Source organism: Micromonospora sp. NPDC005172 (genome assembly GCF_040608555.1).
GTDB lineage: Bacteria > Actinomycetota > Actinomycetes > Mycobacteriales > Micromonosporaceae > Micromonospora.
Genome location: NZ_JBEXIL010000029.1, coordinates 1 through 85,462 on the forward strand (window position 1 = coordinate 1; position 85,462 = coordinate 85,462).

At 72.6% G+C, this 85,462-nt stretch carries 74 protein-coding genes and 1 riboswitch; of the genes, 23 read left to right on the forward strand and 51 right to left on the reverse strand.

The genetic code is table 11. The features are described 5' to 3' along the window. Positions 1–134: 134 nt before the first annotated feature. Complete coding sequence (locus ABZV06_RS20125; protein WP_355623277.1) at positions 135–743, reverse strand: hypothetical protein; 609 nt, start codon at positions 741–743, stop codon at positions 135–137. A gap of 289 nt (positions 744–1,032) precedes the next feature. Between ABZV06_RS20125 and ABZV06_RS20130 the strand changes: the two genes are divergently transcribed. Then, on the forward strand, positions 1,033–1,833 hold the full coding sequence (locus tag ABZV06_RS20130; RefSeq protein WP_355623280.1) for an SAM-dependent chlorinase/fluorinase: 801 nt from the start codon (positions 1,033–1,035) through the stop codon (positions 1,831–1,833). A 25-nt stretch (positions 1,834–1,858) separates the two neighbouring features. Continuing rightward, positions 1,859–2,101: a CPCC family cysteine-rich protein gene (locus ABZV06_RS20135; RefSeq protein ID WP_039905669.1), complete on the forward strand. Its 243-nt coding sequence runs from the start codon at positions 1,859–1,861 to the stop codon at positions 2,099–2,101. A 27-nt stretch (positions 2,102–2,128) separates the two neighbouring features. Here ABZV06_RS20135 and ABZV06_RS20140 read toward each other — a convergent pair whose 3' ends face one another. After that, the gene (locus ABZV06_RS20140; protein ID WP_355623282.1) at positions 2,129–3,397 is read right to left on the reverse strand and encodes a hypothetical protein; all 1,269 of its coding nucleotides are present in this window, start codon (positions 3,395–3,397) and stop codon (positions 2,129–2,131) included. Between the two features lie 109 nt (positions 3,398–3,506). Here ABZV06_RS20140 and ABZV06_RS20145 point away from each other — a divergent pair, with 109 nt between their 5' ends. Both ABZV06_RS20145 and ABZV06_RS20150 read left to right on the forward strand, forming a co-directional pair. Continuing rightward, a complete protein-coding gene (locus tag ABZV06_RS20145) occupies positions 3,507–4,316 on the forward strand; it encodes a DNA-formamidopyrimidine glycosylase family protein (protein WP_355245975.1) in 810 nt (269 codons plus the stop codon). A 165-nt stretch (positions 4,317–4,481) separates the two neighbouring features. After that, entirely contained in the window at positions 4,482–8,135 is a 3,654-nt protein-coding gene (locus tag ABZV06_RS20150; RefSeq protein WP_355623285.1) for a hypothetical protein, read from the forward strand. A gap of 18 nt (positions 8,136–8,153) precedes the next feature. On the opposite strand, the gene ABZV06_RS20155 is transcribed toward ABZV06_RS20150, so the two are convergent. The 7 genes from ABZV06_RS20155 to ABZV06_RS20185 all read right to left on the reverse strand — a co-directional run bounded on the left by ABZV06_RS20155 (position 8,154) and on the right by ABZV06_RS20185 (position 14,763). Beyond that, positions 8,154–8,939, reverse strand: coding sequence for a hypothetical protein (locus tag ABZV06_RS20155; protein ID WP_355245970.1), 786 nt, complete (start codon positions 8,937–8,939; stop codon positions 8,154–8,156). A 23-nt stretch (positions 8,940–8,962) separates the two neighbouring features. Next, complete coding sequence (locus tag ABZV06_RS20160; RefSeq protein ID WP_355245967.1) at positions 8,963–9,835, reverse strand: PspA/IM30 family protein; 873 nt, start codon at positions 9,833–9,835, stop codon at positions 8,963–8,965. A 202-nt stretch (positions 9,836–10,037) separates the two neighbouring features. Continuing rightward, the gene (locus ABZV06_RS20165) at positions 10,038–10,499 is read right to left on the reverse strand and encodes a helix-turn-helix transcriptional regulator (RefSeq protein WP_355245964.1); all 462 of its coding nucleotides are present in this window, start codon (positions 10,497–10,499) and stop codon (positions 10,038–10,040) included. 153 nt (positions 10,500–10,652) lie between these two features. Beyond that, positions 10,653–11,264, reverse strand: coding sequence for a CinA family protein (locus tag ABZV06_RS20170; RefSeq protein WP_355623363.1), 612 nt, complete (start codon positions 11,262–11,264; stop codon positions 10,653–10,655). Positions 11,265–11,571: 307 nt separating this feature from the next. Continuing rightward, positions 11,572–12,165, reverse strand: coding sequence for a CDP-diacylglycerol--glycerol-3-phosphate 3-phosphatidyltransferase (pgsA, locus tag ABZV06_RS20175; protein ID WP_355623287.1), 594 nt, complete (start codon positions 12,163–12,165; stop codon positions 11,572–11,574). 77 nt (positions 12,166–12,242) lie between these two features. Next, positions 12,243–13,751, reverse strand: coding sequence for a 30S ribosomal protein S12 methylthiotransferase RimO (rimO, locus tag ABZV06_RS20180; protein ID WP_355623290.1), 1,509 nt, complete (start codon positions 13,749–13,751; stop codon positions 12,243–12,245). 88 nt (positions 13,752–13,839) lie between these two features. Next, entirely contained in the window at positions 13,840–14,763 is a 924-nt protein-coding gene (locus tag ABZV06_RS20185; RefSeq protein ID WP_355245956.1) for an ornithine cyclodeaminase family protein, read from the reverse strand. 95 nt (positions 14,764–14,858) lie between these two features. Continuing rightward, positions 14,859–14,927, forward strand: a riboswitch (guanidine-III (ykkC-III) riboswitch). A gap of 35 nt (positions 14,928–14,962) precedes the next feature. Here ABZV06_RS20185 and ABZV06_RS20190 point away from each other — a divergent pair. Then, positions 14,963–15,277, forward strand: coding sequence for an SMR family transporter (locus tag ABZV06_RS20190; protein ID WP_355245999.1), 315 nt, complete (start codon positions 14,963–14,965; stop codon positions 15,275–15,277). Positions 15,278–15,306: 29 nt separating this feature from the next. Here the strand turns inward: ABZV06_RS20190 and ABZV06_RS20195 are convergent, their stop codons facing one another. After that, positions 15,307–17,760 (reverse strand): DNA translocase FtsK 4TM domain-containing protein, encoded by a 2,454-nt coding sequence (locus ABZV06_RS20195; RefSeq protein WP_355245953.1) that lies wholly within the window; start codon positions 17,758–17,760, stop codon positions 15,307–15,309. Positions 17,761–17,873: 113 nt separating this feature from the next. Between ABZV06_RS20195 and ABZV06_RS20200 the strand changes: the two genes are divergently transcribed. Together ABZV06_RS20200 and ABZV06_RS20205 are read left to right on the forward strand one after the other, a co-directional pair. Further along, positions 17,874–18,344 carry a YbjN domain-containing protein gene (locus ABZV06_RS20200; protein ID WP_355623293.1) on the forward strand — a complete coding sequence of 157 codons (471 nt, stop codon included), beginning with the start codon at positions 17,874–17,876 and terminating at the stop codon, positions 18,342–18,344. Next, a complete protein-coding gene (locus tag ABZV06_RS20205) occupies positions 18,341–19,912 on the forward strand; it encodes a YbjN domain-containing protein (protein ID WP_355623295.1) in 1,572 nt (523 codons plus the stop codon). Before ABZV06_RS20200 ends, ABZV06_RS20205 begins: the two co-directional genes overlap by 4 nt. A 46-nt stretch (positions 19,913–19,958) precedes the next feature. Here the strand turns inward: ABZV06_RS20205 and ABZV06_RS20210 are convergent, their stop codons facing one another. The 5 genes from ABZV06_RS20210 to ABZV06_RS20230 form a co-directional block, all read right to left on the reverse strand. Further along, positions 19,959–21,647: a ribonuclease J gene (locus ABZV06_RS20210; protein WP_355245945.1), complete on the reverse strand. Its 1,689-nt coding sequence runs from the start codon at positions 21,645–21,647 to the stop codon at positions 19,959–19,961. Between the two features lie 52 nt (positions 21,648–21,699). Further along, entirely contained in the window at positions 21,700–22,626 is a 927-nt protein-coding gene (dapA, locus tag ABZV06_RS20215; RefSeq protein WP_355245942.1) for a 4-hydroxy-tetrahydrodipicolinate synthase, read from the reverse strand. 47 nt (positions 22,627–22,673) lie between these two features. Further along, positions 22,674–23,414 carry an FAD-dependent thymidylate synthase gene (gene thyX / locus ABZV06_RS20220; protein WP_355245997.1) on the reverse strand — a complete coding sequence of 247 codons (741 nt, stop codon included), beginning with the start codon at positions 23,412–23,414 and terminating at the stop codon, positions 22,674–22,676. A 132-nt stretch (positions 23,415–23,546) separates the two neighbouring features. Then, positions 23,547–24,068 (reverse strand): DUF2752 domain-containing protein, encoded by a 522-nt coding sequence (locus tag ABZV06_RS20225; protein WP_355623366.1) that lies wholly within the window; start codon positions 24,066–24,068, stop codon positions 23,547–23,549. Between the two features lie 64 nt (positions 24,069–24,132). Then, entirely contained in the window at positions 24,133–25,362 is a 1,230-nt protein-coding gene (locus tag ABZV06_RS20230) for a crosslink repair DNA glycosylase YcaQ family protein (protein WP_355623298.1), read from the reverse strand. An 80-nt stretch (positions 25,363–25,442) separates the two neighbouring features. On the opposite strand from ABZV06_RS20230, the gene ABZV06_RS20235 reads away from it, so the two are divergent. Continuing rightward, positions 25,443–25,994 (forward strand): GNAT family N-acetyltransferase, encoded by a 552-nt coding sequence (locus ABZV06_RS20235; protein ID WP_355245936.1) that lies wholly within the window; start codon positions 25,443–25,445, stop codon positions 25,992–25,994. Here ABZV06_RS20235 and ABZV06_RS20240 read toward each other — a convergent pair. Further along, on the reverse strand, positions 25,893–27,167 hold the full coding sequence (locus ABZV06_RS20240; RefSeq protein ID WP_355623300.1) for a glycosyltransferase 87 family protein: 1,275 nt from the start codon (positions 27,165–27,167) through the stop codon (positions 25,893–25,895). The genes ABZV06_RS20235 and ABZV06_RS20240 overlap by 102 nt on opposite strands. A 36-nt stretch (positions 27,168–27,203) precedes the next feature. Between ABZV06_RS20240 and ABZV06_RS20245 the strand changes: the two genes are divergently transcribed. Beyond that, a complete protein-coding gene (locus ABZV06_RS20245; RefSeq protein WP_355623303.1) occupies positions 27,204–27,779 on the forward strand; it encodes a GNAT family N-acetyltransferase in 576 nt (191 codons plus the stop codon). A gap of 37 nt (positions 27,780–27,816) precedes the next feature. Here the strand turns inward: ABZV06_RS20245 and ABZV06_RS20250 are convergent, their stop codons facing one another. The 4 genes from ABZV06_RS20250 to ABZV06_RS20265 all read right to left on the reverse strand — a co-directional run bounded on the left by ABZV06_RS20250 (position 27,817) and on the right by ABZV06_RS20265 (position 32,160). Next, positions 27,817–28,701, reverse strand: a complete 885-nt coding sequence (locus ABZV06_RS20250) for a carbohydrate ABC transporter permease (RefSeq protein WP_355245929.1) — start codon at positions 28,699–28,701, stop codon at positions 27,817–27,819. A 1-nt stretch (position 28,702) separates the two neighbouring features. Further along, complete coding sequence (locus ABZV06_RS20255) at positions 28,703–29,824, reverse strand: sugar ABC transporter permease (protein WP_355245926.1); 1,122 nt, start codon at positions 29,822–29,824, stop codon at positions 28,703–28,705. A gap of 72 nt (positions 29,825–29,896) precedes the next feature. Then, positions 29,897–31,147: an extracellular solute-binding protein gene (locus ABZV06_RS20260; protein ID WP_355623306.1), complete on the reverse strand. Its 1,251-nt coding sequence runs from the start codon at positions 31,145–31,147 to the stop codon at positions 29,897–29,899. 26 nt (positions 31,148–31,173) lie between these two features. After that, the gene (locus tag ABZV06_RS20265; RefSeq protein WP_355623309.1) at positions 31,174–32,160 is read right to left on the reverse strand and encodes a substrate-binding domain-containing protein; all 987 of its coding nucleotides are present in this window, start codon (positions 32,158–32,160) and stop codon (positions 31,174–31,176) included. A gap of 145 nt (positions 32,161–32,305) precedes the next feature. On the opposite strand from ABZV06_RS20265, the gene ABZV06_RS20270 reads away from it, so the two are divergent. Beyond that, positions 32,306–34,408 carry a glycogen debranching N-terminal domain-containing protein gene (locus ABZV06_RS20270; protein ID WP_355623312.1) on the forward strand — a complete coding sequence of 701 codons (2,103 nt, stop codon included), beginning with the start codon at positions 32,306–32,308 and terminating at the stop codon, positions 34,406–34,408. A gap of 191 nt (positions 34,409–34,599) precedes the next feature. Here ABZV06_RS20270 and dapB read toward each other — a convergent pair whose 3' ends face one another. The 16 genes from dapB to rimP all read right to left on the reverse strand — a co-directional run bounded on the left by dapB (position 34,600) and on the right by rimP (position 51,783). Further along, the gene (gene dapB / locus ABZV06_RS20275) at positions 34,600–35,352 is read right to left on the reverse strand and encodes a 4-hydroxy-tetrahydrodipicolinate reductase (RefSeq protein WP_355623315.1); all 753 of its coding nucleotides are present in this window, start codon (positions 35,350–35,352) and stop codon (positions 34,600–34,602) included. Positions 35,353–35,412: 60 nt separating this feature from the next. After that, entirely contained in the window at positions 35,413–36,810 is a 1,398-nt protein-coding gene (locus tag ABZV06_RS20280) for a pitrilysin family protein (protein WP_355245911.1), read from the reverse strand. Positions 36,811–36,857: 47 nt separating this feature from the next. Next, positions 36,858–39,248: a polyribonucleotide nucleotidyltransferase gene (locus ABZV06_RS20285; RefSeq protein WP_355245909.1), complete on the reverse strand. Its 2,391-nt coding sequence runs from the start codon at positions 39,246–39,248 to the stop codon at positions 36,858–36,860. A 227-nt stretch (positions 39,249–39,475) separates the two neighbouring features. Continuing rightward, positions 39,476–39,745: a 30S ribosomal protein S15 gene (gene rpsO / locus ABZV06_RS20290; RefSeq protein WP_007456699.1), complete on the reverse strand. Its 270-nt coding sequence runs from the start codon at positions 39,743–39,745 to the stop codon at positions 39,476–39,478. A 191-nt stretch (positions 39,746–39,936) separates the two neighbouring features. After that, positions 39,937–40,866, reverse strand: a complete 930-nt coding sequence (locus ABZV06_RS20295) for a bifunctional riboflavin kinase/FAD synthetase (protein WP_355245905.1) — start codon at positions 40,864–40,866, stop codon at positions 39,937–39,939. A gap of 78 nt (positions 40,867–40,944) precedes the next feature. Further along, on the reverse strand, positions 40,945–41,829 hold the full coding sequence (gene truB / locus ABZV06_RS20300; RefSeq protein ID WP_355245903.1) for a tRNA pseudouridine(55) synthase TruB: 885 nt from the start codon (positions 41,827–41,829) through the stop codon (positions 40,945–40,947). Between the two features lie 31 nt (positions 41,830–41,860). Then, complete coding sequence (locus tag ABZV06_RS20305) at positions 41,861–43,183, reverse strand: MATE family efflux transporter (protein WP_355623317.1); 1,323 nt, start codon at positions 43,181–43,183, stop codon at positions 41,861–41,863. A 589-nt stretch (positions 43,184–43,772) separates the two neighbouring features. Beyond that, positions 43,773–43,982: a DUF6186 family protein gene (locus tag ABZV06_RS20310; protein ID WP_355245992.1), complete on the reverse strand. Its 210-nt coding sequence runs from the start codon at positions 43,980–43,982 to the stop codon at positions 43,773–43,775. Then, complete coding sequence (locus ABZV06_RS20315; protein ID WP_355245897.1) at positions 43,982–44,389, reverse strand: hypothetical protein; 408 nt, start codon at positions 44,387–44,389, stop codon at positions 43,982–43,984. Before ABZV06_RS20315 ends, ABZV06_RS20310 begins: the two co-directional genes overlap by 1 nt. 126 nt (positions 44,390–44,515) lie before the next feature. After that, positions 44,516–45,574, reverse strand: coding sequence for a bifunctional oligoribonuclease/PAP phosphatase NrnA (locus tag ABZV06_RS20320; RefSeq protein WP_355245895.1), 1,059 nt, complete (start codon positions 45,572–45,574; stop codon positions 44,516–44,518). Next, positions 45,571–46,071 carry a 30S ribosome-binding factor RbfA gene (gene rbfA, locus ABZV06_RS20325; protein WP_355245892.1) on the reverse strand — a complete coding sequence of 167 codons (501 nt, stop codon included), beginning with the start codon at positions 46,069–46,071 and terminating at the stop codon, positions 45,571–45,573. The genes ABZV06_RS20320 and rbfA overlap by 4 nt, the downstream gene beginning before the upstream one ends. A gap of 126 nt (positions 46,072–46,197) precedes the next feature. Beyond that, positions 46,198–46,494, reverse strand: coding sequence for a DUF503 domain-containing protein (locus tag ABZV06_RS20330; RefSeq protein ID WP_355623319.1), 297 nt, complete (start codon positions 46,492–46,494; stop codon positions 46,198–46,200). Positions 46,495–46,584: 90 nt separating this feature from the next. Next, entirely contained in the window at positions 46,585–49,602 is a 3,018-nt protein-coding gene (infB, locus tag ABZV06_RS20335; RefSeq protein ID WP_355623322.1) for a translation initiation factor IF-2, read from the reverse strand. A 93-nt stretch (positions 49,603–49,695) separates the two neighbouring features. Continuing rightward, positions 49,696–50,028: a YlxR family protein gene (locus tag ABZV06_RS20340; RefSeq protein ID WP_355245884.1), complete on the reverse strand. Its 333-nt coding sequence runs from the start codon at positions 50,026–50,028 to the stop codon at positions 49,696–49,698. Positions 50,029–50,044: 16 nt separating this feature from the next. Continuing rightward, positions 50,045–51,088, reverse strand: coding sequence for a transcription termination factor NusA (gene nusA, locus ABZV06_RS20345; protein ID WP_355245881.1), 1,044 nt, complete (start codon positions 51,086–51,088; stop codon positions 50,045–50,047). Then, positions 51,085–51,783 carry a ribosome maturation factor RimP gene (gene rimP, locus ABZV06_RS20350; RefSeq protein ID WP_355623325.1) on the reverse strand — a complete coding sequence of 233 codons (699 nt, stop codon included), beginning with the start codon at positions 51,781–51,783 and terminating at the stop codon, positions 51,085–51,087. The genes nusA and rimP overlap by 4 nt, the downstream gene beginning before the upstream one ends. A 230-nt stretch (positions 51,784–52,013) precedes the next feature. Here rimP and ABZV06_RS20355 point away from each other — a divergent pair, with 230 nt between their 5' ends. The 7 genes from ABZV06_RS20355 (at position 52,014) to ABZV06_RS20385 (ending at position 58,462) form a co-directional block, all read left to right on the forward strand. Next, entirely contained in the window at positions 52,014–52,466 is a 453-nt protein-coding gene (locus ABZV06_RS20355) for a hypothetical protein (protein ID WP_355245990.1), read from the forward strand. Next, complete coding sequence (locus ABZV06_RS20360) at positions 52,463–52,900, forward strand: ferritin-like domain-containing protein (RefSeq protein ID WP_355623328.1); 438 nt, start codon at positions 52,463–52,465, stop codon at positions 52,898–52,900. The genes ABZV06_RS20355 and ABZV06_RS20360 overlap by 4 nt, the downstream gene beginning before the upstream one ends. A 52-nt stretch (positions 52,901–52,952) precedes the next feature. Beyond that, complete coding sequence (locus tag ABZV06_RS20365; protein ID WP_355623331.1) at positions 52,953–53,555, forward strand: PadR family transcriptional regulator; 603 nt, start codon at positions 52,953–52,955, stop codon at positions 53,553–53,555. Between the two features lie 17 nt (positions 53,556–53,572). After that, on the forward strand, positions 53,573–54,286 hold the full coding sequence (locus ABZV06_RS20370; RefSeq protein ID WP_355245987.1) for an ABC transporter ATP-binding protein: 714 nt from the start codon (positions 53,573–53,575) through the stop codon (positions 54,284–54,286). Positions 54,287–54,303: 17 nt separating this feature from the next. Next, a complete protein-coding gene (locus ABZV06_RS20375; RefSeq protein ID WP_355245869.1) occupies positions 54,304–57,078 on the forward strand; it encodes an FtsX-like permease family protein in 2,775 nt (924 codons plus the stop codon). Positions 57,079–57,169: 91 nt separating this feature from the next. Beyond that, positions 57,170–57,670, forward strand: a complete 501-nt coding sequence (locus ABZV06_RS20380; protein WP_355245867.1) for a nitroreductase/quinone reductase family protein — start codon at positions 57,170–57,172, stop codon at positions 57,668–57,670. A gap of 54 nt (positions 57,671–57,724) precedes the next feature. Then, a complete protein-coding gene (locus ABZV06_RS20385) occupies positions 57,725–58,462 on the forward strand; it encodes a nucleotidyltransferase domain-containing protein (RefSeq protein ID WP_355245864.1) in 738 nt (245 codons plus the stop codon). Positions 58,463–58,469: 7 nt separating this feature from the next. Here the strand turns inward: ABZV06_RS20385 and ABZV06_RS20390 are convergent, their stop codons facing one another. Continuing rightward, a complete protein-coding gene (locus ABZV06_RS20390) occupies positions 58,470–59,183 on the reverse strand; it encodes a VIT1/CCC1 transporter family protein (RefSeq protein WP_355245861.1) in 714 nt (237 codons plus the stop codon). A 114-nt stretch (positions 59,184–59,297) separates the two neighbouring features. Next, positions 59,298–60,155 (reverse strand): type I methionyl aminopeptidase, encoded by an 858-nt coding sequence (map, locus tag ABZV06_RS20395; protein WP_355245859.1) that lies wholly within the window; start codon positions 60,153–60,155, stop codon positions 59,298–59,300. A 95-nt stretch (positions 60,156–60,250) separates the two neighbouring features. On the opposite strand from map, the gene ABZV06_RS20400 reads away from it, so the two are divergent. Then, positions 60,251–60,565 (forward strand): STAS domain-containing protein, encoded by a 315-nt coding sequence (locus ABZV06_RS20400; RefSeq protein WP_355245856.1) that lies wholly within the window; start codon positions 60,251–60,253, stop codon positions 60,563–60,565. A 17-nt stretch (positions 60,566–60,582) separates the two neighbouring features. Here ABZV06_RS20400 and ABZV06_RS20405 read toward each other — a convergent pair whose 3' ends face one another. From ABZV06_RS20405 to ABZV06_RS20435, 7 genes are all read right to left on the reverse strand, one after another. Beyond that, the gene (locus ABZV06_RS20405) at positions 60,583–64,242 is read right to left on the reverse strand and encodes a SpoIIE family protein phosphatase (protein WP_355623334.1); all 3,660 of its coding nucleotides are present in this window, start codon (positions 64,240–64,242) and stop codon (positions 60,583–60,585) included. Between the two features lie 196 nt (positions 64,243–64,438). Beyond that, the gene (locus tag ABZV06_RS20410) at positions 64,439–64,990 is read right to left on the reverse strand and encodes a pyridoxamine 5'-phosphate oxidase family protein (RefSeq protein ID WP_355245850.1); all 552 of its coding nucleotides are present in this window, start codon (positions 64,988–64,990) and stop codon (positions 64,439–64,441) included. A gap of 47 nt (positions 64,991–65,037) precedes the next feature. Next, positions 65,038–65,787: a gamma-glutamyl-gamma-aminobutyrate hydrolase family protein gene (locus tag ABZV06_RS20415; RefSeq protein ID WP_355623337.1), complete on the reverse strand. Its 750-nt coding sequence runs from the start codon at positions 65,785–65,787 to the stop codon at positions 65,038–65,040. Next, positions 65,784–66,551, reverse strand: coding sequence for a 3-oxoacyl-ACP reductase (locus ABZV06_RS20420; protein WP_355623340.1), 768 nt, complete (start codon positions 66,549–66,551; stop codon positions 65,784–65,786). Before ABZV06_RS20420 ends, ABZV06_RS20415 begins: the two co-directional genes overlap by 4 nt. Positions 66,552–66,556: 5 nt before the next feature. Further along, positions 66,557–67,912: an aldehyde dehydrogenase family protein gene (locus ABZV06_RS20425; protein ID WP_355623343.1), complete on the reverse strand. Its 1,356-nt coding sequence runs from the start codon at positions 67,910–67,912 to the stop codon at positions 66,557–66,559. A 116-nt stretch (positions 67,913–68,028) separates the two neighbouring features. Then, positions 68,029–69,393: a glutamine synthetase family protein gene (locus tag ABZV06_RS20430; protein WP_355623346.1), complete on the reverse strand. Its 1,365-nt coding sequence runs from the start codon at positions 69,391–69,393 to the stop codon at positions 68,029–68,031. Positions 69,394–69,508: 115 nt separating this feature from the next. Further along, a complete protein-coding gene (locus ABZV06_RS20435; protein ID WP_355245837.1) occupies positions 69,509–71,059 on the reverse strand; it encodes an amino acid permease in 1,551 nt (516 codons plus the stop codon). A 599-nt stretch (positions 71,060–71,658) separates the two neighbouring features. Between ABZV06_RS20435 and ABZV06_RS20440 the strand changes: the two genes are divergently transcribed. Beyond that, complete coding sequence (locus ABZV06_RS20440; protein WP_355245834.1) at positions 71,659–71,892, forward strand: hypothetical protein; 234 nt, start codon at positions 71,659–71,661, stop codon at positions 71,890–71,892. A 51-nt stretch (positions 71,893–71,943) separates the two neighbouring features. On the opposite strand, the gene ABZV06_RS20445 is transcribed toward ABZV06_RS20440, so the two are convergent. The 5 genes from ABZV06_RS20445 to pcaF all read right to left on the reverse strand — a co-directional run bounded on the left by ABZV06_RS20445 (position 71,944) and on the right by pcaF (position 77,694). Beyond that, on the reverse strand, positions 71,944–72,708 hold the full coding sequence (locus ABZV06_RS20445; protein ID WP_355623349.1) for an MBL fold metallo-hydrolase: 765 nt from the start codon (positions 72,706–72,708) through the stop codon (positions 71,944–71,946). 67 nt (positions 72,709–72,775) lie between these two features. After that, the gene (locus ABZV06_RS20450) at positions 72,776–73,276 is read right to left on the reverse strand and encodes a DUF456 domain-containing protein (protein WP_355245829.1); all 501 of its coding nucleotides are present in this window, start codon (positions 73,274–73,276) and stop codon (positions 72,776–72,778) included. Between the two features lie 85 nt (positions 73,277–73,361). After that, positions 73,362–75,524, reverse strand: coding sequence for an EAL domain-containing protein (locus ABZV06_RS20455; protein WP_355245826.1), 2,163 nt, complete (start codon positions 75,522–75,524; stop codon positions 73,362–73,364). A gap of 4 nt (positions 75,525–75,528) precedes the next feature. After that, positions 75,529–76,341: an SAM-dependent methyltransferase gene (locus tag ABZV06_RS20460; RefSeq protein WP_355245823.1), complete on the reverse strand. Its 813-nt coding sequence runs from the start codon at positions 76,339–76,341 to the stop codon at positions 75,529–75,531. A gap of 147 nt (positions 76,342–76,488) precedes the next feature. Continuing rightward, on the reverse strand, positions 76,489–77,694 hold the full coding sequence (gene pcaF / locus ABZV06_RS20465) for a 3-oxoadipyl-CoA thiolase (RefSeq protein ID WP_355623351.1): 1,206 nt from the start codon (positions 77,692–77,694) through the stop codon (positions 76,489–76,491). A 106-nt stretch (positions 77,695–77,800) separates the two neighbouring features. On the opposite strand from pcaF, the gene ABZV06_RS20470 reads away from it, so the two are divergent. The 4 genes from ABZV06_RS20470 (at position 77,801) to ABZV06_RS20485 (ending at position 80,923) form a co-directional block, all read left to right on the forward strand. Further along, positions 77,801–78,766, forward strand: coding sequence for a glutathione S-transferase C-terminal domain-containing protein (locus tag ABZV06_RS20470; protein ID WP_355623354.1), 966 nt, complete (start codon positions 77,801–77,803; stop codon positions 78,764–78,766). Further along, entirely contained in the window at positions 78,759–79,427 is a 669-nt protein-coding gene (locus tag ABZV06_RS20475) for a DUF998 domain-containing protein (RefSeq protein ID WP_355245814.1), read from the forward strand. The genes ABZV06_RS20470 and ABZV06_RS20475 overlap by 8 nt, the downstream gene beginning before the upstream one ends. Before the next feature lie 187 nt (positions 79,428–79,614). After that, positions 79,615–79,737 (forward strand): hypothetical protein, encoded by a 123-nt coding sequence (locus tag ABZV06_RS20480; RefSeq protein ID WP_355623357.1) that lies wholly within the window; start codon positions 79,615–79,617, stop codon positions 79,735–79,737. A gap of 118 nt (positions 79,738–79,855) precedes the next feature. Continuing rightward, a complete protein-coding gene (locus tag ABZV06_RS20485; RefSeq protein ID WP_355245811.1) occupies positions 79,856–80,923 on the forward strand; it encodes an NADH:flavin oxidoreductase/NADH oxidase in 1,068 nt (355 codons plus the stop codon). 53 nt (positions 80,924–80,976) lie between these two features. Here the strand turns inward: ABZV06_RS20485 and ABZV06_RS20490 are convergent, their stop codons facing one another. Then, the gene (locus ABZV06_RS20490) at positions 80,977–84,585 is read right to left on the reverse strand and encodes an ABC transporter ATP-binding protein/permease (protein ID WP_355623360.1); all 3,609 of its coding nucleotides are present in this window, start codon (positions 84,583–84,585) and stop codon (positions 80,977–80,979) included. Between the last annotated feature and the right edge of the window lie 877 nt (positions 84,586–85,462).

The following is an 85,462-nucleotide window of genomic DNA, read 5'->3' on the forward strand; positions in this document are numbered from 1 at the left end:
CTGTGAGTCATCAAGATGACTCACAGGCATCAACGCCACAACAGCCATGCCCGCCGCAACCGCCCGACGGACAACGGAACAGCCGGGACAGCCGGGACAGCGAGGCAGCGAGGCAGCGAGGCAGCGAGGCAAACTCAGCGGAAGCCGTTGAGCGCCTTCTCGTAGCGGAGGCGGTCGGCTGCGGGCGTCTTCGCTTCGAGGTAGTTGAGTACCACGGCCCCACGCCGGTACGACTGGCCGCCCCACGTCTCGGCGATGTCGCCGGCGCTGGTCTCGTCGGGGAACACGTAGACCGTGACGCCGTCGGTGGCGACGATCTCTGAGCAGCCCAGCCCGAGACCGTCCGGACCACAGTCGACCGAGCGGTCCTTCGGGTGCGTGACCCGCAGACCGGCGGCCTTGAACACGTCGACGACCTGCCGGGCGCTGGGAGCGCCCGCCGGGCGCTGGGGCAGCACCACCGGCGGTGGACTGGCCGGCCGGCGTTCGACCGGTCCCTGCGGCGGTGCCGGCGGCACGGGGGACGGCGCGACGGACCGTGGTGGCGGTGGTGCGGCCGAGTCGGTGCGGGAGGGAACCACAGCGGGATTCGGCACGCTCGGCAGATCGGTGGCCTGGACGGCCGAGGACGAGACGTTGGGGGCGGCACTCGATGGCGCGGAGTCGTCACCGCGGCCGCAGCCGGCGACAACGGCAGCGGCGACCAGCAGGACCCCGACGGCGGGCAGGCTCCGAAGTGTCACAGGCGAAGTCTGCCCAACCGCGCTGGGCGGCGCGAGGGGCCGGTCGGCCACCGCGCTGTCCGCTATCCGCCACCCGGGTCGACCGGATTCCGGGTAGCCCGCGCCGACACGGCCCGATCCGACCGTCGACCAGCAGGCGTCCGTGCCGAAAGATCCGCACAACATCAGGGTTGTTGCTGCCTCCCGAGCGCCGGAGGCAGCAACAACAAGGAAGTTGCGCGGATCATGGCGCGGAGAGCGCGGGCGCGGGCGCGGGACGCGCGGAGGGCGCGGGCGTTAGCCTGCGGGGATGTCCGGCACACCGTGGATCTCGTTGACCACCGACTACGGCCTGAGCGACGGCTTCGTGGCCGCCTGCCACGGGGTGATCGCCCGGATCGCACCCACCGCCCGGGTCATCGACGTGACGCATCTGGTGCCACCGGCGGACGTTCGGCGCGGGGCGGCAGTGCTGGCGCAGACCGTGCCGTACCTGCCGGTGGGCGTGCACGTGGCGGTGGTCGATCCGGGGGTCGGCACCGCCCGTCGGGGCATCGCCCTGGCCACCCCCGGTGGGCTGCTGGTCGGCCCGGACAACGGGTTGCTGCCCGACGCGGCCACCGCGCTCGGCGGGGTGAGCGCCGCCGTCGAACTCACCGAGCCACGGTGGCTGGCGGCCCGGGTGTCGGGCACCTTCCAAGGTCGGGACGTCTTCGCGCCGGTTGCCGCCCGTCTGGCGCTCGGCGCGCCACTGGCCGAGGCCGGTCCGGCGGTCGACCCAGACGGGTTGGTCCGGCTGCCACCGCCGCACGTGACCCGCGACGCCGACGGCTTCACCGCCGAGGTGCTGACCGTCGACCACTTCGGAAACGTGCAACTGGCCGCGTCGGGCGAGGTGCTCGATCCGCTCGCGGCCACCGTCCGGGTCGGCCCGCCCGGGCCGACGCCGCCCCATGCGGCGGTGCGCGGACGGACGTTCGGCGACGCGCCAGACCAGGCCCTCGTGGTGTACGTCGACTCGGCCGATCGGGTGGCGGTGGCGGTCAACGGCGGCCGGGCGGTGGACATCCTCGGGGTGCGCCCGGGTGACCTCCTGCGGGTGGCCGGGTGACATTCGACTATGGAATGCTGCCCCGGTGGGTGAACACGTAGTTCCCGTGGGCTGTCCCTGTTGTGCCTCTCGGACCGGCGGCGGGACCTGCCCGGTCTGTTTCTGGACCGACGACGGTCAGAGCGACGCCGACGCCGACGCCGTGCGGGGTGGCGCCAACGGTGACCTGAGCCTGTCGCACGCCCGCCTCAACTACGCCGTGTACGGGGCCAGCCACCCGCGTTACCAGGACATGGTGCGCCCCGCCCGCCCCGACGAGCGCCCCTGAGGCGACGCCCGCCGAGGCGAGGTCCGGTCAGCAGACCGGTACGGCGCCGCCGTACACGGTCGAGATGTACGCGTGGCTGACGTACTGCCCGGTGGCCAGGCGGTTCCACCTGGTGGTGGTGCGGTACGGGCCGGCGACCGACTGGCCGGTGACGTAGCACTGGACCGGCACGTTGGCGAACCGCGCGGCGAGGCCACGGGTCGCGTACGAGGTGCCCGGCCCGGTGCGGATGTTGAGCGGCCCGTCGCCCACCACGGCACGGGGCCCGCCGCCGGTCCACAGGTACGCGACGTCGACCCAGGCGTTGGTGGTGAGTTGCAGTCCGTCCCAGAAGGTGCCGTCGGCCAGGTCGATGCCGGCCGGGTTGAGCACGGTACGCCCGAACTGGTCCCGCCCACCGTTGTAGCCGGACTGGTAGGCGGCCTGTGCCTCGGGCCGGCCCTGGGGCAGGTTCTTCCAGTTCTCCCGGACGGCGGACGGGTTCCAGTAGTCGTCGCGGGTGTTCCACGGCCCGACGTCCCAGACCGGGGCGTACTCACAGCGGGTGCCCGCCGTGGTGCAGACCCGCACGGTGTAGTCGCCGGTGTTGAGCGGCGAGAGACCCCGGCGCGACGGTAGCGCCGCGAAGTGGTCGCGCGGCTGCACGGTACGGCCGTTGGCGGTCAGTTCGCCGACGAGCCCGATCCGGGTGGCGTACACCCGGTAGGTGAGTCCCGGCGTGGCGGCGGAGACGGCGGCCGTCGCGTCGGCGGTGAGCTGGACGGCGCGTACCGTCGCGGTGGCCCCGCCGGCCCGCGCGGTCAGCACCACCCGGGTCTGCACCCGGCCGACCGGCCGGTCGAAGACCGCGCCGGCGGTCGCGGCCCGCCACTCGGTCCAGCCGCTGAGCCGCCATCCGCGCACCTGCGCCTCGACGCTCGCGCCGGCGGGGACGTCGGCGCTGATCTCGGCGCGGACCCGGGTGGCCGGGCGGGCGAGGGTGCGCGGGGCGGTGAGCAGCATGCCCTCGGCGAGCGCGCTGTGCGGGCTGCGAGGGCTGCGTCCGGCCGGGCGGGCCGCACGGAGCCGCAGTCCGGAGGCGGTACGGCGGACGTTGACGTCGTCCCGGTCGACGACCGACAGGTCGGCACTCCACTGTTCCGAGGCGGGCGCGCCGGCGGTGAGGGTGAGTGATCCGGCGGTCGCGGGGGCGATGGTCGGGACGGCACTGGCGACGGGCACGAGCGCCGCGGTGAGCACGAGGGCGAGGATTGCGGCGAGGGTGGCGGGTCGGATACGACAATGGCGTCGTCTCATGGGCATTCTCCTCAGAACTCCCTGACCCTCCCATGTCGGGAGATCATGAGGAACCTGACTACAAATAGCGACACATGCGAATCTTGCTCGAAAGAGGGAGGATGGCAGCGTGCCCGAAGGTGACACCGTCTGGAACACGGCCCGCGTGCTGCACCGCGCGCTCGCCGGCGCGCGGTTGACCGGGTCCGACTTCCGGGTGCCACGGCTGGCCACCACCGACCTCACCGGCTGGACCGTCCGCGAGTCGGCCAGCCGGGGCAAGCACCTGCTGCTACGCCTCGCCGCTCCGGACGACGCGTCCTGGACGCTGCACTCCCACCTGCGGATGGACGGGGCCTGGCGGGCGTACGCGCCGGGGGAACGGTGGAGCGGCCGGCCCGCGCACCTGATCCGGGTGGTGCTGCGCAGCCCGGGCGCGGTGGCGGTGGGCTACCACCTGCACGAGCTGGCCCTGCTGCCGACCGCCGAGGAGGCCGACCTGGTGGGCCACCTCGGGCCCGACCTGCTCGGCCCCGACTGGGACCCGGCCGAGGCGGTCCAGCGTCTGTCCGCACACCCCGAGCAGACGATCGGCGAGGCACTGCTCGACCAGCGCAACCTGGCCGGCGTGGGCAACCTCTACAAGTGCGAGGTGCTGTTCCTGCGGGGTGTGTCGCCGTGGACGCCCGTCGGCGCGGTGCCCGATCTGCCGGGCATGGTGGCGCTCGCGCAGCGGTTGCTGGCCGCCAACCGTGGACGCTGGACGCAGAGCACCACCGGCTCGCTGCACCGGGGACAGACCAGCTACGTGTACGGTCGCCGCGCCCAGCCGTGCCGCCGCTGTGGCACCGCCATCGGCAAAGAGGAGCTGGGCGAACGGGTCACCTACTGGTGCCCGCTCTGCCAGCCGGAGCAGCCGGGGACCCCGCCGCCCGACTGACCGGGCGTTGTGGATCGAGGTCAGCGCAGATACGGACGATTGGGTAATTCCTAACCGGCCGTCGACGTCGCATGCTGCGGTTGGGTGCTCACCGCCTGTCAGCAAGAGTGCCGAGGGCCGCCACGTCGTGGTGGCGGTCCTCGTGCCCCGAGCCCGGGGAGAGTCATGGCGATCTTCCGCAGACTCCGCTCCACCTTCTTCTACCGGCCCGCCCCTGACGGCCTCGGTCGCACGGCATCCGTTCCGACCGCGCGTACCGCCGAGGAGGCCGCTCCCACGACGAGCCTGGACCCGTCCGCCGAGCCACGCTGCTTCGGGCCGGTGCCGAACGTCGCCCACAGTCCCCGCCCCAGACGTGACCCGAGCGGTCGGCTGGTGCCGGGCACCGGTCTGCGCAAGTTCGTCGACGCGCTGCCCGTGCCGGGCGAGGAGGCGCTGCCGGTGGCGGTGCCCGACACGATCAGCTACCCGGGCTGCGACTACTACGAGATCGGGCTCCAGGAGTACGCCCAACGCCTGCACCGCGACCTGCCGGCCACCCGGCTGCGCGGCTACCGGCAGCTCAACCTGGGCACCGACGAGGCGGGTCACAACACGGTGGCGCCACCGGAGCGCCCCTGGCACCTCGGCCCGATGATCCGCGCCCGGCGGGGCCGACCGGTCCGGGTGAAGTTCATCAACCAGCTTCCCACCGGGCGGGCCGGTGAGCTGTTCCTGCCGGTCGACGAGACGGTGCAGGGGGCCGGCATCGGGCCGCTGGACGGCCCCGCGCCGTACCCGCAGAACCGGGCGGTGCTCCACCTGGCCGGGGCGCAGACCGGCTGGACCAGCGCGGGCAACCCGGGGCACTGGATCACGCCGGCCGGGGAGATCACCCCGTACCCGACGGGTACCGGCCTGACGCCCGTGCCGGACATGCCCGCGCCCGGAGCCGGCGCCACCACGCTCTACTTCCCCAACGAGCAGAGCGGCCGGCTGCTGTGGTTCCACGACAACACCCTCGGGCTGGCCCGGCTCACCGTCTACGCGGGGCAGCTCGCGCCGTACCTGCTCACCGACCCGGTCGAGGACCAGCTCGTCGCCGACGGGGTGCTACCGGCCGACCAGGTGCCCCTGGTGATCGAGGACAAGACCTTCGTACCGGACGACACCCAACTGGCCGCCGAGGACCCGACCTGGGACCGGGAGCGCTGGGGTGCCCGGGGCAGTCTGTGGCACCCCCACGTCTACCAGCCCCGGCAGAACCCGTACCGGTCCGGCGGACGCAACCCCACCGGCCGGTGGGACTACGGCCCCTGGTCGCGCAGCCCCGCGCCGGACGGTGGCCGGACCGACAGTGGACCCACGGTGGACGGTTGGCCGATGGCCGAGCGGATCGCCGGCGAGCCACCGCTGACCGGCCCGGGTCCGGTGCCGAACCCGCACCACGACCCGGTCGGCGGCAGCGCCGAGCCGCCACTGCGCCCCGGGGTGCCGCACCCGTCCGCGGTGCCGGCGGCGTACGGCGACACCCCGCTGGTCAACGGCGTCGCGTACCCGTACCTGCGGGTGCGCCCCGGGGTGTACCGGCTGCGCATCCTCAACGCCTGCCTGGACCGCAGCCTCAACCTCCAGCTCTACCGGGCCTGCTCGGACGCGCCGATGTGGGCCGACGACGGCGGCCTGGCCGACGCGGACGCCGGGGAGGTGCCGATGGTGCCCGCCGTGCGGTCGGCGGAGCGACCGGCCGGCTGGCCCAGCGACGGGCGCGACGGCGGAGTGCCGGACCCACGGGCCGCCGGCCCGGAGTTCGTCCAGATCGGCAACGAGGCCGGGCTGCTGCCCGCGCCGGTGGTGCTGCCGAACCGTCCGATCGGCTACCGGTACGACCGGCTCGACCCGACAGTGCTGAACGTCGACGGGCACACGCTGCTGCTGGCCCCGGGTGAGGGCGCCGACGTGCTCGTCGACTTCTCCAGCGTGCCGCCGGGCAGCACGCTGATCCTCTACAACGACGCCCCGGCGCCGCTGCCCGGCTTCGATGAGCGCTACGACCAGCACACCGACGCGCCGGACCGCACGGCCGAGGGCGGCCCACCACCCACCGAGCCGGGGTACGGCCCGAACACCCGAACCCTGCTGCAGTTCCAGGTGACCGGCACACCCGAACCCCCGTACGACCTGGACCGGCTGCGGGTGCGGCTGCCCGCGGCGTACGCGGCCAGCCAGCGCCCACCGATCGTGCCGCAGCCGGCGTACGACCCGGCGTTCGGCAGCCGGACCCCGGCCCAGACGGTCATCTCGGCGCACGCCGACACGGTGACGTTCACGCCGCTGGCCGGTACCGGCCCGGTGACCCTGCCGATCGAGGTCAAGGCCGCGCAGCAGGTCTTCGAGCCCGGTCACGGCCGACTCGCCGGACGACTCGGGGTCGGTCACCCCCACACCGGGCCACTCGCGCCGGCGACGCTGCCACTCGGGCCGACCGACCCGGTGACCGAGGTGCTGTTCGCCGCCGATCCGGCCACGCCGGTGGGCGCGGCGACGGACGGCACGCAGCTCTGGCGGATCAGCGGGAACGTCCGCCAGACCGAGCCGCTGCGCTTCGGCGGTTGCGACGTGCAGATCGTCAACCGGGTCGGCTGGGACGGCACGCAGCGCCCCCCGCACCCGGGGGAGCTGGGCTGGAAGCAGATCGTCCGGGTCAACCCACGGGAGGACGTCGTGGTGGCGCTCCGCCCGATCGCCCCGGCCCTGCCGTTCAAGCTCGGTGACAGCGTCCGGCTGCTCGACCCCGGCCAGCCGGCCGGTTCGCGGACCGGGTCGACGCCGGTCAGCCCGACCGACGGGCGGCCGGCGGTGGTGGTCAACCAGATGGTCAACCTGGGCTGGGAGTACCGCTGGCACAGCCAGCTCGCCGGCCACCGCGACCTGGGGATGAGCCGACCGCTGGTGCTGCGGGTGACACCGCGCGCGCCCACCGGGCTGACGGCCACGCCGGTGCCCGGCTCGGCCACCGCGCTGCCGGCGATCGCCCTGGCCTGGACCGGCAACGGCGGACGTCCACCCGCGACCAGCCACCTGCTGCAACGGGCCACCGACGGGTCCTTCGGCGGCGACGTCACCACGATCACCGTCGCGGCCGCCGCGACCCGGTACACCGACGCGACGGTCACCCCCGGAGTCACCTACCACTATCGGATCCGGGCAGAGAACGAGGTGAGCTACTCGTCCTGGTCGAACAGCGTGCCCGCCTCGGTGCACCTCGCCGCGCCGGGTGGACTGATCGCGGCGATCCCGCCCGCCGCGCCGCTGCGGGTGGCGCTGCGCTGGACGAACCGGTCCTTCGCCACCGGCATCGACGTGCAGCGGGCCACCAACCCGACCTTCACCAGCGGACCCGGCACCACCGCGATCGGGGTCGGCGACAACCACCTCGACACCACGGCCGCGCCGGACACCACGTACTACTACCGGGTCCGCACCACGTACCTCGGCGCTGCCTCCGCGTGGTCGACGGTGGCCGCGGCGAGCACCCCGCCCGCGCCGGGCACCCCGAGCGAGGTGAGCGCCACCGCCAGCGCGCCGGGACCGGACACCGCCACGGTGGTGTTGGGTTGGGCGGCGGACACGCCTGCCGGCCCGGGGTCGGGGTTCATCGTGCAACGGGCGCTGGACCCGGCGTTCGCCCAGGAGGTGGCGACCTTCACGGTGACCGGCCGCGGCTTCACCAACACGGGTCTGGGCCGGGACGTGACCTACCACTACCGGATTCGGTCGTTCAACGTCGTGGGCAGTTCGCCGTACACCGATCCGATCCCGGTCACGACGCCACCGTGACGGGCGCGCGGCGCGCGCTCAGCGGGTGGGCGCGCGCAGGCCGGCACCGCCGGCACGCAGCTCGGCAAGGGCCGAGGCCACGCCGTGCAGCAGGTCGGTGGCCTCGGTGAGCCGATCGGCGGCCGGGTGGGTGGGCTCCGGGCGGGCGTCCTCGGCGAGGTAACCGGCGGCGGCGACCACCAGCCGCTCGTAGGCCGCCACCCCGCTCTCCAACTGCGCGGTCAGCGCGGCGTGCGCGTCGGCCAGCGGTGCCCGGGCGTCGGTCGGCGCGAGCCGCAGCGCCCGTTCGACGCTGGCCACCCGGTCGGCGAGATCCCGCAGCGACCGGTCGGCGGCAGCGGCCTCCAGCACGGCCGGCTCGGCCAGCCCGGTGAGCCGGGGCGCCATTCCGGCCAGGGTGAGCGAGGCGCGGTCCAGCCGCGCCCACTGCTGCCCGGCGGTGGTGCCACGCAGGGCGACCCGGCTGCGCACCCGACGTACCTCGGCCAGGACGCCCGAGCCGACCGGCAGTCGCTCGACGGCGGCCACCAGCCGGGCCCGGGACCGGGCGGCGGCCTCGGCCGGGTCCAGCGCCGGGGGCGCGGGCCGGGCGGCCAACGCCCGCAGGTCGATCCAGCGCCAGGCGGCCAACGCCACCGCGCTGCCCGCGGCGCCGGCCCAGGCCGCGTCCGGCAGACCGAGCCCGGCGTACGGAGTCAGCACCGCCGCGGCCCCGCCGAGCCCACCGGCCAGTACGCTCCACCGCCGGGCGGACCGGCGCAGCCGACCCAGCCGACGGAAGTACCGCGTCCGCTCGTCTGCCACGAAGACCTCCTCGGACCGCTGGTTCAGCCGGCGGCGGTCGGGTCGCCGGTGCCCCGCTCGCGGGCCATGCTGGCGCGCAACTCGTCCAGCCGGGCGGCGGCGGCCGGGTCGCTGCCCGGGCCCGCCTTCTCGGCCTGCGGGACCGCCGGGCGCTGCGCGGTGCCGCCGAGCTGCTCCCCCGCCATGCTGGAACGGATCTGCTCCAGCCGGGCCGAGCCGGCCGAGTCGATGGTCGCCTTCTGGATCTCCAGCATCCGGCCCTCGACGGAGTTGCCGGCCAGCTCGGCGCGGCCCATCGCGTTGGCGTACCGCCGCTCGATGCGGTCCCGTACCTCGTCCAGGGACGGCGTCGTGCCGGGGGCTGTCATGGTCGACATCGACTCCAACGAGCGGGCCACGGTCTCCTGCATCTTGGCCTGCTCGAGCTGGCTGAGCAGCTTGGTGCGCTCGGCGAGCTTCTGCTGGAGGATCATCGAGTTGTTCTCGACGGCGCGGCGGGCCTGCGCGGCCGCGCCGAGCGCCTGGTCGTGCAGGGTCTTCAGGTCCTCGGTGGCCTGCTCGGCGGAGACCAGCTGGGTGGCCAGGGCCTGGGCGGACTGTTCGAACCGCGTCGCCTCGGCCTCGTCGCCCTTGGCCCGGGCCTGGTCGGACAGCACCAGGGCCTGCCGGGCGTTGCCCTGGAGCCGCTCGACCTCGGACATCTGCCGGGACAGCTTCATCTCCAGCTGACGCTGGTTGCCGATGACGGCCGCAGCCTGCTGGACCAGCGCCTGGTGCTGCCGCTGGGCATCCTCGATGGCCTGCTGGATCTGCACCTTGGGATCGGCGTGCTCGTCGATCTTCGCACCGAAGAGCGCCATCAGGTAGTTCCAACCCTTGACGAACGGGTTCGCCATCTCCGCGGTATCCCCTCAGTAGCGTCACTCCACCACGGTCGGGCCGGATTGCGCCGACCGACCGCGACCCGGCCGGTCTCCATCGTCCCAGCCGAACGCCAGCGGGGCGTCCGTACCGGGCGCTCGACGGGCACCGTCGGCTCCTGCGGGCAACCCTACGCGGCGGGAGCCACCTCGCCCATGGTCATCCGCCGGACGGCGCTCAGGCCGCGCAGACCACGTCCCGGTCGCGCTCGGTGGGACGGACCCGCGTGCTGCGCAACGTCGCCCGCAGCGGGGACTCCTGTCGGACCGACACGGCGACCTTGCCGTCGGAGGTGACCTGACGGACACCCCGGTTGGCGGCCTTGCGGACGGCGGCCGGCGCGCCGACGGGCGCGGCCTCGGCCGGCTCGTCCTGCATGCCGACGAGCACTCCGGCGGGCATCTGTTCGACGAGCGCCACGGTGTCGCTCACTTCGCGTAGGAGTTCGGAGAGGCGGGCGCCGAGCGCGTCGCAGATCGCCGCGAGCAGCTCACTGGACGGCTCCTTGTGCCCCCGCTCGATCTCCGAGAGGTAACCGAGGCTGACATTGGCGGCGGTGGACACCTCACGCAGTGTGCGCTGCTGTCCCTGCCGGCGCGCCCGCAGTGCGTCACCGATCACCCGGCGTAGCAGGACCATCGCACCTCCCCCTGAGGGATACCTCACGCCCGCCGTCGGGAAGCCGGCCGCGGCGGACCGCGCCGACTCCGAGCGTCGGAGCCTTCCCGCAACCGTACCCGCTGCGCGCCCCGGCGACATCCCACCCCGCCCGTCGGATCGTGGAGGGCGGGCTCACCGACGCCCCGCGCCAGCCGTCCCCGCGCCGTCCCGGGCGGCGTGGCCCTTCGTCTCCGCGCCGTCCGGGGTGTTCCCGCCGGCCGTCTCCAGGCCCTCGACCGCAGCCTCGTCGGCGGCGTGGATGTGTTCGGCGAGCAGCCGCAGCGCCTCGATCACGGCGGCCGAGCGTACGCGGTCCCGCCCGCCGTCGAGGTCGAGCTGGCGGACCTCGGCGCCGGTCGGGCCGGCGACCGCCACGTAGACCAGGCCGACGGGCTTGCCGTCCTGCGGCTCGGGGCCGGCGACCCCGGTGGTGGCGAGCCCCCAGTCCGCTCCGCAGCGCTGCCGACCGCCCTCGGCGAGTGCCGCCGCCACATCGGGGTCGACCGGTCCGCGTGCGGCCAGCAGATCGCCCGGTACGCCGGCCAGCGTGGCCTTCAGCTCGGTGGCGTAGACGACCAGCCCACCCCGGTAGATCGCGCTGACCCCGGCGATCTCCACGATCGACGCGGCCAGCAGCCCGCCGGTGAGCGACTCGACGGTGGCCAGGGTCTCGTGCCGCTGGGACAGGCTGTGCACGACCCCCGCCGCGGCGCTACCCGTCGCGTTCTCTTCCCGCTGCACGATCCCGTCCTTCCCCACCAACCAACCCCCAACCCTCCCGGCCAAACCCCGTCCCAGCCAACCCTCCCGGGCCGAACCCCGTCCGGCCAACCCTCCCCGGCCGAACCCCGTCCCGGCCAACCCTCCCCGGCCGAACCCCGTCCCAGCCAACCCTCCCCGGCCGAACCCCGTCGATCATGAAGTTATTGCCCCGACACGCCGGCCCGAGCGGCAATAACTTCATGATCACCGCCCGGTGGCGGGCGGGGTGGGGCCGGGCGGGGTGGGGCCGGGGGTGGGGGTGGGGCCGGGGGTGGGGCCGGCGCGGGCGTCAGGGGCGGGGGCGGCGCAGGCGGAGGGCCTGGAGGATGTAGTCGAAGCCCGTTGCCACCGTGACCAGGACGGCGGCGCCCATGATCCAGGGACCGACGGCGACGAGAGAGTCCGGCATCGGCCAGAGGTACCAGGCGATGGCCAGGATCTGGAGCGCCGTCTTGACCTTGCCGCCACGGCTGGCGGCGATCACGCCGTGTCGGATCACCCAGAACCGCAGGCCGGTGATGCCCAGCTCGCGGACGAGAATCAGCGCCGTCACCCACCAGGGCAGCCGGTCGTACCAGGAGAGCAGCACCAGGGCCGCGCCCGTGAGCGCCTTGTCGGCGATCGGGTCGGCCACCTTGCCGACCGAGGTGACCAGCCCGAACCGCCGGGCGATCCAGCCGTCCACCAGGTCGGTCGCCGAGGCCACCGCGAAGATCAGGCAGGCCGCCATCCGCCAACCCGCGTGGGTCATCCCCGAAACGATCACGGACGCGGCGAAGACCGGAACCAGCACCAGCCGCAGGGCGGTCAGCGCGTTGGCGGCGTTGAGGACGGGCACCCGCGCGACCACCCGGGCCGGCGTCGACTCCGTCGCCCCGGTCATCGTCTCGCTCCGCTCGGGTCGGGTTGGCGTTCCCGGCACCGCACCACCTGGCTCCCCCGCTCCGTCCGGGCCCACCGTCACCGTGTCGCGCCGGGCGCCGCCGAGATCATCTCATCCGGCACCGCGAGCAGATCCACCCCTTCGGTGCCGGTCACCGTGGCCCGTACCAGGTCACCCGGGCGCAACGCGGCCAGGTCGACCCCGCCGTCGGCCGGCGCGACCAGGGTCGTCGATCCGTCCACCTCCGGTGCCTGGTGCGCGGCCCGGCCCTCGACAACGCCGTCGACGATCGCGTCGACGAGCACCTCGACGGTCGAACCGAGCCGGTCCTCGGCCCGCTGGGAGCAGAGCTCGTCGGCGAGCGCGCTCAGCCGGTCGTAGCGCCGCTTGATCGTCGCGGCGGAGACCTTGCCGGGCAGGCCGGCGGCTTCCGTCCCGTCCTCGTCGCTGTAGTCGAACATGCCGATCGCGTCGAGTCGGGCCTCGGTCAGGAACCTGGTCAGCTCGTCGATGTCGGCGCGGGTTTCGCCGGGGAAGCCGACGATGAAGTTGCTCCGCGCGCCCGCCTCCGGTGCCAGCGCCCGGGCACTCGCCAGCAGCTCCAGGAACCGGTCGGTGGAGCCGAAACGCCGCATCCGGCGCAACACCGGCTCGCTGGAGTGCTGGAACGACAGGTCGAAGTACGGTGCCACCCCGGGCGTGCCGGCGATCGCCTCGACCAGACCGGGCCGCGTCTCGGCCGGCTGGAGGTAGCTCACCCGCACCCGGACGATGCCGGACACCGCGGCGAGCTGCGGCAGCAGCTTCTCCAACGCGCGGGGGTCGCCGAGGTCCTTGCCGTACGAGGTGGAGTTCTCGCTGACCAGCACCAGCTCCCGTACGCCGGTCTTGGCCAGCCACTCGGCCTCGGCGAGCAGCTCGTCCGGCGTACGCGAGACGAAGGCTCCACGGAACGCGGGAATGGCACAGAACGCGCAGCGGCGGTCGCAGCCGCTGGCGAGCTTCAGCGAGGCGACCGGGCCGGTGTCCAGCCGGCGGCGCAGCACCTGGCGCAGGTGCGCCGGGGTGTGCTCGTCGGTGTCGACGGCGGTGCGCGCCACGGTGCCGTGCCCGGGCAGGGAGACGGTGGCGCTCTGGCGCTGCACCGGGGTGAGCGGCAGCAGCTCGCGGCGGTCCCGCGGGGTGTGCGCGGTGACCTGCTCCCCGGCGACGACGGCGTTCAGCCGGGCCGCGATGTCCGGGTAGTCGTCGAAGCTCAGCACCGCCTGCGCCTCGGGCAGGCTGTCGGCCAGCTCCCGGCCGTACCGCTCGGCCATGCAGCCGGCGGCCACGACCTTGGCTCCCGTGCCGGCGGCGGCGAGCAGGGTCTGGATCGAGTCCTGCTTGGCCTTCTCCACGAAGCCGCAGGTGTTGACGACCACCACGTCGGCGCCCTCGCCGTCGGTGCTCACCTGCCAGCCGTCGGCGTGCAGCCGGGCGGCCAGCTCCTCCGAGTCGACCTCGTTGCGGGCGCAGCCCAGGGTGAGCAGGGCGACGCGACGGCCCTCGGCGTTGTCAGAGGGAGAAGGAGAGGTGGCAGACACCATCCGAGGGTACCGGGCCGCCCTGGGTAGCCCACGCACGCGGGCACGCCGGTCGGCCGGATCACTACGCGCGAGCCCGGACATCAGACGGTCAGCGGGTCACGGCGGTCGCTCGGGTCAGCGCCTCGAGCAGGAAGACCTCCGTGCCGGCCAGGCCCGTGCAGCAGAAGACGGAGACCTGGTCCGCCGTGCTCCGGCCCGGGACCGCACCCGCCAGGATGCCGCCCAGGTCCCGCAACCGTCCGGTGTACGGGGGCAGGGCCGCGAGCATCGGCGGCTGGTAGTCCGCCGCCTGGGCCGGTGAGTCGGTGACCAACAGGTCGGCGGCGTCCAGCAGGTCGGTGCCGAACTCGCTGCGGTTGACCTGCTTGAAACCGACCGTGTTGACGTGCGTGCCGGGGCTCACGTCGGCGGCGCGCAGCACGGGCGTGGGGCTGGTGGTGGCGAGCACCACGACGTCCCGCCCGGTGACGGCCGCTCCGGGGTCGGCTACCGCGCGGGCCGGGACGCCCAGCTCGGCGCGTACCCGGGCGGCGAACGTGTCCCTGCGCGCCGCCGAACGGCTGTGCACCACCACCTCGCGCAGCGGGCGGACGGCCGCGGTGGCCCACACCTGGGTCCACGCCTGCCGCCCGGAGCCGAGCACGCCCAGGGTCGCCGCGTCCGGCCGGGCCAGCGCGTCGACCGCGACGCCGCCCAGTCCACCGGTACGACGGGAGCCCAGCTCCTCGCCGACGGCGACGGCCCGGACCGCGCCGGTGTCGGCATCGTGCAGCACGACGAGCTGCTCGCCCCGGGGGTGGCCGAACGTGTCGTACGAGCGGTAGCCGTACCAGCTTCCGACCAGGTGCCCGGCGGTGAGCACCATGCGCCCTCCGGCGAGCGGGGCGGCGGCCCGGGGTGGGGCGACCAACCGCCCCTCGTACGCGGCCACCAGGGCGGCCCGCATGGCGTCGACGGTGGTGGCGGCGTCCAGGGCGGCGGCGACCTCGGGGTCGGCATAGAGCAGGGCCATGCCCGCCATACTGCAAGTTGAAGCGAAGTAGAGGTCAATGCGTGGTAACGGGAGTCACCGCCCGGGGCCGCCGACCGGTGCTAGCGTCGGCCCCGGTGGCGCCCGACGCGGTGGCCACTCCGGACGAGCGGTGGGCGTACCCGGTCAGGCCAAGACGCCCCGGTCATGTGCAGACACGACTCGTCCCGTGAGGTGAATGATGGCCTGGCTCGTACTGGTGATCTCCGGACTGCTCGAGACGGCCTGGGCGATCGCCCTGGACCGCAGCGCCGGCTTCAGCAAGCTGCTGCCGTCGGTGGTGTTCGTGCTGGCCCTGGTGCTGAGCATGGGCGGCCTGGCGTACGCGCTGCGCGACATCCCGGTCGGCACCGGTTACGCGGTCTGGGTCGGCATCGGCGCGGTGGGCACCGCGCTGGTCTCGATGGTGGCGTTCGGCGAGTCGACGAGTCTGCCCCGGATCTTCTGCCTGCTGCTGGTGGTCGCGGGTGTCGTCGGTCTGAAGATCTTCCATTGACGGTCAGGCGTGCCGAGCGCCCACAGTGGTCAGTCCACGTCGCCGCGCAGACCACCCAGGACGTCCTCCAGCTCGTCCGGCTTGACCAGCACGTCGCGCGCCTTCGACCCCTCGGACGGCCCGACCACGCCACGGGTCTCCATGAGATCCATGAGCCGGCCCGCCTTCGCGAAACCGACCCGCAGTTTGCGTTGGAGCATCGAGGTCGAGCCGAACTGTGAGGTGACCACCAGCTCCACCGCCTGCACCAGCAGGTCGAGGTCGTCGCCGATGTCCTCGTCGATCTTCTTCTTGTTGTCCTGGGCGGGGGCCAGCACGTCCTTACGGAACTCCGGCTCACGCTGGTCCTTGCAGAACTTCACCACGTCGGCGATCTCGCGCTCGGTGACCCAGGCGCCCTGGATGCGGACCGGCTTCGAGGCGCCCATCGGCAGGAAGAGCCCGTCACCACGGCCGAGCAGCTTCTCCGCGCCCGGCTGGTCCAGGATGACCCGCGAGTCCGCGAGGGACGACGTGGCGAACGCCAGCCGGGACGGCACGTTCGCCTTGATCAGACCGGTCACCACGTCGACCGACGGACGTTGGGTGGCCAGCACCAGGTGGATACCGGCGGCCCGGGCCAGCTGGGTGATCCGGACGACCGAGTCCTCCACGTCACGCGGGGCGACCATCATCAGGTCGGCCAGCTCGTCCACGATCACCAGCAGGTACGGGTACGGGCGCATCTCCCGCTCGCTGCCCGGCGGGGCCTTGATCTCGCCGTTGCGGACCTTGCGGTTGAAGTCGTCGATGTGCCGGACCCCGTTGGCCGCGAGGTCGTCGTAGCGCATGTCCATCTCGCGGACGACCCAGTCCAGCGAGTCGGCCGCCTTCTTGGCGTTCGTGACGATCGGCGTGACCAGGTGCGGGATGCCCTCGTAGCCGGTCATCTCGACCCGCTTCGGGTCGATCAGCAGCAGCCGTACCTCGTCCGGGGTCGCGCGGGTCAGGACGGACACCAACAAGGTATTGAGGCAGCTCGATTTGCCGGCTCCAGTGGCGCCGGCAATCAGGATGTGCGGCATCTTGGCGAGGTTGGCCACCACGAAGCCGCCCTCGATGTCCTTGCCCAGCGCCACCACCATCGGGTGGTGGTCGCTCGTCGCCGCCCGCGAGCGCAGCACGTCGCCGAGGGCCACGTTCTCCGGGTCGGTGTTCGGGATCTCCACGCCGACCGCGCTCTTGCCCGGGATCGGGCTGAGAATCCGTACGTCCGGCGACTTCACCGCGTACGCGATGTTGCGGGAGAGCTGGGTGATCCGCTCGACCTTGACGCCGTGACCCAGCTCCACCTCGTAGCGGGTGACCGTCGGGCCACGGGTGAAGCCGGTGACGGCGGCGTCCACGTCGAACTGGTCGAACACGCCGGTCAGCGCGGCGATCACCTCGTCGTTGGCCTTGCTGCGGGTCTTCGCGGCGGCACCGGCGCTGAGCATGTTGGCGGGCGGGAGGGTGTAGTCGCCGGCCAGCCCGGTCAACGCGAGCTGCTCGGCGCGGGTGGGTGCCGGCGAGTGCTCGGGCGGCTCGGCCGGCTTGCGGCTGGCCGGGACCTTCGCCGGCGCCTTGCGCGGCAGGACCATGGTCTCCTGGAGGTCGGCGCCCTCCAGGTCGTCGAAGTCGTCCGGGTCGATCGGTGGCGGCATCCGCTTCGCCGGCCGCTTGCGCGCGGGCCGCGCCGCCGGCTCGTCGGCCTCCTCGGCCGCCTCCGGGGACGCGACGAGCCCGCCGGCGAGCAGGCCGAGCCGCTCGGGGATCTTGTTGATCGGCGTCGCGGTGACCACCAGCAGGCCGAAGAGCAGGAGCAGGACCAGCAGGGGTACGGCCACCCAGGCGGTGACCGCCCGTTCCAGCAACCCGCCCACACCGGCGCCGACCAGACCGCCGGCGAAGTCACGCTCCACGGTGTCGACCGGGTCCTGACCGATCTGGAGCAGCGCGGCGGTCGACACCAGCAGCGAACCCCACCCGATCAGCCCGCGGCCCCGGTGCTCCGGGTCGGCCGGCTGGCGCATGAGCCGCCACGCCCCGATCATCAGCAGCACCGGCACCACGACGGAGATCGCCCCGAGGAACAGCCGGACCGTGTCAGCCAGGCGTGCGCCCACCGGACCCGCGCCGGAGAACCACAGGGCGACGGCGCTGAGCAGGGCCATCCCGAACAGCAGCAGCCCGGCCCCGTCGCGGCGGTGCTCCGGGTCCAGGTCACGGGCGGAGGCGGCCTGCCGGCCGGCGGCCCGCACCGCCCAGCCCATACCGTGGGCCACCCCCATCCACAGTGCACCGACAGCGCGGCCAACGTAGACGGCGGGGCCCGGACGGGCGGGCGTGGTGCGACGCCGTACCGGTGCCCGGGTCTTCTTCGCCGGTTGACGGGCACGGCTGTTGGTGCCACCGCGCGGCGACGCGCCGCGTCGCCGGCTCGCCTGAGAGGTACGGCCCGCCATAGAGTCACGGTAACGGTGGGGCGGGGCAGATCGCCGCTTTTCCGGGTCGTGTCCGCGCGTCGCAGCACGGACCCCGCCGCCGGTCGTGATATCCGCCTCAGAAGGGATGCCCGATGGCGTCGCCGGGACTCGAGGACGATCCGCTGGCCGGGCCCCCGGGTGCGTTACGCCCGCTGACCGGCGAACTGGTCGCGGCGGTGCTCGCCGCGCGCGGCCGGCCGGTCGGCCGCGCACCCGATGGTGACCTCGTGGGCCGCTTCGACGACAACCTGATCTGGTTCCTGCGCCTCGGCGCGTCCGGCGAGATGCTCCAGGTCCGGACGATGGTCGCGCCCACCTTCGGGATCGAGCAGGTGCCCGCCCTGTACGCCTTCTGCAACGCGTGGAACCACGACCGGCTCTGGCCCAAGGCGTTCGTGCACGTCGACGACGCCGGTCGGGCCCGTGTGCACGGCGAGGTGATCACCGACCTGGAACGCGGCGTCACGCCGCACCAGCTCGACCACCTGCTCGACTGTGGCATCACGACCGGCTGCCAGCTCGCCGTCGCCGTCGGTCGGCTGCCCGGCGCGGTGCCGGCATGACCGTGCACCGCGATCCGGCGCTGTCGAACGCGCTCGCCGACGCACGGGACCTACCCGACGGTCCGGACCGGCTGCTCGTCCTCGAACGCCTCGCCGAGCGGGCCGACGCCGCCGGGGACCTCCGGTCCGCTCTGGACGCCCGGTTCGCGCTCATCGAGGCGTACCTGCTGCACGGCGAGCGGTGGCGTCTGGTCGAACCGGTACGCCGGTGCCGCGCCGCCGCCGACTACCGGCCCGAACTGCTCACCGACGAGGAGGGCCAGCTCCTGCTGCGCCTTCAGCGGTACGCCGTCGAGGCGCTGCTCGGCACTCCCCGGGTGGGCCTGGACCAGACCCGGTCCCTCCTGGACGACCTGGCCCACCGGGTCGGGGCGGACGGTCCCGACGCGCCGACCGTTGCCGAACTACGGTGCCGGGTGGCCGACCACCTGGGCGACGAACCCACCGCCCGGCACTGGTACCAGCGGTGGGCCGGCACGACCGGCGGGCCGTCCGGTGGGTGTCCGGGCTGCGCCCCGGCCCGTCGTGCGGAGCTGCTCGCCGGCTGGGGTGAGTGGCGGGCCGCGCTGGCCGAGCTGGCCGAGGCCGCCGACGACGCGGCGAACTGCACGGACCAGCCCGAGCGGGCGCTCGTGGCCGGGCTGCTGCCCGAGCTGCGCCTCGGCGAGCCGGAACGGGCTGCTGCGGCGCACGTCCGGGCGTACCGGCGGCACCGGCACGAACGGGGGGCGTTCCCGTACCTCGCCGCGCACCTGCGATTCTGCGCCCTGGGCGGCCACCTGGACCGCGGACTGGCCATCCTGGCCGAGCAGCTGCCCCGACTGGACCAGCCCACCGACGACCTCGCCGCGATGGAGTTCGCCGCCGCCGGCGCGCTGGTCTGTGCGCTGGCCGTCGAGGCCGGTCTCGGCGTACGCAGGGTGCCCCGACCGGCCTACGGCGGGCGACCGGCCACCGACCTGGACGTCGCCACCCTCGGTGCCCTCCTGCTCGCGATCGCCAACGAGTTGGCTGGCAGCTTCGACGCCCGGAACGGCTCCGGACACCACCTGGGCCGGGTGGCCGCCTGGCTGGCCGAACGCCCCACGGCGGCTCCGGTGCCCCTGCCCACGGACGACGAGCCCACCGACGACGAGCCCACCGACGACGACACCGACGGGCACGAACTGGCGACGCTGACCATCGACATGATCACCGCCGCGTTGGACCGACGCGGGGACGGGTACGTCGTCGACGAGGGCGCCACAGTGGTCGGCCGGTGGGGCGAGGTGGTGATCCAGTTCCGGCGGACCGGCGAACGCGGTGAGGTGCTGCACGCCCGCGCCATGGCCGCCCGCCGGCTCCCGGCCACCCGTCGCGCCGAGGTGTACGCCTTCTGCAACGCCTGGAACCACGACCGGCTGCTGCCCAAGGCGTACGCGCACGACCTCGGCGCGGAGCTGTTGCTGGCCGGTGACGTGGCCACCGACCTGGCGTACGGGGTCGCCCCTGAGCAGGTCACGGTGCTTGTCGACGCTGCCATCGCCACCGGCGTCGCCTACGCCGAGGCGGTCGCCGCGCTGCCCTGATCGCCGGCCCACCCCGCTGGGGTGGACCGGCGTCAGCGCGACGGGCTCAGACCTCGACGACGGTGGGCACGATCATGGGCCGCCGCCGGTACGCGTCGTTGACCCACCGCCCCACGGTCCGGCGGACGATCTGCTGGAGCTGGTGCGGGTCGGTGATGCCGTCCGAGGCGGCCCGGTTCAGCGCCTCGGTGACCAGGGGGATCACCGGGTTGAACGCCTCCGGGTCCTCGGAGAAGCCCTTCGCGGACAGCGTGGGACCGGCAACCACCTTGCCGGTGACCGAGTCGACGACAACGGTGGTGGCGATGAACCCGCCGTCACCGAGGATGCGCCGCTCGGTGAGCAGCGACTCGCTGACGTCGCCGACGGCGAGGCCGTCGACGTAGACGTACCGGCTCTTCACGTGCCCGACGAGGCTGGCGCGGCCCTCGACCAGGTCGACCACGTCGCCGTCCTCGCAGATCACCACCCGGTCGGCGGCGACCCCGGATTCGATGCCGAGCCGGGCGTGGGCGCGCAGGTGACGCCACTCGCCGTGTACGGGCATCAGGTTGCTGGGCCGGACCACGTTGAGCAGGTAGAGCAGTTCCCCGGCGGGGGCGTGCCCGGAGACGTGCACCTTGGCCACGTCCTTGTGCACGACCACCGCGCCGGCCCGGGCGAGCCGGTTGATCACCCGGTAGACCGAGGTCTCGTTGCCCGGCACCAGCGACGACGCCAGCACGACGGTGTCGCCGGGGGCGATGGTGATGTGCCGGTGGTCGCCGCTGGCCATCCGGCCCAGCGCGCTCATCGGCTCACCCTGGGAACCGGTGGACATCAGCACGATCTCATCCGGCGGCAGCGTGGTCGCCTCGTCGATGCTGATGACCAGCCCGGCCGGGATGTTGAGCAGGCCCAGGTCACGGGCGATGCCCATGTTGCGGACCATGGACCGGCCGATCAGCGCGACCTTGCGGCCGTGCTCCGCGGCGGAGTCGAAGACCTGCTGCACCCGGTGGACGTGCGAGGCGAACGAGGCCACGATGATCCGGCCCTTGGCCTTCGCGAAGATCGAGTCGAGTACCGGCCCGATTTCCCGCTCCGGGGTGACGAAGCCGGGGATCTCCGCGTTGGTCGAGTCGGACAGCAGCAGGTCGACACCCTCGGCGCCGAGCCGCGCGAAGCCGGCCAGGTCGGTGATCCGACCGTCCAGCGGAAGCTGGTCCATCTTGAAGTCGCCGGTGTGCAGCACCAGGCCGGCCGGGGTACGGATGGCCACCGCGAGGGCGTCCGGGATCGAGTGGTTGACCGCGAAGAACTCGCACTCGAACGGCCCGAGCCGCTCCCGGCCACCCTCGCGCACGGTCAGCGTGTACGGCTGGATGCGCCGCTCGGCCAGCTTCGCCTCGACGAGGGCGAGGGTGAACTGGGAGCCGACCAGCGGGATGTCGGGCTTGTGGGCCAGCAGGTACGGCACCGCGCCGATGTGGTCCTCGTGGCCGTGGGTGAGCACGATCGCCTGTACGTCGGCCAGCCGGTCCAGGATCGGCCCGAAGTCGGGCAGGATCAGGTCCACGCCCGGCTGCTCGACGTCGGGGAAGAGCACCCCGCAGTCGACGATCAGCAACTTGCCGTCGTACTCGAAGACGGTCATGTTCCGGCCGATGGCGCCGAGCCCGCCGAGCGGGATGATCCGCAGGCCACCTTCCGGCAGCGGCGGGGGTAGTTCCGCCTCGATGTGCGCCTCGGTCACGCGTCCACCTCAATCTGGGACGCCGTCACCCGGTGCCCGTCGTGTCGTTCGATCATTTGGGTAGCTCCAGGCCCGCTGCGGCGAAGTCCGCGCGCAGCTGGGCGATCTCGTCGTCGGTGGCATCCACGAGCGGGGGTCGCACCGGGCCGGCCGGCAGGCCCAGCGATGCCAGGCCGGCCTTCACCAGGATGGTGCCCTGGGTACGGAAGATACCGGTGAACAGCGGCAGCAGCCGCCGGTGCAGGGCCAGCGCGGTGGGCATGTCCCCCGTGTCGTACGCCTCGATCATCTGTGCGGTCAGCGCCCCGGTGAAGTGCGTGGAGGTGCCGACCACGCCCACACATCCGACGGCCAACGCCGGCAGGGTGAGCGCGTCCTCGCCGCTGTAGTAGGCGAGGCCGGTCCGGCTGGTCACCCAGCTGGTGGCGATCAGATCGCCCTTGGCGTCCTTGACCGCGACGATGCGGCCGTGGTCGGCGAGCCGGACCAGGGTCTCGGTGTCGATCGGCACGCCGGAGCGGTGCGGGATGTCGTACAGCATCACCGGCAGTCCGCTGGCGTCGGCCACGGCGGTGAAGTGCCGCAGCAGACCGCTCTGCGGCGGCTTGTTGTAGTACGGGGTGACCACCAACAGGCCGTGCGCACCGGCCTTCTCGGCGGCGGCGGCCAGCTCGATGGTGTGCCGGGTGTCGTTGGTGCCGACACCGGCCACGACCCGGGCCCGGTCACCGACAGCCTCGACCACCGTCCGGATCAGGCGTTCCTTCTCCGCGTCGGTGGTGGTCGGCGACTCACCTGTGGTGCCGTTGACCACCAGCGCGTCGTTGCCCTGTTCGTCGACCAGGTGGCTCGCCAGTCGGGCGGCGCCGTCGAGGTCGAGTGAGCCGTCGGGGGTGAACGGGCTCACCATGGCCGTGAGCACCCGCCCGAAGGGGCGGGACACCGGCCGGGCTGCGGCGTCGGGGTGGTCCTGCGTCATACCCTCCAACCTAGCGGACGACCAGCCGGAGCCCGCCGGGGAAGGGCTCAGGACGCCTCGTGCGGGCTGGCGGCCACCTCGGTGCCGTCCGCAAGCGTGGAGATCACGAAGTCGGCGAACACGTTCGGGGCGACTCCCTGGAGCTGACGCAGGCACTCCACGGCCAGCTCGCGGATCTCCACGTCGGCGTGCTCGGTGGCCCGCATCGCGACGAAGTGCCGCCAGGCCCGGTAGTTACCGGAGACCACGATCCGGGTCTCGGTGGCGTTCGGCAGCACCGCGCGCGCGGCCTGCCGGGCCTGCTTGCGGCGCAGCGTCGGGTTCGGCTCGTCGGAGAAACGCTGTTCCAGACCCTCCAACAACTCGGTGTACGCCCGCACGCTCGCCTCGGCGGCCTCGACGAACTTCTTGTGCAGCTCCGGGTCGTCGGCGATGACCGCCGGCTCGACCATTGCCGCGTCCCGCTCCGGGACGTACCGCTGGGAGAGCTGGGAGTACGAGAAGTGCCGGTGTCGGATCAGCTCATGGGTGAAGGAGCGGGACACCCCGGTGAAGTAGAAGGTGACCGAGCCGTGCTCCAGCACGCTCAGGTGACCCACCTCGAGGATGTGCGCGAGGTAGCCGGCGTTGGTGGCCGTCGCGGGGTTCGGCTTCTTCCACGACTGGTAGCAGGCCCGACCGGCGAACTCGGCGAGCGCCTGGCCGCCCTCGGCGTCGGTCGACCACGGCACGTCGTCCGGGGCCGCGAACTGGGTCCACGCGATCAACTTGACCTGGGGCTGCACCATCTCCGGCATTCCTGGGACTGTAGTGGCCGGCGGCCCCTTGCCGAATCACCGGGGGCCGTTGGTGTTCAAGATCTCGACAGCCGTGCCGGAGCTCCGCCGATCCGTGGGTCTCCCTCGGACGAAGCGGCGCGGTCAGACGTAGAGCGAGGTGAAGGGCGCCCAGGGCAGGTTACGTATCACCGTGAACGCCAGCCACGCGCCCATGAAGCCGCCGATCACCTTGGGGCTGATCCGCAGCTCGGGCAGCCGCCAGCCGAACGCCTGGTTGCCTGCCCACGCCACGAAGAGGTACGCCAGGAAGGGCAGCGAGAAGACGAACAGGAAGTGGTGTCGGGCGGCGGCCGGCAGATCGGCGTGCAGCACGTACCAGAGCGCTCGGGTGCCGCCGCAGCCCGGACAGTCGAACCCGGTGGTCAGCTTGAGGATGCAGGTGGGCGCGGCGTCCGGGTCGGCGTGGGTCGGGTTGCTCAGCAGGGCGTAGGCCATGCCGAGCCCGACGCAGCCGACCGCGGCCAGTGGGACGGCCCAGCGCGGCGAACGCTCGTGGATCCGCAGGACGAGACGGGTCAGACGGTCGGGCTCGGGCGCCGGATAGTGGTGACCACCGGGCGGGCCTGCCGGCCAGCCGTTCTGGTCGGCGCCGGCGGTGGGCACCGTCTGGACGGCACCGGCGGCGGGCGGTGACTGGTCGACCGGTCCGGGAGCGCTCGTCACGCGTTCACGGTACACCCGACACGCTCGCCAGGGTGGCCGTGAGCGGACCGGCCAGGTCACCGGCGGTGGGTGGCGCGACCGCGTCCAGCCCGAGCCAGCCGGCGAGCCGGTACAACTCGGCGGCCAGCGCCACGGCGGTCTCCCCCGCGTCGGCACCGGGCTCGAGCCAGGCGGCCGGCACCAGCAGCACCCCGGCCTTGCGGTCGGCCTTCAGGTCGACCCGGGCGGTGAACCGGTCGCCCTGGAGGAACGGCAGCACGTAGTAGCCGTACACCCGCTGCGGGGCCGGTACGTAGATCTCGATCCGGTAGCTGAAGTCGAACAGCCGCTCGGTGCGGGCACGTTCCCAGATCAGCGGGTCGAACGGGCTGACCAGTGTGCTGCCCCGAACCCATCGGGGCAGCCGGGCGGACGCGTGCAGCCACGCCGGCTGCCGCCAGCCCGCGACGGTGACCGGCACCAGCTCACCGGCCTCGGCCAGCTCGGCGACCGCCTGGCGAGCGCCCGCGACCGGCAGCCGGAAGTAGTCGCGAAGCTCCGGTTCGGCGGCCACCCCGAGCGACCGCGCCGCCAGGGCCACGAGACCGCGGTACGCCTCGGCGTCGGTCGGTGTGGGCGCGGCCAGCACGGACGCCGGGAGCACCCGCTCGGGCAGGTCGTACCGGCGGGCGAACGAGGTGCTCCGCTCGGCGGCGGTCACCTCGCCAGCCCAGAACAGGTACTCCAGCGCCTGCTTGACCGCCGACCAGTTCCACCCCCAGTTGCCGGTCTGCCGGGGCGCGTCGTGCTCGATCTCGGCGGCGGTCAACGGGCCCCGGGCGGCCACCTCGTCGCGTACCCAGGCCACCAGGTCCGGCTGCTCCTGGGCGATGCGCCGCATGCCGCCCCAGGCCTCGCTGTGTGCCCGGGCCATCCGCCAGCGCAGCAGCGGGTGCAACCCGACCGGCACGAGGGACGCCTCGTGGCCCCAGTACTCGAACAGGTCGCGCGGACGGCGGTAGGCGGCCTGGTCGAGCAGGGTCGTCGGGTACGGGCCGAGCCGGCTGTAGAGCGGCAGGTAGTGCGCCCGTTGCAGCACGTTGACCGAGTCCATCTGGATCAGGGCGACCCGGTCGAGGACACGGCGCAGGTGCCGGCGGGTGGGCACGCCGGTCGGCGGCGGGTCGGCGAAGCCCTGGGCGGCGAGCGCCACCCGCCGGGCCTGGGCGAGCGAGAGTGATTCCGGTGCGGCCATCGTCGGCGACGATAAATCATCGGTACGACGCCGGTGCGGGAAGCTGGACTCCGACCGTCATCGGGGCATAGAACGGTGCAATGCTGACCATCCGCCGGGAGGAGCCGGACGACGCCGAGGCGATCGCCCGGGTGCACGTGCACGGCTGGCAGTCGGGTTACGCCGGTGTCATGCCGGACGAGGTGCTCGGGCGGCTCAACGTGTCGGCCTGGGCGCAGCGCCGTCGGGACGTGGGCACCGCCGACCCGGAGCACCCGTTCACCACTCTCCTCGGCGAGGTCGACGGACTGGCCGTCGGCTTCACGACGTTCGGGCCGTACCGCCGCAACCAGGACCGTGACGACCTGGACCCGAGCGTGGGCGAGCTGCTGGCGCTCTACGTCGAGCCGGCGTTCTGGGGCGACGGGACGGCCACCGCGCTGCTCGCGGCCGCCCGTGCCGGCCTCAGTGAGCGGGGCTGGACCGGCTACCGGCTGTGGGTGCTGGCCGACAACGGGCGGGCCCGCCGGTTCTACGAACGGGCCGGCCTGTCACCGGACGGTGAGCGGTCGACCTACCAGGTGCCGCTCGCCGGCGGGCGCGGGCCGGTCGGGCTCGTCGAGGTGCGGTACGCCGGACGCCTCGACGAGTGACCCGCCCGGCGTCAGCCACCGGCGGACCGGCAGGAAGGCCAACAGGGCCAGACTGATCCAGACGTACGCGTTGCTGCCCAGGAAGCCGTCGACGCCGGTGAAGTCCTTCTCCCAGAACCAGACGGTCCGGCTGATCAGCAGGACGTACCCGATGATCGCGGCGGTCAGCAGGCCGCGCCGACGGCGGCCGGCCGGCGCGGCCATCGCGTTGTCGACCAGCAGGATCAGCGCGGGCAGCAGCCAGACCAGGTGGTGCACCCAGGTGACCGGGCTGACCAGGCACATCACCGCGCCGGTCAGGGCCAGGCCGGTCGCCTCGTCGCCGGCCGCCACGGCCGAGCGGGACCGCCAGACCCAGAGCGCCAGGGTGCCGAGCACCAGCAGCAGCCAGAGCAGGGTGCTCGGGTGCTGCGGGTCGAGGCGGGCGACCACCCCGCGCAGCGACTGGTTGGAGACGAACGCCAGCTCGCCGACCCGCCCGGTGTTCCACAGCGCCTCGGTCCAGAACTCCCGGGAGGCGTCCGGGAAGAGCGCACCGGCCAGCACGGACACTCCGGCGGCCGCGCCGCTTGCGGTGAGCGCCGCCCGCCACCGCCCGGTGACGAGCAGGTAGACGATGAAGATGCCCGGGGTCAGCTTGATCGCGGTGGCCAGGCCGATGCCCACGCCGGCCCAGCGGTTGCCGGCCGGCAGCAGCCACAGCAGGTCCACCGCGACCAGGAAGAGCAGCAGGGTGTTGACCTGACCGAAGTTGATCGTCTCGCGCATCGGCTCGAACGCGGCGGCGAGGCAGAGGGCGACGGCGAGAGCGAACCAGCGGGTCCACCCGGCCCGCCGGGCGATCGGGTCGACGAACCACCAGATCAGCACCGTGGTGGTGGCCACGCTGGCGAGCACGCTCACCACGATCGCGGCCGTCCACGGCAGGTACGCCATCGGGAGCATGACCAGCGCGGCGAACGGCGGGTAGGTGAAGCCGTACTGGGTGCCGGGCTTGAGGTAGTCGTAGATCTCGCCGCCGTCGTGCACCCACCACGTCAACGCGCCGTAGTAGACCTTCAGGTCGAAGAAGCCGTGCCGTACCGCGGCGACGGCGAGGAACGCGGCGACCGCCGCGGCGAGCACCACCACCCCGACGACCTGCGCGGTCGTCCTGCTGGCACCCTGCGCCACCGTCGCCTCCCTGGCCCTTGAGTAGGCTTCCGTCCCATGGCTCTCGGGTACGTCCGCCCGGCGCGTCCCGAGGACGCCGGCGAGATCGCACGCATCCAGCTCGCGACCTGGCGGGTCGCGTACCGCCGGATCCTGCCCCGGCACGTGCTCGACAACCTGGACGAGGCGTTCCTCGCCCGGCGGTGGAGCGCCGCGGTGCTGGAGCCGCCCTCGGGCGCGCACCGGGTGCTGGTCGCCGTCGAACAGGCCGAGCAATCGTATCTGGTGGGGTTCGCCGCCTCCGGTCCGGCCGACGGCGAGGCGCTCGCGCCGGGTGAGCCGGCCGACGCGCTCGGCCCGGACGTGGCGGCGGTGACCGACCTGCTGGTCGAGCCGCGCTGGGGTCGGCGCGGGCACGGCAGCCGGCTGCTCGCCGCGACCGTCGACCTGTGGCGCGAGGACGGGATGAGTCGGGCGGTGGCCTGGGCGTTCGACGGCGACGAGGCGACCCGCAAGTTCCTCACCAGCACCGGTTGGGAGCCCGACGGCGCGGCTCGGGCGCTGGACGTCGACGACATGCTGGTGCCTCAGGTGCGCCTGCACGTGGCCGTACCGGCCGAGAAGAGCGAGTGAACCGGTGCGGCGGCTCAGGGCCGCCGCACCGGCACGGTCAGCCCTTGTCCGAACCGTCGTTGGCGTCGCGGACGAAGTAGCGCTGGAACACCACGAAGATGATCGCCACCGGGATGGTGGCGAGCAGCGCCGCGCCCAGTTTGAGCGGGTACTGGGTGCCGCTGCCCAGTGAGCCGCTGACCAGGTCGGCGAGGCCGCGCGGCAGGGTGAACAGGTCCGGGTCCTGCACCGACACGAGGCTGTGCGGGAACTCGTTCCAGGAGCCCTGGAACGACAGGATGGTCAGGGTGATCAGCGCCGGTTTCGCCATCGGCAGCACCACCGACCAGAAGGTGCGGAAGATGCTCGCCCCGTCGATGCGGGCGGCCTCCTCGACGCTCACCGGGATCGACTCGAAGAACTGCTTCATGATGAACACACCCGCCGCGTCGGCCAGCAGCGGCACCACGAGGCCGGCGTAGCTGTTGTAGATGCCGAGCTGGTTGAGCACCAGGAACTTCGGGATGAGCAGGACCACTCCGGGGACGGCCATCACCGCGATGACCGCCGCGAACAGGCCGCCGCGCCCGCGGAACCGCAGCCGGGCCAGGGCGTACCCGGCGAGCGAGTCGAAGAACACCCGCCCCGCGGTGACCAGCACGGTCACCAGCAGCGAGTTGCCCAGCCAGAGGGGGAAGTTGGTGCCCGCGAAGATCCGCTCGAAGCCGGCCAGGGTGAGGGGGTCCGGGAACGGCGAGAGCGGGTTGGCCGCCGCGTCGGGCTCGGTCTTGAGCGAGCTGGCGATCTGGATGACGAACGGGTAGAGGAACACCAACCCGAAGAACACCAGCGTCGCGTACCCCAGAAGGCGGGTGGCCAGCGTGCGGGCGCCGCGTCGGTCGCCGCGCGCGGGCCTCGCCGGGCGGTCGGTGAGCACGGCCATCTCAGGACCTCTCCGGTACGCGCCGACGCCGCCAGCCGCGGCGCGGCCGGTCACTGTCCCGCTCGGCCAGCGCACGGCGCTGGACCAGCGTGAGCACGATGATGATCAGGAACAGCACGAAGGAGATCGCCGCCCCGGAGCCGTAGTCGAAGTCCCGGAAGGCGGTCCGGTACGACAGGTACGCCGGAGTGAGGGTTGTCTTGGCCGGGTCACCCTGACTCATGACGTACACCTGGTCGAAGACCTGCCAGGAGCCGATCAGGCCGAGGGTGAGCACCAGGAAGGTGGTGGGCCTGATCATCGGCAGGGTGACGTAGCGGAACCGCTGCCAGCGGGACGCGCCGTCGAGGGTGCTCGCCTCGTCCAGCGTCACCGGGACGTTCTGGAGCCCGGCCAGGAACATCAGCATGAACGTGCCGGAGGTCGTCCAGACGACCAGCGTGATGATCGAGGTCATCGCCACACTCGGGCCGGCCAGCCAGTCCCACCAGCTCAGCCCGAACGGGCCGCCGTCGGTGAGCGCCGTCGGGGGCGTGTCGACGCCGACCGCGCCGAACAGCAGGTGCAGTACGCCCCGCGAGTCGGCGAACCACTCGGGTCCGTCGATCCCGACGAAGCCGAGCAGCGCGTTCACCGCGCCCGAGTTGGCGAACAGGAACAGGAACACCACGCTGATCGCGACCGAGCTGGTGACCGAGGGGAAGTAGAAGGCGCTGCGGAAGAAGCTCTTGCCCCTGAGCATCCGGTTGTTGACGACAAGCGCCAGCCCCAGCGCGAGCACGGTCTGCGCCGGCACGACGATCGCCACGTAGTAGATGGTGTTGCGGATGCTCGTCATGAAGTCACGGCGAGCCAGCCCGTCCTCGGTGAACAACTGGGTGTAGTTGCGGCCGCCGACGAACGGGACGTCGCCGGTGAACGGGCTGCCCTGACCGTTCCAGTCGGTGAGGCTGACCCAGAGCGCCATCAGGATCGGCAGCAGCAGGAACAGCCCCAGGATGACGATCACCGGTGCGACGAACAGCCAGCCGGCGACGTTCTCGTTGCCGCGGATGCCACCACGGCGGCGGCGGGGAGCCGCACCGGGCGCGGTGGCCGCGGCGGTCAGTGTCTCGGTTGCCATCTTCCCTCCCTTCCTTTCCTCGGGCCGACGGTGCGAGGGGCCCCGCTCGTCGTCGGGGCCCCCACCGTCACCTCAGCTGCCGCCGAGCGCCGCCTTGGCGTTCTTGTCGAAGTTCTGCAGAACGGCCTTCGGGTCACCGTTGGCGAGGCCCTGCAGACCGGTGTCCAGGTCCTTGAGGACGCTGTCCATCTTCGGAGCGTTGACCGGACCCTGGGCGTACGCGGCACCGTCGATGAAGACCTTGTCGCCCGGGGAGGCGGCGATGTACTGGTCGCGCACCGACTGCCGCGACGGCATGACACCGACCGCCTTGGCGAACGTCAACTGCTGCTCACCGGCGGTCATCGCCTCGACGAACTTGATCGCCTGGTCCTTGTACTTGCTCTTCGCCGCGATGCCCCAGCACTGGGTGAACGAGAGGGTGCCCTGACCACTCGGGCCGGCCGGCAGCGGCACCACCTTGTACTTCACGTTCGGGAAGTCGTTCTGCATGGCGCCCTTGATCCAGTTGCCCTCGATCGTCATCACGGCCTTGCCCTTGCCGAACGCCTCACCCGACCAGCCCGAGTCGAGCTGCTTCGGGTACTTCGCCAGACCGGAGGTGAGCAGGGTCTTGACGTACTCCAGGGCCGCCAGGTTCTTCGCGCTGTCGGCGGTCGGCTGCTTGCCGTCCTCGCTCATCAGCCAGCCACCGTTCTGCACCAGGAAGGCGCCGATCCGGTCCCGGGTGTCGCCGAGCGCCAGGGCGACCTGCCCCTTCGCCTTGATCTTCTGGGCGGTCGCCGTGAGCTGTTCCCAGGTGGTCGGCACGTCGGCGTCGGTCAGCCCGGCCTTCGCCCAGAGGTCGGTGTTGATCTGCAGGGCCAGGGTGGAGAAGTCCTTGGGCGCGCAGTAGAGCTTGCCGTCGTAGCTGAACGTCATCCGCAGGCTCTCGTAGAAGTCGCCCTTGTCCGAGATCTTGTCGCCGTACGGCTCCAGCGCGCCAACGCTGGCGTAGTCGGCGAAGCGGGCCGCGTCGACGTAGAAGACGTCCGGCGGGGTGCCGCCGGCGAGGGCCTGGCCGAGCTGCTGGGTGAGGTCCTGCGCCGGGGTGACCGTCGCGGTGTTGCCGGAGCTGCTGGCCCATGTGGCGGCGGCGTCCTGCACGGCCTTGGTCTCGGCGTCGCCCGAGGAGCCGATGAGGATCTGCAGGCTCGCCGGGCCGCTGGACTGGGCGGCGTCGCCAGAGGAGTCGTCGAAGCCGCTGCCGCAGGCCGCGGAGCCGAGCAGTGCGACGGCGGCGAGGCCGGCGACCGCTGCCCGGCTGAGGGTTCTGGGTGCCATGGGTTTCTCCTGGTGAGGGGGTGGGGTTACGCGGTGTGCCGCAGTGCCAGTGAGGGCGCGAGCAGCACGGGGGTGGGCGTCTGGTTGCCGTCGAGGACACCGGTGAGCAGGTCCACGCAGCGGGCGGCGGCCTCGCCGAGTGGTTGGCTGACGCTGGCCAGGCCGATCGCGGCGGCCACCGGCGTGTCGTCGAAGCCGATCACCGAGACCGGCGGGTCGAGGTCGCGGATCGCCTGGAGCGCGCCGAGGGCGAGCGAGTCGCTGGCGCACACCACGGCGGTCGGCGCCTCGGCGGCGAGCAGGTCACGCATGAGACGTTCCCCCTCGCTGACGCTGTCCTCGGTCTCCCGGTGCAGCCCCGACGGGTCGACGCCGGCGGCGTGCAACGTGTCGTGCCAGCCGGCGCGCCGGTCGTCGCCGACACCGGAGCCGGCCGGCCAACCGATGAACGCGATCCGCCGGTGCCCGGCGTCCAGCAGGTGGCGGGTGGCCGCGGCGGTGCCGGCCGCACCGTCCACGTCGACCCAGGGGTGCGCGTCGAGCGCGTCCCACGGACGACCGAACGTCACGAAGGGCACCTCCCGCTCGGCCAGCCAGGCGGTACGTGGGTCGCCGTACTTGGTGCCGACCAGCACGAACGCGTCCAGCTCGTACGTGCCGAGCAGGTCGTCGTAGGTGGCGATCTCCCGCTCGTCGTCGGGGGCGGTGTAGAGCAGCACCCGGTAGCCGGCGGCGTCGGCGGTCTCGGTGAGGCCGTGCAGGAAGCGGTCGAGCACCGAGCCGTTGATGCCGTCGCGGGTCGGTTCGATCCGGGCGGCGATGAGTCGGGACCGGCCGGTGCGCATCTGCCGGGCGGCCTGATTGGCCCGGTAGCCGAGCGCGGTGATGGCGTCCTCGACCCGCTGGCGGGTCTCCTGCCGCACGATGTGGGGAGAGTTGAGCACGTTGGAGACCGTTTGGCGGCTCACTCGGGCGTGCCGGGCCACCGTCGCGATGGTTACCTTCTCGGGCACTTTATCCCTCTCGCCGTCTTGAACGATCCAATTCGGATAGTGCAGGATTAGATCGTTCAAGTTTCTGGAATGTTTCGCACTTTGCACCGCCGGGGGCGCGTTGTCAAGACGTCCGCCCCGCACCCTGAGGATCTGGAGCCGCACCGTGATCGAACGCCAGCTGCAACCCCTTCTGCACGAGTTGGTGGGGGTGGTGCTCGCCCCCACCAGCGCGCTGGGGGACGCGACCGGGCAGATCCGCCCGACCGGTGTCCAGGGGGTCTTCCACGCCGACGCGCGCGTGCTCTCCCGGGCCGAGCTGCGCGTGGACGACCAGGAGTTGGAGGGGCTGACCCACGGCGAGGACGGCCCGCACGGCGCCCGCTTCGTGGGCCTGGCCCGCTGGCTCGGCGACCCCACGCCCGACCCCACCGTGCGTGTCGACCGCTCCCGCCGGGCCACCCGCAACGGCCTCACCGAGGAGCTGCGGATCGTCTCCACCGCCACGATCGGCGTACGGGCCACCGTCAGCGTCGACCTCGCCTGCGACCTGGCACCCATCGAGGTGGTCAAGTCCGGCGGAGTCGCCGCGCCGCTGGAGGCGAAGACCGGCCAACCAGGCGTGCTCACCTGGACTGCCGAGGGGACCACCGTCACCGTCAGCGCCCCGGACGCCGACGTCCTCGCCACCGGCGAGCGGGCCGCCGCGCCCCGACTGACCTGGCCGATCGAGCTGCCTCCACGAGGCGAGACGGTGCTGCGCTGGCAGTTGACCGTCGCGGACCCGCGCGCCGTGGTGGTCGGCCCGGCCGGCGAACCGGAGTGGTCCCGGCCGGAGGTGACCGCCGACGACCGGCGGCTGGTCCGACTCCTCGACCGCAGCCTGGACGACCTGCGTGGCCTACGCCTGGCCGAGACCGGCGCACCCGGGGACGTCTTCCTCGGCGCCGGCGTGCCCTGGTTCCTCACCCTGTTCGGCCGGGACAGCCTCTGGGCCGCCCGGATGATGCTGCCGCTCGGCACCGACCTGGCCGCCGGCACCCTGCGCGTACTCGCTCGCCGCCAGGGCACCCACGTCGACCCGGCCACCGGGGAGGCCCCCGGCAAGATCCTGCACGAGCTGCGGCGGCATGAGTTCGCGCTGCCCGACGACGGGCTTCGGCTGCCGCCGGCCTACTACGGCACCGTCGACGCCACCATGCTCTGGGTCAACCTGCTGCACGACGCGTGGCGTTGGGGCCTGCCGGCCGAGCAGGTCGAGCCGCTGCTGCCGCACCTTCAGGCCGCGCTGCGCTGGCTCGGCGAGCACGCCGACCCGGACGGCGACGGCCTGGTCGAGTACGTCGACACCACCGGCCACGGACTGTCCAACCAGGGCTGGAAGGACTCCGGCGACGCCGTACGCTTCCACGACGGTTCATTGGCCACCGCCCCGATCGTGCTGGCCGAGGTCCAGGGGTACGCGCACGAGGCGGCGGTGAACGGCGCCGCACTCCTGGACGCCTTCGGTCGCCCGGACGGGGACCGCTGGCGCGAACACGCCGCCGGCCTCGCCCGCCGGTTCCGGGACAACTTCTGGGTCGACGGCCCGTACGGCCCGCAGCCCGCGCTGGCCCTCGACCGGGACAAGCGCCCCGTCGACTCGTTGACCAGCAACATCGGGCACCTGCTCGGCACCGGCCTGCTCGACGCCGACGAGGAGGGACAGATCGCCCGCCTGCTCACCACGGACACGCTGGCCGGCGGTTTCGGACTACGGACGATGTCCACCGACGACGCCGGCTTCAGCCCGCTGTCGTACCACTGCGGTTCGATCTGGACTCACGACACCGCGATCGTGCTCGCCGGCCTGGCCCGAGGCGGGCACTCCGAGGCCGCCCTCGGCCTGGCCGAGGGACTGCTCTCGGCGGCGGAGGCGTTCGACTACCGGATGCCGGAGCTGTACGGCGGCGACGACCGGACCCTGCTGAGCCGCCCGGTGCCGTATCCGGCGGCCTGCCGTCCGCAGGCATGGGCCGCGGCCGGTGCGGTCCTGCTCCTTCAGGCCGCGACGGGCCTCTACCCGGACGTGCCGGGCGGCACGGTCCGGCTGACGCCGCTGGCCGGCCCCGAACTCGGCGCGCTGCACGTGGAAAACCTCCGCGTAGCCGGCACACCGGTGAGTGTCACCGTCAACCAAACCGGAAACGCCCAGGTGAAAGGCCTCCCCACCCCCCTGACCCCAACCCTCCCCACCCAACGCAACCCCAAAACCCCCCTCCCGAGATAACCCCGCCCTCACCCTCGCCCTCGCCCCCGCCCCCGCCCCCGCCCCCGCCGATCTTGCACTTTCTGCTGTCGATATGTACGGGACGCATGCTTATGTCCCCACCGAAAGTGCAAGATCGGCGGGGTTGGGGTGGGGTGTGGGGTGTGGTGGCGGGGTGGGGTGGGGTGGGGGTGTGGCGGTTGTTGAGGCCGTTAGGCGAGGAGGGGGTCCAGGCCGATGGTCAGGCCGGGGCGGTTGCGCACCGCGCGGACGGCCAGCAGCACTCCGGGCATGAAGGACGCCCGGTCGTACGAGTCGTGCCGGATCGTCAACGTCTCACCGGTGGTGCCGAAGAGCACCTCCTGGTGGGCGACGAGGCCGGTGGCGCGTACGGCGTGGACGCGTACCCCGTCGATGTCGGCGCCCCGCGCGCCCGGTACCTCGTCCTTCGTCGCGTCCGGAACCGGGCCGAGGCCGGCCTCGGCGCGAGCCTGGGCGATCTGCCGGGCGGTGTGCGTGGCGGTGCCGCTCGGGGCGTCCAGCTTGCGCGGGTGGTGCTGCTCGATGATCTCGACGGACTCGAAGTGCCGGGCGGCCCGCGCGGCGAACTGCATCATCAGCACCGCGCCGATGCCGAAGTTCGGGGCGATGACCACGCCGACCTCCGGCTTGTCGGCCAGCCAGCCGCGCACCTGCTCCAACCGCTGCTCGGTGAAGCCGGTGGTGCCCACGACCGCGTTGATGCCCTGGCCGATGGCCCACTCGAGGTTGTCCATGACCACGTCCGGCGTGGTGAAGTCGACGACCACCTGAGCGGCGGACGCGGCGTCGAGGCCGTCGCCCTGGTCGACCGCGGCGGCCAGGTCGAGATCGTCAGCCGCGTCGACGGCCTTGCAGACCTCGACGCCCATCCGACCACGGGCACCGAAAACGCCGACCCGGGTCTTCCCCTGCTCGTCAGTCACGGGGCACAACCTATCCCAATCGGGACGTGCCCTTCCGGCCGGTACAGATCCCGACGGGTCTCAGCCGGCGAAGTCGCCCTCGCCGAACGGGCCGACCACGGCCAGCGACATCGGCCGGCTCAGCAGCTCGGCGGCGAGGCTGTTCACGTCCGCGACGCTGACCTCGTCGACCCGGCGGAGCAGCTCGTCCACCGGCATCAGGTCGCCGTAGAGCAGCTCCCCCTTGGCCAGTCGGCTCATCCGTGAACCGGTGTCCTCGAGGCCGAGCACGAACGAGCCCTTGCTCATGCCCTTGCCCCGGGCCACCTCGGCCTCGGTCAACCCGTCGGCGGCCACCCGGGCCAGCTCGGCGCGGGTCAGGGCCAGCACCTCGTCCACCTTGCCCGGGGCGCAGCCGGCGTAGACGGCGAACAGGCCGCTGTCGGCGTACTGGCTGGCGTAGGAGTAGACCGAGTACGCCAGGCCGCGCTGCTCGCGGATCTCCTGAAAGAGGCGGCTCGACATGCCGCCGCCGAGCACGTTGTTGAGCACACCGAGGGCGAAGCGCCGGTCGTCGGTGCGGTCGATGCCGGGGCAGCCCAGCAGGACGTGCGCCTGCTCGGTCTCCTTCGGCTCCACCAGGGTGGTGGCCGGCTTGGTGCGTACCGCCGGGGTGGACGCGCGGTGTGCGGCCGGCGCGGCCGGGTCGCTGTCCAACGGCGTGCCGCGCACGGCCTGGCGGACCAGCTTGATCACCGCGGCGTGGTCGAGGTTGCCGGCGGCGGCGATGACGATCTGCGGCGCCGTGTAGCGACCCCGGTAGAAGGCCTGGATCTGCCGGCGGGTCATCGGCGTGACGGTCTCCTCGGTGCCGGAGATCAGTCGACCCAGCGGGTGGTCGCCGTAGACCGCGCGGGCGAAGAGGTCGTGCACCTCGTCACCGGGCTCGTCGTCGTGCATGGCGATCTCCTCCAGGATCACGCCACGCTCGGTCTCCACGTCGGCCGGCTCCAACAGGGAGTCGGCGACCAGGTCGCACATCACGTCGATCGCCAGCGGCAGGTCCTCGTCCAGCACCCGGGCGTAGTAGCAGGTGTATTCCTTCGTGGTGAAGGCGTTCGTCTCGCCACCGACCGCCTCGATCTGCGACGAGATCTCCAGCGCGGTCCGCTTGTGGGTGCCCTTGAAGAGCAGGTGCTCCAGGAAGTGCGCGGCACCGGCCTGCGGACGGGTCTCGTCCCGCGAGCCCACCGCCACCCAGATGCCGAAGGAGACGCTGCGCATCGTCGGGATCGCCTCGGTGAGCACGCGCAGACCGCTGGGCAGCACGGTACGTCGTACCGTGCCGCCCAGCGGGTCGTCGCTCAGCGTCCGGGTAACCGCGCGGGCGGTGCCGCCGGAGCGGACCGCCGCGGTGTCCCGAGACGGTGCCACCCCCCGTCGATCCGGTGGAAACGGCGCACTGAAGGCCCGACTCACGTGGTGCTCCCGGTTCGACGAGGGGTGGGTGTTACAGGTGCTGGTGGTCAGCTGTGCCGGGTCCGGCGACGCGGACGCTCGCCGCCCTCGCCACCACCCTCGCCGCCGCCGTTGCCGCCCTCGCCGCCGCGCTCCGGGCCACGCCCGCCGCGGTCACCGCCACGCTCGCGGTCACCCCGGTCACGCGGACCCCGGTCGCCCCGGTCCCGGCCGGACGGACGGTCGCCACCGGCGGCCTCACCGGCTGCCGGCGCCTCGGCGCCCTCCGGACGGACCTTGTCCAGGTAGATCTTGCCGCGGGCGTCGATGTCCGCGATCTCGACCTCGACCCGGTCGCCCACGTTGAGGAAGTCCTCGACGCGCTCGACCCGCTTGCCGTCGCCCACCTTGGAGATGTGCAGCAGGCCGTCACGCCCCGGCAGCAGTGAGATGAACGCACCGAACGCGGCGGTCTTGACCACCGTGCCGAGGAACCGCTCGCCCTGCTTCGGCAGCGTCGGGTTGGCGATCCCGTTGATCCGGTCCACGGCCGCCTGGGCCGACGGCCCGTTGGTGGCGCCGACGTAGATCGTGCCGTCGTCCTCGATGGAGATCTCGGCGCCGGTCTCGTCCTGGATCGCGTTGATGGTCTGACCCTTCGGGCCGATCACCATGCCGATCTTGTCCACCGGGATCTTGACGGTGGTGACCCGCGGCGCGTAGTCGGACATCTCGGCCGGAGCCTCGATGGCCGCCTTCATGACGCCGAGGATGACCTGCCGGGCCTCGTTGGCCTGCTGCAACGCGGCGGCCAGCACGTCCGACGGGATGCCGTTGAGCTTGGTGTCGAGCTGCAGCGCGGTGACGAACTCCGGCGTACCAGCGACCTTGAAGTCCATGTCACCGAACGCGTCCTCGGCACCGAGGATGTCGGTCAGCGTCACGTACTGGGTCTTGCCGTCCACCTCGTCAGAGATGAGCCCCATGGCGATGCCGGCGACCGGCGCCTTCAGCGGCACACCGGCCGAGAGCAGGCCCAGCGTCGAGGCGCAGACCGAACCCATCGAGGTGGAGCCGTTCGAGCCCAGCGCCTCGGAGACCTGCCGGATGGCGTACGGGAACTCCTCGCGCGACGGCAGCACCGGGATCAGCGCACGCTCGGCGAGCGCCCCGTGGCCGATCTCGCGCCGCTTCGGCGAGCCGACCCGGCCGGTCTCACCGGTCGAGTACGGCGGGAAGTTGTAGTTGTGCATGTAGCGCTTGCGGTTCTCCGGGGACAGCGTGTCCACCATCTGCTCCATGCGGAGCATGTTCAGCGTGGTGACGCCCAGGATCTGGGTCTCACCGCGCTCGAACAACGCCGAACCGTGCACCCGGGGCAGCACGCCGACCTCGGCGGTCAGCGCGCGGATGTCGCGCGGGCCCCGGCCGTCCATGCGGACCTGCTCACGCAGCACGCGGTTGCGCACCTCGGACTTGGTCAGCGACCGGAAGGCAGCGGACAGCTCCTTCTCCCGACCCTCGAACCGAGCGCCCAACTCCTCGGCGACCCGGGCCTTGACGCGGTCCAGGGCCTCCTCGCGGTCGGCCTTGCCGGCGATGGTGATCGCCTCGGCGACCTCGCCACGGGCCAGGTCGGCGACGGCGTCGTACACGTCGTCCTGGTAGTCCAGGAAGACCGGGAACTCGGTGACCGGCTTGGCGGCGACCTCGGCCAGCTCGGCCTGCGCGCGGCACAGCTCGCGGATGGCGGGCTTGGCGGCCTCGAGGCCGCTGGCGACGACCTCCTCGGTCGGGGCGGTGGCACCGGCCGAGATCAGGGCGACGGCGTTCGGCGTGGCCTCGGCCTCGACCATCATGATCGCGACGTCGCCGTCCTCGAGCGTGCGGCCGGCCACGACCATGTCGAAGGTGGCGCGGGCCAGCTCCTCCAGGGTCGGGAAGGCGACCCACTGGCCGTCGATGTGGGCGACGCGGGTCGCACCGATCGGGCCGGAGAACGGCAGGCCGGACAGCTTGGTCGACATCGAGGCGGCGTTGATGGCCACGACGTCGTACGGGTGCTGCGGGTCGAGCGCGAGGATGGTCTCGACGACCTGGACCTCGTTGCGCAGGCCCTTGACGAACGACGGGCGCAGCGGCCGGTCGATGAGCCGGCAGGTGAGGATCGCGTCCTCGCTGGGCCGACCCTCACGGCGGAAGAACGAGCCGGGAATGCGGCCCGCGGCGTACATCCGCTCCTCGACGTCGACGGTCAGCGGGAAGAAGTCGAACTGCTCCTTCGGGTGCTTACCGGCGGTGGTGGCGGAGAGGACCACCGTCTCGCCCAGCTGGGCGATGACGGAACCGGCGGCCTGGCGGGCCAGCCGACCGGTGGAGAAGGTGATCTCACGGGTGCCGAAGGCCCCGTTGTCGATCACGGCGGTGCGGGATTCGGTGCCGAGTTTGGTCTCGGTCATGTGCTGTCGTGCTCCTTCGCGTCGTGGGCCCGCGACGTCGGGGAGCTGCTCAGCCGGCCGGTCTTCGATCGAAGCGCCCGGGTGGCCGGCTTACTGCCGGGTTCCCGGGGGCCACTACCGGAGACCGGTACGCTGACCGGCTCCCTCTCGGGTGGTCGCGCGGCCCGTGTTTCTTTCAGGTGGGACGCCGATCGGGGGAGCGGCCGGTCGGCCACTCCCCCGTCACGTCACCGGCGCAGGCCGAGCCGCTCGATGAGCGTCCGGTAGCGGGCAATGTCCTTCTTCTGGACGTAGTTGAGCAGCCGACGGCGACGGCCGACCAGCAGCAGCAGCCCACGGCGGCTGTGGTGGTCGTGCTTGTGCACCTTCAGGTGCTCGGTCAGCTCGGCGATCCGCTTGGTGAGGACCGCGACCTGGACCTCCGGCGAACCGGTGTCGCCCTCGGCGGTCGCGTACTCCGCGCGGATGCTGGCCTTGGCTTCCTGGTCGAGCGCCATGTTCTCCCTGTTTCGATGGGTTGATCAAGTAGGTGTCCGTCGTCCCGATGAGACCGGGAACGGACCGGTACCTCGCACCCGCGGCGTCGAGCAGGCACGCGAGGCCCCACGCCGGTCACCCGACGTCCCCGCAAGACTACCAGCACCCGCGGGTAACACCCGGCCAAGGGCCCGCGCGGCCTCGCCGATGATCAGCTCAGCGCGCGCCGGGTGCGCTCGACGTCCTCTTCGATCTGGGCGATCAGGGGCTCGATCGAGTCGTATCGGACCTGCCCACGCAGGTGCGTCACGAAGTCCAGCGCCAACCGCTCGCCGTAGAGATCACCGGAGAAGTCCAGCGCGTACGCCTCCACCCGCCGCTCCCGCCCGGAGAAGGTCGGGTTGGTGCCGACCGACACCGCGGCCATCAGCGGCTCGGGCTGGCCGCGGCGGATCATGCGGGCCGCGTACACCCCGTCGGCGGGCACCGCCGCGTACCGGTGGCAGAGCAGGTTCGCGGTGGGGAAGCCCAGCACCCGGCCGCGCTGGTCACCACGGACCACGACGCCCTCGACCCGGTGCGCCCGACCCAGCGCTCCCGCCGCCGTCCCCACGTCACCCGCGTCGACGCAGGAGCGGATGTACGTGGAGGAGAAGACCGTCCCGTCCTCGGCGATCAGCGGGCTGCCCTCCACCCCGAAGCCGAAGGTCTGGCCCAGCCGTTCCAGCAACGCCACGTCGCCGGCCGCGCGGTGCCCGAAGCGGAAGTTGTTGCCGACCACCACCAGCGCCGCGTGCAGATTCTCGACCAGGATGTCGTGCGCGAACTGCTCGGGGGGCAGCCGGGAGAACTCGGGAGTGAACGGCACCACGCAGAGCACGTCCACGCCGAGCGCCTCGATCAACTCGGCCTTGCGGGCCGGCTCGGTGAGGATCGCCGGGTGCGAGCCCGGGCGGACCACCTCGGCCGGGTGCGGGTCGAAGGTGACCACCACCGACTGCACGCCCAGCTCCCGGGCCCGGGACACGGCGTGCCCGATGGTCGCCTGGTGCCCCTTGTGCACGCCGTCGAAGACGCCGATGGTGACGACCGAGCGCCCCCATCCTCCGGGCGCCGCGTCGTACCCCCGCCACCGCTGCATGCCAATCCTCTCCTGCTGTCCCGCGCATCGGCGGGTCGACTGCGCCGACCGGGGGGCCGGCGGACCTGCGTCCCGCCGTCAGGCCGGGGCGAGCACGATCTCCGCGCGAGCCCGGCCGTCCCGCTCGCTGACGATAGCGATGAGGCCACCGGTCGGCCCGAAGACGGCGTACGGCCCGGCGATGCCGGCCGGGTCCAACGGACCCCCGTGGCCGAGCACCTTGGCCTCGTCGGGGGTCGCGTCGCGGCGGGGGAAGAACCGGTCGGCCGCCGCGTCCAGCGGCAGGTTGACCACCTCCGGGGCGCGCTGTTCCAGGTCGTCGAGGGTGGCCGCCTCGGCGAGGGCGAACCCACCGACCGCGGTCCGGCGTAGCGCGGTGAGATGGCCGCCGACACCGAGGGCCAGGCCCGCGTCCCGCGCGATGGCCCGGATGTACGTGCCCGAGGAGCAGGTCACGTCGACGTCCACGTCGACCACGTCGGACTCGCCGCGGCGGATCGCCAGCACCTCAAGCCGGGAGATGGTGACCCGCCGGGCCGGCAGCTCGACGCTCTCGCCGTCGCGTACCCGCTTGTACGCCCGCTGCCCGTCGATCTTGATGGCGCTGACCGCGCTCGGCACCTGGTCGACCTCGCCGCTCAGGGCGGTCAGCGCGGCGCGGATGGCCTCGTCGGTGACGTGACCGGCCGGGGTCGTGGCGATCACGTCGCCCTCGGCGTCGTCGGTGACGGTGGCCTGGCCGAGCCGGATGGTGCCGGTGTAGCTCTTGCCCGCGCCGATCACGTAGGTCAGCAGGCGGGTGGCACGGCCGACGCCGATCACCAGCACGCCGGTGGCCATCGGGTCGAGGGTGCCGCCGTGCCCGACGCGCCGGGTCCTGGCGAGTCGGCGGATTCGCGCCACCACGTCGTGCGACGTCATGCCGCCGGGCTTGTCGACGACGATCAGACCATCGGTGCTCACGTCGCCCAAGCCTGCCAGACGCGGGCGTCGGTCATCGGACGGCCCCGACCACCGCCCAACCGCCGGAGCGCACCCGCAGCAGCAGGGCGACAAGTCGAACCACCACGAACAGGGTGAGCCCCGCCCAGATACCCCCGAGCCCCAGGTCGAGCACGTACGCCAGCCAGATGGCGGGCAGGAAACCGCCGAGCGCCGCCACGATGGTGAGGTTGCGCAGGTAGCGGACGTCGCCGGCCCCGATCAACACGCCGTCGAGCGCGAACACCACCCCGGCCAGCGGCAGCATGGCGACGAACCACGGCCAGGCGATCATGGCCTGCTCGCGTACCTGCGTGTCGGAGCTGAACCAGGACGGCACGACCCCCGCCCCGGCGGCGATCACCAGGGCGAAGGCGATGCCGCAGACGCCGCCGAGCAGTCCGATCCGCCGGGCCAGCGCCCGCGCTCCCGCCGCGTCACCGGACCCGAGCGCGGCGCCGACCAGGGACTGCGCGGCGATGGCGAGGGCGTCGAGCACCAGCGCCGTGAAGAACCACAGTTGCAGGGCGATCTGGTGGGCGCCGACGGCGGCAGCGCCGAAACGGGCAGCGACCGCCGTCGCGGAGAGGAAGCTGGCCTGGAACGCCAGGCCCCGGATCAGCAGGTCCCGGCTGAGGACGAGCTGGTCGCGGATCAGGCGCGGCCGGGGTCGCAGCGACACCCGCTCGGCGACAAGCGCCCCGGCGAAGAGCACTCCGGAGAGGGTCTGCGCGACCGCGTTGGCGACCGCCGAGCCGGGCAGGCCGAGGCCGGCGGGGTAGACCAGCACCGGGCAGAGCAGCGCGGAGACCAGGTTGGGGCCGAGCACGAAGTACAACGGGCGGCGGGTGTTCTGCACGCCGCGCAGCCAGCCGTTGCCGGCCGCGGCGAGCAGCAGGCCGGGAGCGCCGAGCGCCGCGATGCGCAGCCACTGAGCGGCGGCGCCGGCCACGTCGCCACCACCTCCGGCGAGGGTACGCGCCAACGCGCCCCCGCCGATCTGCATGCCGATCGCGACCAGCAGCCCGACGCCGAGCGCCAGCCAGGACGACTGCACTCCCTCGGCCACCGCCGCCGCCCGGTCGCCAGCGCCGAAGCGGCGGGCCGAGCGCCCCGTGGTGCCGTACGCGACGACTGTCCCGAGCCAGGCGGTGAGCGTCATCACGGTGCCGCCGACGGCGAGCGCGGCGAGGGGCACCCGACCGAGGTGCCCGACGACGGCGGTGTCGACGAGCACGTAGAGCGGCTCGGCGGCGAGCACCACGAGCGCCGGGAGGGCGAGACTCGCGATCCGGCGTGGTGAGGCGGATCGGTCGACGGTGGGGGTCTGGCTCATCGCCGCCGATCGTGGCACGAGCGCAGTAAGGACCGCAACCCTGCGGGATGCTTACCCCAAGTGCCGAGCCAACAGCAGCGCCCAATCTCGTCGATTTTGCACTTTCTGCTGGCGAAATGCGGCTTTGAGCCGGCTTTGGCACCACAGCAAGTGCAAGATCGGCAGACCGGGTTGGGTGTGGGGTACGGGGGTTTTGGTCTGCTTGGGCCGGGGAGGGGGAGAGAGGGGGGTTACTGGCGGGTGTCCATTGACGTTTGCAGCGCGCGGCGGGCCTGCTCGCGGGCGTCGTCGGTGGTCTCGGGCTTGGGCTTGTTCGGCATGGTGGCGCTCCTTCCAGGGTGCGAGCCACCGGCGCGCGGCGGCCCTCACGGGCGGTCGTGCTGAGCGCCCCACGACGGTCCGGGGTTACCGGAGCAGCCGATCGGGCAGCTGGAGCCCGGGTCGGTCCGACCCTGGAGGGAGGCAGCGCGAGGTGTGGCACCACCGCCCACGACCTGCACCACAACGCGATGCGGGCCGTCTCCCAAGTTATCGTTCAGGTCCACATGCTGCCCACGGTTCCCGCCATGTGGACGCTTCGCAGCCCGCCTCAACGGGCCAGGAAGTGCCAGCCCAGCCACCACCAGAAACCGAACAGACCGATCCTGCCCACCGGGACCGGCCCGACCTCGTAGCGCATGACGTACGCGCACACGTCGCCCAGCGTGGGAACCCGGGAATCCTCCCGCCGGGCCAGCCACTCGACCACGACGAAGAGGGCCAGCGCGGTCAGGAAACCGCCGATCGCAAGGGCCCGCATCATCGCCGCACCAACCCCCAGAACGCGGCCAACCAGGCGAACCACGCCGCCGAGCGGGTCAGATGATCTTCCAACAGAGGATCGGCGAGCCGCGAGAAGGTAGGAAAGTCGTCGCCCACCGCCAGCACGAACGTCGCGCCCTCGAAGACCCCGAAGATCACCACCGGGAGAGCCCACCACGCCGCCTGAGCGCCCAGCCGGGGCGGCGCCGGACGCCGGGGCACCCGGTTGCTCAGACCGAGCCAGATCAACACCCCGCCGGTGCCGAGCGTGTAGAGATTCGCCTCGGTGGAGAACGACGCGAACCGACCGCCGACGAGGGACAGGCAGAGGAGAACCGGAACGGAGACGGCGGGCCGGTCCCAGGCTCGGGGGGCCTCCACGGTGAGGTCGTGCGGCTGCTCCATCCCGCAATTCTTCCCGGTCTCACGCAGCGCGGGAAGACCAACACTCCCCGGAGCTGACCCTGAACTTGCCGCCCCACGCGCAGCCCCGATCGACACCGCCGCCCGAGCGGGACGGGCCGCGCACGGTCAGGCGACGCCAGCGATCAGCGCCGCGACCAGCTCGCCGCGGATCGCGTCCACGACCTGCTCGGCGCTCCCCCGGCCGGTGAACCCGGCCGCGAACGTGTGGCCACCGCCACCCAACGCGACCGCCACACGGCTGACGTTCACCGCGCCCTTGCTGCGCATCGACACCGCCCACTCGTCGGGCGCGGTCTGCTTCAACACGCAGCTCACGTCCGCCTCGGCGGTGCACCGCACCGAGTCGATGAGCGCCTCCAACACGTACGGCCGCTGGTCGTGGCGGGCCAGGTCGTCGAGGGTGGCGAAGGTCCAGACCAGCCCTCGACCGGCCGCGGCGGCCGGCTCCAGACGGGCGCGGCCGAGCACCTCTCCGAAGAGGCGGACCGCGCCGAAGGGCCTGGTGTCGAAGACCCGCCGGGAGATGTCACCGGGCGAGATGCCGGTGGCGAGCAGCCGGGCGGCCAACTGGTGTACGGCCGGAGTGGTCGCCTCGAATCGGAACGAGCCGGTGTCCGTGGTCAGCGCCACGTACAGGCACTCGGCGATGGCCCGATCCACAGTCACGCCCAGCCGCGCCAACAGCCGATCGGCGACCACCGACGTGGCCGCGGCCCTCGGGTCGACCAGGTTGACCGTGCCGAAACCCGAATTCGAGGCGTGGTGGTCGAGCACCAACGCGGCACCTGCCGTCGACAGGCGGTCGGCCAGCTCGCCGAGGCGCGACTCGCTCGCCGCGTCGAAGCAGATCACCAGATCCGGTGCCGGATCGGCGGCGGCCGCCGGGACCAGCAGCTCCGCCCCGGGCAGACCTCGGAACGGTTCGGGCACCTCCGGCGGCCCGGGAAACGTCGCCTGCAACCGGTGTACGCCGAGCTGACGCAGACCCAGACCGAAGCCGAGCATGCTGCCCAGCGCGTCACCGTCCGGGTTGACGTGACAGATCAACAACACCCGGCCGGCCGACGGAAGGGCGCGGATCAGCGCCTCGGCAGCCGCCCAGTCCGCCTCGGCCGGGCCGACGTCGACCGTCGCGGCGAGTTGGGCACCGGCGGCGCCCGTCACCGCGCTGCCCCACCCCGGGGGGTCTCCGTGACATCGGCGGCCCCGTCGGCCTCATCCGTCTCGTCGGTCTCTTCGGTCTCGTCGTCGACCCGGTACGGCTGCGCCTCGCCCGCGTACTCCGCCCGGGCGGCGATCCGCTGCACCTCCGCGTCGGCGTTGCGGGCGGCGGCGAGCAGGTCGTCGATGTGCTTGACCTGGTCCTGCACGTCGTCGAGGACGAACGTCAGCGTCGGCGAGTGCCGCAGCCCGAGCGCCTTGCCGACCGTGCTGCGCAGCAGCCCCTTGGCGCTCTCCAGGGCGGCTGCGGTGTCCGCCTGGGCCACCGCGTCACCCAGCACCGTGTAGAAGACCGTCGCGTCGCGCAGGTCAGCGGTGATCCGGGCGTCGGTAATGGTGATCATGCCCAGGCGCGGGTCCTTGATCTGGCTCCGCACCACCGAAGCGACCAGCTCACGCACCCGTTCCGCGTGCCGGCGTACCTTGGCCGGATCAGACATCTCGCCACCTCCACGGCGTCCCGCTCCCGGCCGGCCCGGCGACCCGCGGGCCGCCGGCCGACCGACCAACATCTCGAACACTACCTTCGTGGCGGCACCGGTCGCCGGGCACCGCCGGCCCGTGGGTCAGTCGTCGTCCACGCCGTACAACCGGCGTCGAACCGACAGCAACTCGACCTCGGGGCGCGCGGCCACCAGGTGCTCACACGAGTCGAGCACCTCGCGGACGTGCGCCGCCTCTGCGGCGACCACGGCCACCGCTACCTCCGCTCGACCGTGCAGGTCGAGCGCACCCACCTCGGCGGCCGAGACCTCGAAGCGGCGCAGCGCCGCCACGATCGGCCGTACATATGATCTCTTGGCTTTGAGCGACCGGGAGTCGCCCGGCAGCAGCAGGTCGAAGACCGCGGTTCCGGTGAACATCGCCTGGGACGATACCGCCAACCCGCCCCGCATGATCAAGGGGTTTACGCCAGACGGCGTAAACCCCTTGATCAGCGTGTCACTGCCGGATCAGGCGCGAACCTTCTCCCGCATCTCGAAGGTCTCGATGACGTCGCCGACCTGGACGTTGTTGTAACCACCCAGGGTCAGACCACACTCGAAGCCCTCGCGGACCTCGGTGGCGTCGTCCTTGAACCGCTTGAGCGAGGTGATCGTGAGGTTGTCCGCCACGACCGTCCCGTCCCGAAGCAGTCGAGCCTTCGCGTTGCGTCGGATGATGCCCGACCGGACGATGCAACCGGAGATGTTGCCGATCTTGGACGAGCGGAACACGTCGCGGATCTCCGCGGAGCCCAGCTCGACCTCCTCGTACTCCGGCTTGAGCAGGCCCTTGAGCGCTGCCTCGATCTCCTCGATGGCCTGGTAGATGACCGTGTAGTACCGGATCTCCACGCCCTCGCGGTCGGCCATCTCGCGGACCTTGTTCGAGGCCCGAACGTTGAAGCCGATGATCGTGACCGGCTCGGACGACGCACTGGCGAGCATGACGTTGCTCTCCGTGATCGCACCGACGCCCCGGTCGAGGACCTTGAGCTGGACCTCCTCGGGGATGTCGAGGTTGAACAGCGCGTCCTCGAGGGCCTCCACCGAACCGGAGACATCGCCCTTGAGGATGAGGTTGAGCGAGGTCTTCTCACCCTCCTTGAGCTGCTCCATGAGCGTCTCAAGAGTGGCCCGGCCACGGGAGTTGGCGAAGGACGCCGCCCGCCGCCGTGCCTGCCGCTGCTCGGCGATCTGCCGCACCGTACGGTCGTCCGCCGCGGCGAGGAACGTGTCACCCGCACCGGGCGGCGCGGTCAGACCCAGAACCATGACCGGACGCGCCGGACCAGCCTCGGAGAGCTGGTTGCCGTTCTCGTCGAGCATGGCCCGGACCCGGCCGTGCGCCCCACCGGCGACGATCGAGTCGCCCGCCCGCAGGGTGCCCTTCTGCACCAGCACCGTCGCCACCGCACCGCGGCCCTTGTCCAGGTGCGCCTCGATGGCCACACCCTGCGCCGGCCCGTCGATCGGAGCGGTCAGCTCCAGCGACGCGTCGGCGGTCAGCAGGACGGCCTCGAGCAGTTCCTCGATGCCGATGCCCGGCTTGGCGGCCACGTTGACGAACATGGTGTCGCCGCCGTACTCCTCGGCGACGAGGCCGTACTCGGTCAGCTGCTGGCGGACCTTGTCCGGGTTGGCGTCCGGCTTGTCGACCTTGTTGACCGCGACCACGATCGGCACGTCGGCCGCCTTGGCGTGGTTCAACGCCTCGATGGTCTGCGGCATCACGCCGTCGTCGGCCGCGACGACCAGGATCACGATGTCCGTGACCTGGGCACCACGGGCACGCATGGCGGTGAACGCCTCGTGACCCGGGGTGTCGATGAACGTGACCGCCCGGTCCTCGCCCTCGTGCGGGACGTGGACCTGGTAGGCACCGATGTGCTGGGTGATGCCACCCGCCTCGCCGGCCACGACGTTCGCCTTGCGGATGGCGTCGAGCAGCTTGGTCTTACCGTGGTCGACGTGACCCATGACGGTCACCACCGGCGCACGGCTGACCAGACGCTCCTCGGCCACCTCCGCGTCGAGGTCGATGTTGAACTGCGCGAGCAGCTCGCGGTCCTCGTCCTCCGGGCTGACGATCTGGATGTCGAAGCCCAGGTGCTCACCCAGCAGGTGCAGGGTGTCGTCAGAACAGGACTGGGTCGCGGTGACCATCTCGCCCAGGTTGAACATCTCCTGGACCAGCGAACCCGGGTTGGCGTTGATCTTGTCGGCGAAGTCCGACAGCGAGGCGCCACGGGAGAGCCGGACGATCTGACCCTGACCCCGGGGAGCACCCGAGCTCATGGTCGGAGCCGACAGGTTGTCGAACTCCTGTCTGCGCTGCTTCTTGGACTTGCGACCGCGCGTCGGCCGACCACCCGGACGCCCGAAGGCACCCGCGGCGCCGCCGCCACGGCCACGACCGCCCGCACCCGGACGACCGCCGCCACCGGCCGGACCACCCGGACGGAAACCGCCACCGGGAGCACCGCCACCGCCGCCGGGACCGCCACGGTAGCCACCGCCACCGCCGGCACCCGCGCCGCCACCGGGGCCGCCGCGGTAACCGCCACCGCCACCGGCGCCACCGCCGGGACCGCCACGGAAACCACCGCCACCGCCACCGGGACGACCGGCGCCACCGCCACCTGGGCGACCAGCGCCACCGGGGCCGGGACGACCGGCGGCCGGACGCTGACTCGGCATGGACGCCGGGCTGGGCCGCGGCGGCATGGAGTTCGGGCTCGGCCGCGGCGGCATACCCGCCGGGCTGTTCGGCCGGGGGCCACCCGCACCGGCGGCCGGCGGCCGCTGCTGCTGGCCGCCCTGGATGCCGAACGGGTTGTTGCCGGCACCGCGCGCCGGCGGACGACCGCCGGGGCGGGCACCCGGACCGGGAGCCGGCGTGTTCGGACGAGCTGCCGGTGAACCGGGACGGGGCGGCATCGCCGCGGGACCCGGCCGAGGACCGGGCCGGTTGCCGTCAGCCGGAGGCTCCCGGCGGACGGGGTTGTCACGCTGCTGCTGGCGGGCGGCCTGCGCGGCCTTGACCGCGGCCTCCTGCTCAGCCTTCAGCGCGGCGGCACGCGCCTCCGCGGCCGCCACCTCGATGTCGTGAGCACTCGCCGGCTTGGCGACCGGGGCCGCCGACTGCGGCGCACCGGGCACCGGACCCTTGGGCTTCGGACCGGGTACCGGCGCGGCCGGCCGCCGAGGCGGCATCGGCCTGGCCGAGACCCGGGGCGCGCCCGGGGTCGGAGACGGCGTCGGGGTCGGCGTCGAAGCCGGCGTCGGCGCGGGCGCCGACGGGGCTGCCGGCGCCGAAGCACCGGCGGACGCGACGAATGCGTTCCTCAGCCGTCGGGCGACGGGCGCCTCGACCGTGCTGGACGCGGACTTGACGAACTCGCCCATCTCCTTGAGCTTGGCGAGAACGGTCTTACTCTCGACCCCGAGCTCTTTTGCAAGCTCGTGTACGCGGGCCTTGCCTGCCACTGCACTCCTCACTCCGAGGTCGTGCGGGCAGCACCCGCAGCGACCTCACTCGTGCACTTGAAGCCTGGTCATTTCAGGGACTTCATCGTGTGCTCATGTCGGTCGTCCTACCCTGCTAGCGACCCTCGCCCGGTCGGGCTGACCGGACGTAGTGGTTGGCGCATCGACGTGCTCTGCCAGCACACCGTGGTCGAGGACCTCGGTGATGCGCAGCGCTCGCCCGAAGGCGCGGCGCCGCACCGCCAGCGCGAAGCAGGCCGGATCCGGGTGCATGTTCGCTCCCCGACCCGGCAGCCTGCGGCGCGGATCAGGCCGGAGGCTGTGACCAGCCTCGTTTCCGATCGCGACGACCCGCAGCAATTCGCTGGCCGGCGCACGTTGCCGGCAACCCACACAGGTGCGCTCCGGCTGAGTGCGTCGTACCACTGGAAGAAGTCTACCCCTAGCTGCCCGAGATCGCGCCGCCCGGCTCCCGTACCTGATCCACGGCCCCGCGGGCGGCCGGAGCCGTCTGCTCCGCATCGGACCGAATATCGATCCGCCAACCGGTCAAGCGGGCAGCAAGGCGGGCATTCTGCCCCTCGCGGCCGATGGCGAGCGACAGCTGGAAGTCCGGAACGGTCACCCGGGCAGCCCGTCCGGCCAGGTCCACGACCTCGACCCGCAGCGCCTTGGCCGGGGACAACGCGTTCCCGACGAAGGTGGCGGGGTCGTCCGACCAGTCGATGATGTCGATCTTCTCACCGTGCAGCTCGCTCATCACGGCACGCACCCGCTGACCCATCGGGCCGATACAGGCGCCCTTGGCGTTCACACCGGGCGTGGTGGAACGGACGGCGATCTTCGTACGGTGACCTGCCTCACGGGCGATCGCGCCGATCTCGACGGTGCCGTCGGCGATCTCCGGGACCTCCAGCGCGAACAGCTTCTTGACCAGCGCCGGGTGCGACCGGGACAGGGTGATCTGCGGCCCGCGCATGCCCTTGGCCACGTGCACCACGACGCAGCGGACCCGCTCGCCGTGCGCGTACCGCTCGCCGGGCACCTGCTCGGACTGCGGCAGCACACCCTCGAGCTTGCCCAGGTCGACGCTGACGATGCCCTTCTCGATACGGGTCTCGTGCGCCTGCACCACGCCGGTGACCAGGTCACCCTCGCGGCCCACGTACTCGCCGAAGTGCACCTCGTCGGTGGCCTCCCGCAGGCGCTGGAGGATCACCTGCTTGGCGGTCATGGCGGCGATCCGACCGAAGTCGTGCGGGGTGTCGTCCCACTCCCGCACCAGCGAGCCGTCGTCGTCCATCTCCTGCGCGTACACCAGGGCCGCGCCGGACTTACGGTCGATCTCCACCCGGGCGTGCGGCTCGGCGCCGTCGGTGTGCCGGTAGGCGGTCAGCAACGCGGTCTCGATCGCCGCGAGGATCGTGTCGAACGGGATCTCCCGCTCGCGCTCGAGTGCGCGCAGCGCCGCGAGGTCGATGTTCACCTCTCCTCGTCCTCCACATCATCATCGTCGTCGATGTCGTCTGCATCGTCGTACTCGTCGGTCTCGTCCGCGTCGTCGAGCTCGTCCGGCTCACCCAGCTCGGCGAGGCGGGTGAACTCGACCTGTACCCGTCCCGGGCCCAGCTGGTCGTACGCCCACCGGGCCTCGCCGCCGTCGGTCTCCAGTCGCACGCCCTCGTCGTCGGCCCCGACCACCCGGCCGGTCAGCTGGCGGTCCCCGGAGGGCTGCTCGCCGCGCTGGCCGGGCAGCGCGGCCGCGCCCCGGACGGTGACCTTGACCAGTCGGCCCACGTTGCGCCGCCAGTGCCGGGGCAGGGTGAGCGGCCGGTCCACGCCGGGCGAGCTGACCTCGAGCTGGTATTCCCCGGCCACGATGTCGCCGTCGGCCTCCTCGGCCGCGTCCAGCGCCTTGGAGACCGCGCGGGAGACGTCCGCGACGGCGTCCAGGTCGATCCCACCGTCCGCGTCCACGAGCACCCGCACCACGTGTCGGCGACCCGCCCGGGAGACCGACAGGTCCTCCAGGTCGTAGCCCACGTCGTTGACCACCGGCTCGATCACGGCCCGCAACCGGGTACGCCGGGCCGCGAGATCACCGCCGCCACGTGGACCGCGGGGGCCAGCCTCGTCGCGGGGTCGACCCGTCGACCTGGTGGCACGGCCACGCTGCGTCATCTGCGCACCCTCTCCCTGGTCGATGAGGGACGGTTGTCCCGCCATGCCGGCACGCCACCGGAGCGGACGCGCCGGTGGCTGCGCAGAGCGTAACGCGCCTGCCGGGCGGTGGACCGGGCGGCGCACCGACGCCCGTGGCCCCCACACCGGCCCCGATGGTGTTGACTTGCCCGGTGGGGATCGGCAGAAGGACATCGGGCGACCAAGTATCCGGACATTCTCGGCGAAAGATCCTGCGCGCCGGAATGCTCCTGGCGCTCGGCGGCGCGGCAGCGCCGCTGACAGGCTGTGATCTTTTCGACCGTGCGGACGAGCCGGAGCCGCCGCCGGACCCGTTGCGGCCGATGGTGGACGAGTCGCTGGGCCTCGCCGCGGCGTACCGGGCGAGCGCCCTGGCCCACCCGGACCTGGCCGACCGACTCAATCCCATCGCCGACACGCACACCGCGCACGCCACCGAGCTCGCCCGGATCGTCGGCGTCACCCTCGGATCCGCACCCGCCGTCGACCCGAGCGCCACTGCGGCGAGCGCGCCCGCCGCCGCGCTCGCCGCGCTGCGGGCGCGGGAGAAGGCCGCCCAGCAGTCCGCCACCGCCGCCTGTGCGGCGGCGCCCGCCGAGCGGGCAGCGTTGCTCGGGTCGATCGTCGCGGCGCGGGCCACCCACCAGGAGGCACTGAAGTGAGGCAGTCCACCGCCGAGGAGGCCCTCGCCGCCGCCCTCGCCGCCGAGTACGCGGCCATCTACGCCTACGGGCGGATCGGCGTCCGACTCACCGGCGCCGCACGTGACGCCGCCCATCAGGCGGAGGCCGCGCACCGACGCCGGCGCGACGCGCTGGTGGTTCAGTTGAGCACGTCGGGGGGCACCGTGCCACCGGGTCGGGCCGGGTACGCGCTGCCGTTCCCCGTCACCGACCGGGCGAGCGCGTTACGGCTGGCGGTCGAGGTGGAGGAGCGCACCGCGGCGCACTGGCGGGCCGCGTTGGCGTCCACCACCGGTGCCGACCGTGACCGGGCGCTGGCGGCGCTCGTCGAGTACGCCGTGCGGGCCACCCGGTGGCGCAAGACCGCCGGGGTGACCCCACCGACTGTCGCTTTTCCCGGTCGCCCGACCTGAACCGATCCGCCCCGGTTGCGGAGCCCATACCAGGTATGCATACTCCGTTGCCATGTCCATCCGTCACGGGCTGCTCGCCCTCCTCGAACGCGGCCAGATGTACGGCTACCAGCTGCGCGCCGCATTCGAGGAGTCGACCGGCTCGACCTGGCCGCTGAACATCGGGCAGGTCTACACCACGCTGGCCCGGCTGGAACGGGACGGTCTGGTGCGCCCGTTGCCGGAGAGCGAGGCCGGGCAGCGCCCGTACGAGATCACCGACGCCGGCCGGGCGGACCTCGCGCTGTGGTTCGCCACGCCGATCAGCCGCACCGACCGCCCGCGTGACGAGCTGGCGATCAAACTGGCCCTGGCGCTCACCACCCCCGGCGTGGACGTCCGCTCGGTGGTGCAGGGCCAGCGCAGCGCGACGATGCGCGCGTTGCAGGAGTTGACCCGGTTGAAGTACGGCAGCAACCGACCGGAGGACCTGCCGTGGCGGCTGGTCCTGGACTCGATGGTGTTCCAGGCCGAGGCCGAGGTGCGTTGGCTGGACCATTGCGAGAGCAGTCTGGTGCGGCACCAGCCCGGCGCCCCACCGCCGCAACCACCCCGACCGGCCGCCGGTGCGGCGTCCGACGCCGCACGGTGGGCCGACGAGGAGGCGCTACGGTGAGCGGATCGGACGACGCGGTGCTCGAGCTACGCGCCGTCCACCGCACCCACGGGGTCGGCCCGGCGGCGGTACACGCGCTGCGCGGTGTCAGCCTGGTCGTCCGGCCCGGCGAGCTGGTCGCCGTGATGGGCCCGTCCGGCTCCGGAAAGTCGACGCTGCTGGCCCTCGCCGGCGGCCTCGACCGCCCGACCCGCGGGGACGTCCGGGTGGAGGGGCAGCCGCTCGGCGCGCTGGACCGCCGGGGGCTGGCCCAGCTACGCCGACGCCGCATCGGCTACATCTTCCAGCACCTCAACCTGCTGGGCAGCCTGAGCGCGCTGGAGAACGTGGCGCTTCCACTGGAGCTCGACGGCGTCGGCGGCCGGCGGGCCAGGACGGCCGCGCTGACCGCGCTGACCGAGGTGGGTCTACCGGCGTTGGGGGACCGCTTCCCCGACCAGCTCTCCGGTGGGCAGCAGCAGCGGGTGGCCATCGCCCGGGCGCTCGTCGGCGAGCGACGGCTGGTGCTCGCCGACGAACCCACCGGGGCGCTCGACTCGCAGACCGGCGAGGCGGTGCTGCACCTCCTGCGCCGCCGTGTCGACGCGGGCGCCGCCGGCATCCTGGTCACCCACGAGGCGCGACACGCCGGCTGGGCCGACCGGGTGGTGTTCCTGCGCGACGGCGTGCTGGTCGACACGACGGCGCCGCTGGGCAGCGTCGAGCAACTCCTCTCCGGCAGCGACCGTTGACCCTGCGCCGGACGCCGGTGACACGCGGCCGCGTCGACGCGCCGGCCGGCCCGCCGACACCGCTCGAACCCGGACGACGGCGACGGCTCGCCGAGCTGACCGGCTCGTGGCGGGCGGCGCTGCGGATCGCCCGCCGGGAGTCGCGGCGGGCGCGGCGGCGTACCGCCCTGGTGCTGGCGATGATCGCGCTTCCGGTGCTGGTGCTGGCCTTCCTGGCGGCGAGCTACGACATGGCCGAGCTGACACCGCAGGAACAGCTCGACCGCCGACTGGGCGTCGCCGACGCGGAGCTGCGCTGGTTCGCCGACACCCCGGTCGTGCAGGACGAGTGGGGTGACACCTGGCATCCCCGTGACGACGGCCGGTCGGTGCTGGCCCGACCGACCACCGCCGACGAGGTGACCGCGTTGCTCGGCCCCGGCAGCCGGGTCACCGAGATACGTGCCGGCAGCCCGGTGACGGTGCGGGGTCCGCGCGGCGACGAGACCCTCCAGGCATGGATCCTCGACCTCACCGACCCGCTGGCCCGCGGCCTGGTGCGGTTCCGCTCGGGGCGGGCGCCGCAGCAAGCCGGAGAGGTCGCGCTGAGTCCGACAGCGCTGCGCCGGCTCGACGGACGCCTCGGCGAGGCGGTGCCCACCGCCGACCGGAGCCGGACGTACACGGTGGTCGGTGTGGTCGAGTTCCCTGACGACCTCGGCCCGGTGATCGCGCTGCACCCGGCGGCCGTCGGCCGGGCCGATACCCAGCCGGACAGTCGCTGGCTGATCGACGTGCCCGGCACCGTCGACGCGGCGATGGTCGCCCGCCTCAACGAACGCGGAGTCGTGGTGGCGCCTCGCCACGTGCCGGCTTCGACGACGTCCTCCCGGACCTTCATCGGGTACGTCGGGCCCGCCGACACCAGCGACCTGAGCACGATGGTGCTGATCGCCGGGCTGGGGTTGCTGGAGGTGGTGCTCCTGGTCGGGCCGGCGTTCGCGGTGGGGGTGCGCCGTCGACGCCGGGATCTGGCGCTGGTCGCGGTGGCCGGCGGGGACGCGGCCCACCTGCGTCGGGTCGTACTCGCCGACGGGGTGGTGCTGGGCGTGCTGGGCGCCGTGGCCGGCCTGCTGCTCGGTGTCGGAGCGGCGTTCGCCGGACGTCCCGTCATGGAGCAGTACGTGTTCGGAGCACGCTTCGGCGCGTACCGCTGCTGGCCGCTGGCCTTGGTCGTGCTCGGCGGGGTCGCGGTGCTGGCCGGGGTGCTGGCGGCGTTGGCGCCGGCCTGGACGGCGGCCCGGCAGGACGTCATGGCCGGGCTCGCCGGTCGACGGACCCCTCCCCCGCCCCGGGCCCGCGCGCTCGTCAGCGGACTGGTGCTGGTTGTCGGCGGGGCGGCGCTCGCGGCATTCGGGGCCACCCGGACGTCCCCCGCGGTGATCCTGGCCGGTCTGATCCTCGGTGAGCTGGGCCTGGTCTGTTGCACACCCACCCTGATCGGCGGGCTCGCCCGGCTCGGCCGGGTGCTGCCGCCGGCGCCTCGGATCGCGCTGCGCGACGCGAGCCGTAACCGGGCCGCCGCGGCGCCGGCGATCTGCGCCGTGATGGCGGCGGTGGCCGGCAGCGTCGCGCTCGGCGGCTACGTGGCCAGCGACGCGGTCCGCGACGCCCGTACCTATCAGCCGCTGCTGCCCACCGGTCACGTCCTGGTCAACCGCAATGACCCGGCCCTGCGACCGGAACCGACGTTGGAGCAGGTCAGCACCGCCGCCCGGGAACACCTCGGTGCCAGTGCCGTCGCCCTGGTGCAGGCCACGGCCTGCCCGTCGGCCGACGGCCCGGCCAGCTACTGCTCCGTCGTACCGGAACTCCCGCCGGATCGCGCCTGCCCCTTCCAACCCGGGGACAACCTGTCCGCGACCCAACGCCGGCAGGCGCTGGCCGACCCGCGCTGCCGGGACCGCGCGGCGGACTACTTCGGGAGCTACGTGCAGACGCTCGTGGACGACGGCAGCGCGCTGCCGCTGCTCACCGGCGCCGACCCGGCGGCGACCACCGCCGCCACCGCCGTGCTGCACGCCGGGGGCGTGGTGGTGACCGATCCGCGCTACCTGCACGACGGCCTGGTGACCGTGCAGGTGAACGAGGTACGGGCCGGCCGGGACGAGGCAACCACCAGGCGACGGGACCTGCCCGGGTACGCCCTGACGCCGCCGAGCGGCCAGCCTCGCCTCCTGCTGTCCGCTTCGGCGGCCCGGCAGCTCGCCCTGAAGCCGGTCTCGAACGGTTGGGTGGTCGACACCTCGACGCCGCCCAGTCAACGTCGCCAGGACCGGTTCACCGCCGACCTGCGGGCCTTCGGAACGTTCTCTCTCCAGGTGGAGGAGGGTGCCGCCCCCCGCGACGACTCACCTCTGCTCCTGCTGCTCGCCGCCGCGGCAGGGGTGATCACGATGGGCGCGGCCGGGATCGCCACGGCGCTCGCCGCCGCCGAGGGCCGTGCCGAGCTGTCCACGCTCGCAGCGGTCGGCGCGGCCCCCGCCGTACGACGACTGCTGGCGATCTGCCAGGCCGGGGTGATCGCGGGTCTCGGTTCGGTGCTCGGCATCGTGGCCGGTCTCGGCACCGCGGCGATCGTGCTGTTCTCGGCGAACCGGGAGTACGCCACGGCCTGGCCGGCGCTGGAGCCGTACCCGTACCTGGTGCCGTGGCCGGCGCTGGGCGTCCTGGTGCTGGTGCCGGTGGTGGCGATGCTCGGCGCGGGCCTGTTCACGCGGGCGGGGCTGCCGATCGAACGCCGCCTGGACTGAACCGAGCCACCCCGGGGCCGTGGGGTCCTGGGGCCGGAACTGGACCGTCCGGGGGTGCCGTCGGGGCGGGTCAGCCGGCAGACTGATCCGCGTGTCAGCGCTCGCTACCCTCACCCGTCGGCTCGGCCACCACCGCTGGTTCGGCACCGCCGCCCGCCTGCTGGTTCCCGCCGACCGGATCGTCGGCCGGCTCACCCGAGGACGGGTGGTGGCCCTCGGCCTGCTCCCGTCGCTGGTGATCACCACGACCGGCCGGCGGTCCGGCAAGCCGCGCAGCAACCCCCTGCTCTACGTGCCCGACGGCGACGCGTACGTGGTGATCGGCTCCAACTGGGGGCAGACCCACCAGCCCGGTTGGGCCATGAACCTGCTCGCCGACCCGGCCGCCGAGGTGGACGTCAAGGGTCGCCGCCTGCCGGTGCGGGCCGAGCCGGCCACCGGAGCCGAACGGGATCGCCTGTGGGACCTGCTCGTCGCCCAGTGGCCGGCGTACCGCACGTACGTCGAGCGGGCCGGCGGCCGCGAGATCCGGATCTTCCGGCTGGTGCCGACCGGGCGCGGCGGCCCGGCCGGCCCGTCGTCGGCTGGCTAGGCTGACGCCAACCCCGACGGGGAGGTGTGACCTGAGCGCACAGAGGTGTGACCCGTGAGCGCGAGCAGCGAGCGGTCCGATGTCGACCGGGGCGGTGACGACCGGCGGTGGTCGGTGGCGGAGCGGGTCGCCGAGGCGATCCGGCGGCGGTTCCCGGCCGATGTGCTGGCGATCGCGGTCCACGGCCCTCTGGCGCACGGCGACGACGACGGTGGCGGGGACGGCGAGGTGGGGATGCTGGTGGTCACCTACCGGCCGGGTGGCGGTCCGCCGCCGGCGACCCGACGGGTGGACGGGGTGCTTGTCGACCTCACCGTGGCGGCCGCCGACGACTACCTCGGACAGGCCCGGACGCTCACCCCGTTGTGGCCGCTGACGGCTGACCGGTACGTCACCACCCGATCGCTGTACGACCCGACGGGCTGGCTGCGGACGTTGCGGGACGAGCACCTGAGCCGACTCGCCCGTGCCCGGCCGGCGGAGTTCAGCACGGCGGCGCGGCAGGCCTGGTACCGGGGCAGTGCGGCGCACTCCCGGGCCGCCCGCCTGGCCGAGTGGTACGAGACCGACCAGGCGCTGCTGATGCTCGGTGAGGCACGGTTGGCGGCCGCGACGGTGACCGGCCTGCTGGGCCGCACCTACTACCGGGATCCCGGTGACGCGGTCCGGCGCACGGGCCTGGCCGGCGCGGACATGACCGAGGTCGGTGTGGTGCTGGCGCGGCAGGCAGACGAGCTGGCGGCGCGTGGCCGCCCGGTCGACGGCACGATCGACGAACTGCTCGGCGGGTGAGCGGGCGTCACAGCCCGCCCTGCACCCCGATCAGAGAGCCGACGAGGTAGGTGGCCCCGGCCGCGGCGGCGCCCAGCACGAGTTGACGTAGGCCGCTGGTCCACCAGGGTCGGCTGGTGAACCGGGCCACCACCGCACCGGCGGCGAACAGCCCGAGCCCGCCGACGGCGAGTGCAAGCCAGAGTTCGGTGGCGCCGAGCAGGTACGGCAGCAGTGGGACCAGCGCCCCCACCGAGAAGAACACGAACGAGGAGACCGCCGCCGCCCACGGGCTGGGCTGGTCGTCGGGGTCGACGCCCAACTCCTCGCGGACGTGTACCCGCAGCGCCTCCTCCGGGTCGCGCCGTACCGCCTCGGCGACCTGCGTGGCGAGGTCGCGGGGCAGTCCTCGCGCCACCCAGGCGTCGGCCAGCTCGCGCGCCTCGGCCTCGGGGTGCCGTTCCAGCTCGCGCCGCTCCTTGGCGACCTCGGCGGCGACCTGCTCGTTGGCCGAGCGCACGCTGGTGTACTCGCCGAGTCCCATCGAGATCGCGCCGGCCACCAGGCCCGCGGTGCCGGTGAGCACGATGCTGTGCGGCGAGACGCCACCGCCACCGACGCCGGCGATCAGGGCGATGTTGGTGACCAGGCCGTCCATCGCGCCGAAGACGGCCGGGCGCAGCCAGCCGCCGGAGACGTCCGCGTGGTGGGCCTCGCGCAGCGCGGCGGGAGTGTCCGTCACGGCGTCTGCCCTTCGTTCGCGACTGCGGGACTCCGCTTCGCTGCGTTCCGCGCGCTCACGGCGCTTGCCCTTCGTTCGCGACTGCGGGACTCCGCTTCGCTGCGTTCCTCGCGCTCACGGAAGCGTCAGGATCTCGTGGCCGTCGTCGGTGACGACGATGGTGTGCTCGAACTGGGCGGTCCACCTGCGGTCCTTGGTGACCACCGTCCACCCGTCGTCCCACATGTCGTACTGGTAGGTGCCGAGGGTGATCATCGGCTCGATGGTGAAGGTCATCCCCGGTTCCATGATGTCGGTCGGGCGAGGGCTGTCGTAGTGCGGCACGTAGAGACCGCTGTGGAAGGTCTCGCCGATCCCGTGGCCGGTGAAGTCGCGGACCACGCCGTAGCCGAACCGCTTGGCGTACGACTCGATGACGCGACCGACCACGTTGATCTGGCGACCCGGGGCTACCGCGCGGATGCCACGCATCATCGCCTCGTGGGTGCGTTCGACGAGCAGCCGGGCTTCCTCGCTGACCTCGCCGACGCAGAAGGTGGCGTCCGTGTCACCGTGCACCCCGCCGATGTACGCGGTCACGTCGACGTTGATGATGTCGCCGTCGCTCAGGATGGTGGAGTCCGGGATGCCGTGGCAGATGACCTCGTTGAGGCTGGTGCAGCAGGACTTGGGGTAGCCCCGGTAGCCGAGCGTCGACGGGTACGCGTCGTGGTCGCAGAGGAACTCGTGCACCACGCGGTCGATCTCGTCGGTGGTGACGCCGGGCTTGCAGTGCTCGCCGGCGAGCTGCGTCGCCTGGGCGGCGAGCCGGCTGGCGATCCGCATCTTCTCGATGGTCTCCGGCGTCTGCACGTGCGAGCCGCGCCACGGCCGAGGGCCCTTCTTACCCACGTACTCCGGGCGGGGAATATGAGTGGGCACCGGTCGCGTCGGGGAGAGCGTTCCTGGGGTCAGCGGCGCACGGACGGTCATGCCGCAAGCCTATCGCCGCAGCGGTCGGTGACCTGTGCCACGGCCGGGCGGGAGCGGTTGTTGCCCTGCCAGGTCGGCTGTGCCATGGTGTCAGCGTGGATCAAGGGGGAGCACCACCCGTCTTCTCCGCCCGCGCGGAGATCGACGGGGAGCACCTCCACGTGGTGGTGACCGGCGAGGTCGACATGGCGACGGCCGACACGATGCTGCAGACCGCCCTGCGCGATCCGGCCAGCCGGATGACCCTCGACCTGCGCGCGGTGACGTTCTTCGACTCGGCAGCCATCCACGCCCTGGTCCGGCTCACCCAGCAGTTCTCCGGCGCGCTCGCCGTGCTGCCGTCCCGGCAGGTACGCCGCGTGCTGGAGATCTCCGGCCTGGGCGACCAGACCTGGCTCGACCCGGTCTGACCTGCGGGCGCGCGGGGTCAGCCCTGCAACTGCCGCCGCAGCGTCACCTCGGTGCCCTCGTCGGTACGCCGCACCATCAGGTCACCCAGTGCCTTGATCAGCGACAGTCCGCGCCCCCGGAACCCGGAGTCGGTGGACTCCCGCCACTGTCCGGTGTCGCGCACGGTGGCGATCACCGTCTGGTCCTCGATGGCGACCTCCACGGTGATCATCGCCTCGGCGGGGTGGACGGGGTGCTCGATGGCGTTCGCGGCGGCCTCGGAGACCGCCACGGTCAGGTCGAACAGGTCGGTCTCGCCGACGTCGTGCGCGACGAGGAAGTCCTCCAGACGCTTGCGGAGCACGCTCAGCCGCGTCGGGTCGGCCGGCAGCCGCAACACCAACCGGTTCAGCTCCGCCGCCTCCACGGCGAGCACCGCCACGTCGTCGCGGCGCGGTCGCCCGGCGACCCGCTCGACCACCGCGTCGATCAGATCCGCCACGTGCTCGCCGGGAACGGCCGCGTCGACGCGTAGCTGGGCCAGCGCGGCGTCGATGCCGAGCTGGCGGTCCTCGATCAACCCGTCGGTGTAGAGCAGCAGCCGGCTCCCCGGGGACAGCTCCCCCTCCACGGTCCGGTAGGTGGCACCGGGGATCGCGCCGACGGGCGGGCCGAGCGCGCGGTCGTGCAGGAACGCCACGTCGTCTCCTCGGATCAGCAGGGGGGACGGGTGGCCGGCGCTGGCGTAGCGCAGCCGACCGGTACGAGGGCTGAACAGCAGGCAGAGCACCGTCGCGAACGACGACTCCTCGGTGGACCCGACCAGCCGGTTGAGGCGGCTCAGCGACTCGCCCGGGTCGAAGCCCTCCAGCAGGTACGCCCGCAGCGCGTTACGCAACTGCCCCATCGCCGCTGCGGCCTGGACGCCCTTGCCGACCACGTCGCCGATGACCAGCACCAGGTTGTCGCCGTCGAGCACGAGCGCGTCGTACCAGTCCCCACCGACCTCGACGTCGGCGCTGCCCGGGAGGTAACGGCTCGCGACGACCGCGCCCGGCAGCTGCGGCAGCGACCTCGGCAGCAGACTGTGCTGCAACGTGGTGGCGATGCGGTGTTCGGCCTCGTAGAGCTGGGTGTTCTCCAGTCGGACACCGACCAGTCGGGCCAGCTGGGTGAGCGCCGCATCGTCGGCCTGCGCGTCGTCGGCCGCGGTTCGCCAGACCCGCAGCTCGCCGAGCTGCTCGCGGCCGGTCCCGGTCAACGGAGCCACGAACGTCGGCTCGGTGGGAGTGTCACCGCCGGCGTCGGCCTCGAACCGGGAGCCCGCCGCGCTCACCACGACCCGGGCCGCCTCGGCGAGGCTGAGCGCGTGCCGGGCGGCGACCTGGAGCACGTCGCCGGTCGAGCGTGCCGTGTTGACCGCCACCGCCGCGTCGGCCAGGGCCCGGAGGCGACGGATGATCTGCCCGCGCAGCTGGCCCAGCTCGACGTTGGACCGGACCCGGGCGATCAGCTCCTGTCCGGAGAACGGCTTGGTCAGATAGTCGTCGGCACCGGCGGCGAGGCCGGCGACCGCCTCCGCGGAGCCGGCGCGGGCGGAGAGCAGCACGATCGGCACATCGCGGGTACGAGGGTCCGCGCGCAGCGCGCCGACCAGACCGAACCCGTCCAACCGGGGCATCATCACATCGCTGAGCACCAGGTCGAACCCACCCGCACGGGCCAGCGTCAGCGCTTCCAGCCCGTCGCCCGCGGTGACCACCTCCCAGGTCGGCGAGAGCAACCGGGTGACGTGCTCGCGCAGGTCGACGTTGTCGTCGACGACCAGGATGCGGCCGGTGGAGGCGGCGGAAGCCGGCTGGCGCACGGCCTCGGTGAGAGTGCCCTCGTCGGCCCACCGGGCCGTCTCCGCCACGAAGAGCCGGGCCTGCTCGGGCTCACCCGTCGGCAGGGGGGCGAACGGGGCCACCCGGTCGGCCGGCAGGTGCGCCGACCCCAACGGAACGGTCACCGTGAAGGTGCTGCCCTCGTCGATTTGGCTGGTCAGCCCAACCTCACCGCCGTGCATCTCGACCAGCTCACGGACCAGCGCCAGCCCGATGCCGGTGCCCTCGTGGGTACGGGAGCGCGCGCCGGGCACCCGGTGGAAACGCTCGAAGACGTGCGGCACCTCGGCCGGAACGATCCCGACGCCGGTGTCGACGACATCCAGGCGGGCCAGGCCGTCGTCGGCCCGGACCCGCACCCGGATCTCGCCGTCGAAGGTGAACTTCACGGCGTTCGACACCAGGTTGAGGACGATCTTCTCCCACATGTCCCGGTCGACGAAGACCGGCGCGGGCAGCGGCGGGCAGTCCACGACCAGGCGCAGGCCGGCGCGCTCGATGGCCGAGCGGAAGGTGCTGGCCAGCCGGGCGGTGTAGCCGGCCAGATCGGTCGGCTGGTAGCGGGCGGCGAGCCGGCCGGATTCCAGCCGGGAGAAGTCGAGCACGGTGTTGACCAGCTTGAGCAGCCGCAACGCGTTGCGGTGCATCATCACGAGCCGCTCGGTGTGCGCGGCGGGCAGTTCCGGGTCGGCCAGCAGTTCCTCAAGCGGGCCGAGCACCAGGGTCAACGGCGTACGGAACTCGTGACTGACGTTGGCGAAGAAGTTGGTCTTCGCGCGGTCGAGCGCGGCCAGCTCGGCGGCCCGGGCGCGCTCCTGCTCGTACGCCCGCTGGGTGCCGACCGCCCGGGACACCTGCGCGGCCACCAGGTCGAGGAAGTCGCGGTACTCGTCGCCGAGCGGCAACAGCCGGGCCACGCCGACGACGAGCGCGCCGACCGTCTCGTTGGTCGCCTTGACGGGCAACACCAGTGCCACGTCGGCCGCGTCGGCCGGTCGCCGCACGAGGAGGTCGCGCACCTGCATGGTGGCGGGAACGCCCTCGGCGACCAGCCCGGCGAACCTGTCCGGCGTGACGGCGACCGCCGCCGGGTCGACGCCACTGGCCCCGGTCAGCCGGAACGCGCCCGTGCCGTCGGCCAGATAGATCAGCGCGAAGGGCACGTCGGCGGAGTGCCGGCCGAGCACGTCTGCGGCCGTCCGGCCCAGCTCCCCTGCGCTGCTCACGTCGGCCAGCTCGGCGCCCAACTCCGACAACGCCCGCAGTCGGCGTTCACCGACCACCCGACCGGTGGTCTCGTTGACGATGCAGTACACGCCGCTGACCGAGCCGTCGGCGCCGCGGATCGGGTCGTACGAGACGTCGAAGTAGGTCTGCTCGACGAAGCCGGAACGGTCCAACAGGAAGGGGTGGTCGGCGCCACGGTAGGAGAGCCCCGTGCTGCGGACACCTTCGAGCAGCGGACCGAGGACGTCCCACGTCTCGGCCCAGTTGTGTCGGGCCGGCTGACCGAGCACCTGCGGGTGCTTGCTGCCGATGGTCGGCCGGTACGCGTCGTTGTAGAAGGCGAGATGGTCGTCGCCCCAGAACATGACGATCTGCGCGCTGGAGGAGAGCATCATGCCGACCGCGCTGGCCAGCGCCACCGGCCAGCGGGACGGGCTACCCAGTGGTGCGGTCGACCAGTCGAAGGCGCGGAGCCGTTCGCCCAGCTCGCCGCCGTTCGCGAAGGCGGCTGACAGCAGCGCGGGGACCTGCCGGCCGTCCGCGAAGGAATGCCCCGCGTCCGCGCCCCCCTGGGCCGAGCTCATGCAGCCTCCCCCGCTTCGGCCGTACCCCACAGCCGTTGATCTTCATGCGCCGTGCCCCGACTTGTACCCCGGCGGACCAGCAACGTAACGCATGACGACCCGCGGACGCTGGTTACGTGCACTCCGGTGGTCGACGACCCGACAGCACGGGGGCGGACGCGGACCACCCAAGGGGGCGCACAACGGCCCTGAGCACTTAGAAGACCGGCAATCCGTCGATGCTCGCGGCATTCCTGGTGGCCCGGTAGGTCACCAGATCGTCGGTCGTGCGGCGGGAGTGTGCGGTGAGTAACAGGTCGCGTTCCGCACGGTAGTCCATCAGGGGCACCGAGTAGCCGCAGGAGTCGCTGACCCGCTGCACGTCGACGGTGATGACGGCCCGCACGGCGTGCACGTCGGGTGGCGCGGGAAAGTCGGCGAGACGGTCGGCGAAGCCCGCCTCGGTCACCGCAACGCTGTGGCCCCTGCCGTGCAGACGCACGATCTTCGGCGGACCGTCGAACGCGCAGAACATCACCGTGATGCGGCCGTTGTCCCGCAGGTGGGCGATGGTCTCCGCACCGCTGCCGTGGTAGTCGAGGTAGGCCACCCGGTGCGGGCCGAGGACCACGAGCGTGCCCGCCATGCCCTTCGGTGAGACATTGACATGCCCCTCGGGACCGGAGGGCGCGGTGGCGACGAAGAAGACCGGCTGGGCCGCGATGAACTCCCGCAGACGATCGTCGATCTCCGGATAGACCTTACCCATGCGCTGATCCTCCCACTGGTCGTCCTACACGACGGGGGCGACCTGCGTCACACGGCCGTCGACCCGGTCGCGCGTACCCCCTCGTCGCGGTCACCCACCGACGGACCGGACGGCCCGGCGGCCCGGACCAGCGCGGTGATCGGGCGCGGGTCCGGCTCGTTCTCCGGATGCCACTGCACCCCGAGCACGAACGGACGGCCCGGGTCCTCCACCGCCTCGATCACGCCGTCGCCCGCCCAGCCGGTCACCGCGAGCCGGCCCGGGGTGGCGACCGCCTGATGGTGGTACGAGTTGACCTGCCCCACCCCGGCCATGGTGCGCGCCGCCAGGCTGCCCGGCGCGAACCGCACCGGATGCGTGCCGTAGACCCCCGGCGCCGGACGGTGCGCCTCGGAGCCCAGCACGTCGGGCAGGTGCTGGTGGAGGGTGCCGCCGTACGCGACGGCGAGCAACTGCATTCCCCGGCAGACGCCCAGCACGGGCAGGTCGGCGGCGAGGGCCGCCGTCAGGAGGGTCAGCTCACCGGCGTCCCGGTCCGGCCGGTCCTCGGTCCGCGGGTGCGGCTGCTGGCCGTACCGACCCGGGCCCACGTCCGCGCCCCCGGCCAACAGCAGCCCGTCGAGGACCGCCAGCACGTCGGCGTCGCAGTCGTCCGGGGGCAGCACCACCGCCCGGCCTCCGGCGGCGGTCACCGCCCGCACGTACACCGCAGGCACCAGGACCGCCCGCACACCACGCCAGACGGCCCAGTCGGCGGGCTCGACGTACGCGCTGATCCCGATCAGGGGCCTTCTCATAAGGGAGTGACGTACGCGCCGGTGATCCCGCCGTCGACGACGAACTGCGCGGCGGTCATGAAGGACGCGTCGTCGCTGGCCAGGAAGGCCACCGCGGCGGCGATCTCCTCCGGCTCACCGAACCGACCCATCGGCACGTGCACCAGCCGGCGGGCGGCCCGCTCCGGATCGGCGGCGAACAACTCCAGCAGCAGCGGCGTGGCCACCGGGCCGGGACAGAGCGCGTTGACCCGGATGCCCTCGCGGGCGAACTGCACGCCCAACTCGCGGGTCATCGCCAGCACGCCGCCCTTGCTCGCGGTGTACGCGATCTGCGACGTCGCCGCTCCCATCAACGCGACGAACGAGGCCGTGTTGATGATCGAGCCCTTACCCTGCCGCCGCATGTGCGGGATCGCGTACTTGCAGCACAGGTAGACGCTCGTGGTGTTGACGCGCAGCACCCGCTCCCACGCGTCCAGGCCGGTGTCCAGGATGGAGTCGTCGTCCGGCGGTGAGATGCCGGCGTTGTTGAACGCGATGTCGATCCGCCCGTGCCGCTCGGCCACCCCGTCGAACAGGTCACGTACCGCCGCCTCGTCGGCGACGTCGGCGCGGACGAACTCGCCCCCGCACTCCTGGGCGGCCTTCTCGCCCGCCGCCGCGTCGATGTCGACGCAGACCACCCGCGCCCCCTCGGCGGCGAACCGCCGGACGGTGGCCAACCCGATGCCGCTGCCCGCGCCGGTGACCACGGCCACCCGGTCCTGCAACCGACCCTGCACTGGCCTCACTCCTTCGTCGCGATGAACACGTTCTTGACGTCGGTGAAGGAGTGCAGCGCGTCCGGGCCCAGCTCGCGGCCGAGTCCGGAGCGCTTCATCCCGCCGAACGGGGTCCAGTAGCGCACCGAGGAGTGCGAGTTGACACTGAGGTTGCCCGAGTCGACCGCCCGGGCCATCCGCAGCGCGCGCCCGACGTCCCGGGTCCAGATGGAGCCGGAGAGGCCGTACTCGGTGTCGTTGGCGAGCCGGACCGCGTCGGCCTCGTCGTCGAACGGCAGCACCGAGACCACCGGCCCGAAGATCTCCTCCCGCCAGTGCCGGTCGGCGGGCGAATCGGCCAGCAGCACGGTCGGCGCGTGCCAGAAGCCGGCGCCGTCGGGGCACGAGCCGGCGAAGGCGACAGTCGCGCCGGTCACGTAACCGGCGACCCGGTCCCGCTGGGCCGCCGAGATCAACGGGCCCATCTCCGCGGTGTCGCGGGACGGGTCCTCGACCCGCACCGCACGTACCGCTGGTTCGAGCAGTTCCAGGAACCTGTCGTACACCGGGCGTTGGACCAGGATGCGCGACCGCGCGCAGCAGTCCTGGCCGGCGTTGTCGAAGACCGCGCCGGGCGCGGTCGCGGCGGCGGTTTCCAGGTCGGCGTCGGCGAACACGATGTTGGCGCTCTTGCCGCCCAACTCCAGGGTGAGGCGCTTCACCTGGGCGGCGCAGCCGGCCATGATGCGCGTGCCCACCTCGGTGGAGCCGGTGAAGCAGATCTTGCGGACGGCCGGGTGGCTGACGAACCGCTCCCCCACCACCGAGCCCTGACCCGGCAGCACGGTGAACACGCCGTCGGGCAGGCCGGCCTCGCGGGCCAGCTCGGCCAGGCGCAGCGCGGTGAGCGGGGTCAGCTCGGCGGGCTTGAGCACCACGGTGTTGCCGGCGGCGAGCGCCGGGGCGAACCCCCAGGCGGCGATCGGCATCGGGAAGTTCCACGGCACGATCACGCCGACCACGCCGAGCGGCTCGTGGAAGGTTATGTCCAGGCCACCGGGTACGGGGATCTGCCGGCCGGTCAACCGCTCCGGCGCGCCCGCATAGTAGTCCAGCACGTCACGGACGTTGCCGGCCTCCCAGCGGGCGTTGCCGATGGTGTGCCCGGAATTACTGACCTCCAACAGGGCCAGCTCGTCCAGATGCGCGTCGACAACCGAGGCGAATCGTCGCAGCAACCGCCCCCGGTCCCCCGGCCCGACCGCACGCCACGTCTCGAACGCGGCAGCGGCACGCGAGATCGCCGCGTCGACGTCCGCCTCCGAGGCCCCGGGAACCTCCCGGAACCCCTTTCCGAAAGCCGGGTCAACAATCACGCTCACGCGCCCCACCCCTCGCCCAATCCCCGCGATCTTGCAGTTTCTGTGCCGACATAAGCCGCGAGTCATCCCAGACCAACGACAGAAAGTGCAAGATCGCGGCGGAGGGCGACCCGCGCTTACAGGCGTTCGAAGCCACGGGTCAGCTCCCAGTCCGTTACCGCCGCGTCGAATGCGCTCAGCTCGACCCTTGCCTGGTTGGCGTAGTGGGCCACCACCTCGTCGCCGAACGCCTCGCGGGCCACCTCGGACTCCTCCCACAGACTCAGGGCGTCGCGCAACGTGGTGGGGACGCGCTCGGCGTCCGGGTCGTCGTACGCGTTGCCGGTGCACTCCGCGCCCAACTCCAACTCCCGCTCGATGCCGTGCAGCGCGCCCGCGACCAGCCCGGCGATCGCCAGGTACGGGTTGACGTCGGCTCCGGGGACCCGGTTCTCCACCCGCATGCCCTGCCCGTGCCCGACCACCCGCAGCGCGCAGGTGCGGTTGTCCACGCCCCAGCGCAGCGCCGTCGGAGCGAACGAGCCCGGCTGGTAGCGCTTGTAGGAGTTGATGTTCGGGGCGAAGAGCAGGCTGAACTCCCGCATGGTGGCGAGCAGCCCGGCGAGCACCCGCTGGCCGGTCGGCGACAGGTGCGCCGGCCCGTCGCCGAGCATCGCCGACGAGCCCGACGCGTCGCGCAGCGAGAAGTGGATGTGGCAGGAGTTGCCCTCCCGCTCGTTCGGCTTGGCCATGAAGGTGATCGACATGCCCTCCTGGGCGGCGATCTCCTTCGCGCCGTTCTTGTAGATCACGTGGTGGTCGGCGCAGGCCACCGCCTCGTCGTACCGGAAGGCGATCTCGTGCTGGCCGAGGTTGCACTCGCCCTTGGCGCTCTCCGGCGTGAGCCCGGCGCCGGCCATCTCGGTGCGGATCCGGCGCAGCAGCGGCTCCACCCGGGCGGTACCGAGCAGGGAGTAGTCCACGTTGTACTGGTTCGCCGGCGTGAGGTCGCGGTAGCCGCGCTGCCAGGCGTCCTCGTACGAGTCGCGGAACAGGACGAACTCCAGCTCGGTGCCGGCGTACGCGGTCAGCCCGTGCTCGGCCAGCCGGTCGAGCTGCCGGCGCAGGATCTGCCGGGGTGAGGCGACCACGTCACCGGAGCCGTCCAGCCAGGCGAGGTCGGCCAGCAGCATCGCCGAGCCCGGTTGCCACGGCACCCGGCGCAGCGTGGCGAAGTCCGGCACCATGGCGAAGTCGCCGTAGCCGCGCTCCCAGCTCGACATCGCGTACCCGTCGACGGTGTTCATGTCGACGTCCACCGCCAGCAGGTAGTTGCAGCCCTCGCTGCCGCCCTCGACCACCTGGTCGAGGAAGAAGGGCGCGTGGAACCGCTTGCCCTGCAACCGGCCCTGCATGTCGACGAGGGCCAGCACCACCGTGTCGATCTCACCGTCGTCGACGGCGACCCGCAGTTGTTCCAGCGTGAGCGGCGCATTCCTCATGAGCGGGCCTCCATCACCAAGGTCTACTGGCAAACCGGATCACCGTCAATGCCCCCGGCGGTGGAGGCGGCAAACCCGGCGGGACGGCCGCGAGGACCATCCCGCCGGGCGCGGATCAGGCCGGGCCGTCGGCGGGCGCCGGGTCGGCCACCGACGCACGTTCCTCGACGGTACGGACCGGTCCGGTGAACCACCTGCGGGCGGACGCGTACCACCACACGGCGACGACCAGTAGCACCCCGCCGACGGCGAGCGGCGCGTAGTTCACGGCCGACCAGGTGAACTCGTCGTTGCCGGGCACCCCGGCGGGCACGATCGGCAGCACGAAGTAGACCGCGATGACGGCGATCTCGATGACCGCGATCCAGCCGAGCAGTTTGTACTTGCGGCCCAGCGTCCACGGCCCCGGGCTGAACCGGTCACCGAGACGCAGCCGCAGGGCGATCGGGATGAGGAAGGACAGGTAGAGCCCGAGCACCGCCACCGAGACCACCGCGTAGAAGGCGACGGGGATGCCGGCGGAGCTCTCGTAGAGCGCTGGCAGGGTGAGCACCAGTCCGGCGATCGTGGCGCCGATGATCGCGTTCACCGGCGTGCCGTTGCGGTCGACCTTCGACCAGAGCCGCCAGCCCGGCACGGCCCGGTCGCGGCTGAACGCGTACGCCATCCGGCTCATCGACGTCACGCAGCTCATGCCGCAGAAGAACTGCCCGATGGTGGAGATGATGATGACGACCTTGAAGAAGACCGGCGTCAGCGCCGACTCGAAGATGGCACCGGAGAAGCCGCCGGCGGCGTTGACCGCCTCGACGTCGGTGGCCGCGAACAGGAACGCCAGCAGCAGGACCCACCCACCGACGGCCGAGTAGAAGATCGACTGCCAGAGCCCACGGGCGGCGGCCTGCGAGGCCCCCCGGGTCTCCTCGGAGACGTGCGCGCAGGCGTCGAAGCCGGTGATCGTGTACTGGGTCAGCAGGAAACCCAGCGGCAGCACGTAGAACCAGAACGTCAACCCGCCGGTGTCCCCGTCGCCGAACCCGGAGTTGTTGAACCGCTCGGTGAACACGAACTGGAAGCTCTGGTGGTTGTCCGGGACGAACACCAGGATGGCCACCACGACGGCCGCGCCGGCCACGTGCCACCAGACCGAGACGTTCTGGAGTACGTCGATGATCCGGTGCCCGTAGATGTTGATGAGGCCGTGCAGCGCCAGGATGATCACGAAGAGCACGAACGCCTGCCGCAGCGTCCCCGCCCAGCCGTCGAAGAGCGCCGACAGGGTGAGGTTGAGGAATGTCGCGCAGCCGTAGTCGACCGAGGCGGTGACCGCGACCAGGCCGATGAGGTTCAACCAGCCGGTGAACCAGCCGTGCACCGGGCGACCCATGGTCGCCGCCCACCAGTAGATGCCGCCCGCCGTCGGGTACGCCGACACCAGCTCGGCCATGCAGAAGCCGATGATCAGGATGAACAGTGAGATCAGCGGCCAGCCCCAGGAGATGGCGACCGGACCGCCGTTGTTCCACGCCTGGCCGAACGTGGTGAAGCAGCCGGCCAGGATCGAGATGATCGAGAAGGAGATGGCGAAGTTGGAGAAGCCGCTCCACTTGCGGCGCAGCTCCTGCTTGTAGCCGAGTTCGGCGAGTCGCCGAGCGTCGTCGTCCATCGGTTGCTCTGCGGTCGGAACGGGCGTCGTGGCCACTGCGCACCTCCCTGAGGTGGTTCCGTCAACGAGTGCGCAAAGTGTCGTCCCGATGATCAGGGGCGGTCAATACGTCGCCGGTGCTTAAGTCCACGGCCCACGGCGCAATGAGTGTGATGCCTGTGAGTCATCTAGATGACTCACAGGCATCACGCTTTCCATGGTGGGTCCGCCCCGACGCCTCCGCGGCGCCGCCCACCCCGCGCGACATCCCGTGGAGCCGTGCACGCCACCACCGACGACGTCCCGCTAATCCCGTTGCCACCACACGTCGTGCGACAGCATGCTGTTACCCGTGGCCAGGCCCGATCGCGACGGGCTCCGCCGGGCGCTCGGCAACGCCCGGCAGACGGTGGCGCGGGGCGCCGCCTCTCTCTCGCGTACGGCCTCCCGCCGTATCCGACGAAGGTGCCCCGCGCCGCCGTCGCGTTTCGGGCCGAACGGTTCGTTCGGCACCGTCCCGAACAGCGTTCACCGTTGCCCCGGTTGATCCGTCGTCCCTCTACGTCGATACCACGAACGGTTCCGCGGCGGCGTACCTGGACGTCTACAACGCCTGGGAGTTGTCGGTCTGCGACGACGCGAAGGACGGCTACCGGGCGCGGGCGGAGATGAGGAACCTCACGACGGGCCGGGTCATCGCCACGGCCGAGGACGCCAACGGCTCCTTCAACGCCTGTGACGACGGCAACCACGCCTACCCCACCCCCAAGCTGAGCGACACCGTCCGGGTGACCGTGTGGGTGCAGGACGGCACGACGGGCAGCCGTCGGTACACCGCCTCGCAGGACTACTGAACGGACCTGCGACCACGACGGGGTGCCCGGCCTGCTGGCCGGGCACCCCTGTCAGGGCAGCCCTTGCTGTCCGGCGGGCAGATCGACCACCACGCCCGATCGGGCCACGGCGACCGGGCCCTCGTACGCCTGCTGCGCCGCGGTGACCGCCGCGTCGGGGTCCGTGCCGGGCCACAGGTGCGTCAGCAGGACCGCTCTGGTCCGTGCCGCGCTGGCGTAGCGACCCACCTCGGCAGCGCTCGACAGGAATCCGACGTGCCGGTCCGGGATCTCGTCGACATACGTCGCGTCGGCGATCAGCAGGTCGGCGTCGCGGGCCACGTCGACAAGCGCCGGGCCCGGGCCGGTGTCCCCGGTGTACGCCAGCACCGTCCCCCCGGCGGAGATGCGGGCCCCCGCGCTCGGCACCCAGTGCGGCAACGACCAGGTCCGTAGGGAGAACGGACCGACGTCGAAGTCGTCGCCGGGGGTGAACCCGTGCAGGTGGTACGCCGTGTCGACGAGACCGGGCTCGTCGATCGCGAGCAGCGGGTCGAGGCTGCCGATGGGCGCGTACACCGGCAGGGCCGGGGCGGGTCGGTCGGCCAGCGCCCTGACGCGCAGCAGTGGCTGGAGGTCGGCGCAGTGATCGGGGTGGCCGTGGCTGACGTACACCGCGTCGACCGCCGAGGCGGGCAGGCGGGTCAGCAGCGGTTGCAGGGTCGCGTAGCCAGGGTCGATCAGGAGCCGGAAGCCCCGGTGCTCGACCAGGTAGCCGGCACAGCCCTGGTCGGCGGAGGGCCAGGCGCCACGACCACCGAGCACCACGATGCGCACGGGACCGACCCTAGCCAGAGCGGTGGCACCGTACCGCCCCGAAGCCGTCCGACCGGGGGCGGGCGGATCACGTCAGCAGGAGACCGCCGACCCAGAGTGCGCCGATGGTCAGGCCGGCCAGGAACTCCACCAGCATGGACAGACCGGCGGCCTTGAGGGCCTGCACGGTGGACGGCCAGGCGAGCTTGTTGCTGCCCAGCCGCAGCCGCTCTGCCGCCCAGACCCCCGCGACGAAGCCCAGCAGCAGACCGACCACGGGGATCACGAAGAATCCCACCAGCCCGAGCACGCCCCCGGCCAGCAGGGACGACGTCGGCACACCGGTGCGCTTGAGGTTTCGCCCGGGCCAGAGGTATTTGACGACGATGCCGCCGACCGCGACGAGCGTGGCGGCCGCGAACACCGCCCAGCCACCGGGACCGGCGCCACCGAAGATCGCCCAGACCAGTACGCCACCCCAGCACAGCGGCAGCGCCGGCAGGCCGGGCACCACCACACCGGCCAGTCCGGCCAGGATGGCCAGCGCGGCCACCACCGTCACCACCGTCTGCGAGTCGTCCACGCTCACGCCGTCGCCTTCCGTCGGCACCACCCGGACCGGAGCGGTCCGCCGGTCACGCGTCGGCCGGCCGTCACCGGCCAGGACGCGCGCCTCACGTCGTACCCTGCCGGAGGCGAGTCGTGATGTCCTGCGCCGGAGCTGGCGCACCGAAGTACCGCCCCTGCCCGGTGTCGCAGCGCAGCGCCCGTAGTCGCTCCGCCTGCACCCCGGTCTCCACCGCCTCGGCCGTCACCCACAACTCCAACGCGTGCGCCAACCTGACCAACGCGTCGACGATCCGCTCGTCGCGGTGGTCCGCCGCCTCGTCGGTCCCGTCGGCGCGGATGCCCTCGACGAACGGGCCGGCCAACTTCAGACAGTGGATGGGCAGCCGGCGCAGGTAGGCGAGGTTGGAGTAGCCGGTGCCGAAGTCGTCGACCGCCAGCCGGATGCCCAGCGCCGCGAGCCGATGCAGGCTGCGTAGCGGCTCGCCCGCGCTGCCCATCACGGCGCTCTCGGTCAGTTCCAGTTGCAGCAGCTCGGCCGGCAGGCCGCTGGTGGCCAGCGCGTCGGCCACCGTCGCGACGATCGCCGGGTCGTCGGCCTGCCGGGCGGCAAGGTTGACGCTGACCACCAGCCGGGCCTCGGGGAACTCCCGCCACCAGCGTTCGGCGTCACGGCAGGACTGCCGCAGCACCCACTCGCCCAGCCGGACGATCAGACCGGTCTCCTCGGCGAGACCGATGAAGCGGTCCGGTCCGATGAGGCCCAACTCCGGGTGTTCCCAGCGGACGAGCGCCTCCACGGCGAGCATCGTGCCCTCCAACAGCGACACGATCGGCTGGTAGTGCAGCACGAACTCACCCCGGTCGAGCGCGGCCGGCAGCCCGGCGACCAGCGCCGACCGGGCGAGGTCTCGGGCGCTGCGCTCCGGGTCGTACACCGCCCACCGCCCCCGGCCCGCCGCCTTGGCCCAGTAGAGCGTCGTGTCGGCGGCCTTCATCAGATCCGAGGCGGTGGTCTCCGCGGCCGGGCAGTCCACGATCCCGACGCTGGCGGAGACCGCCAACTGCTGGTCGCCGACGTGCACCGGCGCGGCGACGGCGGCCAACGCGGCCTCCGCCACGACCACCGCGTCCTCGACGTCGCCACCGCCGTCGACCAGGATGACGAACTCGTCGCCGCCCATCCTGGCGACCAGGTGGCCGCGGTCGGCCACGCACTCGGCGAGGCGCTTGCCGATCGTCACCAACAGCCGGTCGCCGAGGTCGTGGCCGAGGCCGTCGTTGATCGCCTTGAAGCCGTCCAGGTCGAGGAAGCACACCCCGACCCGCTGGCCCGGCCCGGCGGAGTCCAGGACCCGGCCCAACGTCTCGAAGAACAACGTCCGGTTGGGTAGCCCGGTCAACGGATCGTGCAGCGCCTGGAAGCGCAGCCGCTGCTGGAGTTCGTACCGCTCGGTGATGTCCTCGACCATGGCGACGGTGAACCGGGGCCGGCCGTCGTCGTACCGGATCAGGGACACGGCCAGATCCGTCCAGACGACGCTGCCGTCCTTACGGTGGTAGCGCTTCTGGACCCGGGCCGAGTCCTGCTTGCCCTCGATCAGCTCCTGGTACAGCTCCCACATGCCGGCGGCGTCGTCGGCGTGGAACAGCGCCGCCACGTTCATCTGGCACAGCTCTTCGGCCGAGTAACCGAGCATGTCGGCGAACGCCGTGTTGACGTCGATGATCCGACCGTCCACCCCGGCGATGCCGATACCGATCGCGGCACCGGTGAAGACCGCCCGGAACCGCGCCTCGCTGTCGCGCAGCGCCTGCTCGACCTCGTCCCGCGCCTGCCAGGCCGAACGGGCGATGCGCTCCTGCTGGGCGAAGATGCGGTCGCGCAGCGCGCGGGCGAACCCGGCCGCCAGCCCGCCCTGCACCGCCGCGATCCGCTCGCCCAGATCGGCCGGTCGGCCGTCGACCGCCAGCACCCGGGCGGGGAAGTCGTCACCGAGGGCGCGCAACGACCACTCCAACGCCCGGGGCTCGGTCAGGTGCGCCTCCACCAGGGCCCGCCCGATCTCCTCGGCCGGGCGGGCGCTGAACGGCTCCGCTCGTACGACCTCCGCCAGCCGGACGGTGTGCAGCAGCAACAGCCGCTCGGTCTCGGCCGCGCTGAGCGGCACGAAACCGATGCGACGTACGGCACGGGCCCAGTCAGCGGCGTACGCCTCGACACCGGTCCGGCCGACGTCGACCCCGGTGGGGTCCGGCACGGCGGCCACCGGATCAGCCGGCGTGCTGGTCGTACCGGGCGACGCCCCCGAAGGCGCCGAACCGCTCGGGGTGCTCGTCCACGTCGTCGGGCGAGTCGGGCCGCCACAGTGGCATGTGCACCACGCCTGGTTCGAGGACCGTCCAGTCGCCGAAGAAGCCGGTGACCTGCGCGCGGGAGCGCAGTGTGATCTCGGTGTCGGTACGGGAGGAGAGGCGCTGGGCGTCCAGCATCTCCTGCGGCTGGTCCTCGAAGGTCGAGTGCGAGACCACCAGGAAGCTGCCCGGCGCGGCGGCGGCCCGCAGGGTCGCCAGGATCTCGTCGGGGCGGTCGGCGTCCGGAACGAAGTGCACCACCCCGGCCAGCAGGATGCCCATGGGCCGACTGAAGTCGATCAGCCCGAGCCGCCGCGTCTCGGTGAGGATCCGCTCCGGCTCGCGCAGGTCGGCGTGGATCACCCCGGTCAGGTCGTTGCCGGCGAGCAGTTCGCGGCTGTGCGCGACGGCCACCGGGTCGATGTCGACGTAGACCACGCGTGCCTTCGGGTTCGCCGCCTGGGCCACCTCGTGCACGTTGCCCACGGTCGGGATGCCGGAGCCGATGTCGAGGAACTGGTCGATACCGGCGTCGAGCAGCACCCGGACGGCCCGACGCAGGAAGTCCCGGCCGGAGCGCATGGTGGCGGCGAGGTTCGGGGTCATGCTGGCGATCTGCTCGGCCAACTGCCGGTCGATCTCGAAGTTGTGCGCCCCGCCCAGGAAGTAGTCGTACACCCGGGCCGCGCTCGGCCTGGTCAGATCAATCTCGGTCGGCAGTGCGTCCGGCATCGGTGTGCTCCCCAGTTCGCGGCGCGGGGCGGCACCGGCGTCGGCGGGCGCGCGCGGCCGCCGGCCGACCCGCGGGTCGTGTGGTGTGGACCACTCTAGGCCGCCGACCACGGCGTACGGGAGATCCCTTCACGTAACTTTCCGCCCTCAGGCGGCCGATTCCAGCAGCAGCGAGATGCCCTGACCCACACCGATGCACATCGTGGCGAGGGCACGGCGGCCACCGCGCCGGCGTAGCTCCAGGGCAGCGGTCAATGCCATGCGCGCGCCGCTGGCACCCAGCGGATGCCCGAGCGCGATCGCGCCTCCGTTGGGGTTGACGTGCTCGGCGTCGACGGGCAGCCCCAACTCGCGCAGCACCGCCACGGACTGCGCGGCGAACGCCTCGTTCAGCTCGACGACGTCCACCGAACCCAGGTCGACGCCGGCCCGGTCGAGCAGCTTGCGGGTGGCCGGCACCGGGCCGATCCCCATGATCCGCGGCGGTACGCCGGCCGTCGCCGCGCCGCCGACGCGGGCCAGCGGGGTGAGACCGTACCGCTGCACCGCCGCCTCGCTGGCCACCAGGAGCGCGACCGCGCCGTCGTTGACGCCCGAGGAGTTGCCGGCGGTCACCGTGCCGCCGTCGCGGAACGGGGTGGGCAGCGCGGCCAGCTTCTCCAGGGACGTCTCGCGGGGGTGCTCGTCGACCTCGACCAGCCGGGTCTCCCGCCGGCCGGCCGGCACGGAAACCGGCACGATCTCCTCGGCGAACCGGCCGCCGGCCTGCGCCTTGGCCGCGCGCTGCTGCGAGCGGTACGCGAAGGCGTCCTGCTCGGCCCGGTCGACGCCGTACTCGGCGGCCACGTTCTCCGCCGTGTCGGGCATCGAGTCGACCCCCCAGCCGTCGCGCATGAGCGGGTTGACCAGCCGCCAGCCCAGGGTGGTGTCGTACATCTCGGCCGCGCGGGAGTACGCCGAGGTCGCCTTCGGCACGACGAAGGGCGCCCGGCTCATGCTCTCCACCCCGCCGGCGATCACCAGATCCGCGTCCCCGGCCACGATGGACCGGGCGGCGGTGGCGAGGGCGTCCAGGCCCGAGCCGCAGAGCCGGTTGACAGTACTGCCCGGCACCTCCTCCGGCAGGCCGGCGAGCAGCGCCGCCATCCGGGCCACGTTGCGGTTGTCCTCGCCGGCCTGGTTGGCGCAGCCGAGGACGACGTCGTCGACGCGGGCCCAGTCCACCGACGGATGCCGGGCGACCAGCTCGCGGATGACGTGGGCGGCCAGGTCGTCGGGGCGGACGCCGGCCAGCGCGCCCGCGTACCGGCCGATCGGGGTACGGACACCGGCCACCAGGTATGCCACGGTCATCGCGAGTCCTTCAGGGGTGCAGACGGCGGGGGTGGGGCACACCCACCGGATCGCGGGGGCTGCCGGCAGCCAGGATATCCGCGTCGGCAGCGGATAGGTTGACGGCATGGCCCGGGCCCAGTTCAGCGCAGAGACCAGCCGTGGCGGCGAGTTCGTCCGTCAGCCCAACCGGTTCACCGGTCGGGTCACCGCCGACTCGACCGCACCTCCCGGTGGCGGTCCGGACGAGCAGGACCGCTGGCCGTTGGAGGCCGGCCGCTACCGGCTCATCTGGTGCCGCGCGTGCCCCTGGGCGCACCGGGCGAGGATCGTACGTGGCCTGCTCGGGCTGGACGACGCGATCTCGCTGGGCACCGTCGACCCGATCCGGGACGAACGCGGCTGGGCGTTCGCCCTCGACCCGGACGGCTTCGACCCGGTCCTCGGCGTCCGTTTCCTCTCCGAGGCGTACCTGGCCACCGACGCGGACTACACCGGCCGGGTGACCGTGCCGGCGCTCGTCGACACCCTGACCGGCCGGGTGGTGACCAACGACTATCCGCAGCTCACCCTCGACTTCTCCACCGAGTGGCGGCCGCTGCACGCGCCCGGCGCACCCGACCTGTACCCGGTCGCGCTGCGCCCCGACATGGACGCGCTGATGGCCGAGATCCACCACGACGTCAACAACGGCGTCTACCGGTGCGGGTTCGCCACCTCGCAGGAGGCGTACGACGAGGCGTTCCGGGCGTTGTTCGCCCGGCTCGACGCGCTGTCCGAGCGGCTGGCCGGGCAGCGCTACCTGATGGGCGACGCGATCACCGAGGCCGACGTGCGGCTGTTCACCACGCTGATCCGCTTCGACGCGGCGTACCACGGGCACTTCAAGTGCAACCGCGACAAGCTGACCGAGATGCCGGTGCTCTGGGCGTACGCCCGGGACCTGTTCCAGACCCCGGGCTTCGGCGAGACGGTGGACTTCGACCACATCAAGCGGCACTACTACGGCACCCACCGGGAGATCAACCCGACAGGCATCGTGCCACTGGGGCCCGACGAGTCCGGTTGGACGACGCCGCACGGGCGTGGCTGACCGGGGTCGGGGCGGCACCGCGACAACGCCCACCGCCCGCGGGGACGTCGCCCGCCGGGTCGCCGCGTCCGCCGCAGCCGGGAGCGCGGCAGCCGGGGCTGCCGCGGTGACGGTCGCGGTGGTCGCCGGTCCCGGTCCGGGCTTCACCGGGTACGTGAGCGAGGCGGGCATCGCCGGCAGCGCGCACGCCGTGACGTACCGGATCGGGGTTCTCGCGCTGGCCGGCGCGTTGCTGTTGATCGCCGCGGCGCTGCCGCCAGGGGTTCGGGTGGCGGCGGCGCTGCTCGCCGCCGGTGCCGTGCTCACGGCGGTGTCGGGGGCGGTGACCTGCTCCGCCGGCTGCCCGCTGCCGCCGTTCGAGCGGACCACGGTGGCCGACCTGGTGCACGGTGGCGCAAGCATCGCGGCGACGGCGGCGGTGGTCCTCGCCATGGTCGCGTTGGCGGTGTCCGGGCCGGCCGGACCGGTGGTACGCCGGCTGGCGGCCGGTGCGGCGGCGCTCGCCCTGCCGCTGTGCGCCACGATCGGACTGGCCATGCTCGTGGTCGGCCGGGGTTCCCTGGTCGGCGTGGTGGAGCGGGTGGTCCTCGGGCTCGCGGTGCTCTGGGGCGTGGCGACCGGCACGGCTCTGGCCCTGACGTGCCGCAGGCAAAGCCTGTAAGGAGCGTTACGCGCATCGCCGCTTGCAGATGGGGCTGATCGGCGTACCGTTGGCCGACGATGACCAATGTCTGGGGCCTCACCGTCCGCCTGTATGTCGATCTCCGACTGCAGGCCAGCGGCGTCTGTCCGGCGTAGCCGCCCTCCACACGCCTACCCCGCCCAGATAACGGACAACCGGACATCCCATGCCCTTCGGCCTGCGCAAAATCCCCTTCTCCGTGCGGATCATCCTGCTCGGCCTCGTGCTTTTCAGCGCCATCGTGGTCAGCGCGGTCAGCCTGCGCGGCGTGACCCGATCCTGGACATGATGCGCACGGTGGCCGCCGACACGCGACCGGAGCTGAACCCCGTACCCGCCTGACCCGTTCACCACGGCGACGGACCCCTCGTCAGCGGGGTCCGTCGCCGTACCGAGAGGATGACGTCATGAGTTCCCTGTTCACGCCACTGGCCCTGCGTGGGGTCACCCTGCCCAACCGCATCGCCATGGCGCCCATGTGCCAGTACTCCGCCGGCCCGGACGGCCTGCCCACCGACTGGCACCTCGTGCACCTCGGCACCCGCGCGGTCGGCGGGGCCGGGCTGGTGCTGACCGAGGCGACCGCCGTACTCGCCGAGGGTCGGATCTCCCCGCAGGACACCGGGCTGTGGTCCGGCGCACACGTCGATGCCTGGCGGCCGGTGACCGCGTTCGTCGCCGCGCACGGCGCGGTGCCGGCCGTCCAGCTCGCACACGCCGGCTTCAAGGCCTCCACCTACCGGCCGTGGGACGCGGGCAACGGCGGGGTGCCGGACGCCGAGGGCGGCTGGACGCCCGTCGCCCCGAGCGCCGAGCCGTTCAGCCCCACCTACCGGACGCCGACCGCGCTCGACGCGGCGGGCATCGCCGGCGTGGTCGACGCGTTCGCCGCCGCCGCCGAGCGCGCTCTCGCCGCCGGTTTCGCCGCCGTGGAGGTGCACGCCGCGCACGGGTACCTGCTCAACGAGTTCCTGTCGCCGCTGACCAACCACCGCACCGACGCCTACGGCGGTGACCGGGCCGGTCGGATGCGCCTCACGCTGGAGGTCGCCCGCGCGGTACGCGCCGTGGTCGGCGAGAGCGTGCCGGTGCTCACCCGGATCTCCGCCACCGACTGGGTCGAGGGCGGCTGGACCATCGAGGACAGCGTGGTGCTCGCCGGTGAGCTGGCCGCCGTCGGCGTCGACCTGGTCGACACCTCCACCGGTGGCGTCAGCACCGAGCAGCGCATCCCGGCGCTCGGCCCCGGCTACCAGGTGCCGCTTGCCGCCCAGATCCGCCGCGAGGCCGGCGTACCCACCGGCGCGGTCGGCCTGATCGTCGAGCCGGAGCACGCCGAGCAGATCATCGCCAGTGGCGAGGCCGATCTGGTGCTGCTCGGCCGGGAACTGCTGCGCGACCCGTACTGGCCGCGCCGCGCCGCCGGAAAGCTCGGCGTCGCGTACAACGGCCCCGCCCAGTACGCCCGCGCCTGATCGGGAACCCTTCGCGGGCGGCTGCCGTCACCGGCAGCCGCCCGACCCGGCTCTCAGCCGGCGAGGTGCGACCACTCGCCCTCCAACTCCCGCCAGGTGCCCTGCGCCGCCACCGAGCCGGCCCGCAGGACCACCACGTGGTCGGCGCGGACCAGCGCGGCGCGCTTCGCGGTGGACCCCACCACGGTCACGCCGTGCGCCCGCAGCGCCTGCCACAGCGCCAGCTCCGTCGTGACGTCGAGCGCCGACGACACATCGTCCGCGACCAACAGTTCGGTACGCGGGGCCAGCGCCCGGGCCAGGGCCAGCCGCTGAAGCTGCCCGCCGGACAGCCGGGTGCCCTTGTGCCCGATGAGCAGACCCAGTCCCCCACCGGCGGCGGCCAGATCGTGGTCGAGCTGTGCCGTACTGACCGCGCCCGCCGCGTCCACCTGATGGCCGAGCGCGATGTTGTCGGCCACCGTCCCGGAGAGCACCCGGGGCAGCTGACCGACGTAACCGACCTGGTTGGGGCGAAGGAACAGCTCGGGCTCGGTGACCGGGTCACCGTTCCACGACAGCTCGCCGGTGTGGTGGACGATGCCGGCCAGGGCCCGCAGCAGCGAGGACTTGCCCGACCCGACCGGCCCGACGACCAGCACCAACTGCCCGCGCTGGACCGTCAGGTCCACGTCGCGCACGGCGACCGTGCCGTCGGAGTGCACCACCGAGAAGCCGCGCAGCTCCAACCTGCGCAGCGGGCGGCGGGGCGGCGACGCCGGTGCCGGAGCCGTCCCGCCGGCCAGATCCACCGCCGGCACGCCCGCCGAGTACGCCCCCACGCCGGTCATCGCCACCGTCCGCTTGGTCCACACCCGCGCCGACGGCAGCTGGGAGATCAACGACGCGGTGGTCCAGGCGAACCACCGGGCCGCGCCCAGCGTGGAGACGGCCACCAGCACCGCGCCGGCCGACAGGTCACCGCCCAGGTAGAGCGCCCACGCGCCGATCGGTAGCAGCCCGCTGGCCACCGACGGCGTCGAGCGGGACCACACCTGCACCGCGATCTCCCGCCGCTGCCGGTCGCTGCGCAGCACGTCGAGGTCGGCCAGGTGCCGCAGCACCGCCGATGTCGCGCCGGCGAGCTTGACCGTCCGCGCCGCGGAGAGCGCGGAGACGAGCGCGGTGGCGAAGGCTGCGCGCGCCGCCACTGTCGCCCGCGCGGCGCGCTCCAACTTCGGGCCGAACAACGTCGCGGCCAGGCCGGAGACGACCATCGTGCCGAAGAAGAACAGCCCGGGTACGACGCTGCCGGTGACCGCCGTCATGGCGACCACCAGCACCACCGCCACGGACTGGTCCAGCACGTTGTCGGCGAGCTGTACCACCCGCTCGGTGTCGCCACCCTGCGCCACCACCTCCGCCGGGGTGTGCGAGCTGACCCGGCGAGGGCCGGTCTGGCCGTGCACCAACCGCAGGCCGATCCGCAGCATCTGCCGCACCCACCAGTGCGGGAACCACACGTGGGTGTAGAACGGCAGCGGCAGGGTGACCAGCAGTCCGGCCACGATGCCCAGCGCCGGCAGGTACGGGCTGCCGGTCCCGTCGACCAGGTCGGCCCACAGCCACGGCAGCAGCGGTCCGTCCAGCCCGAGCAGGCTGAGCCCGAGGAACAGCACGATTGCGGCCGCTCCGTAGCGGGGGTCGTTGGTGCAGAGCCGGATGATCTCCCGGAACGTGCGCGCCCGCGGCGTCGGTGGCAACGGCGGCGGCTCGGTACGCGCCCCCGGCACCCGCTCGCCCGCCACCTCCGCTCCGACCGGACCAGCACCACCGGCGGCATACGCGCCGGTCGTGTTCCTGCTGGTCAGGAGGTCGGTGCCGGTCGTGTCCCGCCCGGCGTGCACGGTGTCCGGGCCGGTCAGCAGCTCCGCGCCGGCCGTGTTCGGGCCGGTCAGGAGGTCGGTGCCGCCGCCGGGGTGGAACGCCGTCGGTCCGCCCGCGTACACGGCGGCGTGACTGGTCGCCAGCAGCTCGGCGAACCGCGTCGACGACTCCAACGGACCGGCCTCGACCACCGCGCCGTCGGCGAGCACCACCACCTCGTCGCAACGGCGCACCGAGGAGAGCCGGTGCGCGATGACGATGCCGATGCGGTCGCGCAGCAGCCGTTCGGTGGCCCGCTGCACGCGTGCCTCGGTCACCGGGTCCAACCGGGCGGTGGCCTCGTCGAGGATCACGACGTGCGGGTCACGGACCAGGATCCGGGCGAACGCCACCAGTTGCTCCTGGCCGGCGGAGAGCACGTGCCCACCCTCCCCGAGTCGGGTCGCCAACCCGTCGGGCAGCTCCGCGATCCAGCTGGCCAGGCCCAGTTCGTCGAGCGCCCGGGCGGCGGCGTCGAGCAGTTCCGGGTCGTAGAGGGCGACGTTCTCGGCGAGCGTTCCGGCCAGGATCTCGGTGCGTTGCGGCACCAGCGCCACCCATCGTCGCAGCTCTTCGACGTCGAGGTCGCACAGGTCCGTGCCGCCGAGGAAGACGGTGCCCGGCGGCACGTCCACCGCCCGGGTGAGCACCTTCGCCAACGTCGACTTACCCGACCCGGTACGCCCGATCAGGGCGTACGAGCGGCCCCGCGCGAAGGTGAGGCTGAGCCCGCGCAGGGCAGGACCCCGCCCGCTCTCCGGGCCGGTGACCTCGTACCCGAAGGTCAGGTCCCGGATGCGCAGGTCACCCTCGACCGGGGCGGCCCCGCCGACCGGCTCCTGCCGGGCCTTCTGGAGCAACTGCACGCGAGCCCACGCACCGAGGGCTTCCTGTAGCTCGGGCACCATCCGGCTGACATGTTCCGCGGTGGCCCCGAAGGCCAGGGCGAGCAGCCAGATGGCGGTGAGCCGGGCGGCGTCGACCCGGCCGGTGGCCAGGGCCCAGGCTCCGCCGAGCACGACCGCGCCGACGCCCACCCGGATCGTCGCGGTGGCGACCGTGGCCACCTTGGCGGAGAGCACCCAGACCCGGTGGCCGCGGGACAGCACGGTGGCGGCCCGTCGGGCGTACAGCCGCAGTACGTACGGCTGGGCCAGGCTGGTTCGTACGTCGTCCTGGCCGTGCACCGCCTCCTCCATCACGGCTGCCAGGTCCGACCAGGCCTCCTCCTCGGCCATCCGGGCCGGGCCGATCCGTGCCGTGGGCCGGCGCAGACCCACCGCGAGCACCACCGTCAGCAGCAGCATCGCGGTTCCGGCCGGCCACCACACGACGAGCGCGACGACCATCGACAGCAGTCCCACGCAGAGCCCCTGGGCGAGGCGCGAGCCCTGGTTCCGTACCGCCGACGCCACCTGGTAGACATCACCGTCGATGCGGTCCAGCAGCTCACCCACCGGGGTGGTCTCGAGGCTCGGCAGATCCTGCCCGAGCGCGACGCGGCAGAGCCGTCGACGGACGTCGGCGGACCAGTCGGCGGTCAGCCCCGCCATCAGCAGGCTCACCACCAGGTCGGTGAGCACCACGGCGGCCAACGCGGCGGCGAGGATCGTGAAGGACGTGGCCGACCGGTGTACGAGCACCGCGCCGGCGAGCGCGGACGCGCCCGCCTGACCGGCCGCACCGAGCACGATCAGGACGCCCACGAGCGTGAGGCGACGTGGCGAGGTGGCCCACAGATCACGGAGCAGGCGCATCGGAGTTCCTCCGGACGTGGGTGGCGGAACACCCAGCGTGCCGGCAGCGCCCCTGTCCTCTCAACCGATTTACCCGCCTCTGAGCAGGACATCCGCGACGCCCGGCGCGCCCGACAACGGGGACGCGAGACCCGCGCGGGCACGGCTCGACATGATCGACACGAGATCACCGATCCGGGGGCATCAACCCGCCCCGGATACCCCGACTTCGGCGATCTCGTGTGGATCACCACCCGGGCACCCGCCCGAGCATCCCCAGCGGCCCCACATCGACACCATGCCCAATCGGCCCCACCCCGGGCCAGGATGATCGACACGAGATCACCGATATCGCGGTGTCATCCGGCCCCGGATACCCCGACTTCGGCGATGTCGCGTCGATCACCGCCCGGGTGCTTTGCTACCGGCCACGCCAACTTCGCCCGCTGGGCGGTATGTCCCTTCACGGAGTCTTTGCGGGGGTGACCGGACGCACGGCTGGGCCGGAATCGTGGCGGGCCGCAGGTCGTTGCATAGCCTGACAAGCGCAGGACCAAGGCTGAGCCACCCGCCCGTCAGACCGGTGGAGAAATGACCGGCCGCCCAGGTCGCGCCGCAACACCGGGCCACCCCGCCTGCGGGAATGGCCCCGGCCACCGGGTCGTTACACACGGACCCGGCGCGGCAAGCCCCGCTTCACCGCGGATCGTCAGCCCCCGGGAATGGCCCCGGCCGGCAGGTCGTTATGCACGGTCCCGGCGCCACGAGCCCTCCGCTCGCAGGCCGCCGACCCCGGACTTCTTAAGCGCCCGGACGAGGTGCTGACCCCCACGTCACCCGATCCCCCCGAGCAGGTGTGTGGGTGTTTCCTACCCCCGAAGGAGCTACCCCCATGAAC

Excerpts from the sequence above, each read along its gene's own strand:
- ABZV06_RS20490 (WP_355623360.1), bottom strand. The coding sequence starts at position 84,585 with ATGCGCCTGCTCCGTGATCTGTGGGCCACCTCGCCACGTCGCCTCACG.
- ABZV06_RS20245 (WP_355623303.1), top strand. The coding sequence starts at position 27,204 with ATGGCTCTCGGGTACGTCCGCCCGGCGCGTCCCGAGGACGCCGGCGAG.
- ABZV06_RS20305 (WP_355623317.1), bottom strand. The coding sequence starts at position 43,183 with ATGAGCCAGACCCCCACCGTCGACCGATCCGCCTCACCACGCCGGATC.
- dapA (WP_355245942.1), bottom strand. The coding sequence starts at position 22,626 with ATGACGCAGGACCACCCCGACGCCGCAGCCCGGCCGGTGTCCCGCCCC.
- ABZV06_RS20470 (WP_355623354.1), top strand. The coding sequence starts at position 77,801 with ATGGCCCGGGCCCAGTTCAGCGCAGAGACCAGCCGTGGCGGCGAGTTC.
- rbfA (WP_355245892.1), bottom strand. The coding sequence starts at position 46,071 with ATGTCTGATCCGGCCAAGGTACGCCGGCACGCGGAACGGGTGCGTGAG.
- ABZV06_RS20250 (WP_355245929.1), bottom strand. The coding sequence starts at position 28,701 with ATGGCCGTGCTCACCGACCGCCCGGCGAGGCCCGCGCGCGGCGACCGA.
- ABZV06_RS20205 (WP_355623295.1), top strand. The coding sequence starts at position 18,341 with ATGACCGTGCACCGCGATCCGGCGCTGTCGAACGCGCTCGCCGACGCA.
- ABZV06_RS20200 (WP_355623293.1), top strand. The coding sequence starts at position 17,874 with ATGGCGTCGCCGGGACTCGAGGACGATCCGCTGGCCGGGCCCCCGGGT.
- ABZV06_RS20130 (WP_355623280.1), top strand. The coding sequence starts at position 1,033 with ATGTCCGGCACACCGTGGATCTCGTTGACCACCGACTACGGCCTGAGC.
- ABZV06_RS20160 (WP_355245967.1), bottom strand. The coding sequence starts at position 9,835 with ATGGCGAACCCGTTCGTCAAGGGTTGGAACTACCTGATGGCGCTCTTC.
- ABZV06_RS20480 (WP_355623357.1), top strand. The coding sequence starts at position 79,615 with ATGCCCTTCGGCCTGCGCAAAATCCCCTTCTCCGTGCGGATCATCCTG.
- ABZV06_RS20310 (WP_355245992.1), bottom strand. The coding sequence starts at position 43,982 with ATGCGGGCCCTTGCGATCGGCGGTTTCCTGACCGCGCTGGCCCTCTTC.
- ABZV06_RS20315 (WP_355245897.1), bottom strand. The coding sequence starts at position 44,389 with ATGGAGCAGCCGCACGACCTCACCGTGGAGGCCCCCCGAGCCTGGGAC.
- ABZV06_RS20485 (WP_355245811.1), top strand. The coding sequence starts at position 79,856 with ATGAGTTCCCTGTTCACGCCACTGGCCCTGCGTGGGGTCACCCTGCCC.
- ABZV06_RS20460 (WP_355245823.1), bottom strand. The coding sequence starts at position 76,341 with ATGCCGGACGCACTGCCGACCGAGATTGATCTGACCAGGCCGAGCGCG.
- ABZV06_RS20195 (WP_355245953.1), bottom strand. The coding sequence starts at position 17,760 with ATGGCGGGCCGTACCTCTCAGGCGAGCCGGCGACGCGGCGCGTCGCCG.
- ABZV06_RS20230 (WP_355623298.1), bottom strand. The coding sequence starts at position 25,362 with ATGGCCGCACCGGAATCACTCTCGCTCGCCCAGGCCCGGCGGGTGGCG.
- ABZV06_RS20430 (WP_355623346.1), bottom strand. The coding sequence starts at position 69,393 with ATGAGGAATGCGCCGCTCACGCTGGAACAACTGCGGGTCGCCGTCGAC.
- ABZV06_RS20150 (WP_355623285.1), top strand. The coding sequence starts at position 4,482 with ATGGCGATCTTCCGCAGACTCCGCTCCACCTTCTTCTACCGGCCCGCC.
- ABZV06_RS20405 (WP_355623334.1), bottom strand. The coding sequence starts at position 64,242 with ATGAGCTCGGCCCAGGGGGGCGCGGACGCGGGGCATTCCTTCGCGGAC.
- ABZV06_RS20255 (WP_355245926.1), bottom strand. The coding sequence starts at position 29,824 with ATGGCAACCGAGACACTGACCGCCGCGGCCACCGCGCCCGGTGCGGCT.
- rimP (WP_355623325.1), bottom strand. The coding sequence starts at position 51,783 with ATGACGCAGCGTGGCCGTGCCACCAGGTCGACGGGTCGACCCCGCGAC.
- ABZV06_RS20295 (WP_355245905.1), bottom strand. The coding sequence starts at position 40,866 with ATGCAGCGGTGGCGGGGGTACGACGCGGCGCCCGGAGGATGGGGGCGC.
- map (WP_355245859.1), bottom strand. The coding sequence starts at position 60,155 with ATGACCGTCCGTGCGCCGCTGACCCCAGGAACGCTCTCCCCGACGCGA.
- ABZV06_RS20285 (WP_355245909.1), bottom strand. The coding sequence starts at position 39,248 with ATGACCGAGACCAAACTCGGCACCGAATCCCGCACCGCCGTGATCGAC.
- ABZV06_RS20140 (WP_355623282.1), bottom strand. The coding sequence starts at position 3,397 with ATGAGACGACGCCATTGTCGTATCCGACCCGCCACCCTCGCCGCAATC.
- ABZV06_RS20260 (WP_355623306.1), bottom strand. The coding sequence starts at position 31,147 with ATGGCACCCAGAACCCTCAGCCGGGCAGCGGTCGCCGGCCTCGCCGCC.
- pgsA (WP_355623287.1), bottom strand. The coding sequence starts at position 12,165 with ATGACCGGGGCGACGGAGTCGACGCCGGCCCGGGTGGTCGCGCGGGTG.
- ABZV06_RS20185 (WP_355245956.1), bottom strand. The coding sequence starts at position 14,763 with ATGGCCCTGCTCTATGCCGACCCCGAGGTCGCCGCCGCCCTGGACGCC.
- ABZV06_RS20435 (WP_355245837.1), bottom strand. The coding sequence starts at position 71,059 with ATGGACGACGACGCTCGGCGACTCGCCGAACTCGGCTACAAGCAGGAG.
- thyX (WP_355245997.1), bottom strand. The coding sequence starts at position 23,414 with ATGGTGCAGCCCCAGGTCAAGTTGATCGCGTGGACCCAGTTCGCGGCC.
- rpsO (WP_007456699.1), bottom strand. The coding sequence starts at position 39,745 with ATGGCGCTCGACCAGGAAGCCAAGGCCAGCATCCGCGCGGAGTACGCG.
- rimO (WP_355623290.1), bottom strand. The coding sequence starts at position 13,751 with ATGGTGTCTGCCACCTCTCCTTCTCCCTCTGACAACGCCGAGGGCCGT.
- ABZV06_RS20415 (WP_355623337.1), bottom strand. The coding sequence starts at position 65,787 with ATGAGAAGGCCCCTGATCGGGATCAGCGCGTACGTCGAGCCCGCCGAC.
- ABZV06_RS20190 (WP_355245999.1), top strand. The coding sequence starts at position 14,963 with ATGGCCTGGCTCGTACTGGTGATCTCCGGACTGCTCGAGACGGCCTGG.
- ABZV06_RS20330 (WP_355623319.1), bottom strand. The coding sequence starts at position 46,494 with ATGTTCACCGGAACCGCGGTCTTCGACCTGCTGCTGCCGGGCGACTCC.
- ABZV06_RS20365 (WP_355623331.1), top strand. The coding sequence starts at position 52,953 with ATGTCCATCCGTCACGGGCTGCTCGCCCTCCTCGAACGCGGCCAGATG.
- ABZV06_RS20165 (WP_355245964.1), bottom strand. The coding sequence starts at position 10,499 with ATGGTCCTGCTACGCCGGGTGATCGGTGACGCACTGCGGGCGCGCCGG.
- ABZV06_RS20235 (WP_355245936.1), top strand. The coding sequence starts at position 25,443 with ATGCTGACCATCCGCCGGGAGGAGCCGGACGACGCCGAGGCGATCGCC.
- pcaF (WP_355623351.1), bottom strand. The coding sequence starts at position 77,694 with ATGACCGTGGCATACCTGGTGGCCGGTGTCCGTACCCCGATCGGCCGG.
- ABZV06_RS20410 (WP_355245850.1), bottom strand. The coding sequence starts at position 64,990 with ATGGGTAAGGTCTATCCGGAGATCGACGATCGTCTGCGGGAGTTCATC.